At 37.3% G+C, this 115,343-nt stretch carries 104 protein-coding genes, 4 tRNA genes and 2 other RNA genes (1 of these 110 running past the window's edge); 76 read left to right on the top strand and 34 right to left on the bottom strand.

Annotated features, from left to right (window positions below; genetic code table 11):
• Positions 1-985, top strand: the 3' portion of a protein-coding gene (locus EPA86_RS00550) for a mandelate racemase/muconate lactonizing enzyme family protein (protein WP_140600826.1). Its footprint begins 191 nt before the window's first position; 985 of the gene's 1,176 nt are visible here — the last part of the coding sequence; its start codon lies off the left edge, out of view; its stop codon occupies positions 983-985.
• 18 nt (positions 986-1,003) lie between these two features.
• Here EPA86_RS00550 and EPA86_RS00545 read toward each other — a convergent pair whose 3' ends face one another.
• Both EPA86_RS00545 and EPA86_RS00540 read right to left on the bottom strand, forming a co-directional pair.
• Complete coding sequence (locus EPA86_RS00545) at positions 1,004-1,924, bottom strand: amidohydrolase family protein (RefSeq protein ID WP_170309520.1); 921 nt, start codon at positions 1,922-1,924, stop codon at positions 1,004-1,006.
• Positions 1,925-1,995: 71 nt separating this feature from the next.
• Positions 1,996-2,721, bottom strand: a complete 726-nt coding sequence (locus tag EPA86_RS00540) for an SDR family NAD(P)-dependent oxidoreductase (RefSeq protein ID WP_140600822.1) — start codon at positions 2,719-2,721, stop codon at positions 1,996-1,998.
• Between the two features lie 120 nt (positions 2,722-2,841).
• On the opposite strand from EPA86_RS00540, the gene EPA86_RS00535 reads away from it, so the two are divergent.
• On the top strand, positions 2,842-3,267 hold the full coding sequence (locus tag EPA86_RS00535; RefSeq protein ID WP_140600820.1) for a DUF3010 family protein: 426 nt from the start codon (positions 2,842-2,844) through the stop codon (positions 3,265-3,267).
• A gap of 117 nt (positions 3,268-3,384) precedes the next feature.
• Here EPA86_RS00535 and EPA86_RS00530 read toward each other — a convergent pair whose 3' ends face one another.
• Both EPA86_RS00530 and EPA86_RS00525 read right to left on the bottom strand, forming a co-directional pair.
• Complete coding sequence (locus EPA86_RS00530; protein ID WP_246058181.1) at positions 3,385-3,924, bottom strand: hypothetical protein; 540 nt, start codon at positions 3,922-3,924, stop codon at positions 3,385-3,387.
• 7 nt (positions 3,925-3,931) lie between these two features.
• Entirely contained in the window at positions 3,932-6,238 is a 2,307-nt protein-coding gene (locus tag EPA86_RS00525) for a S8 family serine peptidase (RefSeq protein WP_140600816.1), read from the bottom strand.
• Positions 6,239-6,720: 482 nt separating this feature from the next.
• Here EPA86_RS00525 and EPA86_RS00520 point away from each other — a divergent pair, with 482 nt between their 5' ends.
• A complete protein-coding gene (locus EPA86_RS00520; protein WP_140600814.1) occupies positions 6,721-8,517 on the top strand; it encodes an acyl-CoA dehydrogenase C-terminal domain-containing protein in 1,797 nt (598 codons plus the stop codon).
• A 73-nt stretch (positions 8,518-8,590) separates the two neighbouring features.
• Here the strand turns inward: EPA86_RS00520 and EPA86_RS00515 are convergent, their stop codons facing one another.
• The 3 genes from EPA86_RS00515 to rpsT all read right to left on the bottom strand — a co-directional run bounded on the left by EPA86_RS00515 (position 8,591) and on the right by rpsT (position 12,486).
• Entirely contained in the window at positions 8,591-10,216 is a 1,626-nt protein-coding gene (locus EPA86_RS00515) for a GMC family oxidoreductase (RefSeq protein ID WP_246058180.1), read from the bottom strand.
• Between the two features lie 131 nt (positions 10,217-10,347).
• Positions 10,348-12,054: a dipeptidyl-peptidase 3 family protein gene (locus EPA86_RS00510; RefSeq protein ID WP_140600810.1), complete on the bottom strand. Its 1,707-nt coding sequence runs from the start codon at positions 12,052-12,054 to the stop codon at positions 10,348-10,350.
• 171 nt (positions 12,055-12,225) lie between these two features.
• A complete protein-coding gene (gene rpsT, locus EPA86_RS00505; RefSeq protein ID WP_140600808.1) occupies positions 12,226-12,486 on the bottom strand; it encodes a 30S ribosomal protein S20 in 261 nt (86 codons plus the stop codon).
• A gap of 225 nt (positions 12,487-12,711) precedes the next feature.
• Between rpsT and murJ the strand changes: the two genes are divergently transcribed.
• The 12 genes from murJ to EPA86_RS00445 all read left to right on the top strand — a co-directional run bounded on the left by murJ (position 12,712) and on the right by EPA86_RS00445 (position 27,376).
• Positions 12,712-14,292, top strand: coding sequence for a murein biosynthesis integral membrane protein MurJ (murJ, locus tag EPA86_RS00500; RefSeq protein WP_140600806.1), 1,581 nt, complete (start codon positions 12,712-12,714; stop codon positions 14,290-14,292).
• A 125-nt stretch (positions 14,293-14,417) separates the two neighbouring features.
• Positions 14,418-15,350: a bifunctional riboflavin kinase/FAD synthetase gene (gene ribF / locus EPA86_RS00495; protein WP_140600804.1), complete on the top strand. Its 933-nt coding sequence runs from the start codon at positions 14,418-14,420 to the stop codon at positions 15,348-15,350.
• Between the two features lie 94 nt (positions 15,351-15,444).
• Positions 15,445-18,288: an isoleucine--tRNA ligase gene (gene ileS, locus EPA86_RS00490; RefSeq protein ID WP_140600802.1), complete on the top strand. Its 2,844-nt coding sequence runs from the start codon at positions 15,445-15,447 to the stop codon at positions 18,286-18,288.
• Between the two features lie 65 nt (positions 18,289-18,353).
• Positions 18,354-18,866 carry a signal peptidase II gene (gene lspA, locus EPA86_RS00485; RefSeq protein WP_140600800.1) on the top strand — a complete coding sequence of 171 codons (513 nt, stop codon included), beginning with the start codon at positions 18,354-18,356 and terminating at the stop codon, positions 18,864-18,866.
• Positions 18,866-19,294 carry an FKBP-type peptidyl-prolyl cis-trans isomerase gene (gene fkpB, locus EPA86_RS00480; protein ID WP_140600798.1) on the top strand — a complete coding sequence of 143 codons (429 nt, stop codon included), beginning with the start codon at positions 18,866-18,868 and terminating at the stop codon, positions 19,292-19,294. Before lspA ends, fkpB begins: the two co-directional genes overlap by 1 nt.
• Positions 19,295-19,360: 66 nt before the next feature.
• Positions 19,361-20,290: a 4-hydroxy-3-methylbut-2-enyl diphosphate reductase gene (gene ispH, locus EPA86_RS00475; RefSeq protein ID WP_140600796.1), complete on the top strand. Its 930-nt coding sequence runs from the start codon at positions 19,361-19,363 to the stop codon at positions 20,288-20,290.
• 455 nt (positions 20,291-20,745) lie between these two features.
• Positions 20,746-21,303, top strand: a complete 558-nt coding sequence (gene pilV, locus EPA86_RS00470) for a type IV pilus modification protein PilV (RefSeq protein WP_140600794.1) — start codon at positions 20,746-20,748, stop codon at positions 21,301-21,303.
• Positions 21,304-21,353: 50 nt separating this feature from the next.
• Positions 21,354-22,322, top strand: a complete 969-nt coding sequence (locus tag EPA86_RS00465) for a PilW family protein (protein ID WP_140600792.1) — start codon at positions 21,354-21,356, stop codon at positions 22,320-22,322.
• 55 nt (positions 22,323-22,377) lie between these two features.
• Positions 22,378-22,881 carry a PilX N-terminal domain-containing pilus assembly protein gene (locus EPA86_RS00460; protein ID WP_140600790.1) on the top strand — a complete coding sequence of 168 codons (504 nt, stop codon included), beginning with the start codon at positions 22,378-22,380 and terminating at the stop codon, positions 22,879-22,881.
• Between the two features lie 40 nt (positions 22,882-22,921).
• On the top strand, positions 22,922-26,641 hold the full coding sequence (locus tag EPA86_RS00455; protein WP_170309519.1) for a pilus assembly protein: 3,720 nt from the start codon (positions 22,922-22,924) through the stop codon (positions 26,639-26,641).
• The gene (locus EPA86_RS00450; protein WP_140600786.1) at positions 26,641-27,057 is read left to right on the top strand and encodes a type IV pilin protein; all 417 of its coding nucleotides are present in this window, start codon (positions 26,641-26,643) and stop codon (positions 27,055-27,057) included. Before EPA86_RS00455 ends, EPA86_RS00450 begins: the two co-directional genes overlap by 1 nt.
• Before the next feature lies 1 nt (position 27,058).
• Positions 27,059-27,376: a hypothetical protein gene (locus EPA86_RS00445; protein ID WP_140600784.1), complete on the top strand. Its 318-nt coding sequence runs from the start codon at positions 27,059-27,061 to the stop codon at positions 27,374-27,376.
• Positions 27,377-27,622: 246 nt separating this feature from the next.
• Here EPA86_RS00445 and EPA86_RS18505 read toward each other — a convergent pair whose 3' ends face one another.
• From EPA86_RS18505 to smpB, 7 genes are all read right to left on the bottom strand, one after another.
• A complete protein-coding gene (locus EPA86_RS18505) occupies positions 27,623-27,691 on the bottom strand; it encodes a DUF4113 domain-containing protein (RefSeq protein WP_140601061.1) in 69 nt (22 codons plus the stop codon).
• A gap of 17 nt (positions 27,692-27,708) precedes the next feature.
• The gene (locus EPA86_RS00435) at positions 27,709-27,900 is read right to left on the bottom strand and encodes a hypothetical protein (protein WP_140600782.1); all 192 of its coding nucleotides are present in this window, start codon (positions 27,898-27,900) and stop codon (positions 27,709-27,711) included.
• Between the two features lie 170 nt (positions 27,901-28,070).
• Positions 28,071-28,385: a hypothetical protein gene (locus EPA86_RS00430; RefSeq protein WP_140600780.1), complete on the bottom strand. Its 315-nt coding sequence runs from the start codon at positions 28,383-28,385 to the stop codon at positions 28,071-28,073.
• Between the two features lie 8 nt (positions 28,386-28,393).
• The gene (locus tag EPA86_RS00425; protein ID WP_140600778.1) at positions 28,394-29,614 is read right to left on the bottom strand and encodes a tyrosine-type recombinase/integrase; all 1,221 of its coding nucleotides are present in this window, start codon (positions 29,612-29,614) and stop codon (positions 28,394-28,396) included.
• Positions 29,615-29,822: 208 nt separating this feature from the next.
• Positions 29,823-30,173, bottom strand: a transfer-messenger RNA (tmRNA) gene (gene ssrA, locus EPA86_RS00420).
• Positions 30,174-30,368: 195 nt separating this feature from the next.
• The gene (locus EPA86_RS00415; RefSeq protein ID WP_140600777.1) at positions 30,369-30,842 is read right to left on the bottom strand and encodes a phosphate-starvation-inducible PsiE family protein; all 474 of its coding nucleotides are present in this window, start codon (positions 30,840-30,842) and stop codon (positions 30,369-30,371) included.
• Between the two features lie 444 nt (positions 30,843-31,286).
• Positions 31,287-31,766 carry an SsrA-binding protein SmpB gene (gene smpB, locus EPA86_RS00410; protein WP_140600775.1) on the bottom strand — a complete coding sequence of 160 codons (480 nt, stop codon included), beginning with the start codon at positions 31,764-31,766 and terminating at the stop codon, positions 31,287-31,289.
• A gap of 149 nt (positions 31,767-31,915) precedes the next feature.
• Here smpB and EPA86_RS00405 point away from each other — a divergent pair, with 149 nt between their 5' ends.
• Positions 31,916-32,359 (top strand): type II toxin-antitoxin system RatA family toxin, encoded by a 444-nt coding sequence (locus EPA86_RS00405; protein ID WP_140600773.1) that lies wholly within the window; start codon positions 31,916-31,918, stop codon positions 32,357-32,359.
• Positions 32,356-32,736, top strand: coding sequence for an RnfH family protein (locus EPA86_RS00400; protein WP_246058179.1), 381 nt, complete (start codon positions 32,356-32,358; stop codon positions 32,734-32,736). The genes EPA86_RS00405 and EPA86_RS00400 overlap by 4 nt, the downstream gene beginning before the upstream one ends.
• A gap of 81 nt (positions 32,737-32,817) precedes the next feature.
• On the opposite strand, the gene EPA86_RS00395 is transcribed toward EPA86_RS00400, so the two are convergent.
• From EPA86_RS00395 to nadK, 3 genes are all read right to left on the bottom strand, one after another.
• Complete coding sequence (locus tag EPA86_RS00395) at positions 32,818-33,204, bottom strand: outer membrane protein assembly factor BamE (RefSeq protein ID WP_140600771.1); 387 nt, start codon at positions 33,202-33,204, stop codon at positions 32,818-32,820.
• A 159-nt stretch (positions 33,205-33,363) separates the two neighbouring features.
• Positions 33,364-35,049, bottom strand: a complete 1,686-nt coding sequence (gene recN, locus EPA86_RS00390; protein ID WP_140600769.1) for a DNA repair protein RecN — start codon at positions 35,047-35,049, stop codon at positions 33,364-33,366.
• A gap of 147 nt (positions 35,050-35,196) precedes the next feature.
• Positions 35,197-36,078, bottom strand: a complete 882-nt coding sequence (nadK, locus tag EPA86_RS00385) for an NAD(+) kinase (RefSeq protein ID WP_140600767.1) — start codon at positions 36,076-36,078, stop codon at positions 35,197-35,199.
• Between the two features lie 163 nt (positions 36,079-36,241).
• Here nadK and grpE point away from each other — a divergent pair, with 163 nt between their 5' ends.
• The 5 genes from grpE to EPA86_RS00360 all read left to right on the top strand — a co-directional run bounded on the left by grpE (position 36,242) and on the right by EPA86_RS00360 (position 41,964).
• The gene (gene grpE / locus EPA86_RS00380; protein WP_140600765.1) at positions 36,242-36,880 is read left to right on the top strand and encodes a nucleotide exchange factor GrpE; all 639 of its coding nucleotides are present in this window, start codon (positions 36,242-36,244) and stop codon (positions 36,878-36,880) included.
• A gap of 171 nt (positions 36,881-37,051) precedes the next feature.
• The gene (locus EPA86_RS00375; RefSeq protein WP_140600763.1) at positions 37,052-37,534 is read left to right on the top strand and encodes a TlpA disulfide reductase family protein; all 483 of its coding nucleotides are present in this window, start codon (positions 37,052-37,054) and stop codon (positions 37,532-37,534) included.
• Between the two features lie 276 nt (positions 37,535-37,810).
• Positions 37,811-39,736: a molecular chaperone DnaK gene (gene dnaK / locus EPA86_RS00370; protein WP_140600761.1), complete on the top strand. Its 1,926-nt coding sequence runs from the start codon at positions 37,811-37,813 to the stop codon at positions 39,734-39,736.
• Positions 39,737-40,024: 288 nt separating this feature from the next.
• On the top strand, positions 40,025-41,170 hold the full coding sequence (dnaJ, locus tag EPA86_RS00365; protein ID WP_140600759.1) for a molecular chaperone DnaJ: 1,146 nt from the start codon (positions 40,025-40,027) through the stop codon (positions 41,168-41,170).
• Positions 41,171-41,298: 128 nt separating this feature from the next.
• A complete protein-coding gene (locus tag EPA86_RS00360; RefSeq protein WP_140600757.1) occupies positions 41,299-41,964 on the top strand; it encodes a hypothetical protein in 666 nt (221 codons plus the stop codon).
• Positions 41,965-41,988: 24 nt separating this feature from the next.
• Here the strand turns inward: EPA86_RS00360 and EPA86_RS00355 are convergent, their stop codons facing one another.
• Complete coding sequence (locus EPA86_RS00355; RefSeq protein WP_140600755.1) at positions 41,989-42,459, bottom strand: Lrp/AsnC family transcriptional regulator; 471 nt, start codon at positions 42,457-42,459, stop codon at positions 41,989-41,991.
• A 263-nt stretch (positions 42,460-42,722) separates the two neighbouring features.
• On the opposite strand from EPA86_RS00355, the gene EPA86_RS00350 reads away from it, so the two are divergent.
• From EPA86_RS00350 to EPA86_RS00310, 9 genes are all read left to right on the top strand, one after another.
• Positions 42,723-45,515 carry a monovalent cation/H+ antiporter subunit A gene (locus EPA86_RS00350; protein WP_140600753.1) on the top strand — a complete coding sequence of 931 codons (2,793 nt, stop codon included), beginning with the start codon at positions 42,723-42,725 and terminating at the stop codon, positions 45,513-45,515.
• The gene (locus tag EPA86_RS00345) at positions 45,515-45,898 is read left to right on the top strand and encodes a Na+/H+ antiporter subunit C (protein ID WP_140600751.1); all 384 of its coding nucleotides are present in this window, start codon (positions 45,515-45,517) and stop codon (positions 45,896-45,898) included. The genes EPA86_RS00350 and EPA86_RS00345 overlap by 1 nt, the downstream gene beginning before the upstream one ends.
• Positions 45,895-47,415, top strand: a complete 1,521-nt coding sequence (locus tag EPA86_RS00340) for a monovalent cation/H+ antiporter subunit D (RefSeq protein WP_140600749.1) — start codon at positions 45,895-45,897, stop codon at positions 47,413-47,415. Before EPA86_RS00345 ends, EPA86_RS00340 begins: the two co-directional genes overlap by 4 nt.
• Entirely contained in the window at positions 47,412-47,948 is a 537-nt protein-coding gene (locus EPA86_RS00335; protein ID WP_140600748.1) for a Na+/H+ antiporter subunit E, read from the top strand. The genes EPA86_RS00340 and EPA86_RS00335 overlap by 4 nt, the downstream gene beginning before the upstream one ends.
• Complete coding sequence (locus EPA86_RS00330) at positions 47,942-48,211, top strand: K+/H+ antiporter subunit F (protein WP_140600747.1); 270 nt, start codon at positions 47,942-47,944, stop codon at positions 48,209-48,211. Before EPA86_RS00335 ends, EPA86_RS00330 begins: the two co-directional genes overlap by 7 nt.
• A gap of 11 nt (positions 48,212-48,222) precedes the next feature.
• Positions 48,223-48,555 carry a Na+/H+ antiporter subunit G gene (locus tag EPA86_RS00325; protein ID WP_140600746.1) on the top strand — a complete coding sequence of 111 codons (333 nt, stop codon included), beginning with the start codon at positions 48,223-48,225 and terminating at the stop codon, positions 48,553-48,555.
• Between the two features lie 266 nt (positions 48,556-48,821).
• Entirely contained in the window at positions 48,822-49,388 is a 567-nt protein-coding gene (locus EPA86_RS00320) for an elongation factor P hydroxylase (protein ID WP_140600745.1), read from the top strand.
• The gene (locus EPA86_RS00315; protein WP_140600744.1) at positions 49,375-50,541 is read left to right on the top strand and encodes an ATP-NAD kinase family protein; all 1,167 of its coding nucleotides are present in this window, start codon (positions 49,375-49,377) and stop codon (positions 50,539-50,541) included. Before EPA86_RS00320 ends, EPA86_RS00315 begins: the two co-directional genes overlap by 14 nt.
• A gap of 37 nt (positions 50,542-50,578) precedes the next feature.
• On the top strand, positions 50,579-50,863 hold the full coding sequence (locus tag EPA86_RS00310) for a YfcL family protein (protein WP_140600743.1): 285 nt from the start codon (positions 50,579-50,581) through the stop codon (positions 50,861-50,863).
• A 520-nt stretch (positions 50,864-51,383) separates the two neighbouring features.
• Here the strand turns inward: EPA86_RS00310 and EPA86_RS00305 are convergent.
• Both EPA86_RS00305 and mnmC read right to left on the bottom strand, forming a co-directional pair.
• Positions 51,384-52,199, bottom strand: a complete 816-nt coding sequence (locus EPA86_RS00305; RefSeq protein ID WP_170309518.1) for a type IV pili methyl-accepting chemotaxis transducer N-terminal domain-containing protein — start codon at positions 52,197-52,199, stop codon at positions 51,384-51,386.
• A gap of 139 nt (positions 52,200-52,338) precedes the next feature.
• Positions 52,339-54,423: a bifunctional tRNA (5-methylaminomethyl-2-thiouridine)(34)-methyltransferase MnmC2/FAD-dependent 5-carboxymethylaminomethyl-2-thiouridine(34) oxidoreductase MnmC1 gene (gene mnmC, locus EPA86_RS00300; protein WP_246058177.1), complete on the bottom strand. Its 2,085-nt coding sequence runs from the start codon at positions 54,421-54,423 to the stop codon at positions 52,339-52,341.
• A 242-nt stretch (positions 54,424-54,665) separates the two neighbouring features.
• Between mnmC and fabB the strand changes: the two genes are divergently transcribed.
• The 10 genes from fabB to purF all read left to right on the top strand — a co-directional run bounded on the left by fabB (position 54,666) and on the right by purF (position 68,514).
• Positions 54,666-55,877 carry a beta-ketoacyl-ACP synthase I gene (fabB, locus tag EPA86_RS00295; protein ID WP_140600738.1) on the top strand — a complete coding sequence of 404 codons (1,212 nt, stop codon included), beginning with the start codon at positions 54,666-54,668 and terminating at the stop codon, positions 55,875-55,877.
• Positions 55,878-56,006: 129 nt separating this feature from the next.
• Positions 56,007-57,146, top strand: a complete 1,140-nt coding sequence (locus EPA86_RS00290) for a 4-phosphoerythronate dehydrogenase (RefSeq protein WP_140600736.1) — start codon at positions 56,007-56,009, stop codon at positions 57,144-57,146.
• Between the two features lie 14 nt (positions 57,147-57,160).
• Positions 57,161-58,180, top strand: coding sequence for an aspartate-semialdehyde dehydrogenase (locus tag EPA86_RS00285; RefSeq protein WP_140600734.1), 1,020 nt, complete (start codon positions 57,161-57,163; stop codon positions 58,178-58,180).
• A 355-nt stretch (positions 58,181-58,535) separates the two neighbouring features.
• Positions 58,536-62,216 carry a FimV/HubP family polar landmark protein gene (locus tag EPA86_RS00280; RefSeq protein ID WP_140600732.1) on the top strand — a complete coding sequence of 1,227 codons (3,681 nt, stop codon included), beginning with the start codon at positions 58,536-58,538 and terminating at the stop codon, positions 62,214-62,216.
• A 101-nt stretch (positions 62,217-62,317) separates the two neighbouring features.
• Positions 62,318-63,097, top strand: a complete 780-nt coding sequence (gene truA, locus EPA86_RS00275) for a tRNA pseudouridine(38-40) synthase TruA (RefSeq protein ID WP_140600730.1) — start codon at positions 62,318-62,320, stop codon at positions 63,095-63,097.
• A 195-nt stretch (positions 63,098-63,292) separates the two neighbouring features.
• Positions 63,293-64,150, top strand: a complete 858-nt coding sequence (gene accD, locus EPA86_RS00270; protein WP_140600728.1) for an acetyl-CoA carboxylase, carboxyltransferase subunit beta — start codon at positions 63,293-63,295, stop codon at positions 64,148-64,150.
• Positions 64,151-64,168: 18 nt separating this feature from the next.
• The gene (folC, locus tag EPA86_RS00265) at positions 64,169-65,545 is read left to right on the top strand and encodes a bifunctional tetrahydrofolate synthase/dihydrofolate synthase (protein WP_140600726.1); all 1,377 of its coding nucleotides are present in this window, start codon (positions 64,169-64,171) and stop codon (positions 65,543-65,545) included.
• A gap of 48 nt (positions 65,546-65,593) precedes the next feature.
• Positions 65,594-66,262, top strand: coding sequence for an SPOR domain-containing protein (locus EPA86_RS00260; RefSeq protein WP_140600724.1), 669 nt, complete (start codon positions 65,594-65,596; stop codon positions 66,260-66,262).
• A 78-nt stretch (positions 66,263-66,340) separates the two neighbouring features.
• On the top strand, positions 66,341-66,823 hold the full coding sequence (locus EPA86_RS00255) for a CvpA family protein (protein ID WP_140600722.1): 483 nt from the start codon (positions 66,341-66,343) through the stop codon (positions 66,821-66,823).
• Positions 66,824-66,996: 173 nt separating this feature from the next.
• Positions 66,997-68,514 carry an amidophosphoribosyltransferase gene (gene purF / locus EPA86_RS00250; RefSeq protein ID WP_140600720.1) on the top strand — a complete coding sequence of 506 codons (1,518 nt, stop codon included), beginning with the start codon at positions 66,997-66,999 and terminating at the stop codon, positions 68,512-68,514.
• A gap of 109 nt (positions 68,515-68,623) precedes the next feature.
• Here the strand turns inward: purF and EPA86_RS00245 are convergent, their stop codons facing one another.
• Complete coding sequence (locus EPA86_RS00245; RefSeq protein ID WP_140600718.1) at positions 68,624-69,223, bottom strand: Yip1 family protein; 600 nt, start codon at positions 69,221-69,223, stop codon at positions 68,624-68,626.
• 238 nt (positions 69,224-69,461) lie between these two features.
• Positions 69,462-69,764, bottom strand: coding sequence for a hypothetical protein (locus EPA86_RS00240; protein ID WP_140600716.1), 303 nt, complete (start codon positions 69,762-69,764; stop codon positions 69,462-69,464).
• Between the two features lie 156 nt (positions 69,765-69,920).
• Between EPA86_RS00240 and miaE the strand changes: the two genes are divergently transcribed.
• Positions 69,921-70,685, top strand: coding sequence for a tRNA isopentenyl-2-thiomethyl-A-37 hydroxylase MiaE (gene miaE / locus EPA86_RS00235; RefSeq protein ID WP_140600714.1), 765 nt, complete (start codon positions 69,921-69,923; stop codon positions 70,683-70,685).
• Here the strand turns inward: miaE and EPA86_RS00230 are convergent.
• The 3 genes from EPA86_RS00230 to EPA86_RS00220 all read right to left on the bottom strand — a co-directional run bounded on the left by EPA86_RS00230 (position 70,654) and on the right by EPA86_RS00220 (position 72,837).
• The gene (locus tag EPA86_RS00230) at positions 70,654-71,478 is read right to left on the bottom strand and encodes a substrate-binding periplasmic protein (RefSeq protein WP_140600712.1); all 825 of its coding nucleotides are present in this window, start codon (positions 71,476-71,478) and stop codon (positions 70,654-70,656) included. The genes miaE and EPA86_RS00230 overlap by 32 nt on opposite strands.
• Positions 71,479-71,586: 108 nt before the next feature.
• Complete coding sequence (locus EPA86_RS00225; RefSeq protein ID WP_140600710.1) at positions 71,587-72,336, bottom strand: UDP-2,3-diacylglucosamine diphosphatase; 750 nt, start codon at positions 72,334-72,336, stop codon at positions 71,587-71,589.
• A gap of 9 nt (positions 72,337-72,345) precedes the next feature.
• Positions 72,346-72,837 (bottom strand): peptidylprolyl isomerase, encoded by a 492-nt coding sequence (locus tag EPA86_RS00220; RefSeq protein WP_140600708.1) that lies wholly within the window; start codon positions 72,835-72,837, stop codon positions 72,346-72,348.
• Between the two features lie 156 nt (positions 72,838-72,993).
• Between EPA86_RS00220 and cysS the strand changes: the two genes are divergently transcribed.
• Positions 72,994-74,379: a cysteine--tRNA ligase gene (gene cysS, locus EPA86_RS00215; RefSeq protein ID WP_140600706.1), complete on the top strand. Its 1,386-nt coding sequence runs from the start codon at positions 72,994-72,996 to the stop codon at positions 74,377-74,379.
• A gap of 116 nt (positions 74,380-74,495) precedes the next feature.
• On the opposite strand, the gene folD is transcribed toward cysS, so the two are convergent.
• Positions 74,496-75,350: a bifunctional methylenetetrahydrofolate dehydrogenase/methenyltetrahydrofolate cyclohydrolase FolD gene (gene folD / locus EPA86_RS00210; protein ID WP_140600704.1), complete on the bottom strand. Its 855-nt coding sequence runs from the start codon at positions 75,348-75,350 to the stop codon at positions 74,496-74,498.
• 300 nt (positions 75,351-75,650) lie between these two features.
• Between folD and EPA86_RS00205 the strand changes: the two genes are divergently transcribed.
• The 10 genes from EPA86_RS00205 to EPA86_RS00160 all read left to right on the top strand — a co-directional run bounded on the left by EPA86_RS00205 (position 75,651) and on the right by EPA86_RS00160 (position 85,174).
• Positions 75,651-75,727 (top strand) — tRNA-Pro (locus EPA86_RS00205).
• A gap of 43 nt (positions 75,728-75,770) precedes the next feature.
• A tRNA-Arg gene (locus tag EPA86_RS00200) sits at positions 75,771-75,847 on the top strand.
• 22 nt (positions 75,848-75,869) lie between these two features.
• A tRNA-His gene (locus tag EPA86_RS00195) sits at positions 75,870-75,945 on the top strand.
• Between the two features lie 51 nt (positions 75,946-75,996).
• A tRNA-Pro gene (locus EPA86_RS00190) sits at positions 75,997-76,073 on the top strand.
• 398 nt (positions 76,074-76,471) lie between these two features.
• Positions 76,472-77,782, top strand: a complete 1,311-nt coding sequence (gene tig / locus EPA86_RS00185) for a trigger factor (protein WP_140600701.1) — start codon at positions 76,472-76,474, stop codon at positions 77,780-77,782.
• Between the two features lie 203 nt (positions 77,783-77,985).
• Entirely contained in the window at positions 77,986-78,627 is a 642-nt protein-coding gene (clpP, locus tag EPA86_RS00180; protein WP_281284844.1) for an ATP-dependent Clp endopeptidase proteolytic subunit ClpP, read from the top strand.
• A 63-nt stretch (positions 78,628-78,690) separates the two neighbouring features.
• Positions 78,691-79,965, top strand: coding sequence for an ATP-dependent protease ATP-binding subunit ClpX (gene clpX, locus EPA86_RS00175; RefSeq protein WP_140600697.1), 1,275 nt, complete (start codon positions 78,691-78,693; stop codon positions 79,963-79,965).
• A 168-nt stretch (positions 79,966-80,133) separates the two neighbouring features.
• Positions 80,134-82,485, top strand: a complete 2,352-nt coding sequence (lon, locus tag EPA86_RS00170) for an endopeptidase La (protein ID WP_140600695.1) — start codon at positions 80,134-80,136, stop codon at positions 82,483-82,485.
• Between the two features lie 297 nt (positions 82,486-82,782).
• On the top strand, positions 82,783-83,055 hold the full coding sequence (gene hupB, locus EPA86_RS00165) for a nucleoid-associated protein HU-beta (RefSeq protein WP_140600693.1): 273 nt from the start codon (positions 82,783-82,785) through the stop codon (positions 83,053-83,055).
• A 211-nt stretch (positions 83,056-83,266) separates the two neighbouring features.
• A complete protein-coding gene (locus EPA86_RS00160; protein ID WP_140600691.1) occupies positions 83,267-85,174 on the top strand; it encodes a SurA N-terminal domain-containing protein in 1,908 nt (635 codons plus the stop codon).
• A 115-nt stretch (positions 85,175-85,289) separates the two neighbouring features.
• Here EPA86_RS00160 and EPA86_RS00155 read toward each other — a convergent pair whose 3' ends face one another.
• From EPA86_RS00155 to pspF, 6 genes are read right to left on the bottom strand one after another with little or no spacing between them, the layout of a single operon-like run.
• A complete protein-coding gene (locus EPA86_RS00155) occupies positions 85,290-86,087 on the bottom strand; it encodes a peptide ABC transporter ATP-binding protein (protein WP_140600689.1) in 798 nt (265 codons plus the stop codon).
• Positions 86,087-87,076 carry a peptide ABC transporter ATP-binding protein gene (locus tag EPA86_RS00150; RefSeq protein ID WP_140600687.1) on the bottom strand — a complete coding sequence of 330 codons (990 nt, stop codon included), beginning with the start codon at positions 87,074-87,076 and terminating at the stop codon, positions 86,087-86,089. The genes EPA86_RS00155 and EPA86_RS00150 overlap by 1 nt, the downstream gene beginning before the upstream one ends.
• On the bottom strand, positions 87,076-87,969 hold the full coding sequence (locus tag EPA86_RS00145; RefSeq protein WP_140600685.1) for an ABC transporter permease subunit: 894 nt from the start codon (positions 87,967-87,969) through the stop codon (positions 87,076-87,078). Before EPA86_RS00145 ends, EPA86_RS00150 begins: the two co-directional genes overlap by 1 nt.
• A complete protein-coding gene (locus EPA86_RS00140) occupies positions 87,959-88,987 on the bottom strand; it encodes an ABC transporter permease (protein WP_140600683.1) in 1,029 nt (342 codons plus the stop codon). Before EPA86_RS00140 ends, EPA86_RS00145 begins: the two co-directional genes overlap by 11 nt.
• 1 nt (position 88,988) lies before the next feature.
• The gene (locus EPA86_RS00135) at positions 88,989-90,698 is read right to left on the bottom strand and encodes an ABC transporter substrate-binding protein (protein WP_140600681.1); all 1,710 of its coding nucleotides are present in this window, start codon (positions 90,696-90,698) and stop codon (positions 88,989-88,991) included.
• A complete protein-coding gene (gene pspF, locus EPA86_RS00130) occupies positions 90,688-91,821 on the bottom strand; it encodes a phage shock protein operon transcriptional activator (protein WP_140600679.1) in 1,134 nt (377 codons plus the stop codon). The genes EPA86_RS00135 and pspF overlap by 11 nt, the downstream gene beginning before the upstream one ends.
• A 239-nt stretch (positions 91,822-92,060) precedes the next feature.
• Between pspF and pspA the strand changes: the two genes are divergently transcribed.
• The 13 genes from pspA to EPA86_RS00065 all read left to right on the top strand — a co-directional run bounded on the left by pspA (position 92,061) and on the right by EPA86_RS00065 (position 103,554).
• Entirely contained in the window at positions 92,061-92,723 is a 663-nt protein-coding gene (gene pspA, locus EPA86_RS00125; RefSeq protein ID WP_140600677.1) for a phage shock protein PspA, read from the top strand.
• Positions 92,724-92,819: 96 nt separating this feature from the next.
• Positions 92,820-93,047, top strand: coding sequence for an envelope stress response membrane protein PspB (gene pspB / locus EPA86_RS00120; protein ID WP_118960530.1), 228 nt, complete (start codon positions 92,820-92,822; stop codon positions 93,045-93,047).
• Entirely contained in the window at positions 93,044-93,478 is a 435-nt protein-coding gene (gene pspC, locus EPA86_RS00115) for an envelope stress response membrane protein PspC (RefSeq protein ID WP_140600675.1), read from the top strand. The genes pspB and pspC overlap by 4 nt, the downstream gene beginning before the upstream one ends.
• A gap of 203 nt (positions 93,479-93,681) precedes the next feature.
• A complete protein-coding gene (locus EPA86_RS00110) occupies positions 93,682-95,142 on the top strand; it encodes a YcjX family GTP-binding protein (RefSeq protein WP_140600673.1) in 1,461 nt (486 codons plus the stop codon).
• Positions 95,143-95,144: 2 nt separating this feature from the next.
• Positions 95,145-96,218 carry a YcjF family protein gene (locus EPA86_RS00105; protein WP_140600672.1) on the top strand — a complete coding sequence of 358 codons (1,074 nt, stop codon included), beginning with the start codon at positions 95,145-95,147 and terminating at the stop codon, positions 96,216-96,218.
• A 265-nt stretch (positions 96,219-96,483) separates the two neighbouring features.
• Positions 96,484-97,287: a phenylalanine 4-monooxygenase gene (gene phhA, locus EPA86_RS00100; RefSeq protein WP_140600670.1), complete on the top strand. Its 804-nt coding sequence runs from the start codon at positions 96,484-96,486 to the stop codon at positions 97,285-97,287.
• A gap of 45 nt (positions 97,288-97,332) precedes the next feature.
• Positions 97,333-97,686, top strand: coding sequence for a 4a-hydroxytetrahydrobiopterin dehydratase (locus tag EPA86_RS00095; protein WP_140600668.1), 354 nt, complete (start codon positions 97,333-97,335; stop codon positions 97,684-97,686).
• Between the two features lie 141 nt (positions 97,687-97,827).
• The gene (tyrR, locus tag EPA86_RS00090; protein ID WP_140600666.1) at positions 97,828-99,378 is read left to right on the top strand and encodes a transcriptional regulator TyrR; all 1,551 of its coding nucleotides are present in this window, start codon (positions 97,828-97,830) and stop codon (positions 99,376-99,378) included.
• A gap of 170 nt (positions 99,379-99,548) precedes the next feature.
• On the top strand, positions 99,549-100,535 hold the full coding sequence (locus EPA86_RS00085) for a fumarylacetoacetate hydrolase family protein (protein ID WP_140600664.1): 987 nt from the start codon (positions 99,549-99,551) through the stop codon (positions 100,533-100,535).
• 66 nt (positions 100,536-100,601) lie between these two features.
• The gene (gene maiA / locus EPA86_RS00080) at positions 100,602-101,243 is read left to right on the top strand and encodes a maleylacetoacetate isomerase (RefSeq protein WP_140600662.1); all 642 of its coding nucleotides are present in this window, start codon (positions 100,602-100,604) and stop codon (positions 101,241-101,243) included.
• A gap of 217 nt (positions 101,244-101,460) precedes the next feature.
• Positions 101,461-102,417, top strand: coding sequence for a DUF3014 domain-containing protein (locus EPA86_RS00075; protein WP_140600660.1), 957 nt, complete (start codon positions 101,461-101,463; stop codon positions 102,415-102,417).
• Between the two features lie 149 nt (positions 102,418-102,566).
• An RNA gene (ffs, locus tag EPA86_RS00070) (signal recognition particle sRNA small type) lies at positions 102,567-102,663 on the top strand.
• A 123-nt stretch (positions 102,664-102,786) separates the two neighbouring features.
• Positions 102,787-103,554: a hypothetical protein gene (locus EPA86_RS00065; RefSeq protein ID WP_140600658.1), complete on the top strand. Its 768-nt coding sequence runs from the start codon at positions 102,787-102,789 to the stop codon at positions 103,552-103,554.
• Positions 103,555-103,601: 47 nt separating this feature from the next.
• Here the strand turns inward: EPA86_RS00065 and EPA86_RS00060 are convergent, their stop codons facing one another.
• Complete coding sequence (locus EPA86_RS00060; RefSeq protein WP_140600656.1) at positions 103,602-103,871, bottom strand: late competence development ComFB family protein; 270 nt, start codon at positions 103,869-103,871, stop codon at positions 103,602-103,604.
• 101 nt (positions 103,872-103,972) lie between these two features.
• A complete protein-coding gene (gene priC / locus EPA86_RS00055; RefSeq protein ID WP_140600654.1) occupies positions 103,973-104,641 on the bottom strand; it encodes a primosomal replication protein PriC in 669 nt (222 codons plus the stop codon).
• Between the two features lie 651 nt (positions 104,642-105,292).
• On the opposite strand from priC, the gene EPA86_RS00050 reads away from it, so the two are divergent.
• The 10 genes from EPA86_RS00050 to EPA86_RS00005 all read left to right on the top strand — a co-directional run.
• On the top strand, positions 105,293-107,902 hold the full coding sequence (locus EPA86_RS00050) for a TonB-dependent receptor (RefSeq protein ID WP_140600652.1): 2,610 nt from the start codon (positions 105,293-105,295) through the stop codon (positions 107,900-107,902).
• A gap of 81 nt (positions 107,903-107,983) precedes the next feature.
• Positions 107,984-108,928 (top strand): class I SAM-dependent methyltransferase, encoded by a 945-nt coding sequence (locus tag EPA86_RS00045; protein ID WP_140600650.1) that lies wholly within the window; start codon positions 107,984-107,986, stop codon positions 108,926-108,928.
• A 96-nt stretch (positions 108,929-109,024) separates the two neighbouring features.
• Positions 109,025-109,489 (top strand): hypothetical protein, encoded by a 465-nt coding sequence (locus tag EPA86_RS00040; protein ID WP_140600648.1) that lies wholly within the window; start codon positions 109,025-109,027, stop codon positions 109,487-109,489.
• 466 nt (positions 109,490-109,955) lie between these two features.
• On the top strand, positions 109,956-110,735 hold the full coding sequence (locus tag EPA86_RS00035) for a DUF3450 domain-containing protein (protein WP_140600646.1): 780 nt from the start codon (positions 109,956-109,958) through the stop codon (positions 110,733-110,735).
• Entirely contained in the window at positions 110,735-112,084 is a 1,350-nt protein-coding gene (locus EPA86_RS00030; RefSeq protein ID WP_140600644.1) for a MotA/TolQ/ExbB proton channel family protein, read from the top strand. The genes EPA86_RS00035 and EPA86_RS00030 overlap by 1 nt, the downstream gene beginning before the upstream one ends.
• On the top strand, positions 112,084-112,608 hold the full coding sequence (locus tag EPA86_RS00025) for a MotA/TolQ/ExbB proton channel family protein (protein WP_140600642.1): 525 nt from the start codon (positions 112,084-112,086) through the stop codon (positions 112,606-112,608). Before EPA86_RS00030 ends, EPA86_RS00025 begins: the two co-directional genes overlap by 1 nt.
• 12 nt (positions 112,609-112,620) lie before the next feature.
• A complete protein-coding gene (locus EPA86_RS00020; protein WP_118960549.1) occupies positions 112,621-113,022 on the top strand; it encodes an ExbD/TolR family protein in 402 nt (133 codons plus the stop codon).
• Between the two features lie 3 nt (positions 113,023-113,025).
• The gene (locus EPA86_RS00015) at positions 113,026-113,640 is read left to right on the top strand and encodes an energy transducer TonB (protein ID WP_140600640.1); all 615 of its coding nucleotides are present in this window, start codon (positions 113,026-113,028) and stop codon (positions 113,638-113,640) included.
• The gene (locus tag EPA86_RS00010) at positions 113,640-114,923 is read left to right on the top strand and encodes a tetratricopeptide repeat protein (protein ID WP_140600638.1); all 1,284 of its coding nucleotides are present in this window, start codon (positions 113,640-113,642) and stop codon (positions 114,921-114,923) included. Before EPA86_RS00015 ends, EPA86_RS00010 begins: the two co-directional genes overlap by 1 nt.
• Positions 114,924-115,110: 187 nt before the next feature.
• On the top strand, positions 115,111-115,343 hold a 233-nt coding region (locus tag EPA86_RS00005), incomplete at its 3' end, for an HvfA family oxazolone/thioamide-modified RiPP metallophore (protein ID WP_211664881.1).

The raw sequence follows: 115,343 nt of genomic DNA, 5'->3' as shown, positions 1-115,343 counted from the left end.
CAACCCTTTTAATACTGAATTATTATGGTCGAAGATGCTAAGAGAAAGCTTTTGGGGCTTAGGTGGTGGGCCTGTACTTTACTCGGCAATGAGCGCTATAGATACCGCACTTTGGGATATTAAGGGCAAAGCCCTTGGTGTGCCAGTGTATCAATTGTTAGGTGGTAAGGTTAATGAAAACTTACGTACCTATGCAAGTCAGCTACAGTTTGATTGGGACAGTGAAATAAGTAAACTGATCGAACCGGAAGAATATGCCCAAGCTGCGCTGAAAGCCGTTGCAGAAGGCTATGATGCAGTAAAAGTTGATCCTATTGTGTATAACAAAGATGGCAGCTCATCCTTTGATCGTACTAAATTATTTACTCAACCCCAAATGAAGTTATTTGGTGATAGGTTAAGGGCGATTCGTGATGCAGTAGGTGATGATGTTGATATTATCTTTGAATCACACTCATTGATGGGCGCTGCTTCAGCGATACAAATGGGTAAAGTTATCGAAGAAGTTAATTGTATGATGTATGAAGAGCCAGTTAACTACCTAAACCCAGCAGTGCATAAAAAAGTTTCTGATAATGTTAATGTGCCGATTGCTGGTGGTGAACGTTTATACCATCGCTGGGATGTTCGCCCGTATTTTGAAGATCAAAGTATTGATGTACTACAACCAGATGTTGGTTTGTGTGGTGGCTTTACTGAGGCAAAAAAAGTTTGTGATTATGCTGATGTGTACGATATTCGTATACAAGCCCACGTATGTGGTGGTCCTGTGGCAACAGCGGCTTCTTTGCATTTAGAAACAGCCATTCCGAACTTCTTAATTCACGAACATCATACCTATGCGATTAAAGACTGGAATAGGGAGCTATGCTTACAAGATCCACAGCCTAAAAATGGTGTATTTAATGTCAGTGAAGCGCCTGGTATTGGCATTGAACTAAACGATGAAGTTGTTAAAAAATCACCACACGTATTAATTAAGTAGTGTGTTGACTCTCACTTATTAATCAAAATAATAATGAAGCGCGTTATTTGAGCATATCGCGCTTTTTTTATGTTCAGGTAATGCTTTTATGCAGGGTAAACAGAGCAAATTTAGCCAATAATCTTGATAAGAATTTTGGCTAAATAAGCAAAGTGGGAAGTTACTGGCTAACATAATTTTATTTATGGCAAAGTTTTCGATAATCGTGGCTATGCAGGTATTTAACCATTCAGCTTTATAATGTCTATTGGCCATTTCCCAGCCAGAGCATTTAATGATTACATTGGTATATTGAGCAAAGCTTTTTATGTTTTGCAACCAAGTATTTTGAAGCCAACTGCACTTATTATCCTCGCTGCAGTTATTAAAATCCGGTGGAAAGCCTGCATGGTTAATGGCAAAAGTGAGCTGTTGATTATTGGTAATGACATCATGGAGTGCTTTACAGGCTATAGAGTCTTCAAATGCGAGTTGCAATTCAAAAACTAATGGTTTTCTCCTTAAGGCTTGCTTTTTAGAGTGTTGGTTAAGTTGCGCGATATTACTGAGCACGATTGGCGATGTTAGCAGTGTGTAGGCTTGCTCATCTAAAATATGTCTAACTCCCTTGAAGCTTTTTAGCAGGGAGAGCTCATTTAAAACTGATGTAAACTGACTGTTCGTATCAAGTAAATTAATCGCAGCAATACTACTAAAACTTGACTGGCAATTAGCTTCTAAAAAAGCGAGTTCTTGCCATGGTTGATGATTATTAAACCCCGCTTCAATATGAACAAAACCTGTTAAAGATAATTCACCTGATAAGTGTAAATCTTGTTCATTAAAGTCTCGTTGAATTTGCTTTTTATCATGCCAATAAGGCGGATTTTCATCTTTGAGCCAATGATAATCGCCATGAGATAAAGCAAAAAGATGTATATGCGGGTCGACAATGTTCAAAAATGGCTCCATCAATGTTGGTTTAAGTTCAAAAACAATGAATCTTAGATTTATTTTTTACTCAACACTCGCTATTGTGCGGTGTAGCCACCATCAATGACTTGTAAACTGCCAGTGATAAATTTAGCTTTGTCCGATGCTAAAAAATATACCAGTTCGGCTACTTCTTCTGGTTTACCAAGGCGATTTAATGGCTGAAGCGCTGCTTCTTCTTGGTGAACTTGTGTTTTATCAGCTCCTGATTTTTCACAATAATTATCAATAGCTTTATGATATAGCGGTGTTTCGATGGTGCCAGGGCATACTGCGTTAGCTCTTATGTTGTATTGGGCATAATCTAATGCCGTTGTTTTGGCCATTGAAGCAAGGGATGCTTTAGATAAATTATAAGCAAACGAGTTTTGTTTAGCGATTAAGGCCTGATCTGATGCCATTAATATGATTGCACCCTCATTAACGTCTTTCATACTAGGTAGTGCTGCTTTAATTGCTGCATAGGCGCCTTTTACATTAATGGAGAATACTTTATCAAAGTCCTCTTCTGTTGTGTTTTCAATGGTTCCTGAAAAGTGAACACCAGCATTTGAGATTAAAACATTGATGGTATGCTCTTTGGCAATGTTAGTGATAATTTGCTCAACTTGCTGAGTGTCAGAGATATCACATGCTTTAAATACTCCCACTTCACTAGGGGATAAATCTAAGTTAAATACAAGATAATTATTTTGATGAAATAGGTGAGCAATACTCAACCCTATACCTGAACTACCACCAGTTATTACACATACTTTTTGCATAGTATTTCTTTTATTAATTACGCTTAGTTAAATAATACCTTTATGGCGAGGTAAGTTCCATTTACTTATGTCATTGGTTTACGTGTATAATAAAGCAATGATGAAATGTAGGACTTATTTATGAAAGTTTGTGGTGTTGAGTTAAAAGGTAATGATGCAATAGTTTGTATCATGTCTAAAGAAAATGGATTGTATGATATTCCTCATACGCGAGTACAAAAGATTACTCTTGATAATGCTGGTGATGCGGAGCAGGTGCAAAAATTTCAATTTACCTTTGCTAAGCTGATGGAAGATTATCAAGTCAGCCATGTTGTGATTAAAGGAAGAGCGTTAAAAGGCAAGTTTGCTGGGGGTCCAGTTAGCTTTAAATTAGAAGCGGCGATTCAACTAATCAGTGATTTAACGGTAGAGATTCTATCAGGTACTTTTATTAAAAAAGAACTCGCTAAAAGCCAAATTGATATCGACTTTAGAGATACGGGGTTAAAGCAATACCAAGAGCAAGCATTTAATTCTGTTTTTGCTTTTCTTGAGAGTAAATAAAAGAAAACGTGAATTAGAGTATCTTGTTGTTAAATTAACAAGCACTAAAAAATAGTAATAAAAAAGCGCATCAAATGATGCGCTTTTTTATTTTAATCGCTTTACAGCAAAAGAGTATTATTCAGCTTTATGTAAAACTTCTAATACTTCAATACGTGCAACCTTAACTAAACCTGAAGATTTTAATTGTTTTTGAGATTCAATTAAATCTTGTTCGCCAGTTACACGAAGCACAGCAATTTGAGTACCTGCGTAAGCTGATACAATATCTAGACCTGTTGCTGAGCTAACATCGTTAGCTGTTACACCAGATTTTAATAATACAGAGATATTACCTGATAAAGGTGATAATTCATTAGTTAAAGTATTTCTAACTAAGGTGCCTTTACCAACGCGATCAACTGGAGCATTGGCTTTGACAATAGCCATATTACCGTTTGATGAGATAACATTATCTGCATTTGCGATAGTTGCTGGGATATAAGCTAAATCTCTTTTTACCACGTAAGAGCCAAAATCTGCTTTTTCGTGTTTGAATTTAGTTACTTGCTTAGTCTTTGGTAGACTTAAGTCTTTATCCATACCAGCATGAGCAGCAACAGAACTTGCTAAGAAAATACTCGCAGTTAACACTGTTAATTTATTCAATTTCATCATTTCTCTCCTACTTCTCATGACCGTAAGCACGTACCGCAATACCTTCTAAGATACTTTCAGTAACGTTGTTTGCATAACCAAGGTAACCCATTGCACCGCCATCTGCAGTAGCAAAGCTTTCCGCTGATGTATCAAGGATGCGGATTGTCCACTCACCCATGCCTGACTCGCCATAGAACGCGTTAGAAAGGAATACGCCGTCTTTTAAAATATAGCCTGGTTGTTCACCATTCTCAAACGAGTAAGAAGGGTAGGTGATCGCTTGTTTAGAAGAAAGGATCATACTCTTAGTACCTGACGGAGAAGTTACCTCAATCGCTAAATCCATACCAGCTGTTGTTTGGTTACCATTTGCATCACCGTAACCCATTTCAGCACTGAAGATATCAAATTTGAATTGCATTGCTTCGACAGCAATATCTTCTGTAATTTCAATTTTGTATGTTAAACCTTCAGCATTATTATCTGGGATAGCAGAGGCCATGGCAGCTTCATCAACTGCAGAACCAGCACCAATCCACTCAGTGATTACTTGCTCACCTAAATCTTTATCGTAAGATTTAGCCATTGCAACAGCATCACCAGCATTTACACGACCAAAACCGTATAAGTTATTGAAGTAGAAACCTGCAGCATTTTCTACCCAACCTTGGTGCGCAACAAATTCTGTTTCACCGATCATAAAGCTAATAGCTTCATTTTCTGGATCATTCATTGTACTTGTAGCTGCTAAGATATGTTTAACATCACGCCATGTTAAAGATGGGTTAGCTGATAAAATAAGTGATACAACACCTGAGGCATTTGGCGCAGCAGAAGAGGTACCGTTAAAGGTAGATGTATAGTTACAGCTAGCGTTGTCTTCATGTCCTGGGTAGTTAAACGGGAATTGAGACGCTGCAAAATCAGCACCATAGAAGTTTGACCATGCTGCAATTGTACCGCCATTAAAGCCAGAGTAACCACTTAAACAAGTCATTTGGTCAGTAGTAACCATAGCTGGCGCATAACGTCCATACTCACCTGAAGGAGCAGAAACAAATACGTTTGCACCGGCAGCAGAGTAACTTGTATGCTTACCATCAGTATTAACCGCAGCAACACTTAAGTAATACGGATGTACTTGGCTAGGTTCAAATGATGCATTGTAACAAGTTAAACCTAAGTCATTTGCACCATTTTCACTACAAACAGAGCCTTCATTACGATCATCTTCAAACGAGTTACCCGCAGACTTCATAGTTAAAGCACCCTTACCACCACGTAACATTAAGTTAGGGTAAGATTCAATTGCTTCATCAAGTTCTGAGTAACCAAAGTGAGTTGGCCAGCCTAAACCATAACTACGGTTAAATACACCAACGTTATCATTCGCACCAATACCACTTCCAGGGAAACCATGAATTAGGTATTCAGTTTGTTCTACTTTGCCTGAGCCTAAGTAGTTCATACCAATCAAGTTTGTATCAGGAGAAACACCTTGACCACCTAATCCATTCCAACCTTTAGCTGCGATAAGTCCAGCAACACTAGTACCATGATCGCCTGAAATAGAAGTTGATGTAGGGTCTGTTTTATCTAACGCGCCATCATTTAAGTTTAATGAGCGATTAGGGATTACGTTTGGCTCTAAATCTTCGTGGCGAATCTCTAAACCACTATCAACTACCACTGCTGTTACGCCAGCACCTGTAACGCCTTGTTTATAAGCGCCAACAACGTTCATGTCTTCGCCAGCAATTAGTTTAGCTTCGTCTTCTTCAAACCAGCCTTCAACTTTAGCTCTAGCTTCTTCTTCAGTTTCACCAAAAGAAACGTAAAGGGTAATTAAACCTTCTTTCATTTCATCGCTAAGTGCATAAGCTTTTTGACCTGTATTACGTAAGTGCCATTGCTGATTAATTAGTGGATCACCCATCGCAGCATCAACCATAATTTTAGCAGTTGCTGATTTACCATTTGCCGTAGCTGTGTATTCTATTTCAGCGCTTTCACCAGTTAGTGAAATGAAGCTATAGCTCATATCACTGTTTAGCTCTAAGACACCATTTGAAAAAGTATATACGCCATTTTCAGCTGTAACTTCTTCGCCATTTTCAGAGAAAGTTAAAGTGATAGCATCGTTATCAGCGTCTCTTGTATTGATAGTCCCTGTACTTGGTACCCACTGTTTTAAACCAGTAACAGTAACATTGCTAGCGGTAGGCGCACTATCTGCCTTTGGCTCTGGCTTAGGGTCACTGTCTACACAACCTGCTAACGTTAGCAAGATAGCTGTAGATAATACTGATAATTTCAGATTATTCTTTTTCATAAGTATCCTTAGTTTTTTTTTGAAAAAAAAATATAACTGAATATTCTGAATGAAACAACTGTATATTTACAAAATACAGCTCTCTCCGTAACATTTTTTTTACATCTGGTGGTTTTTTAATCAGTGATGAGGCTAAGTAGTAAACTTTTAACAAGCTAATGACGGCATATTTAAACGGCTTCAATGGCAATTGTTAAAAAAATGAATTTTTTTTAATAAGAGGAGTTTATTTTTACTAATGTGCGATATTAAGTTTCAAATTATTACCTCTTAAAGTGAAGGTGCTAAATTTAATAATTATTTTGTATCATCGTTATTTTCTGTTTTTCAAACCTATCTATGCTCTATATTCATAGAGAAACTTACTAAAAACGGTTCATTTATACTTTCAATATTGACAATATCATGCTTTAATCAAACGACTGTTTGAAATTAGACCTCTTACCAGATAGTGATTTTGGTAATTATGTTAGGAGAAACCCATGCCAGAGTATAAAGCCCCTATAAGAGACGTTAAATTTGTCATGCAAGAGTTGCTTGACTGTGACAGCCATTACCAACGATTAGGTTATGACGATGCAAGTCTAGATATGATTGATGCAATTGTGTCTGAGGCCGCAAAATTTACTGAGCAGGTGATCGCTCCAATTAACCAAATTGGTGATGAGCAAGGTTGTACTTGGAATGATGGAGAAGTTACAACACCAGACGGCTTTAAAGAAGCATATCAACAATTTGTTGAAGGTGGATGGCCAACCTTAGCTCAAAATACTGATTTTGGTGGTCAAGGCTTACCGCACTCACTTAATACTGCAATTACTGAGTTTTTTTCTAGTGCAAACCATAGCTTTGCTATGTATCCAGGCTTGAGCCATGGCGCTTTAGCAACAATTGAAGCACATGGCAGTCAAGAACAACAACAAATGTTTATGCCGAATCTAGTTGAAGGAAACTGGACTGGTACCATGTGCTTAACTGAACCTCATTGTGGTACCGACCTTGGTATGCTTCGAACTAAAGCAGAGCTCAATGATGATGGCAGTTATTCACTAACGGGTACTAAGATCTTTATTTCTGCTGGTGAGCATGATTTATCAGGGAATATTGTTCATATTGTTATTGCACGTATCCCTGGCTCTCCTGAAGGCAGTAAAGGCATCTCTTTATTCATCGTGCCAAAATATAACGTAACAGCTGATGGTGAAATTGCAGAGCGAAATGCCGTTTCTTGTGGCTCAATCGAGCATAAAATGGGTATTAATGCTAATGCGACATGTGTAATAAACTTTGATGGCGCTAAAGGTTACTTAATAGGTGAAATTAATCGAGGCTTAAACTGCATGTTTACTTTTATGAATGCTGCCCGTTTAGGTGTGGCGACAGAAGGTGTTGCTGCGGCCGAGGCTTCATTTCAAGGCGCATTAGCTTATGCAAAAGATCGATTACAAATGCGTTCTCTTACTGGTGTAAAAAATCCAGCAGGCCCTGCTGACCCAATCATTGTTCATCCTGATGTTCGTAGAATGTTATTAACACAAAAGTCTATTGCTGAAGGTGGTCGTGCGCTAGTAGCTTATCTCTCTCAATTGGTTGATATTGGTCATGCAAGTGACGATGCAGAAGAAAAAGCTAAAGCTGAGTCTAAATTGGCTTTATTAACACCTATTGCCAAAGCATTTTTAACTGAGGCTGGTTTAGAATGTACTAGTCACGGCGTACAAGTATTTGGTGGCCATGGCTTTATTAAAGAATGGGGCATGGAGCAATTAATGCGTGATACTAAAATTAGTTGTCTTTATGAAGGTACTACCGGTATACAAGCGCTTGATTTATTAGCGCGGAAAATATTGGGGTCTAAAGGCGAAATATTGAAGCCATTTGGTAGTGAAGTGACTAAATTTTGTTTAGAAAACGCTGAAGTCGATGCTATGCAGGAGTTTATTCAGCCAATTATGAGTTTCGGTGGTGATTGGCAGAAAATGACACAAAATATTGGTGCAAAAGCTATGACGAACCCTGATGAAATTGGCGCGGCTTCAGTTGACTATTTAATGTATTCTGGTTACTTAACTCTGGCGTACTTTTGGGCGAAAATGGTTAAAGTATCATTAGATAAATTAGCACAGGGTGATGAAGATGCAGCTTTTTATCAAGCCAAAATTCAAACAGCTCGCTTTTACTTTCAACGTATTTTACCTAGAGCAAATGGTCATGCTGCTTGTGTTGAAAATGGTGCTGAATCGATGATGTCTCTTGATGCTGAAGATTTTAGTTTTTAATGACTAAAAGTAATTTATTTATAAAAAGGAAGCATTTGCTTCCTTTTTTATTTCTCAAATTTTTATGTACTTATTAATTACAGTGCGCTTCTAAGATCATCTCTGCTGCTTTGCTAGCTATCATGATTGTTGGGGCATTGGTATTGCCACTGATTAAGGTAGGCATGATTGATGCGTCTACAACTCTTAAATTCGAAATGCCGTGCACTTTTAGTTGCTCATCTACCACAGCTAAACTATCTTTCCCCATTTTACACGTGCCTACGGGATGATAAATAGTATTGGCCTTAGCTTTAAGGAATTTCAATATATCTTCATCTGATTGAACGTGCTCACCAGGAGAAAGCTCTGCTAAATTATTTTCCTTTAAAGGTGTTTGATTAAGTATGGTTCGAGCAATTTTAACTGCTTTTATCATTTGCTCTTGATCGTGTTTATGGCTGAGCATATTGAGTGTTATAGCAGGCTCTAGTCTGGGATCATTTCCCAATAGTTTTACTTCACCTCGACTTTCAGGTCGCAATAGGCAGATATGCAAAGATACACCATAATTGAGTAACATTTTATGGTTTCGACCATGATCATCCATAGCACCGGGTATAAAATGTAATTGAAAATCTGGGCGAGAGGATTGTTCATTAGCTTTTATAAAGCCACCTGCTTCAGCAACAACTGAGGTAAGTAACCCCTTTCGGTCGGTGTTTTTGCTAAAAGGTAGGGTGAAGTACTTCAATGACTCTCTGATAAACCAGGCTAATGCTTTAGGCCTATAGGCAAGTAACTCATCATGAGTATGCTTAGACACTACTAAAGCATCGACGTGATCTTGCAAATTTTGCCCAACACCGGTTAATTCATGTTTTACCTTAATATTATGTTTAGTTAACTCATCTTTAGCACCAATGCCTGAAAGCATTAAAATTTGTGGGGAATTAAAGGCTCCAGCAGATAAAAGTACTTCTTTTTTAGCGAAAACCTCTTGCTCAACTCCCTTTATAGTGAAATTAACTCCATAAGCTTGTTTGTCTTTTATTAGTAACTTATTAACATGGGCATCGGTGATTACGGTTAAGTTTTTACGTGACAGGTTAGGTGTTAAAAAAGCTTTTGCGGCGCTACAGCGCTGACCACCTTTTTGTGTCAATTGATAATAGCCAATACCTTCTTGGCTGCTACCGTTGAAATCATTATTGAGTGGATAACCTGCCTGATGAGCCGCGCTAATAAACCGGTCTTGAATAATAGGTTTTGAGCGTGAATCCGCAATATTGAGTTGACCGCCCACACCATGGTACTCATCTGGGCCACGCTCTTGATGTTCAACAGCTTTAAAATATGGGAGTACTTCATCGAAACTCCAACCCTTGTTACCGAGTTCATCCCAGTAGTCATAATCTTGCCTTTGCCCCCTTATATAGAGCATGGCATTAATTGAGCTGCTCCCGCCAAGAGTCCTGCCTCTGGGATTGAAAATTGCACGATTATTTTGAGACTGTTCATTGGTAGAGTTAAATTGCCAGTTAAGAGTTTTACTCTTCATTAAATCAATAATGCCAAGGGGGAGGTGAATACTCCAATGTTTATCTTTTGGACCAGCTTCAATGAGGCATACTTGATACTTACCATCTTCAGAAAGTTTATCAGCTAAGACACAGCCAGCAGAGCCAGCACCAACAATAACAAAATCAAATGCTTTCATAATCATCACAAATTTTTTAAGGTCTGACCACTATGAGGGATTTCACTTCTTTTATCAACTAGCGCGTTTTTTAGACAAAAAAAGCGCTATAACAATGTGTTATAGCGCTTTTAACTCGATATAATTAAGAATTATAAACCTAACACTTGCTTGCCTTGTTTGAAGGTAATATCTACTGGGATATTTGCTGTTTCTAAACGAGCAAGATCTGCTGCTAAAATATCACTTACTATACCTTTGTTATTAACAAGATCCGCAACACCTTGGTAATCTCCTGTGCCTTGTAGAGTTAGAATTAATTCTGAGAGTGAATCAATAGCTGCCGACATTTTGTCAAAATCTACACTATATAACCCTTGTTCATCACGAGAAAAAGCCCCTTTTTCTTTGAAGTAGTTGAAGCGTACCATATTGGCTTTTCCGTGCGCTGAGCTTGCGCCAAAACGTACGGAGCGAAATATTCCTGCCATAAACGTGGTGTAGTAATCTTCAATTACTCCTTCATCTATTACATTTTTATCAAGCAGTTGTCTGATCATGTACAAACCAAGGATATCAGCTTTGCCTTCTTCTAGGGCAGAGGCATGCTCCTTTAACGCCTGTCTTACAGTACCTTTATCATTAATGGTGTTTTTAATACCTAAACCATGCGCCACTTCATGGAACATAGTATTAGCAAAAAAGCCGTTGAAGGTAACGTGTTGGCGTTGCTCTGGCACAATGAGTGTTGCAGCAATTGGCTGCATAATAGCATCAAATTTAGCTCGCATTGCGTTTTTCAATTGTAAACGTCGAGTGCCTTTTTTAAGTTGAACCTCTTCGTCGTTAGGTAAATTGATAGCGATGGTTTTACTGCCTGCATTTGAATGACCCGCATAATATATTACATCATAGGCATTAAGGTCTGCGTCAGAGCCAGGTGTTTCAGCTTTATACTTTTTAGCTACAGGTAATTCTTTTTGTAACTCAGGTAAATATGCGGCATATTTAGCTAATTTTTCGCTCCAAGTTAAATCCTTTATTAATACATAAGATTCAAAGGCTGCTCGGTAGCCGTAGAGTTGATCTTCGTAGTTTTCAATAGGACCAATAACCACATCAATGGGGTTGTTTTTCATATCCATCCAAGCAAAATCTGATGCTTGGTAATTATCCGTACGCATTGCTTTGGCACGCATATTCAGATAATTAGCGAATTCTTTATCATCAGCAAATGTCGCGGCTTGCTCCAAAATAGCTGCTGCTCGAGTAATGCTATCATTATAGGCTTCAGAGTAGGCAACCGTGATTAGCTTTCCTTCGCTATTTCGTTGTACTAGAGAGTAAAGGCCTGCCTTATCTTTAAGGTTACTTTGTTCAAATTCTTCCTTGGTCATATCATGAGGGTAAAACTCAGCGCCATGGGATTTTGTTTTAGTGTTGGTCAAAAAGGTTTTGTCACCATCTAACCTGTCCCAAGGACCATAGTTAAACTCGGCAAACTGTCGTGCTTTTTCATCTTCAATACTTGCTAAAAAAGTTGCTTTATCTTGTGAGAATGCTTGTTTCCAAAACAAGTCATCCATAATTTTTGAGGCGTCGATTAATAAAGCTAACATCTTTCTTTGGTTATCAGAAAGGTGACTTAAATCAGCGGTCAGTTCAACTTCTTTGTATATATTTAAACGTTCTTCAAATCCCTTTAAAAGCTGATGTTTATCAGTGCTTGTTACTTGCTTAGGTTGAGAGGTTGCTGCTGCTTGATGAACTTGACTATCACCACCACACGCGGTCAAAGAGCCTACTGAAAGCAGACAAATAAGTGACAATTTTGAAAGAGAAAATCTAGGTGCGCTCATATTTTACTCGTATTGTTATTTTAGAAGTGGCTAGAGACTATGAGATTTTATGAGCTAGTGCAATAGTCGCTTGAGATTAAAACACATGAGAAAGTGAGTGTTCCTTAAAATTAAGGCAAAAAAAAACCAGCTATTTAGCTGGTTTTTCGTATTTTCTTATAAAAACTAAGATTAAAGCGCTTTAATTGCAGCGTTTAAACGGCTCTTACTACGAGCTGCTTTGTTTTTATGGATAAGACCTTTACTTGCGTAACGATCTAAAATTGGTGTTGCAGCAGCAAATTCTTTTGTTGCTACTTCTTTGTCACCGGCTTCAATAGCTGCGATTACTTTCTTAACTAAAGTACGCATCATTGAGCGACGACTTGCGTTGTTTTGACGGCGCTTTTCAGATTGTACTGCGCGCTTCTTAGCTTGCTTTGAGTTAGCCAAGGTGAACTCCTAAAAAATTGATTATATAGCTTAAATTTAAGGCGACGAAATATGCCTTTTTTTTAGCTGTTTGTCAAATGTTTTAATTATTTTATCTAATTAAATACAATAATAAAGATTTTACAGTATAAGTGTTGTGAACAGTGATAAGTATACATTGTTTAAATGGGTAAAATCATCACATAATAGTGTTTATTTCTTCTTTTTCGGCTTAGGAGCACTTTTTTGAGTAAAAAACTCATTAAATCAGGATTGATTGTTAGTGTAATGACATTAATTTCACGTGTATTAGGTTTAATACGTGATGTGGTTATTGCTAACGTTATGGGTGCAGGGTTAATGGCAGATGTGTTTTTATTTGCCAATAAAATTCCTAACTTTTTGAGACGCTTATTTGCAGAAGGTGCTTTTGCTCAGGCATTTGTGCCCGTGTTGAGTGATTATCATCATAAAGATGAAGAAAATCATGATAAGTCATTAGCTGAAACTAGAAGGTTGATTGCACAAGTCTCGGGTACGTTAGGTGTTATTGTTTCCCTCGTGACCTTGTTTGGTATGGTTGCCTCGCCCTTATTTGTTATGCTGTTTGGTTTTGGTTGGTTTGTTGACTGGTTAAATGATGGGCCAGCAGCTGAAAAATTTGATCTTGCCGCAAGCTTATTAAAAATTACTTTTCCTTACTTATGGTTTATTAGCTTTACAGCGCTAGCGGGTGCTGTATTAAATACCTTAGGGAAGTTTGCTGTCGCCGCTTTTACTCCTGTGTTATTGAATGTCGCTATTATATTTATGGCTATTTATGGAGCCGATTATGTAGAAAACTCAGCTGCTGCTTTGGCCTGGGGGGTATTTTTAGGTGGTTTGATTCAATTTGTTTTTCAAATTCCCTTTTTGTATAAAGCAGGCGTTTTAGTTAAACCAAAATGGGCTTGGCATGCCAGTGGTGTTAATCAAATAAGAAAACTAATAATACCTGCATTGTTTGGTGTTTCTGTTACTCAGATAAACTTATTATTAGATACATTAATAGCAAGCTTTCTTATAACAGGATCGATCAGTTGGTTATATTATGCGGACAGGTTACTAGAGTTTCCGTTAGGGTTATTTGGAATTGGTATTGCGACGGTAGTTTTACCACGTTTATCAAAGTTACATGCTAAGCAAAGTTCACAAGAGTTTGCCTCAACTATTGACTGGGGATTACGTGTTGTTAGTTTATTTGGTTGGCCTGCTTTAGCGGGGCTGATGGTGTTAGCTCAGCCTATAATCATGGTACTATTTATGCGAGGTGAGTTTAGTCAGCAAGATGTGCTGCAAGTATCATTTGCGTTATTTGCTTATCTTTCGGGTTTATTAAGCTTTATGTTTATTAAGATTCTTGCCCCAGGCTATTACGCCAGAAAAGATACAAAAACACCGGTTAAAATCGGGATTAAAGCTATGGTTGCAAATATGTTGTTTAACTTAATGTTGGCGCCTTTCTTTGGTTATGTTGGCTTAGCTATTGCCACAGCATTATCAGCCACACTTAATGCCTTCTTATTGTATCGCGGACTTAAACTTAATGGTGTTTTTCAATTAGAAAAAACAACTATCTGGTTTATTGCAAAGTTAATGTGTTCTGCGCTAGTTATGGCACTTGTGGTCAATGGCTTATCCTATGATTTTAGTGAATGGCTTAAGTTGGATTTCTTAGGACAAGTTTATCATTTAATCTTTTGTATTATTTTAGGTGTTGCGAGCTATTTTGTCATGATTGCTTTGCTCGGCGTTAGAATGAGCGACTTTAAAGTAATAAAGCATTAAAAAGTATTAAATATGCAAGAAATATCAGTCAATGGTTACTGATTATTCCCACGCACTGGTATATAATTCGGCGATTTAATTTATCTACCTATAATAAACTTGGTTAATTTGGGCTCAAATACTAGATGCAGTTAGTTCGTGGTATTCATAATATTCAACCTGAAGATCATGGTTGTGTGTTAACAATTGGTAATTTTGATGGTGTGCATTTAGGGCACCAGCAAGTTATAAATGCGCTTGTTGATCGAGCTAAAGCTTTATCTTGTGTGCCTGCCGTTTTAGTATTTGAACCTCAACCACAAGAGTTATTTTCACCGAGTAGTGCTCCAGCACGATTGTGCCGTTTACGCGATAAATATAGTTTATTAGAAAAACTTGGTGTAAAAAGATTAATTTGTGTTAGTTTCAACCATAAATTTGCACAACAAAGTGCTGAACAATTTATTGAACATTTGTTAGTTGAAAAGTTAGGAATCAAGCACTTAATTGTAGGTGATGATTTTCATTTTGGTAAAAACCGTGTCGGTAATTTTTCTATGCTTGTGCAAGCAGGGAAAAAACACCATTTTGATGTGTCTGATACGGCAAGTTATAAAATGGCTGACTGTCGTATTAGTAGCACTGCTATTCGAGAAGCGTTAGAGCAAAACCGATTAGCAGAGGCGCGTGATATGCTTGGAAGAGAATATTCCATAATTGGTAAAGTGTTTCACGGTGACAAGCGAGGTCGTCAATTAGGATTTCCAACGGCGAATGTTTTACTAAAAAGGCGTGTATCTCCTTTAAATGGTGTGTTTGCTGTAACGGTATCTACAATAAATGGTGACTATGAAGGTGTAGCTAATATAGGTGCTAGACCAACAGTTTCAGGTGTAAGGCAACAACTTGAAGTGCACTTGTTTGATTTTAATAGTAATTTATACGGACAATGTATAGAAGTTACCATAAAACACAAGCTTAGAGATGTCTTGAAATTTGACACATTAGCAGCATTAACAATGCAAATAGAAAAAGATAGTGAACAAGCTCAACAGTTTTTTACTCAGAGCAAAAAATAGCAATGTAGAGTTACCAATTAACGTGCGGTTAATTCGGTATTAATATGATCAATGGCAATTAACCTTGATCCAAAATAAACGGATAATGATTTAAATGAGTGATTACAAACATACCCTAAATTTGCCCGCAACATCTTTTGCAATGAAAGGTAACATGGCGAACCGTGAACCTAATATGCTCAAAGAGTGGGCTGAAAAAGACCTGTACGGTAAAATTCGCGCTGCAAAGAAAGGTAAGAAATCATTTATTTTGCATGATGGCCCTCCATATGCCAACGGTAATATTCACCTTGGCCATGCTGTAAACAAAATTTTAAAAGATATTATCGTCAAGTCTAAGACGTTATCTGACTTTGATGCACCTTATGTGCCTGGCTGGGATTGTCATGGCTTACCAATTGAATTAATGGTGGAGAAGAAAGTCGGCAAGCCAGGTCACAAAGTGAGTGCTGCTGATTTTCGTCAAAAGTGTCGAGAGTACGCTATTAAACAAGTTAATGGTCAACGTGAAGACTTTAAACGTTTAGGTGTGTTTGCTGACTGGGAAAAGCCATACTTAACAATGGATTTTGATACTGAAGCAAATATTATCCGTGCTTTAGGTAAAATTGCAGAGAATGGTCATTTGCAGCAGGGCTTCAAGCCAGTTCATTGGTGTACAGATTGTGGTAGTGCGTTAGCCGAAGCTGAAGTCGAATATAAAGATAAGCAATCTCCAGCAATTGATGTCAAATTTGTTGCTGATGACTATGTTGCTGATAAATTCTCTCATCCCGAAGGACATTCAGGTGAAGGCCCTATTGGAGCAGTTATCTGGACGACTACACCTTGGACATTACCAGCAAATAGAGCAATATCTGTACATCCTGATGTTGAGTATACGTTAGTGCAATGTGATGGAGAGCAAGGGAAGCAACGTTTAATTTTAGCCTCTGATTTAGTCAGTTCATGTATGGACCGGTTCGGTATTGATAAATACCATGCATTAGGCTTTTGTAAAGGTGCTGATCTTGAACTTGCACAAATGCAGCATCCTTTTTATGACTTTACCGTACCTGTGATCCTTGGTGAACATGTAACTACAGACTCTGGTACTGGCTGTGTTCATACTGCACCAGGTCATGGTGTCGATGATTTTGTGGTTGGTAAAACATATGATTTAGAAGTAGCTAACCCTGTAGGAGCAAATGGTGTTTACCTTGAAGATACGCCTATTTTCGCTGGTCAGCATGTGTTTAAAGCTAACGCGAGTGTGGTCGAATTATTAAAAGAAAAAGGTGCCTTAGTACACCATCATGCGTTTGAGCATTCATACCCGCATTGCTGGAGACATAAAACGCCAATTATTTTCCGTGCTACACCACAATGGTTTATTAGTATGGATAATAAATCGTTACGCCAAGACTCATTAACTGAAATAGAAAAAACGCAATGGATCCCTGATTGGGGTCAAAGTCGAATTGAATCAATGGTAGAAGGTCGTCCTGATTGGTGTATTTCACGTCAGCGTACCTGGGGTGTGCCAATTGCATTATTTATTCATAAAGACACTGGCGCACTTCATCCACGAAGTATTGAATTAATTGAAGATGTTGCTAAACGCGTAGAAAAATCAGGTATTCAGGCGTGGTTTGATTTAGAAGCGAGTGAGCTAATTGGTGATGATGCGAAAGACTTTATTAAAGTTCCTGACACCCTTGATGTTTGGTTCGACTCAGGCACAACCCACTATTCAGTCGTTGGAGCACGAGATGAGTTTGACGGTATTGCTGATTTATATTTAGAAGGTTCTGATCAACATCGCGGTTGGTTTATGTCTTCAATGATGTCTTCTGTTGCGATGACGGGCAAAGCACCTTATAAGCAAGTGTTAACACACGGTTTTACAGTGGATGTAAATGGCCATAAAATGTCAAAATCTTTAGGTAATGTGGTAACTCCATCACAAATTACCAATAATCTTGGTGCTGATATTCTTAGACTTTGGACCGCATCGGTTAACTATACCCAAGAAATTACGGTTTCTGATGAAATCTTTAAAAGACAAGCTGATGCATACCGAAGAATTCGTAATACTTCTCGCTTTTTATTATCAAACTTAAGTGGCTTTGAGCCGGCAGAGCACTCTGTTGCGATGCAAGATATGGTTGCGCTTGATCAATGGGTTGTCGATAAAGCAGCGCGTTTACAAGAAGAAATTGTTAATGCATACAATGAGTATGAATTTCATGTTGTTGTTCACAAATTAATGAATTTCTGTACAACTGAGTTAGGTGGCTTTTACTTAGATATTATTAAAGACAGACAATATACAGCTAAAAGTGATAGTAACGCTCGTCGCTCATGTCAAACAGCAATGTATTTAATTGCAGAAGCAATGACACGTTGGATGGCTCCTATTTTATCATTTACTGCTCAAGAAATTTGGCAGGCACTACCAGCGCCAGCAAATACTGAACGTGAAGAATTTGTCTTTACCAATGTATGGTTCGATGGTTTAAGCACAATGGCTGATGATGTTACGCTTGATAATAATTATTGGGAACAGCTTTTACTGGTTAGAGCAGAAGTCAACCGAGCATTAGAATTAGCCCGTAAGGATAAAGTAGTCGGTAAAGCCTTAGAAGCTGAAGTAACCTTGTACGCAACGAGATCACTTGCAGAAAAATTAGAGCAACTTGGTGAAGAGTTACGCTTTGTTTTGATTACCTCAAAAGCACAAGTGATATCTGTTGATAGCAAAGAGCAAATTTCATCAGAAGTTATGGACACTGATGTTGAAGGGTTATGGTTAACTGTTTCTGCTGCACAAGGGGAAAAATGTGAACGTTGTTGGCATGTAACAGAAGATATCGGCGTTAACGAACAATACAATGATTTGTGTGGTCGTTGTGTAACCAATGTTGAAGGTAATGGCGAAGCACGTCAGTTTGCTTAGATTAACCTTACTTTATTGCTCTGAAAGCTAATTTCAGAGCAATTTTCATTTATAGAGATAAAACATTGAGTAAATACTTTTCTGAGACAGGACTAAAGTGGCTATGGCTAACCATTTTATGTTTATTGTTAGATCAAATATCAAAACAATGGGTGGCAAATTCATTCGACTTATATGAGTCGGTTAATTTATTGCCTTTTTTTAGTTTCACTTATGTACATAATCCTGGTGCGGCATTCAGCTTTTTAGCTGATCAAGGCGGCTGGCAGCGATGGCTTTTTACCGCAATAGCAGTAGTGGCTTGCATAATATTTACCGTATGGCTTGCTAAAACACCAAAACAGCAAGTTTTACTGAGTCTAGCATTGTCACTAATGTTAAGTGGCGCATTAGGTAACTTAATCGACCGTGTGTTATTTGGTTATGTCATAGACTTTTTAGATTTTCATTGGGCAGGTTATCGTTTTCCAGCATTTAACTTAGCCGACTCCGCAATTTTTATTGGTGCTGCTTTAATGATTTTAGACTCTTTTAAGCAAGAATCTGATAATAAAAACACGACTAAGGTTGATAGCTAATGTCTCAAGTTCAAAACGATTCAAATATTTTAGTACATATCACCATGAAACTTAGTGATGGTTCGGCTGCAGATAGTACTAAGGTAAATAATAAACCAGCAAAAATCATTATGGGTGATAACAGTATTTCATCAGCTTTTGAAGCGCAATTACTGGGGATGGAGCAAGGCGAGTCGAAAGAGTTTACCTTAGCAGCAGTTGATGCTTTTGGTGAATCCAACCCTGATAATGTTCATTATATGGATTTAGATAAGTTTTCAAAAGAAGTGCCTGCAGAGGTTGGTAACATTGTGACCTTTACTCAGCCAGGTGGTGAAATCCCAGGCATGATTACTGCCGTGTCAGGTAACTCAGTGACCGTTGATTTTAATCACCCTTTAGCAGGACAAGAAGTTACTTTTGTTATTGATTTAATTGAAATCCTTTAATTAATACTCATAAGTAAAGAACTTACAAAGTAATTTAAGCAAACAGCAAATTTAAGTGGTAAATTTATGGAAATTATTTTAGCTAACCCCAGAGGCTTTTGTGCTGGTGTTGATAGAGCAATAAGCATTGTTGATAGAGCTCTGGATATTTTTGGTGCGCCAATATATGTCAGACATGAAGTTGTCCATAATAAATTTGTTGTTGACGGTTTAAAAGAACGTGGTGCAGTTTTTGTTGATGAACTTCATGAAGTTCCTGATGATAGTACGGTGATCTTTAGTGCTCATGGTGTTTCAAAGGCGGTTCGACAAGAAGCTAAAAATCGTGAACTTAAAGTGTTTGATGCAACGTGCCCTTTGGTTACTAAAGTACACATGGAAGTATCACGTGTAAGTCGCAAAAATATTGAGTGTATTTTAATCGGTCATCAAGGACACCCGGAAGTTGAAGGCACCATGGGGCAGTACGACAGCGAGGAAGCGGGTATTTATCTTGTTGAATCGACAGACGATGTTAAAAGCTTAGTTGTTAAAAACCCTGAAAAACTCTATTACTGCAGTCAAACAACGCTTTCAGTGGATGATACATCAGAGGTAATTGATGCGCTGAGAGAAAAATTTCCAATGATTGAAGGTCCGAGAAAAGATGATATTTGTTATGCTACACAAAATCGTCAAGACGCAGTGAGATCAATTGTTAGTCAAGTCGATTTATTGTTAGTTGTTGGTGCAAGAAATAGCTCAAACTCTAATCGGTTGCGTGAAGTCGCAACTAAGATGGGGATTACGGCTTACTTAATTGATACAGCGGCAGATATCGATTCATCTTGGCTTGATGGAATAAGTAAAGTTGGTGTTACAGCAGGAGCTTCTGCACCCGCCATATTAATAAAACAAGTTGTTGAGGCATTAAAATCCTTTGGTGGCCATGAGGTTATTGAACATCCTGGCAGAGAAGAAAGTATTGTATTTGCAGTACCCGCAGAATTACGCTAGGCTTAAAGATACGCTTGATTTTATACAAAAGTGCAAGTAGTAGTACTCAATGGATTTTTACTTGTATTATTTGGTGTAAGTTGACGTACAGTTTTACGGCTGATATTTTGTACGAGAAAATACAAAGTAGCCGTGGGTGGTAGCTGTATTAATAAAAATATAATGATTGTTTACTGCTCATGAACTGCTTATGGAAGAAGTATAAAACGCTGGGTTAGCGTTTAAACCATTAATATGGTACGGAGTGGGGAGGTGGTAATGATTATTTTTTCTAAAAAGCAATTAGCGTGCTTGCTATCTTGTCTTTCTGTTCGCGTTCACTTTATCGATTCTCTTATCCCCATTAACAAAATGGCTCAATCTCTCCTTTCGCCGATTGTTCTTAAAAGTAATAAAACTAAATACTTATTTATTGGCTTGTTAAAACTTGGCAATAATTATCGCAGGAATATCTAATGCAACATACTGTAAAAATGTTATCGATGAAAAAAAATAAAGGTATGACTTTTATCGAGGTCTTGGTTGCTTTGATTATCATTGTAACTGGTATATTAGGAGCTGTGGCAATGCAAGCAACGGCTAAACAGGGAAGCTTTGATGCAATGCAAAGATCTTTAGCTTCTAGTTTGGCACAAGATATTTTGGCACGTATGAGAGCTAATAATGTTACAGAGCTTGCAAATTATGTTGGTACATACGGAGAGAATGCTCCGGCAGGCCAAATACCTGATTGCACTACAGCAGCAAGTCAATGCTCACCAGCTCAAATAAGAACTGTAGATCTATTCGAATGGACTCAACTGCTTAGAGGGGCAAATGTCCAATTAGGCGGAGTTAATAATGGTGGTCTGATAGAAGCTAGAGGATGTATTACATCAGCAGCAAATGCTGTTACGGTAATTGTTACTTGGCAAGGAAGAACAGGTACCGTTGATGGTGGACAAGCTGCAAACTGTGGTGAAGCAAGTGATAAAAGAAGACAGGTTAGAGTAGATGGTTTTATTTTTTATTAGTCAAACGGAATTAGTTAATAGTAAAACATTTGAGGTGTGCCCAAGAAAATATGAAAATTTATAAACAACAAAAGCAAAAGGGCTTTACTATTGTAGAAATTTTTATCGCCCTTACAATTGGCTTGGTTTTATTTGCAGGTGTGTTAAGTATATTTGTTGGTTTAAGTACAACAACAAAAGAAACTTCTAGCTATGGCGAACTTCAAGAAAATGGTCGATTTGCAATTAGTGTTTTAACAGCAGACTTATTAAGGCAAAATTTTTGGGGTGACTTTGGTGGGACGTTCGGACGTAGCAACCTAATCGCAGTTCCTGCACCTCCAGCAAATGACTGTATAGGGGAAGGTATTAATAATTCAACCTTTCCAGCAGCGGTTGGGCATTTTAGAACCTTATGGGGGCAATCTGTAATACAAGCAGATCCCATGGGTTGTTTCACTGATGCTAAAATTAATGCTAATGCAAACTTGCGCTCTGAATTGATTCAAATTAAACGCTCTATTGGTGAGGATTTATTGGTAGCCCCGGCAGGTAACTACTATCTTACAACGACAAATACGACGGGATCTATTTATGCTGGCGGTGCAGGTATTCCAGCACTAGAAAATAGCAGAACTTGGAGATACCAACATCATGTTTACTATGTCCGTGAAGAAGCTGTTGGCAATGAAGTTGTACCTGTTCTAATGCAGGGACGCTTGACAAATCAAGCCATGAATTTTGCGCCTATCATTGATGGTATAGAAATCATACGTTTCAGTTATGGCATTGATTCAACTGGTAACGGTGAAGTAAATACATTTGTATCTACTGACAATATGACCAATGCGCTTTGGAATAATGCCAATGGGAATCGTATTTTGGCAGTAAAAATTTTTGTTTTAGCTCGAAGTATTGCTCGAGATATAAAGTACACAAACACGAATACATATCAGTTAGCTGATACGTTTGTTGCAGTAAATGATAACTATAGACGTTTACTTTTTACTTCAACAGTCGTTTTGCCTAATAGCTATTAATGTAAATAGCGAGCATATGATAACCTAGAGGGCTAGCAATTTTGCTAGAAGTATTATGAATTACACTTTCATTAAAATGAATAAACAGAATGGGGTCGTACTTGTCGTCTCCTTAGTATTTTTAATTGCACTTACTGCTGTTGCTTCAACTCTCATGCTTAACACTACCGCAGACGTAAAAATGTCAGGGGCTAGTGAAGATAAAGTAGTTGCTACTGAAGAGGCAGTTAGTGCAATGGATGAAGTAATTTACCGACAAGTGAACCCCGCAACAGGTGGAAGTAATGCTTTTGCTTTACCTATTGTAAAATTTAAAGATGGTAATATAGATTTAAAAGCTGCTCTGATTAAAACAAAAAAGAATGTGACTACCGTGGGGGTAGGGCTACCTAATAACAAATACGTTATTGAGATACCATGCCCACATATGTCGCAGGCTTCATCTGTACAAACGCTCAGTTGTAATATACTCAGAGTTCAATTAGATAAAACATACGGAAGAAAAAACACCAGTATAGTGCAAGTAGAGTCTGGTGTTGCCCAGCCATTACTTCGCTAGCATAAGCTGCTAAACAGCATACTGATATGAGGATTAGATGATGAAAAAGTTAATAGCAAAAAGTCTTTTAACACTTAGCTTACTAGCATCAGCAAACTATAGTTACAGTGAAGATATTGAACTTTATGTCAGTGATGTAGTTAGGCAAGCTGGAAAGGGAATTAAACTACTTATTATTTTTGATACGTCAGGAAGTATGAACGATATAGATACAGACGTAAAAAATACTTTCGACTCTTCACAAACTTATGATCCTATAGGGGTGTCTCATGCCTATAATGATGACGCGTTATATTTTAATGTTGCTGGGGCAGATGGTGTTTCAACAATTCCTACTAGTCCAAGTGATGCTCGACGTTTCTTAGCTGATATTAACAGTTGCGAAACATCAAAAGCAATTCTTGAAAAATATGGTACTTATACGGGCCATATCCGTGAATTTACTGCAAAGGGCAATAACGGTAATTGGACTGAAGTACCCTCAAATAATGGTTTAAATATTGAAGTTATTGATTGTGAAGATGATGCTTACATTGTAGATAGTGCGGGGACTGTCATAAATGAAGGTAACATAAAGAATTCAAACGGTTTACCTGATGGCTATCCTAGAAATGGCTTATATTCTAAGAAGAATCCTGTTTATCATGATGGTAGTAAAACAAGCACAAATATAGATTGGTCTGCAGGAAAATTAGTTACGCTCTATACAGCCAAGTATTTACGTTGGTATTACGATCAAAGTGTTACTTACGGTGATGTGTCGAGATTGCAGCAAGCAAAAGGTGCTATAACTGAGGTAATTCAAACAACTCCATCAATAGAATTTGGTTTAGAAGTTTTTAACTTCAACTATGGTGATAGTAGTTCGGCGGGTAATGGCGGTCGAATAGTCATGGGCATTAAGAAAATGACTACATCAGCTAAAACAGAACTTGTCGATCTTATAAATGATGAATTGATTGCTGAAGGTGCAACCCCGTTATGTGAATCACTTTACGAATCAAGGCAATACTTTGCTGGGGATAAGATAGAGTTCGGTGATGATGACGTTAACGTACCAAGCTATAATTATGTCAAAAATAAACCGCCAATGGATAGTGATGTAATATCCTTAGCAAATAATTCTATGTATCAAACTCCTTTTGGTAATTGTGCAAATAGCGTCGCTCATGTCATTTTAATTACCGACGGTAAACCAACTTATGACCATGCTGCAGATGATAAAATTAAAGCGTTATCAATGCTAAGAGTGAAAAGAGATGCGAATGGCTTGCCGGTATTAGATGAAGCCGGTGAGCAAGTCATGGAAACGTTAAAATTTACCGACACCCCTCCTTTACCAAAGGATGGTGAAGGACCTTACGATGTATTTATTAACACTGAATTCAATAAAGATGGAATTCAGAGTTATATGCCTGCTTTAGCTAGTTGGATGAGTAACTATGATATAAGCCCTACTACCGATGGTGTGCAATTAGTTATAACTCATACTATTGGGTTTAGTGACGGGGCTACTGCAGCGGCTGACTTATTAGATGAAACGGCAAAAAGAGGAAAAGGATCATATACCCATGCAGGTAATGCCAAAGAGTTGCAAGCAGCGATTAGAGGTGTTTTTAATAGTTTATCATCGGGTAATGATAGTTTGACATCAGCCTCTGTGGCAGCAAATAACTTTGACCGAACACAGACGTTAGACTCGGTATATTTTGCTATGTTTAATCCTCAAAATGCATCAAGATGGGAAGGAAACCTTAAGAAATATAAAGCCGTTGACGGTGATATTACTGACGTAAATGGAAATAATGCAATATGCGACAGTAATGATGGAATAAGGTCTTTTTGCGAAGGTGCCCGCAGCTTTTGGTCTCCAAGCATCGATGGTGATGATGTAAATAAAGGCGGTGTTGCTTCTTGGTTCTCGAGTTTATCTGGAGTGGATAAAAGAACTATTTATACTGATTCAGGTGTTGGTGCTTTAATTACTTATAATCGAGAAAACTTGCAAAAAGCTTATACCGATCAAGCAGGGTTAGCGCTTGAGCTTGGTGTAAGTGGTGAAACTGATGATTCTGGTAATGATATTGAAAGCCAAGCTATTGATGACTTGCTAAATTGGTCAATGGGCATGGACGTTGATGATGAGGATTCAGACAATTTAGCCAATGATATGCGTAATGATGTGTTTGGAGACCCACTACATTCTAAGCCGTTAGTAATAAATTATGGCAACACGGTAAGAATTGTAGTTGGTACCAATGCAGGTGCACTACATATGTTTGAGGATACCGGTTCATCAGTTAAAGAAAACTGGGCTTTTATGCCAAAAGAGTTTCTTAAAAATATTCAAGTATTACGGGATAATTACTCTTCAGGGGATAAGGTATACGGTATTGACGGTGAAATTACCGCACATTTAAATGATAAAGATGGTGACGGAATTATTAATGGCACTGATACCGCATGGATTTTCTTTGGGTTAAGGCGAGGGGGAGATTCATATTACGCTTTAGACATCTCAACTCCTGATTCAGTACCACAAATACTTTGGCATAAAGATAGTAATTCAACGGGCTTTTCTCATTTGGGACAGTCTTGGTCAAAACCTAAGATTGGTTATTCATCGTTAAATGTTTCAGGAACTACTGCTAAACCTGTTGTTTTCATTGGTGGCGGTTATGATATTAATAAAGACGCACCAGGGCCTGGTACAGATGATACAAAGGGGGTGTCTGCTTATATGCTAGACGCTCAAACAGGAACATTACTATGGAGTCTAACGCCGGATGGTGGAGACAAGGTAACGACATTTGCTGGAAAGGATAGTATTGCGGCAGGTATTGCTGCACTTGATAGTACAGGAAATGGCCTTACTGATCGGTTATATATTGCCGACACGGGAGGAAACATATGGCGAGTGGATATGCCGGGTAATAAAATTGAGGAATTTTCCGTATTTAATCTCGCACAATTAGGTGGCACGACAAACGCTACCGATAGACGCTTTTTTTATGAGCCTAGTATTGTAAGAACCTTTATTTCAGAAACCATTGAAACAAAAATAACTGATAAAAATGGCAAAACTGAAACTGTAACTGTCCACCAAGAGATCCCTTATGATGCGCTGTTAATTGGTAGTGGTGACCGCTCTAACCCTCTAGGAAAAGATACTCAAGATAAGCTATATATGATCAAGGATAAAAATATATTGACGCAAGATTTTAATGTTGAAACTGTACCAACAGTTATAACAGATACTGAATTATATAATTATACTGATAATCCATTTGAAAATTATGAATCGATGACAACTGCTGAGTTGGAAACACTACAAATAGCAGTAAGCGAAAAATCAGGCTGGTATGTTAATCTAGTACAAAGTGGTGAGAAAAGCTCAGCTGAGGCTTTAGCAATTAATGGTATTGCGTATTACACTACTTATGCACCACCGAAAGATCCCGCTGAACTAGTTGGTTGTAAGCCTCCTTTAGGTGTAGGGGCATTATTTGCTGTAGATTTGACACTCGGTATTAAACGGCATAAAAACCTTGAAAATGTACGAGAGAATGATTCAAGGTTTATTGATATTAATAATGATTTCTTAGGGAAGCCAACTTTGATCGTGCTGCCAGAAGACGATGGTGATGATAAAACAAAAGATAAAGCAACAGGTGATATAATTGTAGGAGATGAAATTATACAAGCTGATTTTACCTTAAATACAACCCGCTTATATCTATATATTAAAGAGGATCAATAATGGTTCGGATACAGAAGACGTTTGGTTTTACTTTATTAGAAGTGCTTATAACCGTTGCGTTAATAGGAATTTTAGTTTCAATTGCTTACCCGTCATATACGGAGTTTGTAGTGAAGAGCAATAGAAGCGAGGCGCAACGAGAATTAGTTCGATTAGCTAACCTTCAAGAGCAAGCTTTTGTCGATAATAGAGCCTATACAGAAGATATGACACAATTAGGAGCTAATGCAGATCCATTTATAACTGATGGTGGCAATTATAGTATTGATGCTAATGTTGGGAATAATGGAACAACATTCACCTTAACAGCAACTGCGCTTTTACTACAAAAGAAAAGAGATACTAAATGCGCAAAGTTCAGTGTTACTGAAACGGGTGAAAAAGATGCAACAAATAGTGATTGCTGGGAGAAATAATATGTCAACTATAAAGTTATTTGGATATTTAGTTTTCGGGTTAATCGTAACAACAACCTCTTTAGCGCAAGAAAAAAATAGAAGTAACAACAAAAAGACAGCGTTCAAATGCTATGTTGAGTACAGCGCCGGTCATGGCTATGACATTCGTTACGTAATTGGACAATTCTCCCGTAGCAAACAGGCAGAGCACTCATTAAGTAAATATAGAAATGTAGACAACACTAAAAGTATATATCGTATACATGAGTGTGTAGCTGAAGATCAAAAGTTTATTAGTGCAAAAGCTAATAGCCTAGATAAGGCACTTCCACGATAGGTGATTGATATTAATTAACTAATAAAAAAGACGCTTTACAGCGTCTTTTTTATTATCAGACGGTTAATGTCTGATGAATGTGGTGGGCGGGGGTCATCGTAATTGAGGTTTTAATTTGTTGATTTTGTTTGTTTTGTTTATTTTTGTGTTTAGTAGTACTACTTTTGGTACTACATGCGGGGGGGGGGGGGTAACCATGAACTGGCAGGCGGTTGATTTAGCAGCGCAATAATATCAAACTTGCTTTTAACAATATATTTTTGGAATATCTCGCCAGCTTGTTGTGTATCTTGGTGGCATGAAGTTTCGTTTCATCGCTCATTTTTCTGACTTCATTGAGCCAAGCGATAGCGCATCAGCATCATAACGGTGATAACACTATCTAAGCATTTCATTAATTCAGGTTTATTGATATCACCTGAAAACAAATCTGGTTGGTAACTATCTGTAAGTTCAACAGCACCAACACCACATCTATAAAACCTAACGTTTGGGGCGTAGATTTGCTTTGCTGCTTGCTCCACACAAGAGGCAATTTGAAGCGTATTATCACAAGCTAAGGTAAGTTGAAAGCATTGGAGATGCTATAGCCATTCATGATTAAGCATTATGCCCGCTGTTGTCTATTGCCTTAATATACTTTCAGACCTCTTTGGGGAATTTTGTAATTTCACATAATATTCATAGTTGAGCTTTAATCTATAGCCTTTCTAATGTTGTAGGCTACCATACTCCATGAATTAAATTTAACTAATGCTGTTGAAACTAACTTGTCTAATTCCTTCGCATCATACTTAGTGTAATAATAATCAACGTCCTTCTTTCCTTCTACTTCATTCTCTAAACAATGAGCAAGCATTCGAGTATCAACAACCCCTCCTTTTGTCCAATATTTCTTACAATAAGGGTAGGCTATTTTATAGTAAAATGACTTCTCGGAATAAGTTTTATGTATGTTCTTTAACTCTTCATAACCTTCCATTTGGGTGCGAAAACAATAGCTAGACATCCTATCATCTAGTACACCTCTTTTTGTCCACCGTTTAGCGCATATTGCACTGCATTACCTACAACATGATCAAGACAACGTTCTATAACGTCAGTTCTAAATAGTCCTTTGCCATGTTCGTCTATCGCATCATGAGCGAGTGTTGAGAAGCTAGAACGCCATCCATGTGCACAGTGACTATCTAACTTGAGTCTAATTTTATAAACCTTAGTTAAAGCCTCTACGGTTATATGGCCGCTTTTAGAGTTACTTGGAAATAAGTAATCACTTTGTTGCCAGCGTAATGAGTCACGCCATTGCATTAATAACTTGGTTGTTTCATCAGATAACGGCACATTGAAATGATCCCCATATTTATCAGCATCAGAAAGTTTTATACGACCTTTAACGCGAGGTATACGCCATAGTTGATTTGTAAGGTCGAATTCATCCCATTTTGCTTTAATGATTGTTTGAGATCGTAAAACTGTTTGAGCTTGCAGTAATGCAGCTACACGAATAGTTGGCGTTATGTTTATTGTGTTTATTCCAGCTATTATATTTTGTAGTAAAGGTAGTGACGTTACCGCAGGCAACTTCTTTGCTGCGTACTTAGTTACTGCACCAATTGATTTTCTTGGTGTTGGATTAACATCAATCTTATTTGCTATTACTGCATCTTCAAGGATCATATTAAGTAAGGAGCGTACTTTTTTATATGTCGCGGGTTTATCTGCTACGTTTTCTAAAACATTACCTATATGCTGGCGTGATATTCTATCAAGAGGCAATTCACCAATAACAGGTGAGATATGTATCTTAAATTTAGATGACATATCCGTATAATGTTTATCGCTCCACTGTGTAGCGGTAGATATTCTTTTTACCCACAATAAAAAATAGTCATTTAGCGTCAACGATTGTTTTTCAATACTTTGATTTTTAGCTATGTGTTTTTCTTTTGTAGGGTCAATGCCTTGTTTTACGAGGGCTTTGGCTGTTTCTGCATCATCAAGAGCTTTGTTTAAGGCTTTGGTTAATGTGACATCGGTTCTAGCGGTAAGTTTATCTAAGGTTAAAGTGCGTTCTTTATTTTTACCCGCTTCTTTAATTCTGTAGCGTAGCTGAAATACAGCACTAGACTTACTTATATTTAATCTTATACCATCGCCAACGCTAAGCTTAATGGGCTTTTCAAGCGTTTTAGCTTGTTGCTTTGCTTCCCTTATAGCTTCGATAGTAATAGCCATATTAATTCCTTAAATGTTTTTACCCACACAAAACAAACGTCATTTGTGATTTTACCCACACGTTTACCCGCAGTAGAGTTGGTCTATTATTGTACATCGTTGTTAAGGTTTGTATAGGGGGATTAGTATAAAAGTGTTGTTTATCAGTGGCTGCACTTAACTTTAGGTATAAAAAAAGACGCCGTTGTGGCGTCTTGTTTTAAGTGTGTGGTGGAGCGGGGGGGAGTTGAACCCCCGTCCAAAAAACCTACATCCTCGGTCCTACATGCTTAGTCGATCATTTATTTAGCCAATTAGACGCCAATCGACAGGCTTCGTCATGGTGAGCTTGATACTATTTCGCGGTTCAGCCTCAAGCGTGCTTCCCTCGCTAGTCTACTTAGGGTGACCATCAATCCTCGAGACAATAGACGAGTCTATAAGGTGATGGCTAGCATTAAGCTGCTAGTGCGAACGTTTCGTCGTTTGCAATTATAGTTTTGCGGCTTTTTACCAGGCCAACCGCCCCTGGGCATGCACCTTGGGTTTCGTGAATCTTGTCGAATCCTGAATCCGCCCCGATTACTCTTTACCCTTGGAGTTAAGCAGAGACATGTTTTTACGCACAACCTCTAATAAGAATTTTAACTGTTATACCTCAGTACATCAAGCTGTAAATGTACTATAGTCATTGTGCATAGAGAGTTAGCAGTATTTTTAATCAGTATTATTTTATTATGTCAGATGAAAATATCGTCATTATGATATGAAGGCCTTATTGCCCAGTAATTCCTTCTCGAGAAATTAACCAAAATGTTACACCTAGAGCCAAAACAACTGCTGCGATGGCAAAAATATAGTCAGAGCTAATTTTTTCTAAATCCATCACGATCACTTTTCGTGCAATTGCCATTAGTGCGGTAGCGATAACAAGCTTTACAGGTATTTCGTTTGTTCCCAAATATAGGCGAATGTTTATAAATATTTCAATGGCGATAAGTACAACCATGAATGCACCAAACGCTTGAAAAATATCATTTACGTCCAACATGAACATAGGAGGTGTCATTAATTTTAAGTAGATCACATAGAAAACATCTACCACTCCCCAAAGAATTACTGCGACCATTAAAATGGCGAGTATTTTAACAGAACCTCTGATAACTGAGTGTAAATGGCGAATAAGTGGGATAGGATGAGCCCATGAAAGCTCTTCGTGATGTACCCCATGTGCCTGTTTATTGTCCATTATGATAACCTTGTTGATTATTACTTTTAAAAGGTGAGTGAATCTATAGCTAATCGACTTAATCGTTTGTTATTTAGAGCAAACATGACCGATAATGTAGCTATATTACATTTATTTAGCAAAAGATAGAATAGTGCGTTTGTTAGTGTATTGAACGCCTCATGCTTGCTAGAAACAAATGGTAAAGCAATTGTTAAATAGCTCTGGGGTAATGTTTAAAGCTTTCTACTGATTAATAAGTAAATGATAAAGAAAATATTATTTCATCATGCAAAGATGTGAAGATTAGAGACGCTATATAAAATGAGATGAGAAACTATCATGAAGCGTAGAGAGTGATTTATATACTAAGTTTGAGGTGCACTTAGTTAGGTAAATAATTGCTAAGCAAGTATAGAAATTCGATAAACATTGGCCTAAAAAAATAGGCCTAAGTACGCTAACTTATTGCTTATGCTTCATCATACGACCTTGCTCTACTTTCCATTCTCTGTCTTTAATGTCAGCGCGCTTATCGTGATCTTTTTTACCTTTGCCTAAATGAAATTCGAGTTTAACCCAGCACTGTTTCCAGTACATCGCGGTAGCAATTAACGAGTAGCCGTTACGTTCTACAGCTCCAACAAGTTTGTCTAACTCACGTCTATTTAAGAGCAGTTTTCTTGGTCTTGTAGGTTCGCAAATAACATGACTTGAAGCAGCTGTTAATGGCTGTATTTCAGCACCGACTAGATAAGCTTCTCTGTCTTTAAGATGAACATAGCAGTCAGAAATATTAACTTTACCACTACGAATACTCTTAATTTCCCAACCCTGTAAACTCATACCTGCTTCAAACTTGTCAGACAGCGTATAATTATGTCTCGCTTTTTTATTTAAAGCGATAGTATTACTGTTGGATTTTTTAGATTTTTTCTTTGCCATGTTCTTCTTTACCATGTGATTCGGCGATGATTATACTCACAAATATTAGTTTTTACATGAAATTTATTATTTCTTAGAAAAATATATTCACTAATGTGCTTTTTCCATCATTTTGTTATCATAGCGCAGTTCATTTTCAAGGGGGTTAAATGCCAACCATAAGTCGTAGTGCGTTAGTAATGCACAGTGTTGATCAAATGTTTGATTTGATAAATGATATCACTTTATATCCAGAATTTTTACCTGATTGTAATGACAGCAAAATTATCGCTCAAGACTCTGATACGGTTACCGCAGCACTTTTGGTCTCAAAGGGGGGCCTAAGTAAATGGTTCACTACTAAAAATACGCTTATATCAAATGAAAGAATACATTTGGCTTTGGTTGATGGTCCGTTTAAAAAACTTGAAGGTTATTGGTCATTCATTCCTTTATCTGAGGATTCATGCAAAGTGAGCTTAGAGTTGGAGTATGAGTTTTCGAATAAAGTGGTTTCTTTTGCTTTTGGTAAGGTTTTTAGTCACTTCAGTAATAGCTTGGTGAAAGTCTTTACTCAAAGAGCAAAACAAGTATACGGAGTAAGTAGCACATGATGGATGCTAGCCAAAATGATAGTGGAACTCTAGAATTGATCCATGTTGAAGTAGTTTATGGTCTGCCGCATAAGCAAAAATTATTATCATTACCTGTACCCCTTGGAACAACTGTAGAACAGGCTATTCAAGAGTCTGGTATGTTAGTTTTATTCAGTGAAATTGATTTAAAGGTTAATAAAGTCGGCATCTGGAATAGGGCCGTTAAGTTGTCTGAACAGTTAAGTGATCTAGACCGTATTGAAATTTATCGCCCGCTCATTGCTGATCCGAAAGAGGTGCGCAAAAGGCGCGCAGAAAAAGCTAAAGAGGAAGGACGAGCAGATAAAACTACGGGTGGCCGTGTTAATCCCTTACGAGCAGAAGTAAAAACTTAGTAGTTAAATTATATTGGTTCACTAGCTTAAAAGGATAAAAAAAAACGGCTAATGAGCCGTTTTTTTGTTATTTAATCGTATCTATTGTTTAAATTGTGACTTTCTTTTTTCTGTTTCAGACACTTCATTAAAAGGCGTATAGAAGTTTTCAGGCAGTTCAAAATCACCACTAGCATCAACTAGCTTGTCTTCTTTAAAAGTTAATATAAAGGCTTTTTTAGTATTATATTTTTTACTTCGACCAGATTTAAATTTATAAACATAATGCCAAGCATCTTTGTTAAAGGCATCAGCTACAACGGGACTACCAAGAATAAATTTCACTTGCTCTTTAGTCATACCAACTTGTAGTTTATCGATACTTTTTTGCTCAAGGTAATTGCCTTGAGGTATATCAATACGGTAAACCCAGCTTGAACAGGCTGAAAGTGATAAGGCGATGGTTAGAGCGGCAACACGAAACAACATTAAATTTATTTATCCTAAAAAGTGTGAGCTGGCATAATAACTAAGCTGGTCAATAGTTACAAAATTATTTTTACTTAAATTGAAAATAATACACAAGTAACCTGCTATTTGCCTTCGATATATGACAGAAACAGCTATTAACAAATGCTTAGTCATTAATTAACTGGCTAAAAGTTCTTCAGCGTTTGCTAAGCTGTGCTGTGATATTTTATCACCAGCAAGTAAACGAGCAATTTCTTTGATGCGTTTTTTCTCATTAAGTTCCGTAACTTGGGTTTCAGTATGCTCGCCATCTGTTAATTTACTGACGAATAATTGTTGGTGCCCTTTACACGCAACCTGAGGTAAGTGAGTTACACATATCACTTGAGTGTTTTTAGCCAATTGCTGTAATTTGCTGCCGACCATTGCGGCTGTTGGGCCACTTATACCTACATCTACCTCATCAAAGATTAATGTTGGGGTGATCACACTATCAGCAAGAATGACTTGCATAGCTAAACTGATCCTTGATAACTCTCCGCCTGAGGCTACTTTATGCATGGCTTCTAAAGCTTGGCCAGGGTTTATACTTACTTGAAAGCTAATTGTATCGATGCCTTTGCTATGCATCGCATAGTTATCTTTACTCGCTTGGCTTACGTCAATATAGAACTGACCATTTGGCATATTTAGTTCTTGCATACTGGTTGTTATTGCCGCACTTAGGCTGTTTGCCGCTTCTTGGCGTGAAATTGAAAGAGCTTTAGCTGCGTCTTGATAGTGCTGCTTCGTTGTATCTATGTCATTGATGATAACATCAAGCCTTGATTCATCACTAGATATTGCGGCGAGTTCTTGTATTAATGATTGATGAAAGGTGACTAAACTCTCGGGTGAAACTTGATGTTTTTTTGCCAGTTGAAGGGCTGTTGAATATCTTTCTTCAATTAAAGAAAAGTGCTGAGGATCTAATTCTAACTGTTGGTAATATTGCTTAAGATCACTATTCGCTTCATCAAGTTGAATTAATGATTCACTTAACAGACTAGCAACGTTTTGTAGTTCAGAATCAACGCGAGACAGTTCACCGATGTTTTCAGTACACTGCCTTAGTGAATCAATAATATTAAAGTTATTATTTTCTGAAAGTAGTTGTAGCGAAGTTAACGTTGAATCAAGTAAGTCTTGAGCATTACTATGGCGTTTATAGTCTGTTTCTAAGGTAATAAATTCATCTTGTTGTAATGAGAATTCATTTAATTCATCGACTTGGTATTGTATAAGCTGCTTTTTTGCTTCGTTTTCTTGTTTTGTTTTTTGTAATTGGTCTAGCTCTTTGGTTAACTTTTTCCATTGTTGATAATAGTGCTTAACATCATCGAGTAAGGTTTGATGCTTGGCATAGTCATCTAATAACCGACACTGCTCATTTGCTTTCACAATTAATTGATGATCATGTTGACCATGAATATTAATCAGTAACTGACCAATTTCTTTTAATTGTGCCAGTGGTACTTGGCTACCGTTTATATAGGACTTCGAGCGACCTTCTGCTGAAATTACACGCCTTAAAATACACTCATATAATGTTTCTTCGTCATCTAAACTCAGATCGTTTTTTATGAGCCAATGCTGAGCAGCTTTATTGCTATTTATATCAAATGTTGCTGCCAGCTCTGCTTTTTTGCAATTTGGGCGAACTACATTTGTTGTAGCACGTTCACCTAGACATAAGCCTAAAGCATCTATTGCAATAGATTTACCTGCACCTGTTTCGCCGGTAATGGTTGTCATACCTGATTGCCAGTCAATATCTAAAGAGCGGACAATAGCGAAGTTTTGTATGTTGAGTTGCAATAACATAAGTAAACCTATTTAAAGTTACAATACATGAATAAAAAACCAGTAACTGTTAATTTATACAGTTACTGGTTTTTATGCAAGCAATTTGCTCAAAAAATATTGCTATGAACTATAATTTTTTGTTTATAAAGGTTTTTATTTTATGTCTTAATAAAGCTTATTACCCCAACTCAATTTGTTGCGCAACACATTAAAATAGTCATGATTAAGTGGGTGAATTAGCCTTATGGTGTAAGGGCTCTTTTTAATGATAACTTCATCGCCAGGCATTACCGCGAGAATCACATGACCGTCACAGCTGACTTGTAGGTTTTCATGGTTATCATTGGCGAGTACTAATTTAATTTCACTGTCACCATCAACTACTATTGGTCTGCTGGTTAAGGTATGTGGGAACATTGGTACCAATGATAGAGCATTTAAATTAGGTGTTAAAATAGGTCCCCCTGCAGACATTGAGTAGGCTGTTGATCCTGTTGGGGTTGAAATAATTAATCCGTCTGATCGCTGACTAAACATGAATGAACCATCAATGTATACTTCAAACTCTATCATGCTGGCTACTTTTCCTGCATGAAGTACTGCTTCATTTACTGCACTATTAGAACTTTTCATTCTTCCATGTCTATAAACTTCTGCTTCTACAATAAAGCGCTGCTCTGATCGAGAGTTACCAGCTAAAATTTCAGCTAAAGGCTCGATGAGTTCTTGTGGAGATAAGTCGGTTAAAAAACCTAAGTTGCCTCTATTTACTCCAATCACACCAATATCATAACAAGCTAATACGCGAGCAGCGCCGAGCATATAACCATCGCCACCGACAACAATGGCTAAATCAGCTATTTCTCCGATTTGAGTTAACGTACCTGTGTTCATTGAGTCATCAGACATGGAACTTGCGACCGCTTGCTCTACAATAACGTCATATTTATTTTCTAATAAATAAGTATGTAAAGTTTCTATTGTGGCACTGGCGCCTTCATGATTTGGTTTACCAATTAGGCCGATTGTTTTGTAGTGTTGAGCCATAATGTTTTTGCTCTTAGTGAGTTAATACCTTGCTATAATTGCAGTTTCGCTGGAATTGGCTTTATTGTAAAGTTCACTTTTTATAAAATTTTTAAATTGGTACTTGAATCAATTAAGCTAGCCCCCATAATGTCAGCAAGAAAGTTTTATTTTGGAGTTTTTCATGACAAACGAGTCAACAGATAATAAAGGTGCAGAAGCCGCCGAACTAACGCCTGAGCAGTTAGCGGAAGAGATTGTTCAACAGGCTGAAGAGCAGGTAGAAGAACAGCATGAGCATGCTCATGAAGTGATCAGTGAAGAGCAAGAGAAAATTAATGAGCTGGAACTTGCCTTAGCCGCAGCTAAAGCAACAGTTGCTGATCAAAAGGATTCTGTTATTCGTGCTAAAGCTGAAGTTGACAATGTTCGTCGTCGTTCAGCACAAGATGTTGAAAAAGCGCGCAAGTTTGCATTAGAAAAATTTGCAGGTGAAATGCTGACAACGGTTGATAACTTAGAACGTGCATTACAAAGCATTGATAAAGATGATGAAAGTAATAAAGCGGTTATCGAAGGAATTGAATTAACATTGCAAGGCTTGATTTCTTCATTAGAGAAGTTTGCAATTAAAGCAATTGATCCACAAGATCAACCTTTTAACCCTGATCAGCATCAAGCGATGACTATGCAGGAAGTTCCTGATGTTGCTCCTAATACTGTTATTGCGGTAATGCAAAAAGGCTATGAATTAAATGGCCGTTTAATTCGTCCTGCTATGGTTATGGTATCAAAGGCGCCTAGCGTAGATACAAGTGCTTAACACAAGATAATTTCTGACTACAAAGCAAAGGATAATACCTTTGCTTTTTTTATGCCTGAATTTCAGGCTTATTATTTTCTATTTATAAATTAATTAAATTAAAAATTTTGAAAGTTATTCTGAGTTCTAAGGTCTCTTTTAAAACCTTTAATTATTTTAGTGCTATCTATAATGCAGGCTGTAAAGCAACTTTTTATTATTACCTTTCTTTGGTGCGTTAGCACTTCATCCTTTGCTATTGATAAAGCAAAGCCCTGGCAGTTGAAAACACAATCAGGTGAATCGATAAGTTTGGCTCAATTTCATGGTAAACCCGTTATTCTTCACTTTTGGGCTACTTGGTGTCCTTATTGTAAAAAATTACAGCCAACACTGGTTGAGTTGCAAAAGAAGTATCAAGATGCAGGTGTAGTTATCGTGTCTATTAGCTTTCGTGAAGATGAAGGCGCGAAACCTCAAGATGCAATATATCAACGTGGCTTTAGTTTTATTACTGCTGTGAATGGCGAGCAAGTTGCTAAAGAATACGAAGTTCGTGGCACTCCTACAACATTTTTCCTAAATCGTTCACACGATATTATTTTTAAAAGTACAAGTTCAAACACCGAGGATCCTCGTTTAGAGCTTGCGATGAAAGAAATAACTAAACAATAAATTGTAACCTTTCACTATTTCAACTTTTTTGTACTTCCTTCCGTTTCCAGGTTTCGTAACTAGCCCGTTTTTATTGCGACGCCGGAAGGAGTACTTTTTCTCCTGCAATTTGTGAGTTTTCTTTAAGAATGCTTAATTGCTCAATAAATTTTTTACGCTATTTATCAATAAAAAAGAAAGTTTTTTTAATTTTTCTATTGAAAAGCATTTTGCTGACCCCACTTACTATTTCAACAACAGATTTTACTTATATTTAAATGAATAGGAGCTCCAAAGATGGGCAAAATTATCGGTATTGACCTAGGAACAACTAACTCATGTGTTGCTGTTTTAGACGGCGACAGTGTACGTGTTATTGAAAATGCAGAAGGCGATCGTACTACGCCATCAATCATTGGTTACACAGCTGAAGGCGAAACGTTAGTTGGTCAACCTGCTAAACGCCAAGCAGTAACTAATCCACAAAATACGTTATTTGCAATTAAACGTTTAATCGGCCGTCGTTTTGAAGACAAAGAAGTACAGCGTGATATTGAAATTATGCCATTTGGTATCAAAAAAGCTGATAACGGCGATGCGTGGGTAGAAGCTAAAGGCGAAAAAGTTGCGCCACCACAAGTTTCTGCTGAAGTATTGAAAAAAATGAAGAAAACTGCTGAAGATTTCTTAGGTGAAACAATTTCTGAAGCGGTAATCACGGTACCTGCTTACTTTAACGATTCACAACGTCAAGCTACTAAAGATGCTGGTCGTATTGCTGGTCTTGATGTAAAGCGTATTATCAATGAGCCTACTGCAGCAGCACTTGCTTACGGTATGGATAAGCAACAAGGTGACAAAGTTGTTGCGGTATATGACTTAGGTGGTGGTACTTTTGATATTTCAATCATTGAAATTGATGAAGTTGAAGGTGAGCACACATTTGAAGTATTAGCGACTAATGGTGATACGCACTTAGGTGGTGAAGACTTTGATAACCGTTTAATCAATTACCTAGTAGATGAATTCAAGAAAGATCAAGGCATGGACTTAACTGCTGATCCTCTTGCGATGCAACGTTTAAAAGAAGCAGCGGAAAAAGCAAAATGTGAGCTTTCTTCAGCTCAACAAACAGATGTAAATTTACCTTACATCACTGCTGATGCATCAGGTCCTAAGCACATGAACGTTAAAGTAACACGTGCTAAGTTAGAATCTTTAGTGGAAGACATGGTTAAAGCGACTTTAGAGCCTTTAAAAACAGCGCTTAAAGATGCAGATTTATCGGTAAGTGACGTTGATGACGTTATCTTAGTTGGTGGTCAAACACGTATGCCATTAGTGCAAAAAGCAGTAACTGATTTCTTTGGTAAAGAGCCACGTAAAGATGTTAACCCTGATGAAGCGGTAGCCTCAGGTGCAGCAGTTCAAGCTGGTGTACTTTCAGGTGATGTTACAGACGTATTATTATTAGATGTTACGCCATTATCTCTAGGTATTGAGACAATGGGCGGTGTAATGACTAAAGTTATCGATAAGAACACAACGATACCTACTAAGCAGTCTCAAACATTCTCAACAGCTGAAGATAACCAATCTGCAGTAACAGTTCATGTTGTACAAGGTGAGCGTAAACAAGCTTCGGCAAATAAATCTTTAGGTCAATTTAACCTAGAAGGTATTGATGCAGCACCACGTGGTACACCACAAATTGAAGTAACATTTGATATCGATGCTGACGGTATTTTGCATGTAACTGCTAAAGATAAGAACACAGGTAAAGAGCAGAAGATTACCATTAAAGCGTCTTCAGGTTTATCTGATGATGAAGTAGAGCAAATGGTACGTGATGCTGAAGCTAACGCTGATGAAGATGCAAAATTTGAAGAGTTAATTCAAGCGCGTAACCAAGCTGACGGCATTGTGCATGCTACTCGTAAGCAAGTTGAAGAAGCTGGTGACGAGTTACCAAGCGAAGACAAAGAGAAAATTGATGCTGCGATCGCTGAACTTGAAGAAGCGATTAAAGGCGACGACAAGGAAGCGATTGAAGCTAAGCAACAAGCATTAATGGAAGCATCAGCTAAGTTGATGGAAATTGCTCAAGCTAAAGCACAAGCTCAAGGCGCACCAGAAGGTGCAGCGCCAGAAGGTGATGCTGGTGCAGCCCCTGCTGATGATGTGGTTGATGCAGAGTTTGAAGAGGTAAAAGACGATAAGTAATTATTTGTCTACTGAATAACTTAATAGCATCGTTGGAAGTACTCACGTAGTATACTACGCTCCGTGCTTCCGCCTTGCTCTTAAGTAAGTCAGCGACAACTAACTTACTTTTATTGTTAGTTGTTCTTAGAAAGCGTCGGTTACGGCGCTTTTTGTATGTTAAAAAGTAGTATTTAATTATTAATTTGGTTTTGATTTTCTTAGTTTTTTGACTTTGTAGTACCTAGCAAAGCATTAAAAGAAATTAAGCAAATTAGTATCAATCAACATGAAGTAAAGAATAAATTTATGTCAAAACGTGATTATTATGAAGTGCTGGGCGTATCTAAAGATGCCTCAGAGCGCGATATCAAAAAAGCTTATAAAAAGTTGGCGATGAAGTATCACCCTGATAGAACTAAAGGTGATAAATCTAAAGAAGAGACTTTTAAAGAAGTTAAAGAAGCTTATGAAGTGCTTAATAATGATCAAAAACGTGCTGCGTATGATCAATATGGCCACGCGGCGTTTGAGCAAGGTGGTCATGGTGGTTTTGGTGGCGGCTTCGGTGGTGGTCAAGGTGATTTTGGTGACGCCTTCGGTGATATTTTCGGTGATATTTTTGGTGGCGGCAGAGGTCGTGGCGGTCAGTCGCGTGCAAGAAGAGGCTCTGATCTTCGTTATAATGTAGAGCTTAGCCTTGAAGATGCGGTTAAAGGTAAGAGCCTAGAAATTAAGGTACCAACTTATGTGGCGTGTGAACCCTGTGATGGTTCAGGTGCTAAAAAAGGTACCAGTGCTAAAACTTGTTCAACTTGTCATGGTCATGGTCAAGTGCAAATGCGTCAAGGCTTATTCGCAGTTCAACAAACATGTCCAACTTGTAGTGGCAAAGGTAAAGTTATTACAGATCCTTGTACTTCATGTCGTGGTCAAGGTCGCGTTGAAAAAACTAAAACCTTATCTGTTAAAATTCCAGCAGGTGTTGATACGGGTGACAGAATTCGCTTATCTGGTGAAGGTGAAGCGGGCGAGAGCGGTGCACCAGCAGGCGATCTATATGTGCAAGTAAATGTTAAAGATCACCCTGTATTTGTGCGTGATGAAAACCATTTATACTGTGAAGTTCCTATTAGCTTTACCACTGCTGCATTAGGTGGAGAAATTGAAGTACCTACGCTAGCTGGCAAAGTGAAGCTTAAAGTGCCAAAAGAAACGCAAACGGGTAAGATGTTCCGTTTACGTGGTAAAGGCGTAAAATCGGTACGTAGTTCATCAACCGGTGACTTAATGTGTAAGGTTGTTATTGAAACGCCGGTTAATTTATCTGGCGATCAAGCTGAGTTATTAAGAAATCTTGAAGAAAAAATGGGTAAAAGTAGTAAAAAGCATAGCCCAAAAGAGAAAGGTTTCTTTGATGATGTGAAAAAGTTTTTTGATGATCTTAAGTCTTAGTCGAACAAATATTTACTAATTTTAGTCATAAAAAAATATCTGAAAATCCTGCCTCGGTGGGATTTTTTTTTGTTATTTAAATTATACTAAATCTCATTAACCGTTTTCAAAGAGTCGAGAATTCACTTATGAAATTGATATTTTTTGTTTTTTTACTCGTTATTCAAAGTTGTTTTGTTTTCGCTAAAGAAAAAGCGTTAAGGCCTTTAGACCCAAGTTATATGGGCGTACATGGTATGGTATTAGTTAGTCATAGCTCAACGATTTATGCTTCACATTTGCCCTTGTACCACAAGCCACATGATGTTCAGTTAATTTACAAGCTAGATTCAAAAGATCTTGCGCTATTGCAAACGGTAAGAGATGGCAAGCTTACCACGATTAAGCCAAAGCCATTTAACTTAGATCAGCTGATTCGTGGTGATAAAATGATCATTACTGCTGATGTATATGCAGGTCATTTTGAACGAGGTGGTATGCTTGTTTATGAAAATATGCCACTCAACTTTACTAAGCAGTTATATGTAAGACAATTGAATGACATTGAAGAATCAAATAATAAACAAACGTACGATGTTGTTGAGTTAAGTAAAAACTACAAAATGTTTGTACACCGTATCCAGCAAGCGCCCAGTTATGATCAGCTAATACACATTGATGTTGAAGCGGGATGTTTAACGCGTTTTTCTACTTCTTCATCAGTGCCAACCGAGCCAGAAACACATTTCAAATTCATCAATTGTGGCAGCATGACACCATTATATTTTGAAACCAAGGACTTCGAAAAGCATTAACTAGTAACACCTGATGTAGTGGAATTAATCATCACCAAAATTAGGTAATATTCCACTTCGACTGTGTTCAAAAACAAGTGAGGTTTCAACAGTGGTAACTTCATCACGCGAGGTAATATTTTTAAAAACGAATTGACGTAAGTGCTCGCTGTCTTTCACTGACATGTGAATGTAGTAGTCGTAGCTACCACCCATATGGTAAAGGTTAAGAATTTCTGGGTATTTCAACAAGTCGTCACGAAACTTATTAACAATTTGCTCTGAATAAGGTTGTAAGCGAATTGCTGCAATTGCTTCAATATTGCCACCAATTGTTTTTAAGTTTACATCAATGAATGCACCTTTAATGACGCCACTTTGCTTGAGTCGCTTTACTCGCTCTAAACATGTTGAAGGAGCAATACCTATCTTGGCAGCTAACTCTTTGTTGGTTATATCAGCATCGTTATATAAAATGGTTAATACTTTCAAATCGATACTGTCTAGTTTTTTCATTTTTTGGCCTAACTTTCTTACAACTATTTAAATGTAGATACTACACTTAAATAGTCTGCAACCGTTAGCAAAACGATTGCTTTTTTGAACTTATTTCGCTTTTTTAGGTTATTACCGAATTTTTATCAAAATTTAAATTAACTTTATTGAGCCAACTCAGTAATATTACATATCATTACAGTGATTATATTTGCTAGTGCTGGGTAGTTTGACATATTATGACTAGGCTTATTTTCAAATAGAACAATTAAAAAAGGTACGCTATGACTTTGCTTTGGATACCCCTGTTATCCTTACTTGGTAGTATTATTTCTTCAATGTCAGGTAAATTGACACGAAATCAGTCAACGAGATTAACCTTGTTGATGCCGATAATTGCTTTAATAATGACGATTAGCCTAGCACCTACGGTTTTCTCTGGTGAAGTTCTTCGTGAAACTTTCACTTGGATCCCGTTACTAGGTATAGATATTGCCTTTCGTTTAGATGGGTTAGCGTTGTTATTTGTATTTATGATACTAGTGATTGGTATATTGGTTATTTTTTACGCCCGTTTTTATGTCAGTAGTAAAGACTCTTTGCCAAAGCTCTTCACCTATTTAATGCTATTCATGACAGCGATGCTCGGCATTGTAATGTCCAATAATGTTATCCAACTATGGTTTTTTTGGGAACTTACCAGCATTAGTTCATTTTTGTTAATTAGTTATTGGTGGCATAAATCAGAAGCACGAGAAGGCGCTATAATGGCATTAGCTGTCACTGGTGCAGGCGGCCTGGCATTACTAGCAGGTTTACTTTTATTAGGTAACATTGTTGGTAGTTATAGCTTAGATGTTATTTTAGCTAGCAAAGAACTCATTCAAAATCATTCGTGGTATGAAGTCACTTTAGTATTTATCCTGTTAGGTGCTTTCACTAAATCAGCTCAATTTCCATTTCACTTTTGGTTACCACATGCAATGGCAGCACCAACTCCTGTGAGTGCTTATCTACATTCTGCGACCATGGTGAAGGCAGGGGTTTTTCTATTAGCGCGCTTTTATCCTGTATTAGCTGGTACAGATACTTGGTTTATTCTTGTAAGTTTTACTGGGCTTACTACCTTATTATTTGCGGCTTATGTCGCATTATTTAAGCATGATTTAAAAGGTTTGTTGGCTTATTCAACGATAAGTCATTTGGGTTTAATCACAATGTTATTTGGGTTAAATAGCGAACTCGCCGCAGTTGCAGCTATCTTTCATATTATTAATCATGCAACTTTTAAAGCTTCACTATTTATGGCAACAGGGATTATTGACCATGAAACCGGCACACGAGACATGCGAAAAATTAATGGTATGTGGCGATATATGCCTTATACCGCTACGCTCGCTATGGTTGCCGCTGCCGCAATGGCAGGTGTTCCGTTATTAAATGGCTTTTTATCTAAAGAGATGTTTTTTGCTGAGACCTTACATCAGCAATTATTGGGCTCTATGTCTTGGCTTATCCCTGTACTTGCCACCGTGGCAGGTGCATTTGCGGTTGCTTACTCTGCTCGATTTATTCATGACGTTTTCTTTAATGGTGAACCGGTCAATTTACCAAAGCAGCCAAAAGAAGCACCGCGCTCGATGCGCCTTCCAATTGAAATACTGGTCGCTTTGTGCCTAGTGGTTGGTATTATTCCAAACTTTGTTGTAGATGATATTTTATCGGCTGCATCTCAAGCTACAATTGGCGGTCAGGTTCCTGAGTATGAAGTTGCTTTATGGCACGGCTTTAATTTACCGTTATTGATGAGTGGTATTGCTGTTTGTGGTGGTTTATTGCTTTATAGTCAACGTCGATTTCTTTTTCAGTTTCAGGCCTCTTTACCTTCTTTAAATGCTAAAAAGCTCTTTGATAAAGTTGTTTTAGCAATTACCACTTGGTGCCAAGTCAAAGTTGAACGTATTGAAAATGGCTCATTACAACGCTATTTAACCCTTATGTTTGTGGTTGTTTTGGTTTTTGCTGGTTGGCCTTTATTCGAAATGAGTCAATTAGGTGGTCAGAAAGAGTTAACTCCTATTGATGTGTTTAATGCCATGGGGGCTGCGTTGTTAATCATTGGTGCTATTAGTACAGTCATTTGGTATAGCAATCGAGTAGTTTCTTTGATTATGCTTTCTGTTGTTGGCTTAATGGCCTCTATTGCTTTTACGCGTTTTTCAGCGCCAGATCTTGCTTTAACTCAGCTCACTGTTGAGGTTGTTACTATTATTCTACTGATGTTGGCATTGTTCTTCTTGCCACAACATTCGCCTAGAGAATCGAGTTCTGCGCGTATTTTACGTGATTTAGGCATTTCAGGGGCGTTAGGTATTGTAGTGGCCAGTATTTGTTATGCCTTAGTCACTCGACCACTTGATTCAATATCTGAATTTTTCTTAGCCAATGCGAAAACAGGTGGTGGTGGTACGAATGTTGTTAATGTCATTTTGGTGGATTTTCGAGGCTTTGATACTTTAGGTGAGATTTGTGTCTTGGGTATTGCTGCGTTAGGTATTTATAAATTACTAATTAATTTGCCGTTGCTTATGCCTAAGAGTGACAGTAAAGGTCGTCCGTGGGCCAAAGAACGCTATCCGATTTTACTAGCAAGTATTTCCCAATCATTACTGCCATTGGCTTTATTGGTTTCATTTTATATTTTCTTGCGTGGCCATAATCTACCAGGAGGTGGTTTTATTGCAGGATTAGTGACTGCTGTTGCTTTTATTTTGCAGTATATTGCTCATGGCTCTAATTGGATTGCACAACGTTTAACAATAAATTATCGAAAGATAATCGCTACTGGCGTTGCAATAGCACTCTTTACTGGTGTGGGTAGTTGGTTCTTTGGTAAGCCTTTTATGAAGACATGGTTCGACTATTTTAATATTCCACTAATAGGTGAAATTGAACTAGCCAGTGCACTGATATTTGATTTAGGTGTTTATATTACGGTTGTTGGTTCTACCTTGATGATTTTGGCAAGCTTAGGTCGATTAACAACAAATGAACCTAAAGAAGAGGTAAGTATTTAATGGAGTTACTCTACGCTTCCTGCATAGGGGTTTTAGTTTTTTGTGGTGTATTTTTAATTTTACGCGCTAGAACCTTTCCCGTTGTTTTAGGGTTAACGATGTTCTCCTATGCAGTTAATTTATTTCTTTTCTCTGCAGGACGGTTAAGTCTGAATAAAGCAGCTGTACTTGGCTACAGTAGTGATTATGCTGATCCACTTCCACAAGCACTTGTATTAACAGCTATTGTTATTGGTTTTGCCATGACAGCTTTCGTGGTTATTTTAGCTATTCGAGGGCGAGCCGACTTAGGTACTGATCATGTAGATGGTTACGAAGTTGAAAAACAGTTGAAAGTAAAAAAAACAAGAAAAGCTAAAAAAGCTAAAAAGGTTAAGTCATGAGTCAGCATTTAATTTTTTTACCTATTCTTTTACCCATGTTCGCGGGTGTTATTTTATTAATGTCGCCGTTTGGAAAAACGAAAACTAATAGGCGGTTTACTTCATTATGTCTAAGTGTATTAACATTTATTGCTTCATTGGTCTTATTATTTACCGTTAAAGCTGACGGGACACAAATTTATGCCATTGGTGATTGGAGTGCTCCTTTTGGCATTGTCTTAGTTGCTGATCCATTGTCAACGATTCTTGTTTGTTTAACGACACTACTTGGTGCTGTTTGTGTACTGTATGCAAGTAGCTCAGATGATGAAAAGGGCAGCTTTTTTCATCCGTTAGTGCACTTTTTAATTTTAGGGGTCAATGGTGCATTTCTTACAGGGGATGCGTTTAATCTTTTCGTATTTTTTGAAGTATTACTGATTGCCTCATATTCTTTGCTTATGCATGGAGGCTATAAGCGTAGTACCCGTGCTGCTTTGCACTATGTGATTATGAATTTGGTTGGGTCAGCTGTATTTCTTATTGCCCTAGGTATTTTATATGGCGTTTTAGGTACACTAAATATGGCAGACATGGCGCAAAAAGTGTCGCTGCTGCAAGGTGATGATATTTACTTGGCAAAAATAGGCGGTTTGTTATTGCTTGTTGTTTTTGCACTAAAAGGCGCCTTATTACCTCTACACTTATGGCTTCCAAACACCTATGCCAGTGCAATGCCTGTTGTCGCTGCATTATTTGCAATTATGACAAAAGTTGGTGTTTATTCTATGATGCGCTTTTACACATTAATATTCGGCGAGCAGGCGGGCGAATTAAGTCATATTGCGCAAAACTGGTTGTGGTGGTTAGCACTGGTCACTATTGTGATGGGGGCTATAGGTGTTATTGCCAGTAAAGACTTAAGTAAGTTGATTGCTAATTTAGTCATTGTTTCGGTAGGTTCGTTGGTTGCCCTAATTTCGGTGCAAACTATTGGCTCGAGTGCAGCTGCTATTTATTACTTGGTTCATTCGACATTAGTTACTGCAGCACTATTTCTTATTGTTGATTTAGTTGGGCGTCAGCGAGAATCAGTGTTTGATCGTATTGAGGCAGGTCCCCCTGTACTACAACCTAAATTGCTTGGTTTATGCTTTATAGTTGCTGCAATTAGCGTTATAGGTATGCCACCATTATCTGGTTTTATTGCTAAAGTTTGGCTGTTGAAAGAAACCGTTAATGCTGATCATAGTATCGTTTTTTGGTCTATTTATTTGGTGGCAAGTCTCGCTGTTTTAGTTGCTGTAACCAAAGCGGGGAGTACAATATTTTGGCACCATCTTGATGTACAAATAAAACCAGAAAAGCAAAAGATGGTGCAACCCGGACAATTAATCGCTCTGATTATTCTTCTTGCTGGTGCTCCTTTAATGAGTATTTTTGCAGGCTCGTTAAGTGAGTTTTCGCTTGATGCCGCAACTAAACTGCATGATTTTAACAGCAATATTGACGTTGTTCTAACTGGAGGCCTGAAATGAGCTCAGATTCTTCCTTAAAGTGGCTGCCTTCGCCATTTCTAAGTCTTTTACTTTTTGTAGTTTGGCTGCTATTAAACAATAGTTTATCAGCAGGGCACATTTTGTTAGCTGTTGTGTTAGCAATCGTTATTCCTTTGGCTATTAGTCCGTTTAGAACCAAGCAACCGCTTATCGCTAAACCAGGCTTAGCATTTCGACACTTAATGTTAGTACTTTATGACATCATCACGGCCAATGTTCAGGTCGCTTTTTTGATTCTAGGGCCAACCAAAAGACTAACGCCTGGATTTGTAAAGGTGCCGTTAGACTTAACCCATAGTACTCCTATTACTATTCTAGCAAGTACGGTGTCATTAACTCCAGGAACGGTCAGTGCAGAAGTATACCCTTGGGAGGAGTCATTAAGTGAAGGTGAAGCACCTAAGCAGCAATATTTATTAATACATGTGCTCAATCTTGAAGATGAAACTAAATTAATAACGACCATTAAAGAGCGTTACGAAGCGCCGCTGAAGGAGATATTTCAATGCTAGAAACGGTTATATTAGTTGTTTTTGCAATGATAGGGGTGTCGTTATTACTGAATTTATGGCGATTATTAGTCGGGCCATCAGTACCTGATAGAATACTTGCCTTGGATACAATGTATATTAACAGCATTGCTTTAATTGTTTTATATGGCATGAGTTTGGGCACGTCATTGTATTTTGAGGCGGCGCTTCTTATAGCGATGCTTGGTTTTGTTAGTACTGTAGCAATATGTAAGTATCTGCTACGTGGCGATATTATAGAATAGGAATAGGAATTATGGTTGAGTGGATTGTTTCTGTTTTATTATTAATTGGTGGTGCCTTTGTATTGGTTGGCTCGATTGGTTTGGTTAAAATGCCAGACTTTTTTATGCGTTTACATGGACCAACAAAAGCAACTACTTTAGGTATGGCTTGTTTATTAACCGCGTCAATGGTCTTTTTTAGTCATACTCAGGCAGGTTTGAGTATGAAAGAAATACTCATTTCACTTTTTTTATTATTAACAGCACCTATCAGTGCTTATATGATGATTAAATCGGCTATTCATCATAAAGTTAATAGTATAAAACGAACCCAAGGCATAGATAACATTGAAGATGATGTGTAATGCTTTAGTGGTGTTCAATGCTTTCACTAACCTGTTTGTAAAGTGAGTAAAGCCAAGCAACAAGAGTGAGATTAAGTTCAGTTTGTATCGTATTTTACTATCAGTTTAATAAAATTAACCCGAGAAGAAACTAAAAGAGTTATGTATCGGACACAGTTTTTCGATAGAATACTCTGCATAATTTTAAGTTAACTCAAATTACATGAGTTTTGTTTGTCACTTATTTCTAATAACGCATTGCTACCGTTGCCTTGCTTTAAATAATCATGCAGTACAATTATCAGGATTTAATCCAACTTTTTAATAACACCTTTACAAAAGAGTATAAAACAAAACTTGTGAAAGGTGGTGATGAACCTATCTATATTCCAGCTAATAATGATTGTTCTTTTCATCAAGTTATTTTTGCTCATGGGTATTATGCCAGCGCACTTCATGAAATTGCACATTGGTGTCAAGCGGGTGAGGCACGAAGACAGCTTGAAGATTATGGCTATTGGTATGTGCCTGATGGCAGAGATGAACAACAACAGAAAACCTTTGAACAAGTAGAAGTGTATCCCCAAGCACTTGAATGGGCATTTAATGCTTCGGCGCAAAAAGTGTTTAATATCTCATCTGATAACCTTAACGGCTTTCAGGGAGATAGGCATCAGTTTAAAGAAAAAGTCTTTCAACAAGTTTTGTATTTTCTAGAGCATGGTTTTCCAAAAAGAGCTGCACAATTTATTACTGTGCTCGCTGAGTTTTATGGAACGCCATTGCCGTTAATAAAAGCTCAGTTTGAAGAGAAACAAACACAAATAAAGGAGCTTAGCAGTGAGCCATTTTAAATTAGGTTTTATCATCAACCCTATTGCTGGTATCGGCGGCAGTGTCGCTTTAAAAGGTAGTGATGGTATGGCTATGCATGCACTTGCTTTGGGTGCGAAACCTAAAGCTAATGAAAGAGCTAAGCAGGCATTAGAAGTACTTGAGCCTTATATGGATAAACTAACAGTTTATACCGTTAATGATCAGATGGGGCAGGATTGCGCTAAGTCATTAGGTTTTTGCACTGAATTAGTTTATGAAGTGAAAACTGAGCAAACCGCAGCCGATGATACTGAATATGCAGTTAAAGCCTTACTTGAAAAGCAAGTTGATATTATTTTGTTTGCTGGCGGTGATGGTACAGCTAGAAATATTGCCAATATTGTTTCAGATAATGATAAAGGTTTAAATCAAGTACCGGTATTAGGTATTCCAGCGGGCTGTAAAATTCATTCAGGTGTCTATGCTATTACGCCTAAAGCTGCTGGCCGTGTTGTTGAAATGATGATAAATAAAGAGTTAGTTAGCTTGGCTGAAGGCGATGTCATGGATATTGACGAAAGCTTATTTCGTCAAGGCGTGGTAAAGGCAAAGCGTTATGGTGAGATGCAAATTCCAAGTGAACTTCGTTATGTTCAAGCGGTTAAATCAGGTGGAAAAGAAAGTGACGAGTTAGTGTTGCAAGATATTTCTGCCAACATTATTGAAGAAATGGCTGATGAAGAGGAAACCTTGTTTATTATTGGCTCAGGTTCAACAACCGCGTTTTTAATGGCTGAGCTTGATTTAGCAAATACCCTATTGGGCGTTGACCTTGTTTATCAACATGAACTTCAAGCGAGTGATGTAACAGAAGCTGAACTATGGCAAGCAATTAAAGAGCATGATGGCCCATGTAAATTGGTTATTACCCTTATAGGTGGGCAAGGTCATATTTTTGGGCGCGGTAATCAGCAGCTTAGTCCTAGGGTGATTAGGGCGGTATTGGCACAAGAAAGTGGTAGAGATAATATTGCTATAATCGCAACCAAAACTAAGTTAAGTGCACTAAATAATCGTGCTTTGGTAAGCGATACTGGTGATAGTGAACTCGATCAAGAGTTATCTGGCTATATGGCAATCACTACAGGTTATAAAGATCAGGTACTTTACCCTGTAGCAAGCCCAGCCTAATACATTAATATTAATAAATCGAATACTAAGGAACCCCATGGATAACCCAGTAAAGATTGCTACAGTGGAAAGCCTTTATCATTACCTTGATAGCTTATTTGACCAAGAGGTTGATGATGATACGTTATTTGCTAGTGGTTACATTCGAGGTTTTATTTCATTGGCAGCAAGTCAGTTTGGTGATGAGCAGCAGTCAATTAGTGAAGAGTTAGTTAACGCAATTGCGAAAGAACTACATGAAGCAAAAAAAGAGCTCTCTCCACAAGATAGTGTTATTGTTCAAAACTTTTGGCAGCAATTACAAAGTAAATTTAATGATTAACTCGTTAATTTTGCTTCTGATATACCAAAAAATGCCGCAATTAAGCGGCATTTTTTATGGCATGCCATAGGGATTTTGCTTTGCAATAGGCTTCGTCTTCTTTGTTCGTTCAGCCGAGCTTAGGTTAGTTAACCTGAACTCGGTTTAAGAGGTAAGTTAACTATTCAAATACAAAGGATTATATTTTATTCTCTTTCTAGCTTGATAGTTTTGCTTAATTCAAGGCAAATTTCGCGTCAATAGCTAGTCTATTGCAAGTAAATTAAACGAAGAAGTCAGTAAAAATAGCTGCTAGATAATTATTTATTAAGCCGAGCTTAGGTTAGTTAACCTGAACCCGGTTTAAGAGGTAAGTTAACTATTCAAATACAAAGAATTATATTTTATTCTCTTTCTAGCTTGATAGTTTTGCTTAATTCAAGGCAAATTTCGCGTCAATAGCTAGTCTATTGCAAGTAAATTAAACGAAGAAGTCAGTAAAAATAGCTGCTAGATAATTATTTATTAAGCCGAGCTCAGGTTAGTTAGCTGGCTTTATCCAAGATGCATAGTTATTTTCTTTTGTACTTTGCACTTCATACATCTTTGTAATGCTGTTCATTTCTTTTAATAAAGACTCAGTAACAACTTTGATGGTTTTTGGTGAAAAGTTACCTTCATTAGTGCCATCAAATTTAGTTTGGTAGAAACGCCATTGATTTGCTACTTCATCTAATGCTTCATTAATTTGAGGTGTGTTTTCTCTAGCTGCAATTAATTTATCTAAAGCTTGGGTAAATTGCCTTGCTGTTTTGTGCATTTCTTGTTTATAAATTTTTTCTTTATAGCCAGAGTTGCTCGCATAATAAAGCATGGCTAAACGCTGTGAAAGCATGCGCTGTCTACCCGATAGGTTGACTAAATGATCACTGTTGGCACGCGATGTATATTCTATGCTAAGCACTAATGCATGGGCAGATTTCAGTAGCTCGGTACTGCGTTTTACTATTTGTTCTGTCTTTTCTTTATCTGCTTTTGATAGTGCAAATGAGCGAAATGCATACCAGTTGTTTTTTAGTTTTTTTAGTGCTTGCTTAGATTTGTTATCTTTAATAGATGCATTTAAGTGGAAAATGTTTTCTTCGAATATTGCAGCACTTTCATCAAGTTCATTTCTGGCAGCTTCAGTACCAATATCCTGACTGACAAGAATATAGTTTTTTGCCATACGTTGAGAGAGCATTCGTTGTAGTCCAGCTTTGTTAATGGACTCAGATACATTTAATTGTTGTCCTTGAGCACTCCATGCTGTTGAAACAAAAAGAAGTATTAATAACTGTATTAGCTTAGTTTTCATTATGAAAATCATCCTGTCTATTATCCTAGGCGAACAATAAATAATAACAGTTGATAAATTATTGATATGGCGCAAATTAATGCGAATCTATCAGAATATATTCATATAAATTAGGAAGATGATATATAAAGCTATATTACTATAGCTTTCTTTTTATAATGTCTCTGATAATGAAGCGATTAGGGCTTAAATTAAATAACATTTCACTATTGACTGGGTAAGGTGTATTACATATATCTGCCGCAATAATATCAGCAGCCAGAGGTGCAGAGCAAAGCCCTCGAGCACCTAGTCCAAGAGCCATATATAAGTTACTCTCAACGGGAGCAGGCTCTGTGTATCGCCAGTTTTTATCTTTGGCTAAATGAGCATAAGTTTCGATATGTGCTGATATATCGGGCATAGCACCCACTAAAGGCATGTGATCTTGAGACATGCAGCGAAGCCTCGCTTTACTCGAGCTAATATCATGTTCTTGCCAATTTATATGCTCAGCAAGATCAGGCAAGCATTTATTAAGCATGGCTAAATTATATTGATCATCGCTACTGCTTGCTTGGGTGTTAGTGTCGTTCTTTTGAAAAGTTGCCCCGATACAATGAATGTTGTTATTTTTTGGCGTTAAATAGCCTTTATGGCATAGTACACTTTTTAGGGGCGATATCATTTCATTACTTTGCATACTCGTTACTTGTCCACGTGTTGCAGATAGTGGTAATGACTTAATGTAATCTAAATCAATAACTTCAGCGCCTCCACAGATAATCAATATACTTGCGTTGAAGTTGCCCTTATTAGAAGTTAATTGCCATTTCACTTCTTTGTTGGATGCAGCAGAATGTGTCATAGGTGCAATTTTTTTGATATGTGTGTTGGTCTTGATTTTTAATCTGCCCGTTTCTTGAGCCGCTTTTAAAACTTGTTGAACAAGCTGCTGGGGAGCAGCCCAGCCAGCATTTGGCATAAACAGTCCGCCATATTGCAAAGGTATGCCAGCTATCTCAGTTGCCTGAGAAGCATTAACACTCTGAATAAGCTCTTTAGGCCATGCCGCTAATTGTTCAAATTTGTTTTGTCGTTGCGTTAAAGAGTCCTTATAAGATAGCTCAAGCAAGCCACACCATTGATGATCGAACTGAAAACCTTGCTGATAAATGTCATTGTAAAAATGTTTAGCACGCCAAAATGCTGCTTGATAAAATGAACTTATATCATCTTGCGATTGGTGTAATAAAGGATATAAAGCACCAATAGCATTACTCGAGCCACCTTGAGCAATTGCATCATCTTTACAATATAAAGTAATTTTTACGCCCTGAGTTGCTAATTTATATGCAATACATGCTGAAGCAATCCCGCCGCCTATGATGCTGACATGTTGAGGCTTTGTGATTTTCGGCCGATGTTGATAGCCTTTATTGGGGTTAACTCGGTGAAAGGTGCCCCGTAAAATCTCTTTCTTTTTTCCTTTTGATGGAAGTTTCTCTAATCTAAAACCAATATCTTGTAGTGCTCTTTTAACAAAGCCTGCCACAGTGAAGGTGGTAAGTGATGCTTGCTCTTGACTTAACCTAGCTATTTGCTGAAAAAGCTCTGCGCTCCACATATCAGGGTTTTTAGCTGGAGAGAAACCATCGAGATACCATATATCAACCAAATCACAAGTTAGCTTTGAATTATCTTTTGGCTTTTTTGCGACGGATAGTTGTTTTAAACCCTGACTGGCATCATCAAATATAACGGTTAATCTGACTTTATTATTTAAAAAGCTTGCTTCAAATACTTGCTCTTTAGTTGTGTTTTTTTCGCTTAGGTATTGTTCAGTGAGTAATGTTGCATAGGGTGCTAATTCTGGCAAAGCCTTAAGTGATTGAGATAATTGCTCTTTATTGAGAGGGTATTTTTCTACACTCACAAAATGCATGGGAGCTAGATCATGTGAGCATTCACTTTTTGCTTTTTGGTACGCTTGTAAGGTCAATAAAAAATTTAGCCCTGTACCAAAACCGGTTTCAGCTATAGTTACCGTTGATTTTGCCTCGATAAATCGTTGTTTAATATTATTGCCGCAAATGAAAATATCATCGCTTTGTTGATAACCTGACTCAGTATCAAAGTAAATGTCGTTAAAGCGAGTACAAAATGGAGCACCATCTTTTTTGAAAGTGAGAGCGCTTTTTAAATCTGCTGTTGTATCAGTTATTTTTGAGTTTTCAGTAGACAAAATATTTACCAATAAAAATATCATTCAATGATTTAATGTTGGTTATTTTACGCTATATATTGATCGCGATCAGAGATATTTTGCATTAGCTGTTTGATATTAGTCAAAAGAGCATAGATATATTTTTGGTTATAGCTTAATATTGTGTACAAGTGTACGCTGGATGTTGTACTCGTAATACCAGTTGATGGGATTATGTTTGTATAATACAGCAGATTTTAAAATGATAGATGGTTGATTAAATGAAACGTGTAGTGATTACAGGTATTGGTATTGTATCAAGTATAGGTAACAATGCCGATGAGGTTTTAGCCTCATTAAAAGCAGGAAAGTCTGGTATAACTCGTTCAGAAAGCTTTGCTGAACAAGGGCTTCGCAGCCAAGTTTGGGGAAAGCCCGCTTTAGAAACTAAAGATCATATTGATCGTAAAGCATTACGTTTCATGGGGGATGCCGCAGGTTATGCATACATCGCAATGGATCAAGCTATTGCCGATTCAAAGTTAACTAAAGAGCAAGTTTCTAACTACCGTACAGGTATTGTTGCTGGCTCTGGTGGCGCATCTTCAGCCAATATTGTTGCTTCTACAGATACGCTAAGAAACCGTGGTATCCGACGTGTTGGTCCATATGCCGTACCGAAAACAATGGGTAGTACTTGTTCAGCTTGTTTAGCAACACCATTTGAAATTAAAGGTGTTAACTATTCAATTAGTTCAGCCTGTGCAACCAGTGCTCACTGTATTGGTCATGCAATGGAGCTTATTCAATTAGGCAAACAAGATGTTGTATTTGCTGGTGGTGGTGAAGAGGTTGATTGGTCATTAGCTATGATGTTTGATGGCATGGGGGCATTATCTTCAAAATATAATGACAACCCTGAAATTGCTTCACGTACTTATGATGCTGACAGAGATGGTTTTGTTATTTCTGGTGGTGGCGGTATGGTTGTTGTTGAAGAACTTGAACATGCTTTAGCACGTGGTGCACATATTTATGCTGAGATTGTCGGCTATGGTGCTACATCTGACGGTTACGATATGGTTGCTCCAAGTGGCGAAGGTGCTGTTCGTTGCATGCAACAAGCAATGGAAGGTGTTGAAGGTAAAATTGACTACTTAAATACGCATGGTACATCTACGCCCGTTGGTGATGTTAAAGAGCTTGGTGCAATTCAAGAATTGTTTGGTGAAGACTCGCCTGCAATTAGTGCTACAAAAGCAATGTCTGGTCATGCATTAGGTGCTGCTGGTGTACATGAAGCTATTTACTCTATCTTAATGATGGAAAATGATTTTGTTGCTCCTTCAATCAATGTTGATAATTTAGATGAGCAAGCAAAAGGTTTAGATATTGTAACTGAAAAACGTGACACTAAACTTGACCTTATCATGTCAAACAGTTTTGGCTTTGGTGGCACAAACGCTACCTTAGTAATGAAAAAGTATAAATAGAATACTTTTAGCTGATTAGTAAATCCTGATGATTAGTGTTTACTAATCATCAGGATTTTTTTTATCTAAAAACAGACCTTTTATGTCATTTAGGTATAATGAAGCAAAATTAAACATTAATAATTGATAATGAATATTTTTTACGATGAGAATATGCCTTTTGCGCATGAGTTTTTTAGCGAATTAGGAAACCTTTACCCCTTTTCAGGACGTGAATTGCAAGCACAAGACATCAAGAATGCAGATGTCTTGTTAGTGCGCTCAATAACTCAAGTTAATGAAGCGTTATTGAAGCAAGCACCGCAATTAAAGTTTGTTGGTACGGCGACCATTGGAACTGATCATATTGATCAAGAATATTTAAAGCAGCAGAGCATTTCATTTCATTCAGCTCCGGGCTGTAATGCAATTTCTGTAGCAGAGTACGTATTAAGTGCTTTAGTCGTCCTAGCAGAGCGGTATTTAATTAATTTATCAACATTAACTGTTGGCATTGTCGGGGCTGGAAATACTGGCACTCGGCTTGCGGAAAAGTTATCGGCATTAAATATTCATTTTAAACTATGTGATCCTATACTTGAGGCTAAGCAAAAGCAGGGAAGTAATGATACTCGTCAGTATTATCCGTTAGAGGAAGTGTTAGCCTGTGATGTCATCTCAATACATGTACCTAAAACGGTGACAGGTGAACATCGCACAGTTAAATTACTTGATCAGCAACGTTTATTAAACCTTCGACCTGAACAAATTCTGATTAGCGCTTGTCGCGGAGAGGTGATTGATAATCACGCTTTACTTCGTTTAAAAGAGCAAGGGCATGGTGTAAAGCTTGTACTGGACGTTTGGGAAGGTGAGCCTAATGTTTTACAAGCCCTGATCCCTTATACTGAAATAGCCACGGCACATATTGCTGGTTATAGCTTAGAAGGAAAAGCTCGTGGCAGTGAAATGCTCTATCAGGCATTATGTAATGAGCTAAAAATAGCACAAAAATTTCAGTTAAATGATTTTTTACCTGCGGCAAATATTTCATCTATTGAAATAACGCAACAATTTGATCAAATAGTACTAAACCAGATAGTTAAAATGGTTTACGATGTCAGGCGAGATGATGCTATTTTTCGTCAACAATTATCTGAACAAGGTTTCGATACCATTAGAAAAACATACCCCGCTCGTAGGGAGTTTTCTTCGGTAAGTGTCACCTTGTCTCCAAATGCCTATAGCGATGTGCCACATCGTTTAGGCTTTACAAAAACGTCCAACTAAAAAGAGAGAGGATCATGGCACAAAAATTTGATGTATGCATACTTGGCGCAACAGGGCTAGTTGGCAAAACCATTATGGAAATTTTAGAAGAAAGAGATTTCCCAATTAATAAATTATATCCATTAGCTAGTGCTCGTTCAGCTGGTGAATTTATTGAGTTTAATGGTGAAAGCATTGAAGTACTTGACGCTGATCACTTTGATTGGAGCCAAGCGCAAATTGGATTTTTCTCAGCAGGCGGTGCTACATCGGCTAAATATGCTCCTATGGCTGGTGATGCTGGCTGTATTGTTATTGATAATACCTCTGAATTTAGATACGAAGCTGATATCCCTTTAATTGTTCCAGAAGTGAACCCACACGCTTTAGCTGAATATCGCAATCGAAATATTATTGCTAACCCTAACTGCTCAACGATTCAAATGTTAGTAGCACTTAAACCCATTCATGATGCAGTGGGTATCAGTAGAGTTAATGTAAGTACTTATCAGTCAGTTTCTGGTGGTGGCAAAGAAGCTATGGATGAATTAGCTAAACAAACTGCTGATTTGCTAAGTGGTAAGCCGGTTGAGAGTAAAAACTTTAGTCGTCAAATTGCCTTTAACGTTATTCCACAAATTGATGTTTTTTTAGATAATGGCTACACCAAAGAAGAAATGAAAATGGTGTGGGAAACTAAAAAGATTTTAGGTGATGACAATGTACTAGTTAATCCTACTGCAGTGCGTGTTCCAGTATTTTATGGTCACGGTGAAGCATTACACATTGAAACTAATGCACCAATTTCTGCTGAAGAAGTAAAAGAGTTATTAGCACAATCACCTGGCCTTGTTGTATGTCCTAATGATGAAGACTTCCCAACGCAAATTGGTGATGCAAGTGGTAAAGATGAAACTTATGTTGGTCGTATCCGTGAAGATATAAGTCATAATAACGGCATTAATATGTGGATTGTGGCTGATAATGTCCGCAAAGGTGCGGCAACAAATAGTATTCAAATTGCAGAACTGTTAATTAAAGAACACCTAATTTAAGATTATTGGTCAATCGAAATTAGTAGTATCAGTAAGCGACTAATTTAACCATAAGTAAATTAAAGAAAAACTAAAACTCGTCGTTAACTATATTAGATAGTTGCGGCGAGTTTTTTCTTTTGAGCAATCACATTTTTATTGTCATAATAATGCAAGACATCTGACTTGAATTTGGTATTATCTTATTCATAAGTAAGTGATTTGGAATAATCTTTGCTTAAGTTTGATGAGCTATTATGTATTTCAACGGTGCGACTGTTATTGCCAATTAATTGGCGATAGAGCAATAGTTTGTTCGAAAAATATAATTCATATAATAATTTTTGATAAAAAGCGATTTTACTAGGAAGTCTTCATGCAAAGTTTATTGCGCCTTTGCCTTTGGCAGGTAGTTATTGTCAGCATATTGTTCGCTCATATACCAGCAAATGCTGAAGAAGAACGCGGCATTCGTATGCGCGGTCCTAAAAGTACCGATGTTTTTCCTTATGATAAATACGGCCCAATCAGCTCTAAAGACACTTTATGGAATATAGCATTAAGAGTTCGACCTGATAATCGTTTGACTGTTTATCAAGTTATGCAGGCCTTATTTCAAGAAAACCCGCAAGCATTTGTAGAAAATAACCGTAATCACCTTGTTGAAGGACAATATATCAAAATACCTTCATTTGAGCAGATGATGGCGATTGATAGCAATAATGCGCGCTCTAAAACTGAACAAGATGAAAAAGCTTGGCAAAAGAAACAACCTCAAACAGTTAAAAAAACGACTAAACCAGTTACGCCAGCAGTTAAGAAAGAAGATTTAGACACAGTAAAAGTTGCAATTAATGAAAAGCTTCAAACGATTGATACTGCACAACAACAACGTCTTGAAAACATTCAACAAGATGTGCTTGATTCAATTGATGGCTTACAGGCGATACTAAAAGAAAATGAATCGTTAAGAGATAGACTCTCAAGTTTTAATCAGCAGCTTGAAGTAATGCAAGATGAAGTTGCAAAAGGTAAAGAAATCAAGTCACAAATGGATGACATGATAAAACTTCAGCAAGCACTACTTGCCAAAGCAGAAGCAAGAGAGCAAGAGTTGTTGCTAGAAAAGCAGCAAGCAGAAATGGATAAAAATGACTTTCTTAATAATCCATTATTCTTAATCGCAATGTCTACAATTCCTGCTTCGATATTAGTCGGGTTCTTTATTTTATATTTAAAAAGAAAACGTGAAACTAAAGATGATGCAAGCTTTGTAGAAGAACTATTCGATGCTGAGAAACCTGAAGAAAAACAAGCGAAGAAAGCAAGCTTAGACGATGAATTAGGCTTGGATGATGATTTATCTCTTGATGATGAACTGTCGTTAGATGATGAGCTAGGTTTAGGTGATGATTTATCTTTAGATGATGAACTTGGGCTAGATGATGATTTATCCCTTGATGATGAACTTGATTTAGATGACGACCTTTCAATTGACTTGTTAGAAGGCGATGAATCAGATTCAGATGATGCCATACATTTAGACGATGATGATGCGTTAGATGATTTAGACGACCTTGAAGATATATTACTTGATGATGAGAGTGAGCCAGAAGTTCTTGATAATGGTGAATTAGATCAGGGCGATTTAGATTCATTGCTATCTGGCCTTGATGAAGAGGACTCTCTTGAAGATGACGCTATTGCCGTGGAAGAGACTAATGAGAGTGAAGTATTAGCGGGAGGAGAGTTAAATCAGGATGATTTGAATGACTTGTTAGGTGACCTAGATAGTGATGATGAAGATATTGATACCATCACTGAGCCAGAAGCTGACGAGGGGGCGGGCGTTGAAGAAATAGATATTGATGAAGCATTAGCAGAAGCGCAATCAAGTAATACTGCTGATGAGCTATCAGCAGAAGTAACCGACCCTGATGATATTGATGCTTTGCTTGACTCGATGAATGATTCAGCGAGTGAAACTGATACAGCATCAGATGAACCAGAAGCTATCGAAACTGTTGAAGCAGTTGAAACGAGTAATGCTGTTGCTGATGAGCTACCAGCAGAAGTTACCGACCCTGATGATATTGATGCCTTGCTTGACTCGATGAATGGTTCAATGAATGAGACAGCAAGTGAAACTGATACAGCGTCAGATGAATCTGAAGCAGTTGAAGCAGTTGAAACGAGTAATGCTGTTGCTGATGAGTTACCAGCAGAAGTTACCGACCCTGATGATATTGATGCCTTGCTTGATTCGATGAATGATTCAATGAATGACTCAGCAAGCGAAACTGATGCTGCACCAGATGAACCAGAAGCAGTTCAAACAAGTAATGTTGTTGCTGATGAGCTACCAGCAGAAGTTACCGACCCTGATGATATTGATGCTTTGCTTGACTCGATGAATGAGACAGCAAGTGAGTCTGCTGCATCTGAAAATGAACCAGAAACAGTTGAATCAGTTGAAGCAAGTAATGTTGTTGCTGATGAGCTACCAGCAGAAGTTACTGACCCTGATGATATTGATGCTTTGCTTGATTCGATGAATGAGACAGCAAGTGAAACTGATGCTGCACCAGATGAACCTGAAGCAGTTGAAGCAGTTCAAACAAGTAATGCTGTTGCTGATGAGCTACCAGCAGAAGTTACCGACCCTGATGATATTGATGCCTTGCTTGATTCGATGAATGGTTCAATGAATGAGACAGCGAGTGAAACTGATACGGCATCAGATGAATCAGAAGCAGTTCAAACAAGTATTGCTGTTGCTGATGAGCTACCAGCAGAAGTTACCGACCCTGATGATATTGATGCCTTGCTTGATTCGATGAATGACTCAGCGAGTGAAACTGATACAGCATCAGATGAACCAGAAGCAGTTGAAACAAGTAATGCTGTTGCTGATGAGTTACCAGCTGAAGTTACCGACCCTGATGATATTGATGCTTTGCTTGATTCAATGGCGGACTCAATCCCTGAAGACACAGTTGAGACACCAGCAAGTAACCTTGCTGATGAACTACCTGACGATGTAACGGATCCTGATGATATCGATGCTTTACTTGACTCTATGAATGGTATAGCTCAAGAAAACAGCGATAAAGTTGAGTCAGTGCAGACTGCAACTGTAGAGCGGGTTGAAGTAGAAGATGTTTCTGAAGATGATTTTTCTGAGAATGCTGAAAAGATTAACCAGTTTACAGAAGAATATGTTGCTCCATTTTTAAATGCTGATTTTAATGATTTTCGAAACGAAGAACATTTAGACGCCGATAACTCAAATGCAAATGAAGAGTCTATTGATGAACTAGACATTGATGCCTTAATTTCTGAAGTGAGTGAAAATGTTGATAGCATTGATTCAACAGAAGAGTTGGAGAATAAAGCCTCAGAAGTAGTAGAAAATCTTGATTTTACTGATGAGAACGTTTTAGCGGACTTACTTGCTGAAAACGTAGAAGAACATCCTGGTTCTGATACAGATCTTGAAGACGAAGCCTCGCTTGATGTAGATGAAGTTGAACTGAGTAATGAGTCAAATAGTGAAATTGAAGATATTGAAGAATTAGATAATACAGATTTTGATGAGTTACTTGCTAATATTGAAGAGGAATCTTCAACGCCTGAAAATACGGCAGTTGAAGACGACCTATTAGACGATATAGGTGATTCTCTAGTGGCTGATGTTGCGATTACTGAGCCTTCGAATGAGAATGAAAGAAGTGAACCAGAAGTAGAGCAAGAGAAGGATTATGTGTCTGTTGATGAGTTACTTTCTGAAACTCAAGAAGATGATTCTGACGAAGAACCTTATGATAAGGCTAATATTGATGTTGGCCTAAATGAATATTCAGAGTTTGCTAAGGATAGTGAAGCTATTGATGTAGATGATGACAGTGATATTGCTGGCAAGCTTGATTTAGCGAAGGTTTACGCAGAAATCGGTGATATAGATAATGCGAAAGCAGTATTAGATGAAGTACTGGCTAAAGGTGATGAGCAACAAAAATCTATGGCTGATGAAATATTGAAGAAATTGATGGGTTAATTAATCAGGTAATATTTCTTGGCTAGACGTAGCAGCAAGCTTAAAAATAATGGATAATGCGCAGCAATTTTTCAAACTGATATTTTAAGTGATAAATTAACATGCGCTATGCATTAGGTATTGAATATGACGGCAAAAACTACTGTGGCTGGCAGCGACAAAAAACTGTAGTCAGTGTTCAACAAACATTAGAAAAAGCCTTATCTAAAATAGCTGATGAAAACATTGAAGTTGTTTGTGCTGGTCGTACTGATACAGGTGTAAATGCGACTAACCAAGTTATTCACTTTGATACTGAAAAAGTAAGGAAAGATGTAGCTTGGACTTTGGGTGTAAATACTCACTTACCTAAAGATGTTGCTGTTAAATGGGTTAAGCAAGTCGATGAAGAATTTCATGCTCGCTTCAGTGCAACAGCAAGGCGATATCGATATATTATTTTTAACAGCCCAATCCGTAGCGCAATCTTAAACCACGGCATTAGTCATTGTCACTTTGAATTAGATGAGACTCTTATGCAAGAAGGCGCTCAGTATTTAGTGGGCCGCCATGACTTTACCTCATACCGAACCGTTCATTGTCAATCTCATTCTCCTGTTAGAACTATTGAACATTGCCAAATCAGCCGCCAAGGTAAATATATCGTTGTGGATATTAAAGCCAATGCTTTTTTACATCATATGGTAAGGAACATTGTAGGAAGCTTGATGCGAGTTGGTCAGGCTATTGAGCCGACAGTATGGATTAAAGAAGTTTTAGAGCAAAAAAACCGTTGCGTCGCTGGTGTTACAGCCCCACCGGAAGGGCTGTATTTTGTTGATGTTGACTACCCCGAGCAATTTAATATCCCTAAACACCCATTAGGGCCATTATTTTTGTAAGCGCCGTTATATTTTTGAAAAAATTGAGTAAAAGCAACAAAAAGTTACACAGCTGACCAGTTTTTTATATAAAATATAGGCTAAACTATGCTCTAATACGCGGTTTAGATTAGTATTCTTTTAAAATGATGTTTGATGAACAAGTTTTCATCAAATAATCGATTTATATTCGTTGCAATAGGCAAAAATAAAATTATGAGCTGGATAGAAAAGATTCTCCCGAAAGCAAAATCAACACAAAAACGTAATATCCCTGAAGGGGTATGGAGTAAGTGTACTTCTTGTAATGCTGTTCTATACAAAGTTGAATTAGAAAGACAGATTTCAGTGTGTCCAAAATGTGATCATCACATGAGAATTGGCGCTCGTAAGCGCATTGATAGCTTTCTGGATCAAAATAATCGACTTGAGTTAGGTGAAGAGTTCGAAGCACAAGATGTGTTGAAGTTTAAAGATTCAAAACGCTACAAAGATCGTTTGAGTTCTGCTCAGAAAAATTCTGGCGAAAAAGACGCTTTAGTTGTTATGAAAGGCGAATTGCAAGGTACTCCAGTTGTTGTGGCGGCATTTGAATTTTCTTTCTTAGGTGGCTCAATGGCATCTGTTGTAGGTGCTAGGTTTGTAAAAGGTGTAGAGTATTGCTTAGAGCACAACCTACCATTTATTTGTTTCTCAGCAAGTGGTGGTGCAAGAATGCAAGAAGCATTATTTTCATTGATGCAAATGGCTAAAACAAGTGCGGCTTTAGCAAAAATGAGTGAAAAAGGCCTACCATATGTTTCTGTACTTACCGACCCTACTATGGGTGGTGTTTCGGCAAGTTTAGCTATGCTAGGTGATGTTAATATCGCTGAGCCTAAAGCGTTAATTGGTTTTGCTGGCCCGCGTGTTATTGAACAAACTGTACGCGAGAAATTGCCAGAAGGCTTTCAACGAAGTGAGTTCTTGTTAGAGAAAGGTGCTATCGACATGATTGTTGATCGCAGGGAAATGCGTAATACGCTTGCAAGACTACTCGGTAAATTCATGGGGCATGCTTCTCCAGCAGCATAAACGAATAATAATTATTTTATGTCTGATATTATTAAAAGCCACTCGCGAAGCTTAAACGAGTGGCTTTCTTATTTAGAAACTATTCATAGTACAGAAATTGATTTGGGCTTAAGCCGTATAGCTCAAGTTGCTGTATTGCTAAATGTTGATTTAAGTTTTGCTACGGTTATTACCGTGGCAGGAACAAATGGCAAAGGAACCACTTGTGCTTTTTTAGAAAATGCGTTCATGCAGCCAGAGTGCATTAAGCAACTTACTATGAAAGAATCCATAACTACTGGTGTTAGTAGTGTTGCGGTATATTCTTCTCCACATATAAACCGCTTTAATGAAAGGCTTAGAGTTGATAAAAAAGATGTCTGTGATGAATTTTTTATTGAAGCATTTGAACTTATAGAAAAAGCTCGCGGTGATATTTCATTAAGCTACTATGAATACACTACCCTCGCAGCGTTTCTTATTATGATGAAGTTAAAACCTTCAATAATCATTTTAGAAGTTGGGTTAGGAGGGCGGTTGGATGCAACTAATATTATTGATGCTGATGTCGGGGTTGTCACTACAATCGATTTAGATCATCAAGCATTTTTAGGCAATGACAGAGAATCAATTGGTTATGAAAAGGCAGGTATAATGCGTGCTGAACAGCTTATTGTTGTTGGTGATACAGATGTACCTGCTTCCGTTGTCAATTATGGTAACTCTTTAGTAGTCAACTCTGGCAAAAATACTGATGAGCAGTTGGTTAACAATAATATGTTTATCCGTGAAAGAGACTTTCAAATAGTGCAGAATAGTTTATCTAACTGGTCATTAAAAGCTGGAGCAAAGCTACTAGAAAATTTAAAACCATGTCATATTCCCCAAGATAATGTTGCTACAGCTTTAATGGTGCTTTATAAATTGGGTGTTAGTTTGAACACTCAGTTTGTAAATATGTTAATTGGGCAAACTAAAGTTTCTGGTAGAACAGAGCTCTTTACTGCTCAAGAGCAAGCGAACTTCCTTACGTCGTGTGATGTTGTACTTGATGTTGGTCATAATCCACAAGCAACAAGGTATTTAGCAAAGCAGATCAAACAATATAAGCGTGATAGAGGGTATAAAAATATTCATGCTGTTGTTGCTATGTTGGCTGATAAAGATATCGAAAATAGCCTTAAATCATTAATTGAAGAAATTGATGTTTGGTATATCGGGCAGCTTGATGTACCAAGAGCATCTTCGACAAAAGATGTTGCAAATATAGCTGCAAAATTTGCTAATTCAATCAATTGCTTTGACAATGTCAGTCAGGCATTTAAAATAGCTAACCATCAAGCTAACTCAGACGATCTAATATTAGTCTTCGGTTCATTTTTTACTGTAGCAGAAGTCAGAGAGTTATTGGTTTAGCTTAGTTGTCATTCAAGATTATTGATTGTACTTAATTTGGAGTATCGTTTGTCTACACCGTTTCAAAATCGTCTTGTTGGTACCGTTATTGTTGCGGCCATCGTGATTATTTTCTTACCAGATCTTTTAGATGGTGAAAAGAACTCTAATAAGGCTCATTTTCAAAAAATCCCAGAAACTCCTGTCTTTACAGGTAAGTTATCAAACAAAAAGTTTCCTACAGATAAATTGATTGAAAAGAAAGATAAGCCGATAAGTAATGAGCAAGCTATTGATGTGCTTGCAACTGTTGACAATAGTGATAGTACAGCGCAACAAAGCGCACAAAAAACGGTAAGTGAAGATACCGATGAAATCAATGCTAATAAAGTAAAAACAGCCAAAGTTGAAGAAAAGCCAAAAGCAAAACAACCGAATCACACGGCTGCTAAGAAAGTTAAAGAGCAAAGTTTACCTGAGCGTGCTGTTGCTAAACAGGCTTGGGTTATTCATTTAGGTAGTTTTAAACATAAGCAAAATGTTGCACAACTTTTGAAGAAATTGAAAGATAATGGCTATACTGCTTTCACTCGCCCAATTAAAACTAAGCAAGGCACATTAACTAAAGTATTTATTGGCCCAGAGTTAATTAAGTCTTCTTTAGAGAATAAACTACCCGCATTGAAAAAGTTAACGAATACTCAAGGGAAGGTCGCATTATTTGAACCAATAAGCTGATCCTTGCAAATAAAAAAGTAGGGATTTTTTTATGCTTCTGTTAGAATGCGCGCCTCTAATCAATGAGAAACTCAAATTATGGTTTGGATAGATTACGCCATCTTGGTAATTATTGGTGTTTCAACACTAATTAGTTTAGTACGTGGATTTGTTAAAGAGGCTGTCTCTTTAGTTATCTGGATAAGTGCCTTCTTTATCGCCAGTACTTTCTATGCAAATTTAGCCAACTTATTAACCAATATTTCCGATCAAGTTCTTCGAAATGCTGCGGCAATTGCCATTCTATTTATCACGACACTCATTTTAGGCGCCTTAGTTAATTACCTTATCGGGCAATTAGTGAGTAAGACAGGACTTTCGGGCACAGACAGAGTGCTCGGTTTAGTTTTTGGTGCACTAAGAGGTGTACTTATTGTTAGCGCAGTATTATTTTTCATGGATGCCTTTACCAGCGCTTCATCAACAAGTTGGTGGACTGGTTCTCAATTGATCCCTGAGTTTACTTTGATTATTGAGTGGTTTTTTGACTACCTTGAACAGTCATCAAGTTTTTTATCTTAGCTATAATATAGCAAGACTATTTAGATAAGTTTTTCGTTTTAATAAAAGACGAATCAATGAATAAAGCTAGCTTGTTAATTTCAAGCTAAACAGAATTTATATAATAACTTAGCTATTAGGCTTTATGGCTTATAAGCTAAGTGTTGTGATTATTTTTTTGTGGAGAAAAGTTCATGTGTGGTGTGGTTGGCATAGTTGGTAAAACCCCTGTTAGTCAGTATTTATATGATGGCTTAACTGTTTTACAGCATCGAGGTCAAGATGCAGCGGGTATTGTCACAATCAGTGATAATACTTTTAGACTACGCAAAGCGAATGGTTTAGTGAAAGACGTTTTTCACACTCGCCATATGTTAAGGTTGCAAGGTAATATTGGTATTGGTCATATACGTTACCCTACAGCTGGTACGTCTAGCTCATCAGAAGCTCAGCCATTTTATGCTAATTCACCTTTTGGTATTTCATTAGCACATAACGGTAATTTGACTAATGCAGATGAGTTAAAGCATTGGTTACAAACTGAGGCTCGTCGACATGTTAACACGACTTCAGATTCTGAATTATTATTGAATATTTTGGGACATGAACTTCAACAAAGTGAAAATTTATCATTAACGTCTGATGATATTTTCTCAGCAGTTAGCAATGTTCACAAGCGAGTTCGTGGTGCTTATGCTACGGTAGCGCTTATTATTGGTCATGGTATGGTTGCTTTTCGTGATCCAAACGGTATTCGCCCACTGGTTTTTGGTAAACGTGAAACTGCAAAAGGTATTGAGTACATGGTGGCTTCAGAGTCTGTTGCTCTTGATGCCTGCTCCTTTGAATTTGTAAGAGATGTAGCGCCTGGTGAAACAATCTTCTTTTCTGAAGATGGGCAAATACACAGTCAACAATGTGCTGAAAATCCAGTTTATAGCCCTTGTATCTTCGAGTTTGTTTATTTTGCTCGACCAGATTCAACAATGGATAAAATGTCTGTATACGGCTCTCGTGTTGAAATGGGTACTAAGCTTGGTAAAAAGATTGCTGCAGAATGGGATGATATAGACATTGATGTTGTTATTCCTATTCCAGAAACTTCGTGTGATATTGCTCTGCAAATAGCTCATCAATTAGATATTCCATATCGCCAAGGTTTTGTGAAAAACCGCTATATTGGTAGAACTTTTATTATGCCTGGTCAAGAGCAACGTAAAAAATCAGTTCGCCAAAAGCTTAATGCAATCAAAACTGAGTTTAAGGGTAAGAACGTTTTACTCGTTGATGACTCAATCGTTCGCGGTACAACATCTGAACAAATTATTGAAATGGCACGCTCTGCAGGTGCTAATAAAGTGTATTTTGCATCGGCAGCTCCTGAAGTAAGGTTCCCGAATGTTTATGGAATTGATATGCCAAGCGCCAATGAGCTAGTAGCACATGGCCGAGAGCTTGATGATATTTGTGAATTAATTGGTGCAGATAAGCTTATTTATCAATCAATTGAAGATTTAGTCACTGCAGTAGGAGCGGCTAACCCTGAAATTAAAGCATTTGATACTTCGGTATTTGATGGTAACTATATCACTAATGATATTGACCAAGACTATCTAGAGAGACTTGATGCGTTAAGAAACAATACCACAAAAGAAAAGTCTGATAAAAATGCCGATTCAATAATTGATATGCACAATGAAGGGGCTGAGTAAGTTTTACTGAGCAATTAGTTAAGGCATTATTTATAAGCTAATAAATGAGAAAAGAGCACTACTGTAGAAATAGAGTGCTCTTTTTTATTTTTAAGAAATTAAAGGAATGTTAACCGATAAATTCAGGTCCAAACCCCATGCCCCACATTATTACGGTAAATGCGAGAATACCAACCAAAAGAACTAAGCCGCAAGTCACTACAGAACTTGAGTAAATAAAGCCTTTTTCTTCAGGGATATTCATCATAATAGGCACGCCAGAATATAGTAAATATACTGAGTAGGCTACGGCGCACATACCAGCAAGGGCTACAAACCAAAGTACAGGATATAATGCCGTGACACCTACCATTAGAACAGGAGTTGCAGTATAAGCTGCAAGTTCAAGTGACTGAACATAATTCGGCGTAGAGTCAAATGTTTTAGCCATCCATTGAATTAAATAGGCGAGTGCGAATACACCGAAGATCAATGCAAAATACATGGAGGCTGCCATAATTTTTGCGCTTGAGGTACTGATTGTTATTGGATCGCCAACTCCGATAGTCCAACCGATATGTGCAGCGGCATAATATCCGCAAATAGCTGGAATAAGAGATATAGTTAGGATATGCATTAAGCTATACATTAAGCTTTCATGACGCTTTTCTATTGTATGCCACTCATCTTTTGGATGTGCGTATAAGCCCCAGATATGATTTAAAATCATAGTAACTTCCCCTTGATATTTTGTTTGTGGAAACGTCTAAATACCACTCATTAGTTTTCAGCATGTATTAATTTTTTTTGCTGATACTCTATTTATGGGAGAAAGTTTAGCTTTCGTCAAGAATTGTCTTAAAAACAAACGAAAACAATTAAGATTTGATAGTTTTTATAACTAATGAGTCTATTTTCGGTGGTTTTGATATCTTTGGAGTTATAGTTGTCGCGATGTTAAGTATTGTTCAAGATATTTTTATTCTTACTACTGACATTACCTCGATATCAAAGCCAGCTATCAGCTCCTTATCAGGGTAATAAGTAATATTAACTCTTTGTCCCTGGAGACTTTTATATAGTTTCTTACGCTTATATTTGAAAGGAACATCTACTTTTTCAATCATAACGGTATTAATAAACCAGTCATCTGTTTCGCGTTGTACATGGGAAACGACTTTTATATTGTCGGTTTGGATAAGCTCTTTATGCTTAGTTAATAACTTTTGGCTGGCATTTTTGGCATGTGTTTTTTGTCTCACTGATGTCATTAACACCTCTGTAACTAGATAATTTGAACTTACTATTATGACAGTAATTATCTCGATAACCAGTAAGATTTTTGTCAAAAATATTGATCGGTTTAAAAAGAAATATCAGCTTTTATGGTAAGATCTTCAAAACTTTATTACTGAGCTAGTTATTTTATGCCGTATAGCGAACTTCTTGCACCGATAAAATCATTTCTTTTATGTGAAACGCCAGACGAATGGATAAATGAGGCTAAGAAACCTGAACGTTTACCTCTGCTTTTGATTGACCATATGATATGTGAATTAAAGGCCGGGCAAACAGCAATGTGGTTAATTCGAAAGTATGCTGTTGATAAAGCAAGTGGAGATGCACTACTTGAATGGGTTAAACCTTACGAAGATTTTATTTATCGAAAACAAGGTAACTTGGCTAGTCTCAATAGCAATAAAAACGATTTGAAGAAAACTATTATCCCTAAAGAGGGAAGTCGCTACGGGCAAAGTCTTATTGATAAAATGGTATTGTTAATTAAAGAAGAGTTACATCACTTTTATCAAGTGCTTCAGATTATGGAACAACGCCAAATTCCCTATGAAAATATTCGCGCAGGTCGTTACGCCAAAGGAATGATGAAGCATGTTAGAACTTATGAGCCTGAAGCATTGATTGATAAATTAATTATTGGTGCTTTCATTGAGGCCAGATCATGTGAACGCTTTGCTAAGCTTGCGCCGCATTTAGACGATGAGTTGAATAAATTTTATGTATCTTTGTTACGCTCAGAAGCACGACATTATCAAGACTACCTTGCTCTTGCAGAGGAAGTTGCACAAGGTAGTGTAAATGAAAGAGTAGAGCACTTTGCGCGAGTTGAGAAAGAGCTGATTACTTCAGCAGATGATGACTTTAAGTTTCACAGTGGTGTGCCAAACTGTTAGTCCTGTTGGCATTTTCTGCTTGATATTGGCTTGTAGCATTAGTATTAACAAGCCCCCATTTTTTTTGTAATTTCTGCAGCTTTCCTGACTTCACTATCATTGCAAAGGCGTTTTGGTACAATTTAACCAACTCAGGAGAGCTATCTTTATTGAAGGCGAAATTGATATAAGTTGGACGATCTTTTATTTGATGGACTGCAATAATGTCATCTATATCTAAGGTTAAGCTACTCGTTACAGAAGGTAGAGTAGCTTTGCTTGCGATGAATAGATCGACTCTTTCTTTAAAAACCATTTCAATGGCTTTTTCTTCATAAACTAGTCGGTATACATGATGAAAATTATGCTTCTTTAAATAGTTATCATCATTGGAGTTCCTAGAAACTGCCACACTATATTGTTTAATCTCTTCAAAGGTTAACTGAGCATTTTTAAATTGACTCTTGAGACCCCAGAATGAGGGGGAGGTCTTAACAATACAACCAATCCATTGAAATTTATTTTCACGTTTTGCTGTTCTTGCTATAGAGATAATCATTGAGTTTGGCGTTTCTAATACTTCTTTATATGCTCTTGCCCAAGAAACTAGTTGTACAGAGGTAGAAGTAACGGTAGTGCGGTTTAATTCATTAAGAACATCTATAGCCAACCCTGTTAGTTTTCCATCATTTTCCTGAAATTGAAAGGGAGCTAACTGCTCGGCATAAACGAGGATATCCTTATGCTGAGCAGAAACATAATGTGAGTAGAGTGAAAAAGCGATAAATATCAATGAGGTTCTTATGTTTCTCATTACTTTTGCCTTTTAATTATGTTATTTGTGTTAAGTAACTTTTATAGCATTTATGGTGTTTTTTTTACAGCAATACTTTAGTTACTAACAGTTGCTCATTAAGGTAAATTATATTTTGCTAAAAGACTCAGTAAGTAATTCTACTTTATCTTTCTCTACTTTTAGCCAAGCGCCTTGCTCGTACCAGTCACCTAATACTATACGTTGTGCAGTATTGTTATTTGCGGTTAACTTATGAATTGCAGGTCTATGGGTGTGACCATGAATTAACAGTTGGCTGTTATAATCTTCTAAACAATTCACGACTTCTTTTTGAGTCACGTCCATGATGTGTTGTGATTTCATTGCTGTGGCAGCACTGCTTCTTTTACGATAATCAGCGGCTTTCTTTTTGCGAAAAGGTAAAGGTAAGCTCGTCATCAGCGTTTTCCACCACCAAGAGCGAGATTTTTTTCTAAACTTCTGATATTCAATATCTTTAGTGCAAAGTGTATCTCCATGCATGATAACGGCTTTTTGTCCGTATAAATCTATTAAGGTCACCTCAGGTAAAAGGATCATGTTAGATTTTTTGGCGTATTTTTTACCTAAGAGAAAATCACGGTTACCATGAATATAGAAAATTTGTGTCCCTTGCTCACTAACTGAAGATAAGCCGTTTGCAATGCTATTAACAAAGTCACTATCATCATCGTCGCCTAACCAAGCTTCGAACAAATCCCCTAAAATATAGAGCTTTTCAGCATTCACTGCTTCGTTTTCTAGAAAGTTTAAAAAACAGGCCGTAATATCAGGCCTGTCTTCACTCAAGTGTAAGTCGGCAATAAAATACGTTATTGCCTTAATACTGGAACTCATTGAATAAACTTATGCTACAGTTGCTGAGTTAATAATGATTTCTTCTTTTGGCACATCTCCATGACCGAACATGTTACCGGTTTCAATTAAGGTCATTTTATCCACAATGTCCATGCCTTCAACAACTTCACCAAATACACAGTAACCCCATCCTTGAATAGATTCATTTTTAAAATCTAAAAAGTCATTGTCAGTTAAATTAATAAAAAACTGTGCTGATGCCGAGTGTGGCTCTTGGGTTCTTGCCATAGCTAAAGTACCACGTTTATTGCTTAAGCCATTGTTGGCTTCATTTTTGATACTAGCACGTGTGGTTTTCTCTTCAAGACCTGGGGCAAATCCACCACCTTGAGCCATGAACCCTTTGATAACGCGGTGAAAAATTGTACCGTTGTAGAAACCTTCTTCAACATATTGCTTAAAGTTTTCTGCTGTAATAGGTGCTTTTTCAAAGTTAAGCTCGATTTTGATATCGCCAAGATTGGTTTGTAATGTGATCATAATTTTCTCATTAAAAGGTTAGAAATTTTCTTGGCGAGAATTGTAGCCTAACTTTGTTTTAATTTCTTGTGAAAATAGTCTTTCTCTGTAATGACCCTTACTAATGTATAAGGTACAATGCCTTTTTATTTTATTCATTAGGAGTCATACATTCTCATGTTGCAAGTATATAACACGTTAACTCGTAAAAAAGAGGCCTTTACACCAATCACACCAGGTAAAGTCGGGTTATATGTTTGTGGATGTACTGTGTATGACTTATGCCATATTGGTCATGCTCGTACTTACATTAGCTTTGATAATATAGCCCGATATTTACGTTTCTCTGGTTACGATGTTAACTACATTCGTAACATTACTGATGTTGAAGACAAAATTATCAATCGTGCTATTGAAAACAATGAAACGACTGAGCAGTTAACAGAGCGAACAATTGCTGCAATGCATGAAGATTTTGACGCCCTAAATATGGCACGCCCTGATCTTGAGCCACGAGTCACAACTCATATGGTAGAAATCATTGAAATGATTGAAACATTAGTTGCTAAAGAACACGCTTATGTTGCTTCTTCTGGTGATGTGCTTTTTGATGTTTCGAGTTATAAAGAGTATGGCAAGCTAAGTGGTCAAAACTTAGAGCAATTACAAGCAGGTTCGCGGGTAGAAGTAGACGATAGCAAAAAGAGCCCACTAGATTTTGTTTTATGGAAATCGGCCAAACCTGAAGAGCCAAGTTGGGACTCGCCATGGGGAGCGGGTCGTCCAGGCTGGCATATTGAATGCTCTGCAATGAATGCAAAAGTATTAGGCAATCATTTTGATATTCATGGTGGTGGTTCAGATTTACAATTTCCACATCATGAAAATGAAGTCGCACAAAGTTGTTGTGCGCTCGATACGCCTTATGTTAATTACTGGATGCACACAGGTATGGTACAAGTAGACCAAGAAAAAATGTCTAAATCATTAGGCAATTTTTTCACCATTCGTGATGTGTTAGCACAATATGATGCTGAAACGGTTAGATTCTTTTTAACAACAGGGCATTATCGTAGTCAATTGAACTACTCAACAGAAAACTTAGAACAAGCTAGAGCGTCTGTTGAAAGAATTTATACTGCGTTAAGAGATGTAGAGCAGCCTAGTCATTTTGAAATTGATATGGACAATTCGTTAGTGAAACAATTTTGCCAAGCAATGGATGATGACTTTAATACTCCGCAAGCATTGGCGGTATTGTTTGAATTAGCGAAAGAATTAAATGTAGCTAAAATACAAGACCCTGAAAAAGCGCAGGAATTAGCGGCTACTTTAATTAACTTAGGTGGGCTTCTAGGTTTATTGCAATTATCTCCAGCGAAGTTTTTGCAGGGAAATAATGATGATAGCGAAGTAGAAATGATTGAAGGACTGATTGCACAACGTAATCAAGCTCGTGCGGACAAAAACTGGGCTTTAGCTGATGAAGCGAGAGATAAGTTGAATGAGCTTAATATCATTTTAGAGGACAGTGCGGGTAAAACAACGTGGCGTAAAGCATAATACTAAGTGTTAACCTTATTTACTAAAGTGCACCCATAAAAAAAGAGCTGATAAACAGCTCTTTTTTTATTTGCTGATTAATATTCATCAGCATATTAAATTTAAATCATCGAGGTTTATTTACCAAACTGTTCACAACCTAGCAAAGTATTTTCGATTAAACTTGCAACGGTCATTGGTCCTACACCGCCCGGAACTGGGCTGATAAAAGCAGCACGCTCTTTAGCGTTGTCAAAATCTACATCACCAATTAATTTTCCGTTATCTAAACGATTAATACCTACATCAATAACTAAAGCGCCTTCTTTAACCCAATCTCCAGGAATAAAGGCTGGCTTGCCTACAGCGACAACGAGTAGATCCGCATTTCTGACCTTACCTTCTAAATCTTTAGTAAAACGATGGCATGCGGTAACAGTACAGCCTTTTAATAGTAATTCTAAAATCATTGGTCTACCGACAATATTAGACACGCCAATAACGACAGCATTTAAGCCTCTAGTGTCCACACCGGTTGATTCTATAAGTGTGATTATACCTTTAGGAGTGCAAGGTCTGAGGCCAGGTTGTCTTAATAATAGCTTGCCGACATTTGATGGGTGAAAGCCATCAACATCTTTTTGTGGGTTAATATGCTCAATAATTAAATCAGAGTTTAACCCTTCTGGTAGAGGAAGTTGCACAAGAATACCATCTATAGTGTCATCATTGTTAAGTTCACTGACTAATGATAAAAGTTCGTCTTCAGAGGTTGTCGCAGGTAAGTCATAAGATCTTGAGACAAAGCCTACTTCTTCACAAGCTTTTCGCTTGCTACCCACATAAACTTGTGAGGCAGGATCGCTTCCTACTAAGATAACGGCAAGACCCGGTGCTCTATGCCCATTTTCAATTCGTTGGTTAACTTTTTCTTTTACGGAGTTTCTAAGCTGTTTGGCAATGGCCTTGCCATCAATCAATGCTGCTGTCATGAGTCTTTACGGGCCCTGAAAGTGATATAGTTGAACACGGGGCTATTCTGCCACAAAGGTATGCTGAGGTGTAGGCATTATTTCATTTAACTGCTAAAAGGTTGATCTTAATCTGGCATTAGCTTTTAATGGCAGTGTAGTGCAATATTTCATCAAGGATATATGCTTTTTGCCTGCTTAATAACTAACTTGTGTTAAAAGTGAGCGAACAGTGATTTTTTTATAAAAAAGGTTTGACTGCATCACAGCAAGTCGGTAATATCCGCACCCGTTGAAAGCGACAGTGCTTTTAACAAAAGTCGGTGATTAGCGCAGCTTGGTAGCGCACTTGGTTTGGGTCCAAGGGGTCGCAAGTTCGAATCTTGCATCACCGACCACTTTTTACTTACTCTGTATTTAAAAAGTACCTGTAGGTAATGTGCGCCCTTAGCTCAGCTGGATAGAGCAACGCCCTTCTAAGGCGTGGGTCGTAGGTTCGAATCCTACAGGGCGTGCCATACTTACAATTAAGTTACTATGGTGGCTATAGCTCAGTTGGTAGAGCCCCGGATTGTGATTCCGGTTGTCGTGGGTTCAAGTCCCATTAGCCACCCCATCTTTTTACACTTAGTACAAAGATAGTTAAGTTAAAGCGTACAAAGAATATCGGTGATTAGCGCAGCTTGGTAGCGCACTTGGTTTGGGTCCAAGGGGTCGCAAGTTCGAATCTTGCATCACCGACCACTTCTTTAACATTCCTTTGTCATAACCTATGATTTATTCTTCCTGTAACTAATTTTAGTCTGACTTCAAGACAGATTTTTACCTTTGTTCGTAGAACAAAAATTCTCTTTGTTCTTTATTTTATGAATTATGACTGTACTTTCTCATGAAATTTACATTTATTAGCCCTTAAGAACGCCTTTTACCCCTTATTATTACTAGCTTCAAGTGATATTTTAATTTTTTTTATCGTTGTACTCGACTCTTGCGTAAACCCTAGCTATAATTCCGCGTCATAATTTTTATAGTTTTTATATTGTGCATCTTTATTATTGCAAATTTGATAAATGGTTATCAAAGCAAAGCGTTAAATGATGTGTATTAAAAAAGCGTAGCACGCTAAGTTTTGAGGTATTTAAATGCAAGTTTCAGTTGAGACTACACAAGGTTTGGAACGTCGTTTGACTATTTCTGTTCCTGCCGACACAGTAGATGTAGAAGTAAAGAATCGTCTTCGTCAAATCGGTAAAACACAACGTATTAATGGCTTTCGTCCAGGTAAAGTGCCACCAACAGTAATTCAAAAACGCTATGGTAAGTCAGTGCGTCAAGAAGTTGCAGGTGAATTAATGCAACGCAACTTTGTTGAAGCAATTGTTGCCGAAAAAATTAATCCAGCGGGTCGTCCATCTTTTGTTGCTAAAAGCAACGAAGAAGGTAAAGAATTAGAATTTGAAGCAACTTTTGAAGTTTACCCAGAAGTTGAATTAAAAGATTTAGAAAAGATTGCTGTTGAGCGTCCTGCTGTTGAAGTAACAGAAAAAGACATTGATGAAATGTTTGTTACTTTACAAAAACAACATCAAACTTGGAAAGAAAACAAACGTAAAACTAAGAAAGGCGATAAGCTGACTCTTGATTTTACTGGCCGTGTTGACGGTGAAGAGTTTGAAGGCGGTAAAGCTGAAGGTTTCGAACTTGAATTAGGTGCTGGTCGCATGATTCCAGGTTTTGAAAAAGAAATCACTGGCATGAAAGTTGGCGAAGAGAAAACTATTAACGTTACTTTCCCAGAAGATTACCATGCTGAAAACCTTAAAGGTAAAGATGCGGAATTCGATATTGTTGTACACAAAACTGAAGGTCCAATCTTACCTGAAATCAATGATGAATTTGCCAAATTATTTGGTGTTGAAGAAGGTGGCGTAGAAGCCTTACGTGCTGAAGTTAGCAAGAACATGTCACGTGAATTAACGAATGCAGTTAAAGCAAAAGTTAAAGAGCAAGTAATTGAAGGCTTATTAGCAGGTCATGAAGTTGAACTTCCTTCAGCTTTAGTCGCACAAGAAGTTGATGTGTTACGTCAACAAGCTATGCAACGTTTCCAAGGTCAAATGGATCCTAAGAACTTACCTGAATTACCAAGCGAAATGTTCACTGAACAAGCAGAACGTCGTGTTAAAATCGGTTTATTATTAGGTGAAGTTATTAAAGTTAATGAACTAAAAGTTGACGATGAAAAAGTTAATGAATTAATCGCTACTGCGGCTTCAGCATATGAAGATCCACAAGAAGTAGTTGATTACTATGCTAACAACCAAGAGCTAATGCAGCAAATGCAAAATGTAGCATTAGAAGAGCAAGCAGTTGAGCTTTTAGTTGAGCAAGCCAAAGTAAAAGATAAGAAAGCTAGCTTCAACGATATTATGAATCCAGAAGCGCAGAAGTAATAACTTCGTTCAATGGTAGTTTTCCATTGACAACAGCTTAAGCAATCGATTAAATGGCTTGTATGTATTCATACAAGCCATTTTTTTAATGATTGTAGTGAATTTTTCACAGCAATTCGCATCAAACAATTATTAAAGCGTAATCAAAAATAGATTAAAGGGAAGGTTCACACTTGTTTAACTCTCAATTTACTTCACAAAACATTGCTCAATCTGAATTAGGGCAAGCTCCTCAAGGTAGCGCAAGTCTTACAGAAAGTGCTTTAGTACCAATGGTTGTAGAACAAACATCCAAAGGTGAACGCTCTTATGATATTTATTCACGCTTATTAAAAGAGCGTATTATTTTTTTATGTGGTCAAGTTGAAGATCACATGGCTAATTTAATTATTGCTCAATTACTATTTTTAGAGTCAGAAAGCCCAGATAAAGATATTTTCTTATATATCAACTCACCTGGTGGTTCGGTGACTGCTGGTATGGCTATTTACGATACAATGAAGTTTATCAAGCCTAAAATTAGTACTGTTTGTATTGGTCAAGCGGCTAGTATGGGCGCATTTTTACTATCTGGTGGTGAAAAAGGTAAACGTTACTGTTTGCCAAATGCACGTGTCATGATTCACCAGCCATTAGGTGGCTTCCAAGGACAAGCGTCTGACTTTGAAATTCATGCAAAAGAGATTTTGTATATTAAAGATAAGCTTAACCGTTTAATGGCAGAGCATACAGGTCAGTCTTTAGAGAAAGTCTCTCAAGATACAGACCGCGATAACTTTTTAAGTGCTGAAAGTGCGGTTGAATATGGATTAGTTGACTCCATATTAGAACAACGTAACGATTAATAAATTTCCGTATATACTTACTAGTAAAGGATTACTAGTTTCTTGAAAAATTAGAGGTAGGGCATGACCGAGATTAATAAGGGTGGCGATAATGGTAAATTACTTTATTGTTCCTTTTGTGGCAAAAGCCAACATGAGGTTCGAAAGTTAATTGCTGGTCCTTCAGTATTTATATGTGACGAATGTGTTGAACTTTGTAATGACATCATTCGTGAAGAAATCACTGAAATTTCGCCAAAAGAAGAGAAAGAAGCGTTACCTTCACCAATAGAGATACGCGAAAGTTTAGATGACTATGTTATCGGCCAAGAGCATGCTAAGAAAGTATTAGCTGTGGCTGTTTATAATCATTATAAACGTCTACGAAATGGTGATACGCATAACGGTGTTGAATTAGGTAAAAGTAATATTTTACTTATTGGCCCTACAGGTAGCGGAAAAACCTTACTAGCACAGACATTAGCTAGGTTACTTGATGTGCCTTTTACTATGGCTGATGCTACCACCTTAACTGAAGCGGGTTATGTTGGTGAAGACGTAGAAAACATTATTCAAAAGCTACTGCAAAAATGTGATTACGATGTAGAGAAAGCCCAACGTGGTATCGTTTATATTGATGAAATAGATAAGATTTCACGTAAATCTGATAATCCGTCTATTACTCGTGATGTTTCAGGTGAAGGTGTTCAACAAGCGTTATTAAAGCTTATTGAAGGTACCGTTGCCTCAGTACCACCTCAAGGTGGTCGTAAGCATCCTCAGCAAGAATTCCTGCAAGTTGATACGTCGAAAATATTATTTATCTGTGGTGGTGCATTTGCTGGCTTAGATAAAGTTATTGAACAACGTTGTCATACTGGTGTTGGTATTGGTTTTGGTGCTGAAGTTCGCGGTAAGTCTCATGAGAAAACACTGACAGAAAGATTTTTAGATGTAGAGCCTGAAGATCTAGTTAAATATGGCTTAATACCTGAGTTTATTGGTCGATTGCCTGTAGTTGCTACACTAAGAGAATTAGACGAAGACGCTCTGATTCAGATCTTACAAGAGCCTAAAAATGCCTTAACTAAACAATTTACTGCATTATTTGATATGGAAAATGTTGAATTAGAGTTTAGAAAAGATGCATTGCATGCCATTGCTAGAAAAGCGATGGACAGAAAAACTGGCGCTCGTGGTTTACGCTCAATCGTTGAAGGCGTGCTTCTTGAAACTATGTATGAACTACCTTCAATGGAAGATGTGAGTAAAGTCGTGGTCGATGAGAAAGCGATTAAAGGTGAAAGCAAACCGATTGTTATTTATGATGCCCAACAAGATCAAGCGGTTTCTGAATAATAGTTAATCTAATATACGCATTTACGTACCAAAAATTATGAAAAAAAGAACCTTAGGGTTCTTTTTTTATTTAAAGTTGTTGAAAGCTTGATGTCTAGCCCCATATAGAATTTATAAGTGCAAATTCAATCATTTTTTATAAATATAAAATTATTCAAAGAGTAGCCAATGAGCAAAGAATTATCTGCTGTAGTCGAAATCCCTGTTTTAGCTTTAAGAGATGTAGTTGTTTATCCGCAAATGGTTATTCCGCTGTTTGTCGGAAGAGAAAAGTCGATACGTTGTTTAGACTTGGCAATGGAGAACGATAAAAAGGTTTTTTTAGTTGCACAAAAAGATGCTGCTATTGATGACCCTCAAGCAGATGATGTTTATGCTACCGGGACAGTAGCAACGATTCTTCAAATGTTAAAATTGCCTGATGGAACAGTAAAAGTCCTTGTTGAAGGTGAACAACGTGCAACATTAACTAAGTTTCTTGAAACACAAGAGTATTTCAGTGCAGAAATTGAGTATGTGTCGACGACTGATTCGGTTAGTGAAGATACCGAGGTGTTAGTACGCTCAGCGACTTCTCAATTTGAAGGTTATGTAAAACTAAATAAGAAAATTCCACCAGAAGTGCTTACTTCTGTTTCTGGTATCGATGATGCAGAGCAGTTAGCAGATACCATGGCAGCGCATATGCCATTAAAGCTTGTTGATAAGCAAAAAGTTTTAGAGATTACCGATGTAAATGTTCGTTTAGAGCATTTGATGGCGTTAATGGAAGGTGAAATAGACTTATTGCAAGTAGAGAAAAAAATTAGAACACGCGTTAAAAAACAAATGGAAAAAAGCCAACGTGAATACTATTTGAATGAGCAAATGAAAGCTATTCAAAAAGAGTTAAATGATGGTGAAGAAGCCGTAGATGAGTTAGAGCAAATGACTAAGCGCATTGATGATGCGCAAATGCCAGCAGAGGCGAAAGAAAAAACACTTGCTGAATTGCAAAAGCTGAAAATGATGTCACCTATGTCAGCAGAAGCTACAGTGGTTAGAAGCTATATAGACTGCATGTTAAATGTGCCTTGGAAAAAACGCAGTAAGTTAAAAAGAAACCTCGCGTTAGCACAAGAGGTACTAGATAAAGATCATTTTGGTTTAGATAAGGTTAAAGAACGAATTCTTGAGTATCTAGCGGTTCAGCAACGGGTTAGTCAGTTAAAGGGACCAATTCTTTGTTTAGTTGGTCCTCCAGGTGTCGGTAAAACGTCATTAGGACAATCTATTGCCAAGTCAACAGGTCGTAAATATGTACGAATGGCTCTAGGTGGAGTACGTGATGAAGCTGAGATTAGAGGGCATCGTAGAACCTATATTGGTTCTTTGCCCGGTAAACTTATCCAGAAAATGTCAAAAGTAGGTGTAAAGAACCCATTATTTTTACTAGATGAAATCGATAAAATGGCCTCAGATATGCGAGGAGACCCAGCTTCAGCGTTGTTAGAAGTATTAGATCCTGAACAAAACACCAGTTTTAATGATCATTACTTAGAGGTTGATTATGACTTATCTGATGTCATGTTCGTTGCAACCTCAAATAGTATGGATATTCCGGGACCATTACTTGATCGTATGGAAGTCATTCGTTTATCGGGTTATACAGAAGATGAAAAATTAAATATTGCTCGGAACCATTTACTTGAAAAGCAAATTCAACGTAATGGTTTAAAAGCAAAAGAGATTGAAATTGATGATAGCGCTATTGTAGGTATCATTAGGTATTATACCCGCGAAGCAGGGGTACGTAGTTTAGAGCGTGAAATATCTAAACTATGTCGTAAAGCGGTAAAAGCAATTTTGCTTGATAAAAAACTGAAAAAAGTTGTAATTAGTCAAGATAATTTAGATGAATACTTAGGTGTTCAGCGTTTTGATTATGGTAAAGCCGATGATGAGAATAGAGTAGGCTTAGTTACTGGACTTGCTTGGACTCAAGTGGGTGGAGAGTTATTAACAATTGAAACAGCTTCCGTACCTGGTAAAGGAAAGTTAAGCTATACCGGCTCTTTAGGTGATGTCATGCAAGAGTCGATACAGGCTGCGATGACGGTTGTGCGCAGTAGAACTACAAAGCTTCGAATTAATGATGATTTTTATGAGAAGAAGGATATCCATGTACATGTCCCTGAGGGAGCTACACCTAAAGATGGGCCAAGTGCAGGTATTGGCATGTGTACAGCTTTAGTTTCTAGCTTAACAGGGAACCCTGTAAAAGCTGATGTTGCTATGACAGGTGAAATTACGTTAAGAGGTGAAGTTCTAGCTATTGGAGGCTTAAAAGAAAAGTTACTTGCGGCACACCGAGGCGGTATTAAAACGGTAGTTATTCCTCATGATAATGCGCGGGACTTAAAAGAAATCCCTGAAAACGTTAAATCAGAATTAGCAATTCATCCAGTTAAATGGATTGACGAAGTGCTAGCTATTGCCCTTGAACACCCTGTAGAGCAGTGGCAATCAGAGAAAAAATAGCTTTTTTGTCAGCCTTTTTTGATGATTTGCATCAAAAAAGGCAAAAAAAGCAGTTTTTTTTATCAAAAAGTGAAATTATCGCTTTTCAAACGCTGAAACTGTGATAAGTTAACTACGCTTATATCGCTAGACCCCTTATTCCTCATGCCCATGGGCAAAGAAATATAAGGTAAACTAGGCGAAATATTATTTTTAAACTCAACGCTTGAGATTGAACTAAAAGAAAATTATTACTTTTAAGGCAATCATATAGAAAAGGATAGCGTTGCATAATAACAATTGAAGGGGTATACCACTGTGAATAAATCTCAACTAATCGAAAAGATTGCTGCTGGTGCAGATATTTCTAAAGCTGCTGCGGGTCGTGCGTTAGATTCATTTATTGGCGCTGTAACTGAAGAATTAAAAAATGGTGAGCAAGTAGCTCTTGTTGGTTTTGGTACTTTCTCTGTACGTGACCGTGCTGCTCGCACTGGCCGTAATCCTCAAACAGGTGCTACTATCCAAATCGCTGCTGCAAAAATTCCATCTTTCAAAGCTGGTAAAGCATTAAAAGACGCTTGTAACTAAGCTGTTTTTTGACTTGTTATAAAGTCTTTTAAAAAGACCACCTTTTTAGGTGGTTTTTTGCTTTATGGGCATAAAATAGCGATAAACGGGATAAATAAAAAAATAATTTGTAATTTGCTTATCTTATGCTTCAAGCGAAAGCTTGCATCTGCTAGAATCGCGAGCAACCGAAATTCAGTCTAGAATATTTAGGCGTAGAAAAGAGATAAAAATGTTAGAAGATATTCGAGAAAAATCACAAGGATTAACCGCCAAAATTATACTTGGTTTGATTATCCTTACGTTTGCTGTGGCAGGAGTTGGTAGTTATACAAACTCTGTAGATACATCTGTTGCAACAGTGAATGGCGAAAGTATTAGCCAACAAGATTTCAATAAAGCTTATCAGGCTCAAAGAAATCGTATGGCACAACAATTTGGTGAAATGTTTGAAACACTTTCAAACGATGCTAACTATATGGCAAATTTCCGCCAAGGCGTTTTAGATAACTTAATTAACGAAAAGTTAATTGACCAGGCAAGTAATGACTTAGCAATTAGAGTTTCAGACGAGCGCTTGAAAGAAACTATTCGACAGATGCCTGAATTCCAAGTTGATGGTAGTTTTGATAATAACCGCTATCTTGCCATTATCAATCAAGCTGGTTTTTTTCAATCTTCAGATTTTCGTGATTACCTTCGTGTTGAAATGGTACGTCGTCAATTGAGCCAAGCACTAGTTGCTAGTGAGTTCAATTTACCGTATCAAGAAAAGTTACAATCAAACTTACAAAACCAAACGCGTGATATTCGTTTTGCAACCATCGCTAGTGAACAATTTAAAGCTGATATTGAAGTCACAGATGAAGAAATCAATAGTTATTATTTAGCCAACCAAAGTCGCTTTGAAAATAAAGAACAAGTTAAAGTTGATTATGTTCGTTTAGATGTGGCTGAAATTGCACGTAACATTAATGTTACTGATGAAGAGGTTGCACAATACTATCAAGAGAATGTTAGTGATTTTACAGAAGAAGAAAAACGTCGTATTTCTCATATTTTAATCGAGTTTAATGATGATGAATCTGCAGCGCAAGCAACGGCTGAATCTGTACTGGCTCGTTTAAAGCAAGGAGAAGACTTTGCAGAATTAGCTAAAGAGTTGTCTCATGATACCTTCAGTGGTGAAAATGGTGGTGATCTTGAATGGTTAGAGCCGGGTGTTATGGAAGAAAACTTCGACGATGCTGCTTTGGCCTTAGCAAATATTGGTGACACAACAGATTTAATCAAAACAAGCTTTGGTTTCCATATCATAAAATTGACTGAGCTTCAGGCTGAGCAAATTAAAACATTAGCGCAAGTTAAAGATGAATTACGCGTTAAAGTAAGTGATGAAAGAGCACAAGATCAGTTCTTTGCTTTACAACAAGAATTAGCGCGTATCAGCTTCGAGTTTCCAGATAGCTTAGAAGATGCGGCTAGTGAAGTTGGTGCAACTGTGCAAACCTCATCTTGGTTAACAAGACAAGGAAACCCTGCACCTTTTAATAACCCTAAAGTTATTGAAGCTGCTTTCTCTGATTTAGTGCTACAGGATAATATGAACTCAGATATCATTGAGGTAAATGATAATATTGCTGTTGTACTTCGATTAAATACTTTCCAAGAAGCAAATGTTAAGCCGTTGGATGAAGTAAAAGCACAAATAAATACTACTTTAGTTTCTCAAAAAGCTACTGAGTTAGCACAAGAGACTATTGATGGTTTACTTGCTCAATTTAAGGAAGGCAACGATATTTCAGAACAATTAACCAAATTGAATAGCACGTTTGAGACTAAAGAGAAAGTTGCTCGATACGGTGCAGAAATTGATCAGAGCATTAGCCGAGCAGCATTTGTTTTACCACATCCGCAAGCAGATGAAGTGTCAGCTTCTTCAGCTTCATTAAGTAATGGTGATCTAGCTTTAGTTCAGGTGCAAGCCGTTCACGTTTCTGAAAAACCTGTAGAGCCTAGTTTAGGTAAGCAACAAGTTTCTCAGTTAGCACAATCTGCTTATAAGAGTTTTGTTGATTCATTAAAAGTAGGTGCCAAAATCACTCGTAAAGCTGTTGCTGAACCTGTGAATGTTTTCTAAGGTATGATTTATCTTTAAGATAAAAAGCTGCTTCGGCAGCTTTTTTTATTTCTATTATCTATTAGTTAATTAAAGGAAATCTTGAATTAACATCTAAAGGGGAGTGAATTCTGGCTTACATACACTTGTGCTTGTGATGTTTAAGTTGAAAGTTTTGACTCATCATCAGCTTCTTAGTGACTTTATGCGTTGGGTTTTGCATTACTTCTAGTGTATCGCCTCGCTCAACGACTTCACCTTGGCACATGACCATTACTTGGTCACTAAAGTGCCTCACAATTCCTAAATTGTGTGAAATTAATATGTACGCTAAGCCCATCTGTTGTTGTAAATCGAGTAAAAGATTAATCATCTGAGAGCGTAAAGAAGGATCTAAAGCCGCTAAAGCTTCATCAAGTATAATAACCTGTGGTTGAAGAATAATGGCACGCGCTAAAGAAATTCGTTGTTTCTGGCCGCCTGAGAACATATGAGGGTAGAAGTTCATGTGATCGCCGAGTAAACCTACCTTTTGCAATGTTTGACGTATCAATTGTCTTCTCTGGCTCTCGTTCAAATTAGTGTTTAATTTGAGCGGCTCATCGAGTAATTGTAGAACGGTTAAACTTGGATTAAGTGTTGTACCTGAATCTTGAAATATCATCCGTATATGCTGACAACGTTGCTTTAATTGTTGCTTATGAAGCTGCTGACCATTTAAAAATATTTTTCCGCTACTTGGAGACTCTGCTCCTACTAGTATTTTAGCTAAGGTTGATTTTCCTGAACCTGTTTCACCCACTATAGCTAAAGTCTTGTTCGATTCTACGGAAAAAGAAAGCGGTGCTAATGCAGAAAATTCTTTCTTATGGTACCAGTGGCCTTTTAATTTAAAGCTTTTAGCAATACCTTCTACAGCAAGTAATTCGCTCATTAATATGTATCCTTTAATGAAAAGTGACAACTGACTTTATGACCATGAAAGTTCTGTACTTTTGGCGCTTCCACACAAGCTCTCTGAGCTCGTGGACATCTTGGTCCAAGTCGGCAACCTATTGGCAAGTGCTGTAAAATTGGAATACTGCCAGGTAAGGTCATTAATCGTGATTTGCTAGGTAGTTGTAAGTTTGCTTTTGGGCTGCTATCCACTAATGCCTTTGTGTAAGGGTGTAATGGTTTATTGAATATTTGCTCAGTGGTACCTGCTTCAACAAATTGGCCACTGTACATAACCGTGATGGTATTGGTCCAGTGAGTGATGTTTTCTAAATCATGACTAATTAACAAAATAGACATGTTTTTAAGCTGGTTTAAGCTGGCAAGTAGTCTAAATATTTGCCCTTGGTTTGTGCTCTCCATGGCAGCCGTGGGTTCATCAGCAATGAGTAGTACAGGGCGACTTGCCAATGCAATTGCAATCATGACACGCTGGCATATTGCTTCAGTTAATTGGTGCGGGTAACTCTTCATACACTGGATATGCTTTTTAATCCCTACCTTATGCAATAAGCGGATTACAGCTTCTTTACGTTGTTGCTGTTTTTGCCAGAAAAAACCTGATAATTGTTTACTATCTATAGCTTCTGCTAATTGTTCACCAATAGTGGTAGTTGGGTCCAAGCTTGCCATGGGCTCTTGAAAAATCATGGCTATGTCGCGGCACAAGATGTTTTTACGCTCTTCAATATCTAATCGAAGTAAATCGATACCTCGCCAATGAAACCGGTCAGCATGAACGTGCCATTTATCTTCTAAAACACCAATGATCGCTTGAGCAAGTAGTGACTTACCTGAGCCAGATTCTCCCACTAATCCTCGTACTTCACCTTCCTTCATAGAAAGGCTCACTCTATCAACTGCGAGTATATTTTGGTTAGTGGTTTCTAGCTCAATAGAAAGATTACGAATATCTAATAAATTCATTAGCTTTCCTTACGAAGCTTTAAGGCATGGCGAATACCTTCACCTACTAGGTTAGTGGCTACAACGGCAAAAAGAATGCTTAAACCAGGTAAATATACTGTCCATGGGGCAATATAGAAACGCTCTAGACCATTCGCTAAGATTGCGCCCCATTCTGGTAGCGGTATTTGTGCCCCTATACCTAGAAAACCCAGCGTGGCAATATCGAGAATTGCAGCTGATTGCGCTAAAGTGGCTTGGCTCATCAAACGTTCGACGATATTTGGAAATACCGAATAATATAAAACTCGAAAGTTACTAGCGCCATCTAAGCGAGATGCGAGTACATAATCCTTCCTAAACTCTTCTTTTACGGCATAGCGGGTGATATGAATAAATTGTGGGATTAACACCATGACAATTGCCCAGACGGTGTTGCTTATTCCAGGGCCTAAAATGGCAACGATAACAATTGCTAATAATAAAGATGGAATAGACAAAATTACATCTAGAAAGTGGTTTAAAAAGCTTGATTTAATACCTTTAGTTAAAGCCGAAAGTGAACCGATGATTACTCCAATAATCAAAGAGATAATAACAACAACAAAGCTTAAGCCAAATGTGAGTGATGCCCCATACATCAGACGAGATAACATATCTCTTCCCAGTTCATCAGTACCCAATAAAAAGCTGACATTGCCATTTTCATGCCACGCTGGAGGGAGTAGCACCATATCTAAATGACCTTCAACAGGTGAGTATGGAGCTAGAAATGGAGCAAATGCAGCAAGAAATATAAGAAATAAAAAACATACAAACCCGATCATCGCTGTTGGCGTTTTTCGAAAAATTAGCCATAACTGCATGAAAGGAGAGGGAAAAACTTCCTCTTGATAAATTTTCTCACGAGCCATGTTTATTTCCTCGTGCAAGTGGATTTAGCGCTGCATAGATAAAGTCGGTTAAGATGTGCACAATGAAAATAAAACAAGAAAGCACTAATAAGCCACTTTGTATAGCGGTGTAATCTCTTTGATAAATACTTTCAATGAGCCAACGCCCAATACCTGGCCAGCTAAAAATTACTTCCGTAACCATTGCAATGGTGACTAAGTTCGCAAATTGGAGCCCTACGTGTCGGATAATCTTTATTAGCGCATTTCGTAAGGCGTGTCGAAAAATAATTTGCTGAAAACTTAAGCCCTTTGCTTTTACTGCTCGAATATAACTTGTTTCAAGTACCTCTATCATGGATGCTCTCGCTAAACGAACAAAGATTGTGGCGGGTGCAAGTGCAACAACGCAAGCTGGCAATATTATATGAGCTGTAGCATCTTGAAATGCTTGCCATTTATCTGGACTGTTACTCATTAAGATGTCAAAAAATTGAATACCTGTAACCATTTCAATTTCAAACAATAAACTGATCCTACCGGCAGAAGGCAACCAACCTAGCCCAATAGAGAAAAAGAGTATTGCTAATAAACCTAACCAAAAAACCGGGATGGAATAGCCAAACATTGCAACGGATAAAATAATATTATCACTGGTTTTATTGTGCTTAATTGCAGCAATAAAGCCCAAAGGTATTCCGGTAAACATGGCAATAAGCAGAGCGACTAAGCTTAATTCTATGGTCGCAGGTAATAATATCATTATTTCATCTATTACCGGGGACTGGCTAGACATTGATAGGCCAAAATCACCTTGAATAATGTGCTGTATATAAGCAAAGTACTGCCAAATAATGTTGTCTTGCATTCGATAACTTTGATTTATAACGGCAAGTTGCTGTTCAGTTGAGTTTAATTGGCCTGATAAATTGATAACAGGGTCGCCTGGAAACAAAAAGCTTAAACTAAATGACAGTAAAGTTAATACCAGCATAGTGAAAATAAACAGGTTGAGTCGCCTTAAGGTAAATATCAACATCTTAGTGTTTAGCCTCTACATTAAGGTTATTGCTGCTGCCTTCATTCTCAGATTCTTCAGGATTTTGTGTGGGACTTTCTTTGTAGACTTGATAAAAACTAATACCGCCAAAGTCTGCCAATATTTTACCTTTCACTGCTTTATCTCTAGCTTGGTATCGTTTAGAGTGTGCAATAGGTAATAGTGGCAGCTCTTCATTAATTACCTTCATCGCAGCAGCATAATAAGATTTTCGTTTTTTAATATTATTCGTTTGTAATGCTTGTTGCAGTAAAGCGTCATATTCTTTATTACACCAAAATGTTCTGTTATTACCTGTTTCTGTTGCGCTGCAGCTCAACATAGGGCTGAAAAAGTTATCTGGGTCTGGGTGATCAGCGTACCAGCCCAATAAAAAGGTTTGGTGTTCGCCTTGAGCTAGTTTTCTTAAAAAAGTAGTCCATTCATAACTAATAATATTAACCGTAATGCCAATTTCTTTTAAGTCTGCTTGGATTAGTTTTGCCATAGTGACAGCATTTGGGTTATACGAACGCTGAACGGGCATAGCCCAGATATCCATAGTAAAGCCTTGAGCAAGTCCAGCAACCTCTAGTAATGCTTTCGCCTGTATGGGGTTATACTCTTGCATTTGAATGCTGTCATCGTACGCCCAAGATGATTTTGGAATGATAGAGTTAGCCATTTCAGCTTGCCCTTGATAAACCGTATCAATGAGGGCTTGTTTGTTAATCGCCAAACTTACGGCTAACCTTACCAGTTTATTATTAAATGGCGCCTTTTTCGTGTTAAAGCCGAAATAACCAATATTTAGAGCGGTTACTGAATCTAACTCAAGATCTTGCCTTTCTTTAATTTTTCCATGGGCAATAGGATAGCTACTTACATCACATTCTTTAGCGAGAAGTTTTGTTAAGCGACTCGTTTTACTTGGTGAAATGTCGTACACCAATTGCTCTATTTTTGCTTGGTCTTGCCAATAATCATCATGTCGATAATAACGGATAAAAGAGCCAATATGATATTCTTTTAGCTTAAAAGGCCCGGTACCAATGGGATGAAGGTCGATGTCGTGCTCTTTCTTTTTAAGGGCAAGCTGTTCAGCGTATTCTTGAGAAAGAATAATAGCAAAATCAGTAGCTAAGTTAGCTAAAAATGTACTATCAGCATGCTTTAACTGAAATCTTATAGTGTAGTCGTTAATTTTTTCAATCTTTTCAATAAGGTTTCCGAACTCAACACTTTGAAAAAATGGGTAGTGACCACCTGAAATATGATGGTATGGGTGTTCTTTATCAATAATTCTACTAAAGCTAAATAGTACGTCGTCAGCAGTAAGTTTCCTACTCGGAGTAAAATAGTCCGTTTGATGAAATGCTACATCTTGTCTTAAATAGAAAGTGATTTTTTTCCCGTCTTTAGTGACATGCCAAGATTTAGCTAAAGCAGGCGATAGAATATTCTCTTTGCCTTTGTAGGTGATTAAGCGGTCATACAGTTGATGAGATGTTGCATCGATGGTTGTGCCGGATGTAACAAGTTGCGGGTTAAATGTTTCTGGTGAGCCTTCGGAGCAATATATGATACTACGCTGACTTAAAGAGAGTTTGTTACTATCACCACAAGCACATAGCAGTAAAATAATTACAACAAGGGCTGAGTACTTGAGCAACCCAACACCTGTTGTTGTAATGACTTTATTAAGTATCATCAGATACATTACCATCAAGTAAATTATACTTTTTTAAATAGCCTCTAAGCTGATGATAGGTTAATTCTAATGCATCGGCAGTTTTTTTCTGATTATACTGGCAATGGGCTAATGCACTTTGAATTAGATCAATTTCATATCGTTGTGACAAGGATTTTAATGATTGTGGAAATAACTTGTCATTAACTGATGCCAAAGGTACTTGAGATGTGTTGACATTGGCGGAAATGTTTTCTTTTTCAGCGGTTGTGCTACTTTCTTCGCTAATTTCTTTTGTTGCATGATTATTACTCACCAACTCATTAACTCTGTCATGAGTTTTAATTCTTTGACTTGGCCTATAAGGTGATTCAAAGGGATCAATGACCAGCTCATGAACGGGCAAATGTGGATTATTACAGCGATAAACACTTCGCTCAACAACATTTTTCAATTCACGTATGTTTCCAGGCCAGTGGTAATCAAGCATGCTTCGCCTAGCTTTTTCAGTGAAACCGCTGAAGAGTTCAAATTCTAACTCTCTTGCCATATTAATAGCAAAGTGCTCTGCAAGCATAATGATATCTTCGACGCGTTCTCTTAAGGGAGGCAAGGTGATAACGTCAAACGCCAATCGATCTAGCAAGTCAGCTCTAAATTGCCCTGAAGCTGCTAATGTCGGTAAATCTTCATTGGTAGCGGCTACTAAACGAACATCGGTATTGATAGTTCTTGAACCGCCAACACGCTCAAACTCTCCATATTCAACAACCCTGAGTAGTTTTTCTTGAATAAGTCCTGAGGTATTGGCAATTTCATCTAAGAAAAGGGTACCTTTATCTGCTCGCTCAAAACGGCCTTCATGTCGTTTACTTGCCCCCGTAAATGCGCCACTATCATAACCAAACAGTTCAGTTTCAAGTAAATTTTCATTTAATGCGGCGCAATTAAGCTTTAAATAACTCTGTTCCCAGCGCTTTGATAAATAATGTAACCGTGCGGCGACAAGCTCTTTACCTGTACCACGCTCACCAATAATGAGAACTGGTTTACTCAGTGGTGCAATTTGAGATATTTGTTCTAAAACTTCTAGAAAACTATTCGACTGGCCGAGAAGATTGTCTTGTTGATTAAATCGAGCCATATTCAACCTATTAATTGGTTTTTTTCACTAACAAATAGTGTATTTCATTAATGCTTAGGATAAAAGAGTTTTTATGAAAATATAATTAATTCAATAAAAACAGGTTGTTATATTTGTTTTTAAAGTTGGCGCAAAAAGTGAATATCAAACTGGGTAAGTTAAGGTGCTGAAATAATTTTAACAAAGCACAGGTTTAGGTTAAACATGTAGTTTACCTTGTTAGTAAAGAGGAAGATGTTATGGGTATTTTTTCAAGATTCACAGATATAGTTAATTCAAACATTAACAGTTTATTAGATAAAGCTGAAGATCCAGCAAAAATGGTGCGTTTGATCATTCAAGAGATGGAAGATACCTTAGTTGAAGTCCGTTCAAGTTCAGCAAAAACCTTAGCGGATAAGAAAGATTTAGCTAGACAAGTATCTCGCTTTGAAGCTGATGCGGAACAATGGCAAGAAAAAGCTGAATTAGCTTTAAGTAAAGATAGAGATGATTTAGCGCGCTCTGCTTTAATCGAAAAGAAAAAATGTACAGAAAATGCTCAGTCGTTAGTAGATGAGTTAGCTCATACAGATGAGCACTTAGCTAAGCTGCAAGATGAAATTACTCAGCTGCAAGAAAAATTAGCTGATGCTAAAGCACGTCAAAAAGCTATTATAATGCGCGAGAAAACAGCCAGTTCACGGTTGAAAGTGAAAAAGAATATTAACAGTGAACGCGTGAATGATGCGTTGAATCGTTTTGACCACTATGAAAGAAAAATTGATGATATTGAAGCTCAAGTAGAGTCTTATGACTTAGGCAGTAAATCGTTAGCTGATGAGATTGCGGATTTAGAGTCTGATGAAAAAGTTGATGATGAATTAGCTGAATTAAAAGCTAAAATGAGTGTAAAAAAATAGACTAATAACAGTATAAAACAGTGTTTTAATTGTAATTGTTAAAGTATATTTTATTTATCGATTGAAATTTCCCGTTTCGTTTTAAGGAGAAATGTTGTGGAAGATATCATTATGGCACCTGTGATCATTTTTATGGTTATTGTTGCACCTATATGGCTAGTTTTGCATTATAGAAGTAAGGGTCAAGTGAGCCAAGGCCTTAGTGAAGAAGAATATGTGCAGTTGTCAGAACTATCAGAAATGGCTGATCAAATGAGTGAAAGAATTCATACGTTAGAAGCTATTTTAGATGCTGAAACCCCCAATTGGAGAAGTAAACTATGAGTAAACGACGTGGAGAGTTATATCGTAACCCCAGTCGTGGAAAAATAGCTGGGGTATGTGCCGGCATTGCTGATTATTTTGGTTGGGAAACCTGGTTAGTACGAATTCTTGTTGTGTCGGGTGTGTTATTTGGAATGCCTTTTTTAGTGTTCGGTTATATCGCTGCTTGGTTTATTTTAGATAAAAATCCAAATAGCTTACCAAACGCTAAAGGGAAAGCTCATCATAAGCCGTCAGTAGAAACAGAAGAAGAAGTGGCTAATGAATCAATTAAAGTGAAAGCAAGGATTTGGCAATCAGGTGAGCCGCCAAAGCAAGCTTTTCATGATATTAGGCGAAAATTTCGTACCCTCGAGCATAAGCTACAAAGTCTTGAGAAGTATGTAACATCACCTGAGTTTACCGTTTCAAGAGAAATAAATAAGCTATAGATGATTTTAATTAGCAAAGTTGAACCGAATAAAGAGAGCTATTAACCCATGGTAATAGCTCTTTTTTATATGCAATTTTGGCAAAAAACATCAATTGCTAAACGTTATCATCCAAAAGGTAAAAGGCTATTATTTTAGAATAAAAGCCTTTATTATCAATTCTATTCTTCGATGTATTACAGTTAGAAATAAAAGAATAAATCATGGCGTTAATAAAGAAGCAACAATTAGAGAAATTAAAAGGCAAAGCAAATGATTTGTTCAGTAGAACAATAGATCAGCATATAAACCTTGCTGTAACAGGGCTCAGTCGTAGCGGTAAAACAGCCTTTATCACGTCTTTGGTAAATCAATTAGTTAATGAGGGGGCTAATTCTCATTTAAACTTTTTTGATCCTGTGCATCAAGGAAACTTTATTGCTGCTAAAAGGGTCCCTCAAAAACATTATCATGTACCTAGGTTTGATTATGAAGGTGCAATTTCAGCACTAAGTAATGAAACTCCTACATGGCCAGAGCCTACACAAGGGATAAGTGAATTACGCCTAGCTATCCGTTACCAGCCAAAACAGTCACTATTAAAATATGCTACTGATATGGCAACATTAACGATTGATATTACTGATTATCCAGGAGAGTGGTTGTTAGACTTACCAATGCTTAAGCAAACTTTTGAGCAATGGTCAGTGAAAATGCTCGAGCTTCTATGTAGTGAACCCAGGTTGAATCATAGCAAAGCGTTTATTGAAAAAGTGTCAAAGATAGACCCCTTTTCTGTCGCTAACGAAGAAGTAATAGCAGAGCTTGCCGCAGAGTATACTCAGCTATTGCATAAATTCAGATATGAGCTGGGGTTGTCAGTTATCCAACCTGGGCGTTTTATTTTACCAGCAGAGTTAGCAGGAGCGCCTATCTTAGAGTTCTTCCCTTTTGCAAACTTTAACAATATTGATGGTAACGACTACCAGAACGCTAAAGATGACAGCTTTATTGGAATGTTGCGTGCTCGCTATATAGAGTATAAAGAACGGGTTGTTAAAGAGTTTTACCAAAAGCATTTTTCTCGATTTGATAGGCAAATAGTACTAGCTGATTGTTTAACACCATTAAATAATGGTGAACATAGTTTTGCTGATTTAGAAATGGCAATGTCTATGATCCTAGAGAGCTATAGCTATGGTCGCTCAGGTATATTGTCGCGTTTATTTGCTCCTAAAATTGATAAACTACTTTTTGCTGCGACAAAAGCGGATCACGTTACCCCTGAACAGCATCAATCGCTAACGGACTTATTAAATCAATTGATTTATCAAAGTAAGCATCAGCTCAATTATGAAGCGATTGAAATGAAGTCATTAGCAATCGCCTCAGTAAAGGCAACAAAATCAGGTAAAACTGTGCATCAAGGAAAAGAGATTCCAGTGATACAAGGGAGGAAGCTTAAAACAAATGATGAATTATCACCTGATGTTCAAGTTGAAGAAAGGATTACTATTTTTCCAGGAGCTGTTCCAAGTAACTTGCCTGATAAAACATACTGGCAAGAAAAAGGCTTTAATTTTATTAGCTTTGCACCCATAGACGGTATTGCAAAAAATCAAGCATTGCCACATGTCCGAATGGACCAAGTATTACAATTTTTATTAGCAGATAAGATGTTATAACCATGGAAAAAGAACAAGAGAAACATCAGCAACAAATTTTATTCTCAGAAACTGAATTGGAATTAGAAGAACCCAAAGCACCTAATTTTGATTTTGGTTCAGAAAATGCTGAGCAGTTATTATTTAATAATACAGACTATTTACCTCAACCTATTTTACAAAATGAATCTGAGGAACTTAACAATGAGTTATTAAATCAAGATATTGAAGCCGTTGAAAAGAATTCTATCCCATGGTTATGGCGTATTTTTATCACAGCGCTAATGGTACTTATAGGCGTGGAGGCGGTAAGCTTTTTCATTAATGGTTTCGAGCAATCTCCTGTAGTGACTTCTCTTTACGCTTTGATTTTAGGCTGTATTACGATAGCGGGTTCTACATCATTCTATCGTGAACTAGTGGGGTTATCACAATTTAAGCGTAGGCAGGTTGATAAAGCTAAAGCGGTAGAATTATTGAAGGGAAATACTACGTCAACTGCTGATGTTGAGTCTTATTGTCATGAGATTAATCAAGCCTTGTCATGTGATTTGGATTCAGAGCAACAAGATGCGTGGCAAAGTGCCTTGGCTGGCTCCCATAATCAAACAGAATTATTACAGCTTTACTCTCGAATTGTGCTGAGTAAAGTAGATGATAAGGCCTTAACTGAAGTGGCTAAATTCTCTACGGAAGCTGTTGTATTAGTTGGATTAAGCCCTGTTGCACTAATAGACATGTTTATTATGTTGTCTCGTAATTTAAGAATGATTAATAAAATAGCCGGGATGTATGGCTTGAAGTTGGGCTATTGGAGTCGAATAAAATTAATTAAGCAAGTCTTTGTTAATATGGCTTACGCAGGTGCAAGTGAACTGGTTGCTGACTTAGGCAGTGAAGTACTTGGCGCTGAATTAATGGGGAAGTTGTCAACTAAATTTGCTCAAGGATTGGGGGCGGGCATGTTGACAGCTCGATTAGGCGTGAAAACAATTCAACTGTGCAGACCCATTCCCTTTGACGATAAACCTAAATTAGGCCATGTTCGAAAAAAAGTTATCGAGCAATTAAAAGGCTTAATTAAACTGTCAAGCTAACTTATCTATTATTGATATAAACTCATTAATTTAAGGTGCGTAGCCGTACGCACCTTTATCAGACTTTGACTAAAGTTAATGTTATCAAATGCTTAACTGTTGCGTGTAATTGTTTATGTAACCTTAATTTTACACTTTATAGTGTTGTTGCATTTTTGACCGTTTAGCGTTGCTTTATTTTCTTTTATGGCATGTCATAAGATTAAAGCATCCTTGAAATGCAGTTTTAATGCATACATAAATACTATAAGAAAGGTTTACTAGAATGGCTAAGGCAACAAAGTATGTCTCAAAAACTCCTGATGAAAAGGGAGTCATTAATTGGACAGAAAAAGAAAATAATATTTGGCAAACACTAATAACACGCCAGTTATCTTGTATAGAGGGGAAAGCATGCGATGAATACATGCTTGGCTTGACGAAGTTAAATTTACCGCAAGATAGAGTGCCGCAACTTGACGAAATCAGTGATGTCCTAATGGCTGAAACAGGTTGGCAATGTTATCCGGTTCCAGCTTTAATCGGTTTTGGCGAGTTCTTTCGCCTTTTGTCAGAAAAAAAATTTCCTGTAGCAACCTTTATTCGCACAGAAGAAGAGTTGGATTACTTACAAGAGCCTGATATTTTTCATGAAATATTCGGGCACTGTCCGTTATTAACGAATAAATCTTTTGCGGACTATACTCAGGCCTATGGAAAAATGGGGCTTAACGCAACCCATGAGCAGCGAGTATTTTTAGCAAGACTATACTGGTTCACTATAGAGTTTGGTTTATTAGATACCCCAAATGGTCTCAGACTTTATGGAGGCGGTATTTTATCTTCACCTGGTGAAACAGAATATGCGCTTAATAATCAGAGTGTTGAACGAAAAACATTTGAAATACTTGATGTGCTAAGAACCCCTTATCGCATTGATATTATGCAGCCAATTTACTACATGATACCTGAGGTAGCTTACTTAGATGAAATAAGAAAGTTTGAAGTAGAAGAAATTATGGCATTTGTCGAGAAAGCAAAAGAGTTAGGTTTACATGCTCCGCTTTACCCAGCAAAAGAAGCTAGTTAACAAATTAAACGAAAATATAAAATAATTACAAAGGTAGAACCCGTTATGTCAGAACAAGTATCAGAAAATTTAGCTCAACAAGTGTGTGAAGCATGTCATGTTGATGCGCCAAAAGTTACCGATGAAGAGCTTAAAGAGTTAATCGCACTAATCCCAGACTGGGTACCTCAAGTACGTGATAATGTGATGATGTTAGAACGTGAATATAAGTTTAAAAACTTTAAGTTAGCTTGGGCGTTTGCTAATGAAGTCGCAGAGTTAGCTGAAGCAGAGTTTCATCATCCCTCAATTCTACTTGAGTGGGGTAAAGTTACGGTAACTTGGTGGACTCACTCAATTGGTGGTTTGCACAAAAATGATTTTATTTGCGCAGCAAAAACAGACAAATTAACAGCGTAGACTAAAATTTGAACATTAACTTTACCTTAAGGTAAAGTTAATGTTTTCAAGTTGTACAATATAATTTACAATGAGCCTTTATTGATTCTGTTATCAGCTAGTTTTGATTTGGTAGATAACACTTTTAAGAAGGGCTAAATAATGCGTTTGGAAATTTCTTGTCATGATCGTGTAGGGATTGGACAAAAAGTTTTAGGTGTTTTCGTTGAGCATGGTATTAATGTTCGCGGCATCGAATTAAAAGAAACAGGTCGTATTTTTATCAATATACCTGATCGTGAATTTTCTGAATTACAAAGTTTTATGCCCCAGCTGCGTTTGATTGAAGGAGTAGGTGATGTAAAAACCGCCCCTTACATGCCATCTGAACGCGAAAAAAATGAATTAGCCACACTGATCAAAACCTTTCCAGATCCTTTCATCTCTATAGATGCCAAAGGTAATATTCGAATTGCTAATACTGTTGCCTCTGCGATCATGAACAGTGATCAAGAAAGTTTAGTCGGCCAACATATTAGCCAATGGTTGAAAGGGTTTAACTTTAATAAGTGGTTGGATGGTAAAGATGTATTAGCTCAGACCCGACGCTTGAAATTTCAAGGTGATGATTATGTCGCTGATATCATGCCCATTAATGTTAAGGGCGAAGAAAATAACCAAGTGTTAGCCGGTGCAGTACTTATTTTGAAGTCAGAAGCAAGATTAGGTCAACAGATTAATGCTTTTAAACAGCCCAATGAAAGTACCTTTAATGGTATTCAAGCTAGCTCAAGTAGTATGCGCAAGGTGCTACGTGAAGCTAAACGTATGTCACAGCTTGATGCTTCTATTCTAATTATGGGTGAAACAGGCACAGGTAAAGAGTTGTTAGCACGAGCTTGTCACGGTGCAAGTGAACGATCTGAACATCCTTTTATGACCTTAAATTGCGCAGCTTTGCCAGATGACGTGGCTGAATCTGAGTTATTCGGTACAGGCGAAAAAGATCAGCAAGATAGTAAACGTGGCATATTCGAGTTAGCTGATGGCGGTACGGTATTTCTAGATGAAATAGGGGAAATGTCTGCCAAACTACAAAGTAAGTTATTACGGGTTATTCAAAATGGTAGCTTTAGACGAGTTGACTCGGAAAATGAGGTTACAGTTAATGTACGCATTATTAGCTCTACCAATAAAGATTTGCTTAACCTGGTATCAATAGGTGATTTTAGAGAAGATTTGTACTATCGTTTAAATGTTTTTGGTCTTTCTTTACCTGCGCTTAGAGAACGTAGAAGTGATATTTTGCCCTTAGCAGAAACCTTTATCACTCAATCAGCACAACGAATTGGTCGTACTCATTTAAGAATGTCTGATGAGTGTCGTGATTTTGTTGAGCACTATCCTTGGCCTGGCAATGTGAGGCAATTAGAGAATGTATTAACACGTGCTGCTTCATTATTGGAAGGTGAAGAGATAGAAGTGAATCATTTGCAACTACCTGCGTATACAAGAGAGCATGGTTATCTAGAACAAGAGTTCGAGGGTACACTAGACGCCGCAGTTAAAAACTTTGAAGCTGATCTATTGAGAAAACTTTATCCTGCATACCCTAGTACCCGTCAATTGGCGAAAAAACTGGGCTTAAGCCATACTGCCATTGCTAATAAATTACGTGAATATGATATTAATAAAAAAACAGTAAAAATATAGTTAACTAATATAAACGTTTTTGTTCTGCTAACTGTAATTATCACCGTAAAGAAAATATTCCGAGTGAGGAGAGGCAAGCTTGTCGGTTTTCTTGGTAGTTAGTAGAAAAATTCGTACTATGCTTCTTATAAATAAAGACAGCTTGCTTGCTTTTACTAGAAGGTCAAAAAATGAAATTAGCAACCCTAAAAAATAATACTCGCGATGGTCAACTTGTCGTTGTTAATCGCTCTTTAGATAAAGCCGTTGTGGTTAAAGATATCGCTTCAACGTTACAATTCGCTCTAGACAATTGGGCAGAAATTTCACCGCAATTAGAAAAGGTATATCAGTCGCTTAATAACAATGAAATTAGCGATACAATAGCGTTTGAGCAAGAGCAATGTGAATCACCTTTACCTAGAGCGTATCAATGGGCTGACGGTAGTGCCTATGTCAACCATGTTGAACTAGTTCGTAAAGCTAGAAATGCTGAAATGCCGGAAACATTTTGGACTGATCCATTAATGTATCAAGGTGGTTCTGATGCGTTTATTGGCCCTCGTGATGATATTAAAGTTGCGTCACAAGAGTACGGTATCGATTTTGAGTCAGAAGTTGCTGTGATTACAGACGATGTACCTATGGGGTGTTCAATTGAAGATACTTCTAAGCACATAAAGTTAATTATGTTAGTGAATGATGTTTCACTGAGAAACTTGATCCCAGGTGAGCTTGCTAAAGGTTTTGGTTTTTTTGCTTCAAAACCATCTAGTGCATTTTCGCCTGTTGCGGTGACACCTGATGAGTTAGGTGAGTCTTGGGATGGCAGTAAACTTCATTTACCATTAACTACACATTTAAATGAAGAACTTTTTGGTCAACCTAATTGTGGTATCGATATGACATTTGATTTTCCCACCATTGTTGCACACGCAGCTAAAACTCGTCCGTTATCAGCGGGTTGTGTCGTAGGCTCTGGTACTATTTCAAATTATAATCGCTCTGCTGGCTCAAGTTGTCTGGCTGAAAAACGTATGCTTGAGATTATCGCTGATGGTAAACCAAGTACGCCGTTTATGAGCTTTGGTGATAAAGTAAGAATTGAAATGTTTGATGAAGATGGAAAATCTATTTTTGGTGCAATTAACCAAACCGTCATTGAATATAAAGCTTAATTATTGTAAGTAGCTATTGTTTGAAAACAATAGCTACTTTACTTGCTGAAAACGCGGAGTTCTTATATGAAGTTATATGGTTATTGGCGCTCTACCGCAGCATATAGAGTTCGTATCGCATTACATTTAAAAGAAATACCTTTTGAATCAGTATCTGTTCACCTTGTGAATAATGGTGGCGAACAGCACCATGAACATTATGCTGCAATTAACCCTAATGAATTAGTGCCTTGCCTAATTGACGGTGATTTAACTTTAAATCAATCTTTAGCCATTATTGACTATATTGATAATCAATATCCTAATGTTGCTTTATACCCACAAGAAATAAAGCAAAAAGCACAAGTTCAGGCGCTATCTTTAGATATTGCTAGTGAAATTCATCCATTAAATAATTTAAGAGTACAGCAATACTTATCTCAAGAACTTGCTGTGAGTGATGAGGCTAAGTCTGCTTGGGTTGAACACTGGATGAATATTGGCTTTAAAGCCATAGAAAATAAAATAGCGAGTACATCTGGTTTATATTGTTTCGCAGATGAAGTGACGGTTGCTGATATTTGCTTAGTTGCTCAGGTTTATAATGCGCACCGATTTAAGGTAGATATGACAGACTTCCCAACGATTAACAAAGTAGTGGAAAACTGTAATCGTTTACCTGCATTCATTAAAGCAAAACCTGAAAACCAGAGTGATGCGGTAAAATAAGTTGATGTGTCTCACAGTTTTTAACCGTTAATAGCCAAGTATTTACTTGGCTTTTTTATCTTTTTTACATTTCAAAACAATTAATAGACAAAAAAATGTGAAAAATCGCCTTTCCAAGGTTGCATATCACGCTAAAAAACGGTGCAATAATATCATCGAGAATTATTAGTGATGACTAGTATTCTAATGTGTTTTTTAAGCTGTATTTAAGGTGAGTATGGAAAATTCAAACGTATCTTCGAAGCAAGTTGAAAATGAAGAGTCAGGTAATAACGAGAAAAATACTGGGCCTCTGCTGTTATTTGTTGCTGCATTTGTTTTAGTCGTTATCGCTATTTGGCAATTCCCAGAAGGGAAAGTCGAAAAACGTACCCTAGAAATGGATGAATTAATAAAGCAAGAAGATATCGTTATTAGAGAACAGCCTAAAGAAGAGGTTGTTGAAGACAGCTTAGCTCCTATTGAAGATGAAGTTGTACTACAAGTCCCTGAAGTCGTTATAGAAGAAGTCGTTATAGAGCAGGTAGAAGAACCAGTTATTGAAGAGGTTAATCCATTACCTGAACTAAATGAGAGTGATTCATGGTTACAAGTGAAACTGCCTGAACTGACGTGGCGAAAAGAGCTACTTAAACTCGTTATAGATGAGGATATGATCCGTCGATTTGTGGTGTTTACTGATAATTTTGCTCAAGGAACTGTTGCTTATGAACACAGCCCTTTTGTTTTACCCAATACAAAATTTAGTCCAGATGAAGAAACGGTAGCTTTTCAAGATAATCAGAATGTGTGGCTTTGGAATGAAAGCTCAAGCAAACGGTTTAACTTATATGTTGACTTATTACGCTCAATTGACAGTGCAAGTCTAGTTGAGTGGTATTTTGAAATAAAACCTTTAGTTGATGAGGCTTACCAAGAGTTAGGCTATGAAGATGACTTTACCATTGTTCTGCAAGAAGCCATCACAAATGTGCTAGACATGGAATTACCAAAAGAAAAAGTTAAATTAATACAACCTAGTGTAATGTATAAATTTCATGATCAATCACTTGAGGAACTGAATGATAGTGACAAACTTTTACTACGACTAGGTAAAGAAAATTTACTCATCATTAAGTCTATCTTACTTGAAATTAATGAAAAAATTGCACAACAGCATAATGGTATTGAATAGATAAAAGATTGCTGTTGATTGTATTTTGCATAAAAAAAAGGCAATCAACAGCGTAATGTGCAACTAACTCTTGCATATACCTTTGCGTTTAGGGATAATTCGCGCGCTTTATAAGTTACTACACTTAATAAAGTCAACTATGGTGACCCTTTCGGTCCCCTCGCAATGATACTCTGTGAACTCGGCCAGGTCCGGAAGGAAGCAACCGCAGCAGACGACTCATGTGCCGAGGTGTGGCTGCTTGGGTTGCCACCCAATCTCTCTATAGCTATCTCTCCTTCATAGATTTTATCTGCTTTGATTTGAATCAATACATACGACTTGTAACAGACTATTATATTTGGCTTAGTAATTATTAAACAGTTAACTATGCTAACAAACTCTAATAGGCAAACCATAAAACACGACAGTACATACACTATTTCAGGACGTGGAAAGACTGACAAAGAGCCTGCACTTGATTTTATTGCCCGATGCTTTAGTAATGTTCCTATTACACAAATCGAAAGTATTTTTGGCTTTGTCGAGCCTTCTACCTTATATGGTGGTCGCTTTTATCAAATGCGACAGTTATCAGATTATGATGCCGCAAGTCTCAATGAAAGAGGGATTGGAATAAGGCTCCCTTTTACTAATCACTTTGCTTCGCGTGAAGAGTATATAGAAAACAAAACACTCATTAAGAAATACTATAATCCACTTAACTCCGTTATATGTACTAATGATGATTTAGCTCAGTGGATTAAAGATGACTTCACTGATTATGATGTAGAAGCCAGTGTTATTAAAAATATCATGAGCTTAGAACAGGTTAATGATGCATTGGCATTATATGATACTGTGGTTCTTCCTATGGTAGCGAATGATGATGATGAGTTTTTAGCGAGCATTAAAGATAAAAATCGAATCAGGCTCTTTGCTAACGCTGGCTGTGCTTATACATGTCCAGCGCGTATTTGCTATAAATCCTTTTCGAAGTTTAATAAAACAGGAGCAGGTGAACTTAAATGTTCACAAACAGCAAAAGAGCGGCCGATGAAAGGAATGATTGATTTTGATTTAGATGCATTAAGGAGTAAAGGCTTTACTAAATTTAAGTTACTGCAAGCAAGAGTAGGGAATGGTACTGGTTACTAGGCCTTATTACTATTTAAGAGGGAGGAAGCTCCTCCCAATTATAAAAACTAAGAATCTACACGCTGGGTTTTCATAAACTCTAGTGCTTGACTAATTGCGAGCTTTACTTTGCTTTCCATTTCAAACCGCTCTGAAGCGGGTAAATAAAAAGCCATGTCAACTTCATGACGAATGTACCTAGTAGGAAGTTGATTTAACACAACGCATGTTAAATCTGCGATAAAATCTACGTCATATTTCTCTTCAAATTTTGCTGCAGTAAAGTGCTGCATAACTAGCTTTTCATAGTAATTATGAATATCGTCAGAAATTTTCATATAAACCTTCTTTAAACAACTAAATAAAACCAAACAGTAATATTACTAATATATCAAAGATTAACGCTTGCTTAGCAAAATTGCTATTTTTTAACATATGATTATTGAGTTTTTTCACTCATTTCAATTTTTCTTTCTATTTCTGATATTGCTTTGCGGCACCTGCCTAGACGTTGATGCAATGCAAGAACTTCAGCCGAAAGTTTATTAATTTGAAGGCCTTTACTTTGCTTTCTTTGTTCTTCTCTTTGGGAGATCATTAGTAAAAGACGCCTTTCAAATTCATGATGCTCAGACAATTTCGCATACAACTGATGGCTAGATAGCATTACTGACTGCGCAAGTTGCTGTAGTTTTGGTTGACTGGCCTGATAGCGTTGAACTCTTTTATGCCGTGCTTTTTTATGGGCATCAAAACTTATTTTAGCTGCTTGATGCAAGCTGCTATTTGACGAAAAGGCATTATGTATCGCATTAATTTGTTGCTCTAAATGGCCTAGTATATGCTGAAGGCGCTCTTTTGCGATGAAGCTTTGCTTATCTTTCTTGCTTGAAAGGCGGATAAATTCATTAAGCTTAGTTCTAGCTTCATCAACATAGTCACTAAAAAGATCGCTATCAGTGTGAAATAGATGCTTATTGAACAGATTACTATTTTCAACTAGGTAATGAGATTTGTTGTTGGCATTTTGGCGATCGATAACTTTGGCTTGTTGAGTCAAGTGATCGAATAAAGTTGTTAAACGGACAATCTGGCTATTTAAGGTCATTAAGCTAATACGGTTATACTTATAATGAGGAGAGAGTTTATCACAGTTAAATTTTTTACACTGTCTTTAAAAAATTCAATGTGTGAAGAGAACTTTCTATTAATTGATTGGTTGCATTTTTGTGGTTTTTGTAAAGCTGTCTATACGTATTTGTTTTGCAGCTATTTCTATCGTACTGAAAAATATGCCTTTTATATTTATGGCTATCCTTGTTTACTAATTTAAAACTATGAAAATAATTTATAAATAGGTCTAACTACTTGAATGTCTGCTTTTTTTTATCTTTTTAGTAAAAATAAACAGTAAAGTAAAAAAAAATATATTTTTTTTTACTTTACTTTAACGTTAACGTGTTAAATTTTGTTTTTGTGTAACTGCTTGTTTTTGAAGGGTTAATAATTGTTTTGTTAAAAAGGTGTAAATGCTCGTCTGTGTAACGAGATATGTCTATTTGTTAAAAAAGTTACTAATTGGTTATAAATGGTGTTGACGGTCTGCTCAGATAGAGTTTACTATCTTATTCGACAGATCAGGTCTAGCGACTTGTTTATAGAGTATACGAAGCAAAATAAGCTTTGATTCTTTAAAGTATAAAAATACCCAATTAAACAAATAAACAACCAAATCACTTATGTGATCCAGGGAGTAAACATGTATAACAATAGTAAAGTAGCTAAAGCCATTCGCTTAGCGATGATGTTCGGTGCAGGTTCAGCTGCTGCAATTTCTGCTCCAGCTTTCGCTGCAGACGAAGGTGCTGAAGAAGTAGAGAAAATTGAAGTTACAGGTTCACGCATCAAGCGTAGTGACCTTGAAGGTGCTTCTCCAGTAACAGTAATTACTACTGAAGATATGAAAATTGAAGGTAACTTAACAGTTGCCGATGCGTTACGTAACAGTAACCTTAACTCTTTCGGTTCGTTCTCTGAGCGTTCTGGTAGTTCAGCACAATCACAAGCTACAATCGATTTACGTGGTGCTGGCTCAGACCGTACTCTTGTTTTAATCGACGGTAAGCGTTTCCCAGGTTCTCCTACGCTTGGTGGTTCTTCAGCTAACTTAAATGCTATTCCAATGGCTGCTGTTGAGCGTATCGAAATCTTAACAGATGGTGCATCTTCAACTTACGGTTCAGATGCAATGGCTGGTGTTGTTAACATCATCATGAAGAAGAACTTTGAAGGTTTAGAGTTTAACTTCGGTGGTGGTCATCGTGACCGTGATGAAGGTTTAACTTCAAAAGAATTCTCAATTGTTGGTGGTTTCCAAACTGACAAAGGTGGCGTTACATTCTCAATCGATCACCAACAACGTGATGGTATCGCTGATGCTGATCGTCATTTCACAGCCGCATGGCAACGTGATTTAGACGGTGACGGAACAATTCAAGCGTATAACGAAACTGATGGTTGGAGTATCTACGGTGCTACAGTTGCTAGCCCAGATTGGTCAGAAGCTCATGCTGCTGCTTCTTGTGATGCATTAACTGCTGAGTACGGTTCTGATACATTCAGATATACAGCTGCTGATGAAGATTGGGGTCCAGGTTCTTCTTACTGTATGTATGCATATGCTAATGTTTCATACAACAAAGCATCTGTTGATCGTAACACTTTATACATTGATGCTGACTATGACTTAACTGATGATATTGAGTGGTTTGGTCGTGCAATGTTTACACAAAACAACTCATTTGGTCGTTATGCTCCACCAGCAGCACAATGGCGTGGTATGTCAGCTGACAACCCAGATAACCCATATGATGAAGCAACTACTGGTTTCTACCGTTGGGTAGGTATTGGTACTCGTGACGGTAATGTTCATGATTACAACCAAGATTTCTTAACTGGTTTACGTGGTGAATTAGATTTCTTAAACGCTAGCTGGGAAGTTTACTACCACTATAATAAGGCTGATAACAAGTCTATTGGTGAGTACTACTTAAGCTATGCTGGTCTTGCATACAACATTCAAAACGATATCCCGTTAGGCTCTCAAGAAGGTCAAAACAACATGAAACAGACTACCTTGACTCAAGGTACATCTGATTTCCATCAGTATAATGCTGGTATTGGTTTTGATTTATTCGAACTACCAGGTGGTGACGTAGCTCACTACGTAGGTATTGAATACTTTGATACAGTATTTAATGAACAGTATGATGCACAATCAGAAATTGGTTTGGTTGGTGGTTCAGCGGGTAACTCTTCTGGCGGTGACCGTCAAGTATTCGCTATGTTCTATGAAGCTGCATTACCAGTGATTGATTCAGTTGAAGTAAACATCGCAGCTCGTTACGATGATTACTCAGATTTTGGTAGCAACGTATCTCCTAAAGTAAACGTTCGCTGGCAAGCACTTGATAGCTTAGTATTACGTGCATCATACTCTGAATCTTTCCGTGCACCTGCATTAGATCAGTTATATGCTGCGACTACTTTCAGTGCTGACTCTGGTACAGATTACCCATACTGTCAAGAGCGTGGCGTAGCTGATACAGATTGTGCTTCTAAACAATATGATACTTATATTCGTCCAAATGCAAACTTAGGTCCTGAAACGTCTGAGTACATTAACTTAGGTATAGCTTGGGATGCGACTGATGATTTCGGTATCAAAGTTGATTACTTTGACTTAAATATTGATAACGTAATTTCTCGTCGCTCTATCACTAACGTAATGGAAGGTATCTATGAAGGTACATTACAGTCTACTGAAACTTTCTACGTTAATCGTGCTCCAGCGGGTGCTGATGGTCTAATAGGTAAAGCATTAGAAGTTGGTACTGGTTTTGGTAATGGCGATAAAATGCAAATTACTGGTTTAGATTTATCATTAAATGGTAACTTCGAAACTGGTTTTGGTGAGTTTGGTATTAACTGGACTAACAGCTTCATCTTCGACTACATTGTTGAAGTAGCAGGTGGTGACGAAGCTACGAACACTGCTGGTTGGGCTGGCCAACCTGAGTACAAGTCTGTATTTACTACGACTTATACTATTGGTGACCACCGTATCGGTTGGAACATGAACTACACAGATTCAACTTATGAGAATAAGACTGAAGGTGAGTTAGATTCATGGTTAATTCATAACCTTAACTACACATATGACATTGGTAACTATGGTCGTGTTATGGTTGGTGTTAACAACTTAACTGACGAAGACCCAGTATTGACATCTAAAGGCAAGTACGAAAATGCTGACCTTTACAACAACTACGGTCGTGAATACACTTTACGTTACTCAATTTCTTTCTAATTACTAGTTAATTAGTTCGAAGATAAAAAAGACCCGCAAGGGTCTTTTTTTTTAATTAGATTACATTACGAAGGTAGTTCGATGAGTGAGAATAAAGATTGGAGTCAATATTGGTCGCAAGGACATAAGACTTCGTTTGGCAGCAGTTTTAAAGGATGTTATGAAGGGGTACTCAAGCAATCTTGGCTTAAGGTTTTCTCTACCTTTAATGATGGTGATAAGGTATTAGATTTATGTACAGGAAATGGATCATTACCAAGACTTGCATATGAGTCCATGTCTAACTTCTCAGAAATAAATTTCAGTGGTGTGGATTATGCAACCGTAGACTCAGATGATACTTTTTTAAAACTGAGTAATGTTGACTTTAAATTTGATTGTAATATAGAAGAGTTACCTTTTGACTCACTGCAGTTTGACTATGTTATATCAAATTATGGTATTGAATATAGCAATTTAGAAAAATCACTTACTGAAGTATCTAGAGTGTTGAAGCCGTTAGGTAAAGCAACATTTGTTTGTCATGTTAACAGTTCTCGTATTTTTTTAGAGAATGCTAATGAACTTACTCTGTTAACATATTTGTTAAAGTCCGATGGTTTAATTAATTGTTTAGACTCTTTAGTAACCGCTTTAGATGAGAAAGCTGTAACTCAAGATACAGCTGCTATAAATGAAATAAGCATGAGTGCTGAACAATATCGAAATGAGCTCAATAAACAGCTTTCTGATGCGTTAGATGAGTTCGGTATAGATTTTCATCAAAGTGACTTTGTAAGCTTTTTAAAATTCTTGTTAAACAAAAATACTGAGAATAAGAAAGATAAATTAGCTTTATATAAGCAAGAAGCAGTTTCACACCAAGTTAGATTAAAGGCGTTATGCAAAGCGGCGTTAAATTATGAAGCACTCCCAAAAACAATAGATTTATTTAATTCAGTTGGTTTAGAAATACATAACCATGAAATGATATCAGATGAGTCAGGCATTGTGGCAATACAAATTTGGGCGCTGAAGATAGTATAAACATTACAAAGTTAATATTTGTTTACAATCATATTGTTGAATGAGCGGGAAGACTTGCTACTATAAAATCAGAAAGAATAATTCAAGGAGAAGATTGTGAAGAATACATTACTAAGAAAGTGTTTAACAGGGTTGTCATTAATTGGCTTAGTGGTCGCAACTAGCGCGAATGCAGGCAATAAGGTTGATGGCGACGAACAAGTAAATGCCAAAGGTGAATGTGGTGTTATTACGCTATATAATAAGCCACCTGCAACAAAAGATATTCACTTTGCCAGTATCAACTCTATAGATGGAGTTACAACGAGTATGGAAAGTGGAAGTTTTACTCTGACTCCAGGTAAACATATTATTAGAGTGATTGAGCACGTTCGTGAAAACTCTATTACTCGTCGACGTGGTGAAGCAAAGAATTATCATATTATAGAGTTTCAGGTTGAAGCGAATAAAAAATATGCATTAGGTGCTAAGTACAATAGAAAAAATCGTAATAAATTTAAAACAGGAGAATATTGGACGCCTGTTGTTTGGAAAACTACTGATGTAGAGTGTAAGTTATAATTCTAAGTCCTTAACGAATTGCCGAGCTTTAATTAAAGCTCGGTTTTACAGCTGTTTAGCCCAGTAAGATATATCATCCCTACCTTATTAATTTCTTTAATAAGACAAAATTATTTCATTTTTCCTATAGATTTCATCGTAAATAAACGCATTTTTTATACAATTTCTTGTAAATAAATTTGACTTACTACGAAGATATTAGTAAAACAGTGTTCTGCAAAATTTATTGTCCCTTAAATTTTTTTATTAAGTTTAAGTAATTTTGTCAGTATCAAGTTACATTGTTTTGATTAAAAACATTAAAACAATGTATCCTGAATTAAAGTCTCATCTTGACAGCTAGACTGTCATTTGGGATTATTGCTTAGTTGTATTCATAAAAAGTTACATTTTAAAAACGACAGACTTATATATTTGCGGTAACAAATTTTTGTTATCAAAATTAAATAGCAATTGGTTGGGAACTATGTCCAAAGTAAGTAAGAAAAGCCTTATCGCTAGCGCGATGGTAGGCGCATTAGCATTAACTGCGAGCAATTTTGCTGCAGCTGATGCTCTAACAGATCTTCAAAAAGCTGAAGCGAAAATATTTAAAGCATCAGCTAAATCACAAGCAAAAATCAATACCATTTACGAGCAAACTCAAGATCTTCTTGGTGAGTACCGTAATACAATTGATGAAGCAGATGTTTTACGTGGCTATAACGATCATGTTCAACGTATGGTTGACGATCAAAAAGCAAATATCGTATCTCTTCAAAAGCAAATTGATGGTATCGATAAAATCAAGCAAGGTGTTGTACCACTAATGTACAAGATGATTGACTCTCTAGAGAAATTCATCGAGCTTGATGTACCTATGAATATTGACCGTCGTAAAGAGCGTGTTGCTAACTTACGTAACGTTATGGATGATTCAAACGTAACTGTTTCTGAACAATTCCGTTTAGTATTAGAAGCTTACGAAATTGAAGCAGGTTACGGTACGATCTTTGATGCATACCAAGGTGAGATTGACTTAGGTGGTCGTACCTTAACTGCTGATTTCGTTCACATGGGACGTATTGCTCTTGTTGCTCAATCATTAGATGCTAAGCACTCTTGGTTATGGAATAACGAGACTCGTTCTTGGGAAGAGTTAGGTGATGAATATTTAAAACCTATTACTGATGCTATTCGTATGGCACGTAAGCAACTTCCGCCTGATTTAACTAAACTTCCAGTATTTGCAGCAGGAGCAAAATAATGAAAAAAGTTATTAATTTTGTGATGCTAGCTGCATCAATGACTGCAGGTTTTGCTGCATCAACTCAAGCGAATACGTTAGATGACTTATTAAAACAAGTTAAAGCTGATCGTATTTCAGAAGCTAAGCTTGATAAAAAACGTGAAGCAGAGTTTTTATCTGCTCGTGCTGATAAGCAAGCTTTATTAAATAGCGCGAAGAAAGAATTAGCTGATCAACAAGCGCGTAATAAGCGTTTAACTAAAGAATATGCGGCTAATGAAATTACTTTAGCGCAAAAAGAAGTCGAATTAGATAACGCTACTGGTACTTTAGGTGAGATGTTTGGTGTTTCACGTGCAGCTGCTGCAAGTGCTTACGGCCAAATTTCTACATCAATTGTAAGTGCAGAATTCCCTAATCGTGGTGAAGCGTTAAACCGTATTGCTAACGCAAAAGAAATTCCAGCTTTAGAAGATTTAGAAGAATTATGGTTTGCTCTTCAAACTGAAATGACTGAATCAGGTAAAATTTCTAAGTTTAGCTCTGATGTAACTAACCTTGATGGTACTAAGTCTACTGAGACGATTACTCGTTTAGGTACTTTTAACTTGGTTTCTGCAAATGGTTACTTAACGTATAACGATGAAGTCGGCCAAGTTCAGCCATTACCAAAGCAACCAGCTGGCTATATTTCTAATACAGCAGTAAGTTTCTTTAATACAACTTCTGGTTACGGTGCTGTTTATGTGGATCCTTCACGTGGCGGTATCCTTTCTTTAGAAACGCGTAAGAAAACTCTTGAAGAATTCTTCCACGAAGGTAAAGAAGTTGGTTATGCTATCACTGTATTACTTATCTTAGGTTGTTTAATTGCTTTAGAACGCTTAATCGTTCTAGGTGGTATGAGTGCTAAAATCAAAACTCAAGAGAAAAACCTTGATAAGCCAAATGAGAACAACCCACTGGGTCGTTTACTAAAAGTTTTCTATGATAACCAATCTGCAGATGCTGAAACGTTAGAATTGAAACTTGATGAAGCTATCTTACGTGAAACACCAAAAGTTGACCGTGGTGTTAACTTAATCAAAATGTTTGCTGCTATCGCCCCGCTTATGGGTCTATTAGGTACAGTAATCGGTATGATTATGACTTTCCAAACTATTACCTTATTTGGTACTGGTGACCCGAAAATTATGGCGGGTAATATCTCTCTTGCGTTAGTTACAACTGCATTGGGTCTAATTTGTGCATTACCACTTATTTTAATCCACTCAATCGTTGCTGGTAAGAGTAAATCTGTTTTACAAAAACTAGACGAGCAAAGTGCCGGTTTAATCGCTGCTATTGCTGAGAAGGGGTCTAAATAATGTTATTCCTGATAGAGCTTTGGGAATCTGTCAGGGGTTTTATTGCGACGGGTGGTAACGTACTTTATGTTGTTGCCTTCGCACTCTTCTTGATGTGGATATTGATGATAGAACGTTATTGGTTCTTAGGATCAGTTTATCCAAAACTGAGAGATGACATTATCTCTCGTTGGGATGCAAGACAAGATACAACTTCTTGGTATGCACATCGTATTAGAGATACTTGGATCTCCGAAGCAGACGAGTTACTTGAAAAGAACATGATAACCATTAAAACTTTAGTGGCAATGTGTCCTCTTATCGGTCTACTGGGAACAGTAACGGGTATGATTGGCGTATTTGAAGTCATGGCTCAACAAGGCACAGGTAATCCGCGTCTAATGGCCGCAGGTATTTCGCAAGCAACAATCCCGACTATGGCGGGTATGGTTGCTGCGTTATCAGGCGTGTTTTTTAGTTCAAGATTAGACGCTAAAGTTAAACTAGCAAAGGCTAAACTGGTTGACAGTTTACCTCACCACTAGAGAGATATTTTCATGGCACGTAAAAAAATCCGTGAGGAAGAAGAAGCAGCAATTGATATGACGCCAATGCTGGATATCGTATTTATCATGCTTATCTTCTTCATCGTTACCACTTCTTTCGTTAAAGAAGCAGGTATTGAAGTAAATAAACCAAAAGCGGCAAACCAAACTAAGCAAAAAAATGCCAACATCTTTGTAGCAATCAAAGATAATGGTGAAATTTGGTTAGATAAAGGCCGTGTAGACATCGAACGTGTTGGTGCAAGGATTGAAAAGTTACTTGCTGAACAACCAACTGATGTTGTGATCATTCAAGCTGACAAAGATGCTAAGCACGGTATTGTTGTTAAAGTAATGGATGCAATTAAAGAGGCTGGCATTGATAGAATTTCTATCGCGGCTGCGAAGGGGTAAATTATGGTTCGCTTTTTAGTATCTATACTACTAGGCGCTGGCGTTACCTTTGGCTTATTTGCTTTTATGGCTTTCCTTGTTTCATCAGGTGATAGAAACAAGGAAGAGCAACAAGAGAACATTATTGTCGAAGTAAATACTACTCCGCCAGAGTCAGCTGCAGAACAGCGTCGACGTGTACCGCCGCCGCCACCGCCGCCGCCTAAAGCGCCGCCTAAGCAACAAGCTCCAGAGCCTGAAGCTAGTAATGACACGGGTGGATTGAAATTCAATATGCCGGGTGTTCAAATGGCAGGTGCCTCTACCGGCTTATCTGCGCCAGGCGCAGGTATTGGACGTGATGGTGATGCAACACCAATAGTACGTATTGAACCAAAATATCCAATACAAGCTGCTCGTGATGGTAAAGAGGGTTATGTAATCCTTTCATTTACTATTAACGAAGTAGGTGGTGTTGAAGATGTTCAGGTTATTGAAGCTAAACCTAAGCGCATATTCGATAAAGAAGCGAAGCGTGCACTTAGAAAGTGGAAATACAAGCCAAAAGTTGTTGATGGTAAAGCACAGAGACGACCTGGTTTAACAGTACAGTTAGACTTCAAAATGGGAGGTGAATAATGTTTAAACAATTATCAACTTCTTTGGTAATCGCGACGAGTCTTCTTATAGCTCAAGCTCCTATTGCTGATGTTGCAAATGCAGCAGAGGCAAAGCAAGAGAAAAAGAAAAAACGTCCGACTTACTTAACGTCTCCTAGGGTTTCTAAAAAGATCCAAAAGGCTTTTGAACTTTATTCTGGTGATGAAGAAAAAGGACTTGAATCTGATGTACCAGGTGCTCTTGAGGTTTTATTAGAAATAGAACCATCAAAAGATTATGACAAAGCTTTTGTAGCGCGCTTTATCGGTGTTATGTATGCTCAGTTAGGTAATAATGACGCAAAAACCATTGAATGGCTTAAAAAGGCAGTTGAACCTGATCTTTTAAGTGAAACAGATCATGGTGAGTCGCTAAAATTACTTGCTGACATGCAAATGCAGTCTAAAGACTACAAAGCTGCGCTTAAAAACTACTATGCATGGATGGAGTTTACTGGTAAAGAAGATGGCCCAACGTATGTGAAAGTTGCGAATGCGTATTACTCGCTTAAGCAGTTGGATAAAGTTATCGTACCAGCGGATAAAGCTATTGCAGCGTTTGGCGATAAGCCAAATCAAAACCCATATGTTTTGAAAATTACTTCCTTTTATGAACGAAAGAAGTATAAAGAAGCAATTGAGGTTTTAGAGACGGTAATTCAGTTATTCCCTGAAAATAAGCAATGGTGGACTCAGCTTCCAATGTTCTATTTGTTAGTAGAAGATTATGGTAAGGCAGTTCAAACATTAGATCTGGCGTATAAACTTGGTCATCTTGATAAAGAAGGTCAAATTAAAACGTTAGCGAGCTTATATTCACAGTCTGAAGCACCTTATAAGGCTGCACGATTACTGGAAAAGCATATAGCATCAGGATTAGTTAAACGTGACGATAAGAATATCTCTACTTTAGCTAACGCTTGGCATTCTGCTCAACATATTGACAAAGCAGCCAATTATTATGGTGAACTAGCTAAGATGACAAATCTAGCAAAGCATTACCGTAAGCAAGGCATGCTATTGAAGCAAGATGAGCAATTTGCGAAAGCTATCCCAGCATTAGAAAAGTCAATTGAATTAGGCATTAAAGATAAAGGCCGTATTCATATGAGTATTGCTGAAGCATATTTTTACTTAGAAAAATATAAGCAAGCTTATGCTGCTATTCAAAAAGCTATGAAAGAACCTGGAACACGTAAATCAGCGAAGAGTTGGAAAAACTTTATTGTTGATACTGCAAAACGTAAAAAAGTTTCTATCTAGTCTTATACAATGAATAAAAAAACCAGCGTTAGCTGGTTTTTTTTTGCTTAAAATTTATTATTTTGTTGAAACAAGTAACTATTCATAAAATTAATTGAAATTTTTATATATAGTTACGGGTCTACATTAGCAGATATCCAAATTTCAGCTTATTATAAGTTGTACTATTTTAAAAAAAGGAAACATCATGAGTTTATTAAACAAATCTTTCTTATTAGCAATGTCGGGTGTATTAGCATTTAGTGTATTTACAAGTAATGTAGCGCAAGCTGAAATAAATCCATTCTCTGCAAAAGACACGGTTACTTATGCAGAAAAAAAAGATGCTAACAAGTGCGGCGAAGGCAAATGTGGCGAAGGTAAAAAGAAAGCCAAAGGCAAGTGCGGCGAAGGCAAATGTGGCGAAGGTAAAAAGAAAGC

This window comes from Litorilituus lipolyticus (genome assembly GCF_006439335.1).
Taxonomy (GTDB): Bacteria; Pseudomonadota; Gammaproteobacteria; order Enterobacterales; family Alteromonadaceae; genus Colwellia; species Colwellia lipolytica.
Note: the sequence above shows the minus strand (reverse complement) of the source record. Positions and strands in the feature narration are given on the sequence as shown.

Excerpts from the sequence above, each read along its gene's own strand:
- EPA86_RS00325 (WP_140600746.1), top strand. The coding sequence starts at position 48,223 with ATGGTTGAGTGGATTGTTTCTGTTTTATTATTAATTGGTGGTGCCTTT.
- EPA86_RS00320 (WP_140600745.1), top strand. The coding sequence starts at position 48,822 with ATGCAGTACAATTATCAGGATTTAATCCAACTTTTTAATAACACCTTT.
- cysS (WP_140600706.1), top strand. The coding sequence starts at position 72,994 with ATGTTGCAAGTATATAACACGTTAACTCGTAAAAAAGAGGCCTTTACA.
- pspC (WP_140600675.1), top strand. The coding sequence starts at position 93,044 with ATGAGTAAACGACGTGGAGAGTTATATCGTAACCCCAGTCGTGGAAAA.
- EPA86_RS00245 (WP_140600718.1), bottom strand. The coding sequence starts at position 69,223 with ATGATTTTAAATCATATCTGGGGCTTATACGCACATCCAAAAGATGAG.
- EPA86_RS00110 (WP_140600673.1), top strand. The coding sequence starts at position 93,682 with ATGGCGTTAATAAAGAAGCAACAATTAGAGAAATTAAAAGGCAAAGCA.
- maiA (WP_140600662.1), top strand. The coding sequence starts at position 100,602 with ATGAAGTTATATGGTTATTGGCGCTCTACCGCAGCATATAGAGTTCGT.
- ispH (WP_140600796.1), top strand. The coding sequence starts at position 19,361 with ATGGAAATTATTTTAGCTAACCCCAGAGGCTTTTGTGCTGGTGTTGAT.
- EPA86_RS00305 (WP_170309518.1), bottom strand. The coding sequence starts at position 52,199 with ATGAAAACTAAGCTAATACAGTTATTAATACTTCTTTTTGTTTCAACA.
- EPA86_RS00010 (WP_140600638.1), top strand. The coding sequence starts at position 113,640 with ATGTTTAAACAATTATCAACTTCTTTGGTAATCGCGACGAGTCTTCTT.
- EPA86_RS00400 (WP_246058179.1), top strand. The coding sequence starts at position 32,356 with ATGATGGATGCTAGCCAAAATGATAGTGGAACTCTAGAATTGATCCAT.
- EPA86_RS00350 (WP_140600753.1), top strand. The coding sequence starts at position 42,723 with ATGACTTTGCTTTGGATACCCCTGTTATCCTTACTTGGTAGTATTATT.
- EPA86_RS00530 (WP_246058181.1), bottom strand. The coding sequence starts at position 3,924 with ATGATGAAATTGAATAAATTAACAGTGTTAACTGCGAGTATTTTCTTA.
- EPA86_RS00510 (WP_140600810.1), bottom strand. The coding sequence starts at position 12,054 with ATGAGCGCACCTAGATTTTCTCTTTCAAAATTGTCACTTATTTGTCTG.
- fabB (WP_140600738.1), top strand. The coding sequence starts at position 54,666 with ATGAAACGTGTAGTGATTACAGGTATTGGTATTGTATCAAGTATAGGT.
- EPA86_RS00430 (WP_140600780.1), bottom strand. The coding sequence starts at position 28,385 with ATGTCTAGCTATTGTTTTCGCACCCAAATGGAAGGTTATGAAGAGTTA.
- EPA86_RS00335 (WP_140600748.1), top strand. The coding sequence starts at position 47,412 with ATGAGCTCAGATTCTTCCTTAAAGTGGCTGCCTTCGCCATTTCTAAGT.
- phhA (WP_140600670.1), top strand. The coding sequence starts at position 96,484 with ATGGCTAAGGCAACAAAGTATGTCTCAAAAACTCCTGATGAAAAGGGA.
- EPA86_RS00015 (WP_140600640.1), top strand. The coding sequence starts at position 113,026 with ATGGTTCGCTTTTTAGTATCTATACTACTAGGCGCTGGCGTTACCTTT.
- accD (WP_140600728.1), top strand. The coding sequence starts at position 63,293 with ATGAGCTGGATAGAAAAGATTCTCCCGAAAGCAAAATCAACACAAAAA.
- nadK (WP_140600767.1), bottom strand. The coding sequence starts at position 36,078 with ATGGCTCAACACTACAAAACAATCGGCCTAATTGGTAAACCAAATCAT.
- pspA (WP_140600677.1), top strand. The coding sequence starts at position 92,061 with ATGGGTATTTTTTCAAGATTCACAGATATAGTTAATTCAAACATTAAC.
- EPA86_RS00345 (WP_140600751.1), top strand. The coding sequence starts at position 45,515 with ATGGAGTTACTCTACGCTTCCTGCATAGGGGTTTTAGTTTTTTGTGGT.
- clpX (WP_140600697.1), top strand. The coding sequence starts at position 78,691 with ATGACCGAGATTAATAAGGGTGGCGATAATGGTAAATTACTTTATTGT.
- EPA86_RS00460 (WP_140600790.1), top strand. The coding sequence starts at position 22,378 with ATGAATTACACTTTCATTAAAATGAATAAACAGAATGGGGTCGTACTT.
- dnaJ (WP_140600759.1), top strand. The coding sequence starts at position 40,025 with ATGTCAAAACGTGATTATTATGAAGTGCTGGGCGTATCTAAAGATGCC.
- EPA86_RS00220 (WP_140600708.1), bottom strand. The coding sequence starts at position 72,837 with ATGATCACATTACAAACCAATCTTGGCGATATCAAAATCGAGCTTAAC.
- EPA86_RS00255 (WP_140600722.1), top strand. The coding sequence starts at position 66,341 with ATGGTTTGGATAGATTACGCCATCTTGGTAATTATTGGTGTTTCAACA.
- priC (WP_140600654.1), bottom strand. The coding sequence starts at position 104,641 with ATGACCTTAAATAGCCAGATTGTCCGTTTAACAACTTTATTCGATCAC.
- EPA86_RS00060 (WP_140600656.1), bottom strand. The coding sequence starts at position 103,871 with ATGAAAATTTCTGACGATATTCATAATTACTATGAAAAGCTAGTTATG.
- EPA86_RS00280 (WP_140600732.1), top strand. The coding sequence starts at position 58,536 with ATGCAAAGTTTATTGCGCCTTTGCCTTTGGCAGGTAGTTATTGTCAGC.
- EPA86_RS00445 (WP_140600784.1), top strand. The coding sequence starts at position 27,059 with ATGTCAACTATAAAGTTATTTGGATATTTAGTTTTCGGGTTAATCGTA.
- EPA86_RS00075 (WP_140600660.1), top strand. The coding sequence starts at position 101,461 with ATGGAAAATTCAAACGTATCTTCGAAGCAAGTTGAAAATGAAGAGTCA.
- EPA86_RS00330 (WP_140600747.1), top strand. The coding sequence starts at position 47,942 with ATGCTAGAAACGGTTATATTAGTTGTTTTTGCAATGATAGGGGTGTCG.
- EPA86_RS00230 (WP_140600712.1), bottom strand. The coding sequence starts at position 71,478 with ATGAGAAACATAAGAACCTCATTGATATTTATCGCTTTTTCACTCTAC.
- EPA86_RS00285 (WP_140600734.1), top strand. The coding sequence starts at position 57,161 with ATGGCACAAAAATTTGATGTATGCATACTTGGCGCAACAGGGCTAGTT.
- EPA86_RS00145 (WP_140600685.1), bottom strand. The coding sequence starts at position 87,969 with ATGGCTCGTGAGAAAATTTATCAAGAGGAAGTTTTTCCCTCTCCTTTC.
- EPA86_RS00095 (WP_140600668.1), top strand. The coding sequence starts at position 97,333 with ATGTCAGAACAAGTATCAGAAAATTTAGCTCAACAAGTGTGTGAAGCA.
- EPA86_RS00375 (WP_140600763.1), top strand. The coding sequence starts at position 37,052 with ATGCAGGCTGTAAAGCAACTTTTTATTATTACCTTTCTTTGGTGCGTT.
- EPA86_RS00515 (WP_246058180.1), bottom strand. The coding sequence starts at position 10,216 with ATGAAAGCATTTGATTTTGTTATTGTTGGTGCTGGCTCTGCTGGCTGT.
- tig (WP_140600701.1), top strand. The coding sequence starts at position 76,472 with ATGCAAGTTTCAGTTGAGACTACACAAGGTTTGGAACGTCGTTTGACT.
- EPA86_RS00045 (WP_140600650.1), top strand. The coding sequence starts at position 107,984 with ATGAGTGAGAATAAAGATTGGAGTCAATATTGGTCGCAAGGACATAAG.
- EPA86_RS00135 (WP_140600681.1), bottom strand. The coding sequence starts at position 90,698 with ATGATACTTAATAAAGTCATTACAACAACAGGTGTTGGGTTGCTCAAG.
- purF (WP_140600720.1), top strand. The coding sequence starts at position 66,997 with ATGTGTGGTGTGGTTGGCATAGTTGGTAAAACCCCTGTTAGTCAGTAT.
- EPA86_RS00360 (WP_140600757.1), top strand. The coding sequence starts at position 41,299 with ATGAAATTGATATTTTTTGTTTTTTTACTCGTTATTCAAAGTTGTTTT.
- pspF (WP_140600679.1), bottom strand. The coding sequence starts at position 91,821 with ATGGCTCGATTTAATCAACAAGACAATCTTCTCGGCCAGTCGAATAGT.
- fkpB (WP_140600798.1), top strand. The coding sequence starts at position 18,866 with ATGTCTCAAGTTCAAAACGATTCAAATATTTTAGTACATATCACCATG.
- smpB (WP_140600775.1), bottom strand. The coding sequence starts at position 31,766 with ATGGCAAAGAAAAAATCTAAAAAATCCAACAGTAATACTATCGCTTTA.
- EPA86_RS00025 (WP_140600642.1), top strand. The coding sequence starts at position 112,084 with ATGTTATTCCTGATAGAGCTTTGGGAATCTGTCAGGGGTTTTATTGCG.
- EPA86_RS00290 (WP_140600736.1), top strand. The coding sequence starts at position 56,007 with ATGAATATTTTTTACGATGAGAATATGCCTTTTGCGCATGAGTTTTTT.
- EPA86_RS00140 (WP_140600683.1), bottom strand. The coding sequence starts at position 88,987 with ATGTTGATATTTACCTTAAGGCGACTCAACCTGTTTATTTTCACTATG.
- EPA86_RS00450 (WP_140600786.1), top strand. The coding sequence starts at position 26,641 with ATGGTTCGGATACAGAAGACGTTTGGTTTTACTTTATTAGAAGTGCTT.
- EPA86_RS00225 (WP_140600710.1), bottom strand. The coding sequence starts at position 72,336 with ATGAGTTCCAGTATTAAGGCAATAACGTATTTTATTGCCGACTTACAC.
- EPA86_RS00085 (WP_140600664.1), top strand. The coding sequence starts at position 99,549 with ATGAAATTAGCAACCCTAAAAAATAATACTCGCGATGGTCAACTTGTC.
- EPA86_RS00030 (WP_140600644.1), top strand. The coding sequence starts at position 110,735 with ATGAAAAAAGTTATTAATTTTGTGATGCTAGCTGCATCAATGACTGCA.
- lon (WP_140600695.1), top strand. The coding sequence starts at position 80,134 with ATGAGCAAAGAATTATCTGCTGTAGTCGAAATCCCTGTTTTAGCTTTA.
- recN (WP_140600769.1), bottom strand. The coding sequence starts at position 35,049 with ATGTTATTGCAACTCAACATACAAAACTTCGCTATTGTCCGCTCTTTA.
- EPA86_RS00465 (WP_140600792.1), top strand. The coding sequence starts at position 21,354 with ATGAAAATTTATAAACAACAAAAGCAAAAGGGCTTTACTATTGTAGAA.
- EPA86_RS00535 (WP_140600820.1), top strand. The coding sequence starts at position 2,842 with ATGAAAGTTTGTGGTGTTGAGTTAAAAGGTAATGATGCAATAGTTTGT.
- EPA86_RS00155 (WP_140600689.1), bottom strand. The coding sequence starts at position 86,087 with ATGAGCGAATTACTTGCTGTAGAAGGTATTGCTAAAAGCTTTAAATTA.
- ileS (WP_140600802.1), top strand. The coding sequence starts at position 15,445 with ATGAGTGATTACAAACATACCCTAAATTTGCCCGCAACATCTTTTGCA.
- grpE (WP_140600765.1), top strand. The coding sequence starts at position 36,242 with ATGACAAACGAGTCAACAGATAATAAAGGTGCAGAAGCCGCCGAACTA.
- pilV (WP_140600794.1), top strand. The coding sequence starts at position 20,746 with ATGCAACATACTGTAAAAATGTTATCGATGAAAAAAAATAAAGGTATG.
- EPA86_RS00240 (WP_140600716.1), bottom strand. The coding sequence starts at position 69,764 with ATGACATCAGTGAGACAAAAAACACATGCCAAAAATGCCAGCCAAAAG.
- EPA86_RS00310 (WP_140600743.1), top strand. The coding sequence starts at position 50,579 with ATGGATAACCCAGTAAAGATTGCTACAGTGGAAAGCCTTTATCATTAC.
- folC (WP_140600726.1), top strand. The coding sequence starts at position 64,169 with ATGTCTGATATTATTAAAAGCCACTCGCGAAGCTTAAACGAGTGGCTT.
- truA (WP_140600730.1), top strand. The coding sequence starts at position 62,318 with ATGCGCTATGCATTAGGTATTGAATATGACGGCAAAAACTACTGTGGC.
- EPA86_RS00355 (WP_140600755.1), bottom strand. The coding sequence starts at position 42,459 with ATGAAAAAACTAGACAGTATCGATTTGAAAGTATTAACCATTTTATAT.
- EPA86_RS00395 (WP_140600771.1), bottom strand. The coding sequence starts at position 33,204 with ATGTTGTTTCGTGTTGCCGCTCTAACCATCGCCTTATCACTTTCAGCC.
- dnaK (WP_140600761.1), top strand. The coding sequence starts at position 37,811 with ATGGGCAAAATTATCGGTATTGACCTAGGAACAACTAACTCATGTGTT.
- tyrR (WP_140600666.1), top strand. The coding sequence starts at position 97,828 with ATGCGTTTGGAAATTTCTTGTCATGATCGTGTAGGGATTGGACAAAAA.
- EPA86_RS00415 (WP_140600777.1), bottom strand. The coding sequence starts at position 30,842 with ATGGACAATAAACAGGCACATGGGGTACATCACGAAGAGCTTTCATGG.
- EPA86_RS00425 (WP_140600778.1), bottom strand. The coding sequence starts at position 29,614 with ATGGCTATTACTATCGAAGCTATAAGGGAAGCAAAGCAACAAGCTAAA.
- EPA86_RS00455 (WP_170309519.1), top strand. The coding sequence starts at position 22,922 with ATGAAAAAGTTAATAGCAAAAAGTCTTTTAACACTTAGCTTACTAGCA.
- EPA86_RS00405 (WP_140600773.1), top strand. The coding sequence starts at position 31,916 with ATGCCAACCATAAGTCGTAGTGCGTTAGTAATGCACAGTGTTGATCAA.
- EPA86_RS00160 (WP_140600691.1), top strand. The coding sequence starts at position 83,267 with ATGTTAGAAGATATTCGAGAAAAATCACAAGGATTAACCGCCAAAATT.
- EPA86_RS00105 (WP_140600672.1), top strand. The coding sequence starts at position 95,145 with ATGGAAAAAGAACAAGAGAAACATCAGCAACAAATTTTATTCTCAGAA.
- EPA86_RS00540 (WP_140600822.1), bottom strand. The coding sequence starts at position 2,721 with ATGCAAAAAGTATGTGTAATAACTGGTGGTAGTTCAGGTATAGGGTTG.
- EPA86_RS00020 (WP_118960549.1), top strand. The coding sequence starts at position 112,621 with ATGGCACGTAAAAAAATCCGTGAGGAAGAAGAAGCAGCAATTGATATG.
- EPA86_RS00050 (WP_140600652.1), top strand. The coding sequence starts at position 105,293 with ATGTATAACAATAGTAAAGTAGCTAAAGCCATTCGCTTAGCGATGATG.
- ribF (WP_140600804.1), top strand. The coding sequence starts at position 14,418 with ATGCAGTTAGTTCGTGGTATTCATAATATTCAACCTGAAGATCATGGT.
- EPA86_RS00035 (WP_140600646.1), top strand. The coding sequence starts at position 109,956 with ATGTCCAAAGTAAGTAAGAAAAGCCTTATCGCTAGCGCGATGGTAGGC.
- miaE (WP_140600714.1), top strand. The coding sequence starts at position 69,921 with ATGCCGTATAGCGAACTTCTTGCACCGATAAAATCATTTCTTTTATGT.
- EPA86_RS00340 (WP_140600749.1), top strand. The coding sequence starts at position 45,895 with ATGAGTCAGCATTTAATTTTTTTACCTATTCTTTTACCCATGTTCGCG.
- folD (WP_140600704.1), bottom strand. The coding sequence starts at position 75,350 with ATGACAGCAGCATTGATTGATGGCAAGGCCATTGCCAAACAGCTTAGA.
- EPA86_RS00520 (WP_140600814.1), top strand. The coding sequence starts at position 6,721 with ATGCCAGAGTATAAAGCCCCTATAAGAGACGTTAAATTTGTCATGCAA.
- EPA86_RS00525 (WP_140600816.1), bottom strand. The coding sequence starts at position 6,238 with ATGAAAAAGAATAATCTGAAATTATCAGTATTATCTACAGCTATCTTG.
- EPA86_RS00065 (WP_140600658.1), top strand. The coding sequence starts at position 102,787 with ATGCTAACAAACTCTAATAGGCAAACCATAAAACACGACAGTACATAC.
- EPA86_RS00150 (WP_140600687.1), bottom strand. The coding sequence starts at position 87,076 with ATGAATTTATTAGATATTCGTAATCTTTCTATTGAGCTAGAAACCACT.